Source organism: Propionibacterium ruminifibrarum (assembly GCF_900289195.1).
Classification (GTDB): Bacteria; Actinomycetota; Actinomycetes; order Propionibacteriales; family Propionibacteriaceae; genus Propionibacterium; species Propionibacterium ruminifibrarum.
In genome coordinates, this window is sequence record NZ_OMOH01000004.1 from 1 (window position 1) to 113900 (window position 113900).

The 113900-nt window shown below is 69.7% G+C and carries 105 protein-coding genes (1 of these 105 running past the window's edge); 53 read left to right on the top strand and 52 right to left on the bottom strand.

Annotated elements, in window-relative coordinates:
* Window positions 1–23 precede the first annotated feature (23 nt).
* The 6 genes from PROPJV5_RS05325 to PROPJV5_RS05350 all read right to left on the bottom strand — a co-directional run bounded on the left by PROPJV5_RS05325 (window position 24) and on the right by PROPJV5_RS05350 (window position 5175).
* A complete protein-coding gene (locus tag PROPJV5_RS05325) occupies window positions 24–2597 on the bottom strand; it encodes a GH-E family nuclease (protein ID WP_119715585.1) in 2574 nt (857 codons plus the stop codon).
* Between the two features lie 38 nt (window positions 2598–2635).
* Entirely contained in the window at window positions 2636–3028 is a 393-nt protein-coding gene (locus PROPJV5_RS05330) for a DUF6507 family protein (protein WP_119715321.1), read from the bottom strand.
* 4 nt (window positions 3029–3032) lie between these two features.
* Window positions 3033–3362: a hypothetical protein gene (locus PROPJV5_RS05335; RefSeq protein ID WP_119715322.1), complete on the bottom strand. Its 330-nt coding sequence runs from the start codon at window positions 3360–3362 to the stop codon at window positions 3033–3035.
* A complete protein-coding gene (locus PROPJV5_RS05340; protein WP_147385356.1) occupies window positions 3352–4416 on the bottom strand; it encodes a DUF6177 family protein in 1065 nt (354 codons plus the stop codon). The genes PROPJV5_RS05335 and PROPJV5_RS05340 overlap by 11 nt, the downstream gene beginning before the upstream one ends.
* Before the next feature lie 8 nt (window positions 4417–4424).
* Complete coding sequence (locus PROPJV5_RS05345) at window positions 4425–4727, bottom strand: hypothetical protein (protein ID WP_119715324.1); 303 nt, start codon at window positions 4725–4727, stop codon at window positions 4425–4427.
* A 109-nt stretch (window positions 4728–4836) separates the two neighbouring features.
* The gene (locus PROPJV5_RS05350) at window positions 4837–5175 is read right to left on the bottom strand and encodes a hypothetical protein (protein WP_147385357.1); all 339 of its coding nucleotides are present in this window, start codon (window positions 5173–5175) and stop codon (window positions 4837–4839) included.
* Window positions 5176–5497: 322 nt separating this feature from the next.
* On the opposite strand from PROPJV5_RS05350, the gene PROPJV5_RS05355 reads away from it, so the two are divergent.
* The 9 genes from PROPJV5_RS05355 to PROPJV5_RS05395 all read left to right on the top strand — a co-directional run bounded on the left by PROPJV5_RS05355 (window position 5498) and on the right by PROPJV5_RS05395 (window position 18633).
* Window positions 5498–6385 carry an FHA domain-containing protein gene (locus PROPJV5_RS05355; protein ID WP_119715326.1) on the top strand — a complete coding sequence of 296 codons (888 nt, stop codon included), beginning with the start codon at window positions 5498–5500 and terminating at the stop codon, window positions 6383–6385.
* Window positions 6382–6843, top strand: a complete 462-nt coding sequence (locus PROPJV5_RS05360) for a hypothetical protein (RefSeq protein ID WP_119715327.1) — start codon at window positions 6382–6384, stop codon at window positions 6841–6843. Before PROPJV5_RS05355 ends, PROPJV5_RS05360 begins: the two co-directional genes overlap by 4 nt.
* On the top strand, window positions 6843–8156 hold the full coding sequence (gene eccD / locus PROPJV5_RS05365) for a type VII secretion integral membrane protein EccD (protein WP_182858586.1): 1314 nt from the start codon (window positions 6843–6845) through the stop codon (window positions 8154–8156). The genes PROPJV5_RS05360 and eccD overlap by 1 nt, the downstream gene beginning before the upstream one ends.
* Window positions 8153–9019, top strand: a complete 867-nt coding sequence (locus PROPJV5_RS05370; protein ID WP_119715329.1) for a CpaE/TadZ family protein — start codon at window positions 8153–8155, stop codon at window positions 9017–9019. The genes eccD and PROPJV5_RS05370 overlap by 4 nt, the downstream gene beginning before the upstream one ends.
* The gene (eccCa, locus tag PROPJV5_RS05375; protein ID WP_119715330.1) at window positions 9016–12972 is read left to right on the top strand and encodes a type VII secretion protein EccCa; all 3957 of its coding nucleotides are present in this window, start codon (window positions 9016–9018) and stop codon (window positions 12970–12972) included. The genes PROPJV5_RS05370 and eccCa overlap by 4 nt, the downstream gene beginning before the upstream one ends.
* Entirely contained in the window at window positions 12969–14054 is a 1086-nt protein-coding gene (locus PROPJV5_RS13030) for a hypothetical protein (protein ID WP_119715331.1), read from the top strand. Before eccCa ends, PROPJV5_RS13030 begins: the two co-directional genes overlap by 4 nt.
* Before the next feature lie 88 nt (window positions 14055–14142).
* On the top strand, window positions 14143–15591 hold the full coding sequence (locus PROPJV5_RS05385) for a glycine hydroxymethyltransferase (RefSeq protein ID WP_119715332.1): 1449 nt from the start codon (window positions 14143–14145) through the stop codon (window positions 15589–15591).
* A gap of 383 nt (window positions 15592–15974) precedes the next feature.
* The gene (locus PROPJV5_RS05390; protein ID WP_119715333.1) at window positions 15975–17297 is read left to right on the top strand and encodes an anaerobic C4-dicarboxylate transporter family protein; all 1323 of its coding nucleotides are present in this window, start codon (window positions 15975–15977) and stop codon (window positions 17295–17297) included.
* Window positions 17298–17469: 172 nt separating this feature from the next.
* Entirely contained in the window at window positions 17470–18633 is a 1164-nt protein-coding gene (locus PROPJV5_RS05395; protein WP_182858587.1) for a VanZ family protein, read from the top strand.
* Here the strand turns inward: PROPJV5_RS05395 and PROPJV5_RS05400 are convergent.
* A complete protein-coding gene (locus PROPJV5_RS05400; protein WP_119715335.1) occupies window positions 18596–20365 on the bottom strand; it encodes a DUF2207 family protein in 1770 nt (589 codons plus the stop codon). The two genes, PROPJV5_RS05395 and PROPJV5_RS05400, sit on opposite strands and share 38 nt — an antisense overlap.
* Before the next feature lie 209 nt (window positions 20366–20574).
* Between PROPJV5_RS05400 and PROPJV5_RS05405 the strand changes: the two genes are divergently transcribed.
* Window positions 20575–21714, top strand: coding sequence for a neutral zinc metallopeptidase (locus PROPJV5_RS05405; protein ID WP_119715336.1), 1140 nt, complete (start codon window positions 20575–20577; stop codon window positions 21712–21714).
* 52 nt (window positions 21715–21766) lie between these two features.
* On the opposite strand, the gene ispF is transcribed toward PROPJV5_RS05405, so the two are convergent.
* From ispF to PROPJV5_RS05425, 4 genes are all read right to left on the bottom strand, one after another.
* Window positions 21767–22246 carry a 2-C-methyl-D-erythritol 2,4-cyclodiphosphate synthase gene (ispF, locus tag PROPJV5_RS05410; protein ID WP_119715586.1) on the bottom strand — a complete coding sequence of 160 codons (480 nt, stop codon included), beginning with the start codon at window positions 22244–22246 and terminating at the stop codon, window positions 21767–21769.
* 102 nt (window positions 22247–22348) lie between these two features.
* The gene (locus PROPJV5_RS05415) at window positions 22349–22834 is read right to left on the bottom strand and encodes a CarD family transcriptional regulator (protein ID WP_119715337.1); all 486 of its coding nucleotides are present in this window, start codon (window positions 22832–22834) and stop codon (window positions 22349–22351) included.
* Window positions 22835–22959: 125 nt separating this feature from the next.
* A complete protein-coding gene (locus PROPJV5_RS05420; RefSeq protein WP_119715338.1) occupies window positions 22960–23637 on the bottom strand; it encodes a response regulator transcription factor in 678 nt (225 codons plus the stop codon).
* A complete protein-coding gene (locus PROPJV5_RS05425) occupies window positions 23634–24797 on the bottom strand; it encodes a sensor histidine kinase (protein ID WP_147385358.1) in 1164 nt (387 codons plus the stop codon). Before PROPJV5_RS05425 ends, PROPJV5_RS05420 begins: the two co-directional genes overlap by 4 nt.
* A 153-nt stretch (window positions 24798–24950) precedes the next feature.
* On the opposite strand from PROPJV5_RS05425, the gene phoU reads away from it, so the two are divergent.
* Complete coding sequence (gene phoU, locus PROPJV5_RS05430; RefSeq protein ID WP_119715340.1) at window positions 24951–25616, top strand: phosphate signaling complex protein PhoU; 666 nt, start codon at window positions 24951–24953, stop codon at window positions 25614–25616.
* A 307-nt stretch (window positions 25617–25923) separates the two neighbouring features.
* On the opposite strand, the gene PROPJV5_RS05435 is transcribed toward phoU, so the two are convergent.
* The gene (locus tag PROPJV5_RS05435; protein ID WP_119715341.1) at window positions 25924–27177 is read right to left on the bottom strand and encodes a Fic family protein; all 1254 of its coding nucleotides are present in this window, start codon (window positions 27175–27177) and stop codon (window positions 25924–25926) included.
* Between the two features lie 501 nt (window positions 27178–27678).
* Here PROPJV5_RS05435 and PROPJV5_RS05440 point away from each other — a divergent pair.
* A complete protein-coding gene (locus PROPJV5_RS05440) occupies window positions 27679–28239 on the top strand; it encodes an NAD(P)H-dependent oxidoreductase (RefSeq protein ID WP_119715342.1) in 561 nt (186 codons plus the stop codon).
* A 28-nt stretch (window positions 28240–28267) separates the two neighbouring features.
* Here the strand turns inward: PROPJV5_RS05440 and PROPJV5_RS05445 are convergent, their stop codons facing one another.
* Entirely contained in the window at window positions 28268–29131 is an 864-nt protein-coding gene (locus tag PROPJV5_RS05445) for an IspD/TarI family cytidylyltransferase (RefSeq protein ID WP_239018410.1), read from the bottom strand.
* 188 nt (window positions 29132–29319) lie between these two features.
* Between PROPJV5_RS05445 and PROPJV5_RS05450 the strand changes: the two genes are divergently transcribed.
* The 11 genes from PROPJV5_RS05450 to PROPJV5_RS05500 all read left to right on the top strand — a co-directional run bounded on the left by PROPJV5_RS05450 (window position 29320) and on the right by PROPJV5_RS05500 (window position 38778).
* Window positions 29320–30024, top strand: coding sequence for a triose-phosphate isomerase (locus PROPJV5_RS05450; RefSeq protein ID WP_119715344.1), 705 nt, complete (start codon window positions 29320–29322; stop codon window positions 30022–30024).
* A 69-nt stretch (window positions 30025–30093) separates the two neighbouring features.
* A complete protein-coding gene (locus PROPJV5_RS05455; RefSeq protein WP_119715345.1) occupies window positions 30094–30942 on the top strand; it encodes a class II fructose-bisphosphate aldolase in 849 nt (282 codons plus the stop codon).
* A 25-nt stretch (window positions 30943–30967) separates the two neighbouring features.
* Window positions 30968–31498 carry a YjbQ family protein gene (locus PROPJV5_RS05460; protein WP_119715346.1) on the top strand — a complete coding sequence of 177 codons (531 nt, stop codon included), beginning with the start codon at window positions 30968–30970 and terminating at the stop codon, window positions 31496–31498.
* A 237-nt stretch (window positions 31499–31735) separates the two neighbouring features.
* Window positions 31736–31996 carry an HPr family phosphocarrier protein gene (locus PROPJV5_RS05465; protein ID WP_119715587.1) on the top strand — a complete coding sequence of 87 codons (261 nt, stop codon included), beginning with the start codon at window positions 31736–31738 and terminating at the stop codon, window positions 31994–31996.
* Window positions 31996–33708, top strand: coding sequence for a phosphoenolpyruvate--protein phosphotransferase (ptsP, locus tag PROPJV5_RS05470; protein WP_119715347.1), 1713 nt, complete (start codon window positions 31996–31998; stop codon window positions 33706–33708). The genes PROPJV5_RS05465 and ptsP overlap by 1 nt, the downstream gene beginning before the upstream one ends.
* 73 nt (window positions 33709–33781) lie before the next feature.
* Complete coding sequence (gene srlA, locus PROPJV5_RS05475; RefSeq protein ID WP_220474344.1) at window positions 33782–34387, top strand: PTS glucitol/sorbitol transporter subunit IIC; 606 nt, start codon at window positions 33782–33784, stop codon at window positions 34385–34387.
* Window positions 34384–35397, top strand: a complete 1014-nt coding sequence (srlE, locus tag PROPJV5_RS05480; RefSeq protein ID WP_119715348.1) for a PTS glucitol/sorbitol transporter subunit IIB — start codon at window positions 34384–34386, stop codon at window positions 35395–35397. Before srlA (PROPJV5_RS05475) ends, srlE (PROPJV5_RS05480) begins: the two co-directional genes overlap by 4 nt.
* Window positions 35398–35461: 64 nt before the next feature.
* On the top strand, window positions 35462–35830 hold the full coding sequence (locus tag PROPJV5_RS05485) for a PTS glucitol/sorbitol transporter subunit IIA (RefSeq protein ID WP_119715349.1): 369 nt from the start codon (window positions 35462–35464) through the stop codon (window positions 35828–35830).
* A gap of 5 nt (window positions 35831–35835) precedes the next feature.
* Window positions 35836–36351, top strand: a complete 516-nt coding sequence (locus PROPJV5_RS05490) for a transcriptional regulator GutM (RefSeq protein ID WP_119715350.1) — start codon at window positions 35836–35838, stop codon at window positions 36349–36351.
* Window positions 36352–36371: 20 nt separating this feature from the next.
* Complete coding sequence (locus tag PROPJV5_RS05495) at window positions 36372–37676, top strand: NAD(P)H-dependent oxidoreductase (protein WP_119715351.1); 1305 nt, start codon at window positions 36372–36374, stop codon at window positions 37674–37676.
* Between the two features lie 142 nt (window positions 37677–37818).
* Entirely contained in the window at window positions 37819–38778 is a 960-nt protein-coding gene (locus PROPJV5_RS05500) for a sugar-binding transcriptional regulator (protein ID WP_119715352.1), read from the top strand.
* A 39-nt stretch (window positions 38779–38817) separates the two neighbouring features.
* On the opposite strand, the gene PROPJV5_RS05505 is transcribed toward PROPJV5_RS05500, so the two are convergent.
* Window positions 38818–39567, bottom strand: coding sequence for a phosphoglyceromutase (locus PROPJV5_RS05505; protein WP_119715353.1), 750 nt, complete (start codon window positions 39565–39567; stop codon window positions 38818–38820).
* Between the two features lie 142 nt (window positions 39568–39709).
* Between PROPJV5_RS05505 and PROPJV5_RS05510 the strand changes: the two genes are divergently transcribed.
* The gene (locus PROPJV5_RS05510; RefSeq protein WP_119715354.1) at window positions 39710–40456 is read left to right on the top strand and encodes a TetR/AcrR family transcriptional regulator; all 747 of its coding nucleotides are present in this window, start codon (window positions 39710–39712) and stop codon (window positions 40454–40456) included.
* A 4-nt stretch (window positions 40457–40460) separates the two neighbouring features.
* Window positions 40461–41204 (top strand): SDR family NAD(P)-dependent oxidoreductase, encoded by a 744-nt coding sequence (locus PROPJV5_RS05515; protein ID WP_119715355.1) that lies wholly within the window; start codon window positions 40461–40463, stop codon window positions 41202–41204.
* A gap of 182 nt (window positions 41205–41386) precedes the next feature.
* Here PROPJV5_RS05515 and PROPJV5_RS05520 read toward each other — a convergent pair whose 3' ends face one another.
* Complete coding sequence (locus PROPJV5_RS05520) at window positions 41387–41998, bottom strand: TetR/AcrR family transcriptional regulator (protein WP_119715356.1); 612 nt, start codon at window positions 41996–41998, stop codon at window positions 41387–41389.
* A gap of 69 nt (window positions 41999–42067) precedes the next feature.
* Here PROPJV5_RS05520 and PROPJV5_RS05525 point away from each other — a divergent pair, with 69 nt between their 5' ends.
* A complete protein-coding gene (locus tag PROPJV5_RS05525) occupies window positions 42068–43294 on the top strand; it encodes an alpha-amylase family protein (protein WP_119715357.1) in 1227 nt (408 codons plus the stop codon).
* 152 nt (window positions 43295–43446) lie between these two features.
* On the opposite strand, the gene PROPJV5_RS05530 is transcribed toward PROPJV5_RS05525, so the two are convergent.
* Genes PROPJV5_RS05530 through PROPJV5_RS05545 form a run of 4 tightly spaced genes read right to left on the bottom strand, consistent with a single transcriptional unit; the run spans window position 43447 to window position 47202 of the window.
* Complete coding sequence (locus PROPJV5_RS05530) at window positions 43447–43821, bottom strand: biotin/lipoyl-containing protein (protein ID WP_119715358.1); 375 nt, start codon at window positions 43819–43821, stop codon at window positions 43447–43449.
* Window positions 43822–43837: 16 nt separating this feature from the next.
* On the bottom strand, window positions 43838–44083 hold the full coding sequence (locus PROPJV5_RS05535) for a hypothetical protein (protein ID WP_119715359.1): 246 nt from the start codon (window positions 44081–44083) through the stop codon (window positions 43838–43840).
* 17 nt (window positions 44084–44100) lie between these two features.
* A complete protein-coding gene (locus PROPJV5_RS05540) occupies window positions 44101–45672 on the bottom strand; it encodes an acyl-CoA carboxylase subunit beta (RefSeq protein ID WP_119715360.1) in 1572 nt (523 codons plus the stop codon).
* 15 nt (window positions 45673–45687) lie between these two features.
* Window positions 45688–47202 (bottom strand): methylmalonyl-CoA carboxytransferase subunit 5S, encoded by a 1515-nt coding sequence (locus tag PROPJV5_RS05545; RefSeq protein ID WP_119715361.1) that lies wholly within the window; start codon window positions 47200–47202, stop codon window positions 45688–45690.
* 345 nt (window positions 47203–47547) lie between these two features.
* Here PROPJV5_RS05545 and PROPJV5_RS05550 point away from each other — a divergent pair, with 345 nt between their 5' ends.
* Window positions 47548–48879, top strand: a complete 1332-nt coding sequence (locus PROPJV5_RS05550) for a PEP/pyruvate-binding domain-containing protein (RefSeq protein ID WP_119715362.1) — start codon at window positions 47548–47550, stop codon at window positions 48877–48879.
* Window positions 48880–48949: 70 nt separating this feature from the next.
* Window positions 48950–50320 (top strand): hypothetical protein, encoded by a 1371-nt coding sequence (locus PROPJV5_RS05555; RefSeq protein ID WP_147385359.1) that lies wholly within the window; start codon window positions 48950–48952, stop codon window positions 50318–50320.
* A gap of 331 nt (window positions 50321–50651) precedes the next feature.
* Here PROPJV5_RS05555 and PROPJV5_RS05560 read toward each other — a convergent pair whose 3' ends face one another.
* Window positions 50652–52010: a replication-associated recombination protein A gene (locus PROPJV5_RS05560; RefSeq protein ID WP_119715364.1), complete on the bottom strand. Its 1359-nt coding sequence runs from the start codon at window positions 52008–52010 to the stop codon at window positions 50652–50654.
* A 72-nt stretch (window positions 52011–52082) separates the two neighbouring features.
* Window positions 52083–53255 (bottom strand): ROK family protein, encoded by a 1173-nt coding sequence (locus PROPJV5_RS05565; protein ID WP_119715365.1) that lies wholly within the window; start codon window positions 53253–53255, stop codon window positions 52083–52085.
* Window positions 53256–53302: 47 nt separating this feature from the next.
* On the opposite strand from PROPJV5_RS05565, the gene PROPJV5_RS05570 reads away from it, so the two are divergent.
* Window positions 53303–53938: an HAD family hydrolase gene (locus PROPJV5_RS05570; protein WP_119715366.1), complete on the top strand. Its 636-nt coding sequence runs from the start codon at window positions 53303–53305 to the stop codon at window positions 53936–53938.
* Here PROPJV5_RS05570 and PROPJV5_RS05575 read toward each other — a convergent pair.
* The 11 genes from PROPJV5_RS05575 to PROPJV5_RS05625 all read right to left on the bottom strand — a co-directional run bounded on the left by PROPJV5_RS05575 (window position 53935) and on the right by PROPJV5_RS05625 (window position 66164).
* Entirely contained in the window at window positions 53935–54159 is a 225-nt protein-coding gene (locus PROPJV5_RS05575) for a helix-turn-helix transcriptional regulator (protein ID WP_119715367.1), read from the bottom strand. The two genes, PROPJV5_RS05570 and PROPJV5_RS05575, sit on opposite strands and share 4 nt — an antisense overlap.
* Before the next feature lies 1 nt (window position 54160).
* On the bottom strand, window positions 54161–55000 hold the full coding sequence (locus tag PROPJV5_RS05580; protein WP_119715368.1) for an ABC transporter permease: 840 nt from the start codon (window positions 54998–55000) through the stop codon (window positions 54161–54163).
* Window positions 54997–55869: an ABC transporter ATP-binding protein gene (locus PROPJV5_RS05585; protein WP_119715369.1), complete on the bottom strand. Its 873-nt coding sequence runs from the start codon at window positions 55867–55869 to the stop codon at window positions 54997–54999. The genes PROPJV5_RS05580 and PROPJV5_RS05585 overlap by 4 nt, the downstream gene beginning before the upstream one ends.
* Window positions 55870–56024: 155 nt before the next feature.
* Complete coding sequence (gene hemL, locus PROPJV5_RS05590) at window positions 56025–57332, bottom strand: glutamate-1-semialdehyde 2,1-aminomutase (RefSeq protein WP_119715370.1); 1308 nt, start codon at window positions 57330–57332, stop codon at window positions 56025–56027.
* Between the two features lie 81 nt (window positions 57333–57413).
* Entirely contained in the window at window positions 57414–58400 is a 987-nt protein-coding gene (gene hemB, locus PROPJV5_RS05595) for a porphobilinogen synthase (protein WP_119715371.1), read from the bottom strand.
* A complete protein-coding gene (gene hemH / locus PROPJV5_RS05600) occupies window positions 58397–59431 on the bottom strand; it encodes a ferrochelatase (RefSeq protein WP_182858588.1) in 1035 nt (344 codons plus the stop codon). Before hemH ends, hemB begins: the two co-directional genes overlap by 4 nt.
* Window positions 59428–60930: a protoporphyrinogen oxidase gene (gene hemG, locus PROPJV5_RS05605; RefSeq protein WP_119715373.1), complete on the bottom strand. Its 1503-nt coding sequence runs from the start codon at window positions 60928–60930 to the stop codon at window positions 59428–59430. Before hemG ends, hemH begins: the two co-directional genes overlap by 4 nt.
* Entirely contained in the window at window positions 60927–62090 is a 1164-nt protein-coding gene (locus PROPJV5_RS05610; protein ID WP_119715374.1) for a TIGR04053 family radical SAM/SPASM domain-containing protein, read from the bottom strand. The genes hemG and PROPJV5_RS05610 overlap by 4 nt, the downstream gene beginning before the upstream one ends.
* Window positions 62091–62092: 2 nt before the next feature.
* The gene (gene hemE / locus PROPJV5_RS05615) at window positions 62093–64003 is read right to left on the bottom strand and encodes a uroporphyrinogen decarboxylase (protein WP_119715375.1); all 1911 of its coding nucleotides are present in this window, start codon (window positions 64001–64003) and stop codon (window positions 62093–62095) included.
* Window positions 64000–64917 (bottom strand): hydroxymethylbilane synthase, encoded by a 918-nt coding sequence (hemC, locus tag PROPJV5_RS05620; RefSeq protein WP_119715376.1) that lies wholly within the window; start codon window positions 64915–64917, stop codon window positions 64000–64002. Before hemC ends, hemE begins: the two co-directional genes overlap by 4 nt.
* A complete protein-coding gene (locus PROPJV5_RS05625; protein WP_119715377.1) occupies window positions 64914–66164 on the bottom strand; it encodes a glutamyl-tRNA reductase in 1251 nt (416 codons plus the stop codon). The genes hemC and PROPJV5_RS05625 overlap by 4 nt, the downstream gene beginning before the upstream one ends.
* A gap of 470 nt (window positions 66165–66634) precedes the next feature.
* Between PROPJV5_RS05625 and asnB the strand changes: the two genes are divergently transcribed.
* Window positions 66635–68533 carry an asparagine synthase (glutamine-hydrolyzing) gene (gene asnB / locus PROPJV5_RS05630; protein ID WP_119715589.1) on the top strand — a complete coding sequence of 633 codons (1899 nt, stop codon included), beginning with the start codon at window positions 66635–66637 and terminating at the stop codon, window positions 68531–68533.
* Between the two features lie 113 nt (window positions 68534–68646).
* Here asnB and PROPJV5_RS05635 read toward each other — a convergent pair whose 3' ends face one another.
* Window positions 68647–69057 (bottom strand): hypothetical protein, encoded by a 411-nt coding sequence (locus PROPJV5_RS05635; protein WP_147385360.1) that lies wholly within the window; start codon window positions 69055–69057, stop codon window positions 68647–68649.
* 310 nt (window positions 69058–69367) lie between these two features.
* Entirely contained in the window at window positions 69368–70039 is a 672-nt protein-coding gene (locus PROPJV5_RS05640) for a transaldolase family protein (protein ID WP_119715379.1), read from the bottom strand.
* A gap of 324 nt (window positions 70040–70363) precedes the next feature.
* On the opposite strand from PROPJV5_RS05640, the gene PROPJV5_RS05645 reads away from it, so the two are divergent.
* From PROPJV5_RS05645 to PROPJV5_RS05680, 8 genes are all read left to right on the top strand, one after another.
* Window positions 70364–71167 carry a sorbitol-6-phosphate dehydrogenase subunit gene (locus PROPJV5_RS05645; protein WP_119715380.1) on the top strand — a complete coding sequence of 268 codons (804 nt, stop codon included), beginning with the start codon at window positions 70364–70366 and terminating at the stop codon, window positions 71165–71167.
* A 90-nt stretch (window positions 71168–71257) separates the two neighbouring features.
* A complete protein-coding gene (locus PROPJV5_RS05650) occupies window positions 71258–73168 on the top strand; it encodes a BglG family transcription antiterminator (RefSeq protein ID WP_182858589.1) in 1911 nt (636 codons plus the stop codon).
* A gap of 1 nt (window position 73169) precedes the next feature.
* Entirely contained in the window at window positions 73170–73760 is a 591-nt protein-coding gene (locus tag PROPJV5_RS05655; protein WP_119715382.1) for a transcriptional regulator GutM, read from the top strand.
* Entirely contained in the window at window positions 73757–74305 is a 549-nt protein-coding gene (gene srlA, locus PROPJV5_RS05660) for a PTS glucitol/sorbitol transporter subunit IIC (RefSeq protein ID WP_119715383.1), read from the top strand. The genes PROPJV5_RS05655 and srlA (PROPJV5_RS05660) overlap by 4 nt, the downstream gene beginning before the upstream one ends.
* 18 nt (window positions 74306–74323) lie before the next feature.
* The gene (srlE, locus tag PROPJV5_RS05665; protein WP_119715384.1) at window positions 74324–75394 is read left to right on the top strand and encodes a PTS glucitol/sorbitol transporter subunit IIB; all 1071 of its coding nucleotides are present in this window, start codon (window positions 74324–74326) and stop codon (window positions 75392–75394) included.
* A gap of 100 nt (window positions 75395–75494) precedes the next feature.
* On the top strand, window positions 75495–75854 hold the full coding sequence (locus tag PROPJV5_RS05670; protein WP_119715385.1) for a PTS glucitol/sorbitol transporter subunit IIA: 360 nt from the start codon (window positions 75495–75497) through the stop codon (window positions 75852–75854).
* A gap of 4 nt (window positions 75855–75858) precedes the next feature.
* Entirely contained in the window at window positions 75859–76131 is a 273-nt protein-coding gene (locus PROPJV5_RS05675; protein WP_119715386.1) for an HPr family phosphocarrier protein, read from the top strand.
* A gap of 399 nt (window positions 76132–76530) precedes the next feature.
* Complete coding sequence (locus PROPJV5_RS05680) at window positions 76531–77550, top strand: zinc-dependent alcohol dehydrogenase family protein (RefSeq protein WP_119715590.1); 1020 nt, start codon at window positions 76531–76533, stop codon at window positions 77548–77550.
* A gap of 248 nt (window positions 77551–77798) precedes the next feature.
* On the opposite strand, the gene PROPJV5_RS05685 is transcribed toward PROPJV5_RS05680, so the two are convergent.
* Window positions 77799–78584, bottom strand: a complete 786-nt coding sequence (locus PROPJV5_RS05685; RefSeq protein ID WP_147385361.1) for a GNAT family N-acetyltransferase — start codon at window positions 78582–78584, stop codon at window positions 77799–77801.
* A 645-nt stretch (window positions 78585–79229) separates the two neighbouring features.
* On the opposite strand from PROPJV5_RS05685, the gene PROPJV5_RS05690 reads away from it, so the two are divergent.
* From PROPJV5_RS05690 to PROPJV5_RS05710, 5 genes are read left to right on the top strand one after another with little or no spacing between them, the layout of a single operon-like run.
* Complete coding sequence (locus PROPJV5_RS05690; RefSeq protein WP_220474346.1) at window positions 79230–80483, top strand: polysaccharide pyruvyl transferase family protein; 1254 nt, start codon at window positions 79230–79232, stop codon at window positions 80481–80483.
* On the top strand, window positions 80480–81565 hold the full coding sequence (locus tag PROPJV5_RS05695; protein ID WP_119715388.1) for an EpsG family protein: 1086 nt from the start codon (window positions 80480–80482) through the stop codon (window positions 81563–81565). Before PROPJV5_RS05690 ends, PROPJV5_RS05695 begins: the two co-directional genes overlap by 4 nt.
* Window positions 81562–82809 (top strand): lipopolysaccharide biosynthesis protein, encoded by a 1248-nt coding sequence (locus PROPJV5_RS05700; RefSeq protein ID WP_147385362.1) that lies wholly within the window; start codon window positions 81562–81564, stop codon window positions 82807–82809. Before PROPJV5_RS05695 ends, PROPJV5_RS05700 begins: the two co-directional genes overlap by 4 nt.
* A complete protein-coding gene (locus PROPJV5_RS05705) occupies window positions 82790–83857 on the top strand; it encodes a glycosyltransferase (RefSeq protein ID WP_220474347.1) in 1068 nt (355 codons plus the stop codon). The genes PROPJV5_RS05700 and PROPJV5_RS05705 overlap by 20 nt, the downstream gene beginning before the upstream one ends.
* A complete protein-coding gene (locus tag PROPJV5_RS05710; RefSeq protein ID WP_119715391.1) occupies window positions 83854–84666 on the top strand; it encodes a glycosyltransferase in 813 nt (270 codons plus the stop codon). Before PROPJV5_RS05705 ends, PROPJV5_RS05710 begins: the two co-directional genes overlap by 4 nt.
* 43 nt (window positions 84667–84709) lie before the next feature.
* On the opposite strand, the gene PROPJV5_RS05715 is transcribed toward PROPJV5_RS05710, so the two are convergent.
* The 3 genes from PROPJV5_RS05715 to PROPJV5_RS05725 form a co-directional block, all read right to left on the bottom strand.
* Window positions 84710–86143, bottom strand: coding sequence for a sugar transferase (locus PROPJV5_RS05715; RefSeq protein WP_220474348.1), 1434 nt, complete (start codon window positions 86141–86143; stop codon window positions 84710–84712).
* Window positions 86144–86406: 263 nt separating this feature from the next.
* Entirely contained in the window at window positions 86407–87723 is a 1317-nt protein-coding gene (locus tag PROPJV5_RS05720) for a tyrosine-protein kinase domain-containing protein (RefSeq protein ID WP_182858590.1), read from the bottom strand.
* Window positions 87724–88042: 319 nt separating this feature from the next.
* Window positions 88043–88312, bottom strand: coding sequence for a hypothetical protein (locus PROPJV5_RS05725; RefSeq protein WP_147385363.1), 270 nt, complete (start codon window positions 88310–88312; stop codon window positions 88043–88045).
* Window positions 88313–88444: 132 nt separating this feature from the next.
* Here PROPJV5_RS05725 and ilvD point away from each other — a divergent pair, with 132 nt between their 5' ends.
* Window positions 88445–90289, top strand: a complete 1845-nt coding sequence (ilvD, locus tag PROPJV5_RS05730; protein WP_119715395.1) for a dihydroxy-acid dehydratase — start codon at window positions 88445–88447, stop codon at window positions 90287–90289.
* A 478-nt stretch (window positions 90290–90767) separates the two neighbouring features.
* Here ilvD and PROPJV5_RS05735 read toward each other — a convergent pair whose 3' ends face one another.
* The gene (locus PROPJV5_RS05735) at window positions 90768–91376 is read right to left on the bottom strand and encodes a LysE/ArgO family amino acid transporter (protein WP_119715396.1); all 609 of its coding nucleotides are present in this window, start codon (window positions 91374–91376) and stop codon (window positions 90768–90770) included.
* Window positions 91377–91446: 70 nt separating this feature from the next.
* Here PROPJV5_RS05735 and PROPJV5_RS05740 point away from each other — a divergent pair, with 70 nt between their 5' ends.
* A complete protein-coding gene (locus PROPJV5_RS05740) occupies window positions 91447–92313 on the top strand; it encodes an ArgP/LysG family DNA-binding transcriptional regulator (protein ID WP_119715397.1) in 867 nt (288 codons plus the stop codon).
* 211 nt (window positions 92314–92524) lie between these two features.
* Here the strand turns inward: PROPJV5_RS05740 and PROPJV5_RS05745 are convergent, their stop codons facing one another.
* From PROPJV5_RS05745 to PROPJV5_RS05760, 4 genes are all read right to left on the bottom strand, one after another.
* Entirely contained in the window at window positions 92525–93505 is a 981-nt protein-coding gene (locus tag PROPJV5_RS05745) for an MFS transporter (RefSeq protein WP_338047469.1), read from the bottom strand.
* Between the two features lie 161 nt (window positions 93506–93666).
* Window positions 93667–94689: a class II fructose-bisphosphate aldolase gene (fbaA, locus tag PROPJV5_RS05750; RefSeq protein ID WP_119715399.1), complete on the bottom strand. Its 1023-nt coding sequence runs from the start codon at window positions 94687–94689 to the stop codon at window positions 93667–93669.
* A 179-nt stretch (window positions 94690–94868) separates the two neighbouring features.
* Window positions 94869–95492, bottom strand: a complete 624-nt coding sequence (locus PROPJV5_RS05755) for a hypothetical protein (protein ID WP_147385364.1) — start codon at window positions 95490–95492, stop codon at window positions 94869–94871.
* Between the two features lie 389 nt (window positions 95493–95881).
* Window positions 95882–96550: a TrmH family RNA methyltransferase gene (locus PROPJV5_RS05760; RefSeq protein WP_182858613.1), complete on the bottom strand. Its 669-nt coding sequence runs from the start codon at window positions 96548–96550 to the stop codon at window positions 95882–95884.
* Window positions 96551–96643: 93 nt separating this feature from the next.
* Between PROPJV5_RS05760 and PROPJV5_RS05765 the strand changes: the two genes are divergently transcribed.
* Window positions 96644–97339, top strand: coding sequence for a DedA family protein (locus PROPJV5_RS05765; RefSeq protein ID WP_182858614.1), 696 nt, complete (start codon window positions 96644–96646; stop codon window positions 97337–97339).
* A gap of 17 nt (window positions 97340–97356) precedes the next feature.
* Here the strand turns inward: PROPJV5_RS05765 and PROPJV5_RS05770 are convergent, their stop codons facing one another.
* On the bottom strand, window positions 97357–98100 hold the full coding sequence (locus tag PROPJV5_RS05770) for a LemA family protein (protein ID WP_119715401.1): 744 nt from the start codon (window positions 98098–98100) through the stop codon (window positions 97357–97359).
* Window position 98101: 1 nt separating this feature from the next.
* Window positions 98102–98644, bottom strand: coding sequence for an orotate phosphoribosyltransferase (pyrE, locus tag PROPJV5_RS05775; RefSeq protein ID WP_119715402.1), 543 nt, complete (start codon window positions 98642–98644; stop codon window positions 98102–98104).
* A 168-nt stretch (window positions 98645–98812) separates the two neighbouring features.
* On the opposite strand from pyrE, the gene PROPJV5_RS05780 reads away from it, so the two are divergent.
* The 3 genes from PROPJV5_RS05780 to PROPJV5_RS05790 are packed head-to-tail and all read left to right on the top strand — an operon-like array spanning window position 98813 to window position 102254.
* Window positions 98813–99670, top strand: coding sequence for a MerR family transcriptional regulator (locus PROPJV5_RS05780; protein ID WP_119715403.1), 858 nt, complete (start codon window positions 98813–98815; stop codon window positions 99668–99670).
* Window positions 99671–99681: 11 nt separating this feature from the next.
* Window positions 99682–100584, top strand: coding sequence for an ABC transporter ATP-binding protein (locus PROPJV5_RS05785; protein ID WP_119715594.1), 903 nt, complete (start codon window positions 99682–99684; stop codon window positions 100582–100584).
* Window positions 100581–102254, top strand: a complete 1674-nt coding sequence (locus PROPJV5_RS05790; RefSeq protein WP_239018411.1) for an ABC transporter permease — start codon at window positions 100581–100583, stop codon at window positions 102252–102254. The genes PROPJV5_RS05785 and PROPJV5_RS05790 overlap by 4 nt, the downstream gene beginning before the upstream one ends.
* A 92-nt stretch (window positions 102255–102346) precedes the next feature.
* Here the strand turns inward: PROPJV5_RS05790 and PROPJV5_RS05795 are convergent, their stop codons facing one another.
* Window positions 102347–102847: a beta-class carbonic anhydrase gene (locus PROPJV5_RS05795; protein WP_119715404.1), complete on the bottom strand. Its 501-nt coding sequence runs from the start codon at window positions 102845–102847 to the stop codon at window positions 102347–102349.
* A gap of 470 nt (window positions 102848–103317) precedes the next feature.
* On the opposite strand from PROPJV5_RS05795, the gene PROPJV5_RS05800 reads away from it, so the two are divergent.
* Genes PROPJV5_RS05800 through PROPJV5_RS05815 form a run of 4 tightly spaced genes read left to right on the top strand, consistent with a single transcriptional unit; the run spans window position 103318 to window position 106337 of the window.
* Window positions 103318–104025 carry a TetR/AcrR family transcriptional regulator gene (locus PROPJV5_RS05800; protein WP_119715405.1) on the top strand — a complete coding sequence of 236 codons (708 nt, stop codon included), beginning with the start codon at window positions 103318–103320 and terminating at the stop codon, window positions 104023–104025.
* Window positions 104018–104866 (top strand): ABC transporter ATP-binding protein, encoded by an 849-nt coding sequence (locus PROPJV5_RS05805; RefSeq protein ID WP_119715406.1) that lies wholly within the window; start codon window positions 104018–104020, stop codon window positions 104864–104866. The genes PROPJV5_RS05800 and PROPJV5_RS05805 overlap by 8 nt, the downstream gene beginning before the upstream one ends.
* Window positions 104867–104904: 38 nt before the next feature.
* Window positions 104905–105606, top strand: coding sequence for a fluoroquinolone export ABC transporter permease subunit (locus tag PROPJV5_RS05810; RefSeq protein WP_119715407.1), 702 nt, complete (start codon window positions 104905–104907; stop codon window positions 105604–105606).
* Window positions 105603–106337, top strand: coding sequence for a hypothetical protein (locus PROPJV5_RS05815; RefSeq protein ID WP_182858592.1), 735 nt, complete (start codon window positions 105603–105605; stop codon window positions 106335–106337). The genes PROPJV5_RS05810 and PROPJV5_RS05815 overlap by 4 nt, the downstream gene beginning before the upstream one ends.
* A gap of 220 nt (window positions 106338–106557) precedes the next feature.
* Here PROPJV5_RS05815 and PROPJV5_RS05820 read toward each other — a convergent pair whose 3' ends face one another.
* The 6 genes from PROPJV5_RS05820 to PROPJV5_RS05845 all read right to left on the bottom strand — a co-directional run.
* The gene (locus tag PROPJV5_RS05820) at window positions 106558–107805 is read right to left on the bottom strand and encodes an MFS transporter (RefSeq protein WP_119715408.1); all 1248 of its coding nucleotides are present in this window, start codon (window positions 107803–107805) and stop codon (window positions 106558–106560) included.
* A gap of 181 nt (window positions 107806–107986) precedes the next feature.
* Window positions 107987–108718, bottom strand: coding sequence for a TetR/AcrR family transcriptional regulator (locus tag PROPJV5_RS05825; protein WP_239018419.1), 732 nt, complete (start codon window positions 108716–108718; stop codon window positions 107987–107989).
* A 378-nt stretch (window positions 108719–109096) separates the two neighbouring features.
* Window positions 109097–110176: an inositol-3-phosphate synthase gene (locus PROPJV5_RS05830; RefSeq protein WP_119715409.1), complete on the bottom strand. Its 1080-nt coding sequence runs from the start codon at window positions 110174–110176 to the stop codon at window positions 109097–109099.
* Window positions 110177–110512: 336 nt separating this feature from the next.
* Window positions 110513–110977 carry a hypothetical protein gene (locus PROPJV5_RS05835; protein ID WP_119715410.1) on the bottom strand — a complete coding sequence of 155 codons (465 nt, stop codon included), beginning with the start codon at window positions 110975–110977 and terminating at the stop codon, window positions 110513–110515.
* A 117-nt stretch (window positions 110978–111094) separates the two neighbouring features.
* Window positions 111095–112315, bottom strand: coding sequence for a VWA domain-containing protein (locus PROPJV5_RS05840; RefSeq protein ID WP_119715411.1), 1221 nt, complete (start codon window positions 112313–112315; stop codon window positions 111095–111097).
* Window positions 112312–113900: the 3' portion of a DUF5682 family protein gene (locus tag PROPJV5_RS05845; RefSeq protein ID WP_119715412.1), read on the bottom strand. Its footprint extends 730 nt past the window's final position; 1589 of the gene's 2319 nt are visible here — the last part of the coding sequence; the start codon falls outside the window, past its right edge — the gene reads right to left on this strand; its stop codon occupies window positions 112312–112314. The genes PROPJV5_RS05840 and PROPJV5_RS05845 overlap by 4 nt, the downstream gene beginning before the upstream one ends.

Consider the following 113900-nt stretch of genomic DNA (forward strand, 5'->3'; position numbering starts at 1 on the left):
ACAAACCACCACAAGAACCCTCATCACGGAATCTCATCCATGTGAGATCGATTTCGCAGCGGATCCTGGGGTATGTAATTATCCGGGTTGCGGTAGTCCTCCAAGAACAGCCTTTCATTCTCGATGGGGTCAGGACTGTACTCGTGATTGAGATACTTGTCTCTCATCTTAGCATACTCTTTACCGGGTTTGTGTCCCATGTCCCATCCAGAATCCATGTCATTGTGCGGTTCACCCGGCTCCCACTCGACAACCCTCTCTTGGTTATTTATGTCCCTGACGATTACCTCTCCATCCTCATTCCTAGCAGCCTCGAAGACGCGTTCTTCCTGGCTCGGTATTCCGTTGGCTGGATCTCCCGGGTCGTATGAGGGACGCGAGTTCGCATACGGCATTCGAGTCCCGTTCGAATCATACCCATACGAGTTTGGCTCACCGGTAGGTGGAAGCCCATTCGGGTACCCATTCCCACGGTTCTCAGCAACCCATGTTTCAGAGGAGGGATCCCAGCGCATCTCCCAGCCACGACGACCAGCAGAATCCTCAGAAAGCAATGGCTCTCCGGTGCGATGATCCAACGGGTTCCCATCTTTATCACGCGGAGCATCCTCTAGAGCCTGCCTCACATCGTCAGCAGTATACGGGCGCGGCGCATCCTTCGCCGGAACAGTTTCCGTCGCGTGCTTTCTTTCCGCGCTGCCAGATTCACCATCACCATCTACCCCATTACCAGCCGAGTCGCTTGACTCGCTCCGACGAGCCGTGACATCGCCATCGCCATGCGACCCGCTACTGGAAGAACCAGCAGCATCGCCATGACCACCAGTCGCATCCGGCGCCGGAGCAGACGATCCAGCCTCAGGCGCGCTATTATCAACCGCAGCACGCTTGGCCGCGCCCGTCTCAGGAGCATCATTGGCACCCACCGAATTGCCGGCCTCGGCACGCTGCGGCACCTCGGAGGAACTTCTAGCACTCTCCACGCCAGAACCAGACTGATTTGACGGATCATCCCCACCATGAGCAGTCTTGGCAGAGCTAACAGATTCTGATCCGCCCAGGTCTGGAGCGTTGTGGTGCGATGTATCTGGCAACACTGAATGGTCAGCAGAACTACCAACGCCGTTGAGATCTGGCCCGCCGTCACCAAGAGACGGAGCATCAACACCACCAGCGCCGCCACCTCTAAGATCAGAGGTTACACCCCCCATATCGGGAACAGAATGAGTTTTCCCCAAATCGTGGAGAAGCATGTTATCGACCGCGGTCGATGCTCGAGCAACCACGCCAAGACTCTCACTTGCCCGGGAAGCTACTCCTGCGCCTCTGACACCAATATCTGCAGCAGCTTTCGCGACATATGAGCCACCGGGGAGAATGGTGTCTGCGATAATTCCGGCTGTTCTCGCACCATAACGCGTAAATCTCGCACCCCTGCTGACATCAGCCCCGACCGCACCCGCCTTGCCAAGATCGGCACTCGGAATGAAAAAGGAGCCGACGTTTATCACCGTGGAAGACGCTGCCCTGACGGGATCATCTCGCCACGCCGCAAGAGGTTTGTCCGAGTTGGGGTAGATGTTGAAGAGACCACCAAAAGCATCCTCCAAGGGCGCAACCATTGTCTCATACCAAGCGAAAACTTGATTCTCTTCAGCGAGCTTCCCCAGAGGATCTACACCGATCTCCTTACCGATCACTTTAAGAGGATAGCTGATCGAAACACCAGCGAAGCCGCACGAAAGAAGAAAAGCAAGCCCAAGTTTGCCCACACCAAGGACTGACTGACCTGCGTGTGAAAAATCTCCCAAGTCACCTGTACGCGGGTTGTAACTAAGAAATGAGAGGCCACCATTTACAATGCCAGCGACACCATCCCAGATACCCATCGCTACTGACTGGCCGCAATTACTCGCCTCTCGTTCGGTTCTCTGCCCCCAAGGGAGGGCTTGCCCGTCTAACTCAGCCCCAGTAATATCTGTCGGAAGTTGTTCGATGTCATCCGAAACCAGCCCGTTGATGGTATTTGCGCACTCATTCTCGGCATTGATGATCTTTGCGACTTGATCATTGATCTTGGCGATCCAGTGGTTATTCTCGTCAGAGTACCTTTCAGGCGCACTGAACCAATCGGCATGAATTGTTTGCTTTTTCATTTGCGATAACGAAGAGTTGGGTATGTATTCCACAACAGTCTTTGTCGTGTCTTCGCCCGCCAATGCCTTTTTACGAAATTCTCGCACGCCTTCACGCACGGCATCAAGATCGGGCTTTATCACATCAAGCGCATCGGCAAAATCATCAAGTGCGTCAGCTGCACTACTGAGCGCTGTTTCCACCCCATCGGCAGAACTCGACGCAGGATCAAGCAGGTTGTATACCGTTGATGACTCTGGCGCCTCATAAACACCAGGTGATTTGAGTCTTGCCCACTCTGTCACTATGTCATCGACATTGTCACCAACAGCTGTGCTCATGTTGCGCAACTCAGTCGCGGCATCCGTCACGTAACTTGTATCGATTTTGGGGATCATTTCCGGGTCAACCAAACCGGAAGCGCCGCCCCCGTCCATACTCATGGTCATCGATGCTGCCATTACTAGATCCCCTCGAGATCATCGATTCTTACTGGAAGTTACTCGCCTAGAACGTTGTTCTCTTTGAAGAAAGTGAAATCGCCGGTCTGAGCCGCAGTGATCATCTCAGACTGGAAGGTGGCGGCCATCTCCTCATTGCCTTGGTTGTACGCCACGGTCGCGCTCGCCACCCCCCAGGCGCCTGCTTGTATGTAGTTGCCAATCGAGGTCAGATCATCACCCAGCGAGGCGATAAGATTATCCACCGCCGTGGGCACCGAACCCATCACCGAGTTGACGCCGGCCGACCCCTCGGTCGCCCCGCCTGTCAGGCAGTTCTCCAGATCGGTGAACTCGTCCTCACTCAGACCTTCTTGGAACTGATCCGCGTAGGTCGTTACGTTATCCAGGACGACCTTCACCTGCGCGCCGTCGATCTTCCAGCTACTCATCGTGTCACTTCCGTTCCATCACGCGTCCGCCCAGCCTGCGCGCCAGCTCGGCGCAGATCACCCGCCCAGTGCGGGAATCGGCATAGGGCAATGCCATGTCGGTCCACACCTGCCCGGCCCGGACGTCCTCGAACGTCCCCGTGGCCTCTCGAGCCACGGCCAGGGCCCTGGGTGGCCACCAAGTGAGGATGCCGTCGTTGTTGTGGTCGCGGAGCAGACAGGACCCGTCGACCAGTTCATGCAGCTCTCCGCCAGGGATGATCGCGGTGATAGCCGCCTCCCAGTCCTGCCAGGTGGGTGCGGTGCCGCTCAGCAGGACGAGTTCAACGGCCATTGCCAACCCCGTTTCCGTCCAGCCCGAGGGCATGGCTGAGGCCGGGCAGTCCGACACTGCGGAACACGTCGCAGAGCTGCCTCCACGGCGCTTCATCGCCGAAGAAGGGCACGAGCACGGTCGGAAGCAGCGAGCGGCCCAGACGCATCCCGCCGTGCCGGGTGACGATCTCGTCGACGTCGAGACCAGACTCCTTGATCGCCCACGGGCCCGCCATGATGCCCAGCGGGTACTCGGGTCGCCGCGAGCGCACGTGCTGGTAGCCGTCCGGGTCATCGTCAATGAGCGTTGTCATGGCGAACACCGGGGTGAACGCCTCGTGAACCCTCCGCAGCACGGCCGTGGACAGCTCGACGGCCCGTTCGACGGCCTCGCCGTAGGAGCCAATCGGCACGGTGCCGCACAGGTGCTCGCTCAAGCCAGAGGCGCCGCGCTCGTACTGGAGCGTCGCCACCGCGCCGGGCGCGGGCGCCGAGAGCCGGTAGATCGGCGTGCTCGGCATGTGGCGGCGGGCGTCCATGGTGAGCGCCCGCCGATCCCACGGCCGGCTGAGCGGCTCGGTGAAACCCAGCAGATCGGGGGCCGGGGCCCCAAGGGTCGCGAAGACGAGTTCGGCCAGGGAACCCACCCGCAGCTCCTCGGTCGCCCGGTGGTGCACCATGATGTCGAAGCCGACGGCTCCGGCCGCCTGCGGGTCGACACCGGGCATGTCGAGGCGGGGCAGCCGGCTCATCGCGACGGGATCGTCGAGCTGATCCAGCGTGTCCAGGTCGCGGCCGGTCAGGGCGTCCATCATGTGCCCGTCGGCGCGCATGGTGACCCACGAACCCATTGAGGCCGCCATCTCGAAGCCGAGGAGGCGGCTCAGGGCGGCGTCCTCGTCGGTGACGAGGACGGGGCGCAGCTGCTGCATGCGGGCGAGCAGCAGGAACTGCCCCAGCGCGGGGCTCAGGTCGAGGCGCTTGCGGTAGCTGTGGTAGACCACCGCGTTCGTCGCGACCCCATCGATAACGGGCAGCTGGCCGAACCGAAGCGGCGCCTGCCCGCTTGTCACTGTTGTGCTCACAGGTGGACGGCGCTGCCGGCTCGTTGGAGGGCGGTCTGGGCGACCTGGTCGGACTCCTCCATCGCCCCGATCAGCTGAGCGATGATCTGACGCACCTCATGCCCGGCCTTGTTCCAGTTGTCCTCCAACTGGTGCATCTGGTCGGACACTCCCTCTGCCTCGTAGTTCGCCATGAGCGACTTCACATCGGCGTCGTGCGAGTCCAGCACCGCAAGCAGCTGGGCGGCCGCGGCCCTCATGTTCGCCCCAGCAGTCTGGGAGTCGGCGATGTTGTAGTCATTGCGATCGGCGTCGTTCACATTGTCAAAACCTGAGTAATCCATGACAGGCACACTCCAAAAAACAGAACGGATTGGGAATCAAAGACGAAACGAGGAAGACCACGAAAGGCAGACCCGAGGGAAGCGGTCAGACGTTGCGGGCCACCGCGGCGTCGAAGTTCGCGCCGGCCTGGCTGCTGCTGAACACCTCGGTGGCCTGCTCGGCGTGCTGCTGGAACGCCCTGCCCTGCTCGTTTGTCGAGTTGAGGATGCCCTGCAGCGAGGTGTTGAGCATGTCCGCCACCGCATTCGCGTTCTGCTTGAACGAGTTGAACGACGCCTTCACCGGCCCGTTCATGCTCTTGGCGACCGGCTCTGCCGCCTGCACGAACGCCAGCACCATCGCCCCCAGGTCACTGCTCGACGCGTCGGTCTTCTTCGCATGGTCCGACAACGCCGTGCCCTGCATCGCGAACTTCATACCCATGACCGGTCAAGGCCTCCTTCATGCTGACCCCGGAGCACACGAACCACCGGGGCGGGGTGGTCAGACGTGGACCGAAAAAACGGCCGCAAACGTGCAGTACGGTACCGATCAGGCATCCCCTTGAGCAGCACATTCCGACACCGACACGCCCCCAGAAAACCCCCACAGACACCCCTAAGGGACAGGCGAACCCCTCGTCACACGGCGTTTCACCGTGACTGGCGGTGAACCCCCGGCTTGGGATGCAGACCGGCGGCCGGTTCGTCTCCCATCAGCGGTTAGGCTGAAAGACGTCTCAGCCAGCCCCCCGGAAGAGGTCATCATGCCAGCCACCGTCCCCACCATCGTGTGTGGGCGCTGTGGCACGCCCTTCGTCGGCACGGCGGTCTGCGGCAGCTGCGGTCACCCGACCACCGCCACCTGGCCCTTCGACACCGAGGAGTGGCGCACGCGGCTGCGCCCGGCAGACCAGGAGCGCCTCATCGCGGCGCTCGCCCTCGACGCCCTGTGTCTGCTCGTCCCGGTGGTGGCCCTGGTCGTCGCCGCGGCGCGCGGCGGCTGGCACCCGTGGGCCATCGTCCTGGTCGCCGTGGCGCTCCTCGGGGCGCTCGCCGGCCTCGGCCTGTGGTGTCTGCGCGACTGGGGGCGTTTCGTCGGTGGGGCGGCCCTGCGGCTGCGCACGCTCGACAGCCTCACCGGGCTGGCGCCGTCCCGGTTCGTGGCCCCGCGGCTGCTGCTCGTCGCCGACGCACGGACCGAGGACCCCCTCCTCGTCACGGTCCCCCACCTGGGCGATCTGAGGGCCATCGCGAAACCGCGCTCGCTGCCGACCCCCGCCACCACGCCCCCGGCGCAGCCCGCGGCGCGCCCCCCGGGCTGCTTCGTGGCCACCAGCCAGAAACTGACACCGCTCGTCGGCCCGCTGCTCGTCGGCCGCTACCCGGTGCGCCAGATCGGCGCCGAGCCGCTGCCCACCCTCGAACTGCCCGACTTCACGCGCACGATGAGCCGGGCGCACGTCCTGCTCGAGAACGAGAACGGGCGTCTGTGGGCCACCGACCTGGACTCCGGCAACGGCACCCGCATCCGGCGCCCGGGCGAGCAGCCGGTGGCGATGGTGCCGCGCATGCGGATGCCGATCATCCCCGGCACGCGCATCGACTGCGGCGAGCAGAGCCTGTTCATCACCGACGGCAGGAGGGTCGCATGATCGACCGCGACCGCATCCTCGTCGAGGCCACCCGCACCCGCCGCCAGCGGCTGCTGTCGGCCCTCACCTTCGGCACCCTGCCCGACCGGCGCACCGTCACCAACAACGTCGGCCGGTTCGTCGGCTCGGCGGTGCTGGCCGCGGTGATCGGCGCCGGCTGCCTCGGCGGCTCGTTCGTCGTGAACACCCTGCAGGAGCAGAAGATGTCGACCACCTCGGCGAACTACCGATCGGCGATCCAGGGCACCTCCACCCTCGACGAGGGCACCAGCGTCGACCCCCGCACCGGCTACCCGATCGACCCCGAGACGGGCTGGGCCATGGCCCCCGACGGCCTCGCCTACGACACGAGGAGCGGATGGCAGGTGGACACCCGCACCCGCAGACTCATCGACCCCACCACGAAGTACCAGGTGGACCCCGAGACGCTGCAGGTCTACCCGAAGGAGCGCACCTGATGGACTACACGCGGGTGACGGTGCACGGATCGCAGCACCGCGGCGATCTCGTCGTGCCCAGCTCGGAACCGCTCGTCACGGTCCTGCCCCGGCTGCTCGAGATGCTGTCCGAGACCAGCCCCGGGGGCGCCGGCGTGGCACTGACCACCTCCGAGGGCATCCAGCTCGACACGGAGCGTTCCCTCGCCGAGCAGCAGGTGCGCGACGGGCAGCTGCTGCTCGTCCGCCCCGCCGACCAGACGCCCCCGCCCCCGCAGGTCTCCGACCTGGTCGGGGCCACGGCCGACCGTCGCAGCTCGTCCCGCGGACGCTGGTCGCTCGACACGGCCCGCCTGTGCGTCGTGCTGCTGGAGGCGCCGCTGGCCGGGCTGGCCACCTGGCAGGCCGGTTCGGCGCTGCCCGCCGCCGCGGTCACCGCCGCCGTCGTCCTCGTACTGCTGGCCGTCGCCGCCTGCCGCGCCTGGCGGGCCTGGCCCGCGACGGCGGTCGTCTCGGCCGCAATCGGAGTCGCCGGGACGGTCGGGGCCGGCGCCGTCGCCGGGACCGACCTGTCCGGCGCCCACCCCGTCCTGGTGCCCGCCGCGACCGGTCTGGCCTGCGCCTGGCTCGTCGTCGCGCTGGCCCCCGGTCTCGCCGGCGGGCAGCGGCCGATGCTCGCCACGGGCGTGGTCGGAGCCGTCGGCTGCGCGGCGCTGCCGATCCTGCTGGCCCTGGGCATGGGCGTCACCGGGGTGGGCGCCGTCATCGCCACGGCCGCGGTCTGCGGGCTCGGGCTGGTGCCCGCCGCGGCCCTGTCGCTGTCGGGCCTGACCGAGCTCGAGGACGCGGCGATCGCCGGCAGGCCCCCGGCCCGCGGCACCGCGCAGGAGGCCATCGACGGTTCGTTCCGCGCGATGACCGGGCTGACCCTGGCGCTGGCCGTGCTGGCCGCCGGCGGACTGTGCCTGCTCGTCGGATCACACCCCTCGCAGTGGGGCTGGGGGCTGGCCTGCGCGCTGGGGATCGTCATCGTCTGCCGCACACGGTTCTTCCCGTTCACCGCACAGGTCGTCGCGCTGGCCGGTGCCCTCACCGCCCTGGTGGCGGTCCTGCTCGCCTGCACGCCGCTGGCCGGCCCGCTACGTGGCCTGGTCATCGCCGCCGTCGCCGCGGCACTCGCCCTCGTCCTGGTCAAACCGGTCCCCGAGCACACCGCGGCCCGGGTGCGCACCTGGGCGAACCTCGCCGAGCTGATCGCCGTCGTCGCCACCGTGCCGCTGCTGCTCGGCCACTTCGGCGTCTTCTCCGACCTGCTGGAGGTCTTCTCACGGTGAAGGCCCTCTCACTGCTCAGCTCAACGCCCGGGGCACGGCTCGACTTCCTGCTCGACGCCGACCGGGCCCTGCACGGCGCCGTCCCCCTGGCCCGCCGCGTCGCCGTCGTGAGCGTGGACGGCGGGACCGGCTGCTCGACGATCGCCGCCGCGGTCGCCACCACGATGGCCGGCCGGCACCGGGGCCCGGTGGTCCTCGTGGACGCCGGCCGCAACGGCCCCGGCGCCGGCGTACGGGCCGGGCTCAGCGACGACGCCCGCCGGCTGGCCGACGAGGAACTGGCCGCGGCACGCGCCGGCGTCGAGGGCGACGAGCCGCGCCCGCCCACCACCCTGGCCGAGGCCATGACCGGCCTGCCCCGCACGGCCTCCGGGCTGGCGTGCCTCGACTTGACGCGAGAAACGTTCCCGGGCTGTCTCGACCTGCGCGACTGGGCTGACAGGCTGGCACCCATCTCCCGGTTCCCGGACTTCGTCGTCACGGACTTCGGGGTGCGCGACCGTGACGAACTGAGCACGATCGCCGCGTCCAACCACGCCACCTGCCTCGTCGCCGGGGCCTCACGCGAACGCCTCACCCGGGCCATCGCCCAGGCCACCTGGCTCGAGGACGAGGGGCACGCGCCCCTGGTGTGCATCAACGACACCCGCGGCGGCGTCAGCAGACGACAGCTGCGCCTGCTCAGCCGCGCCCTGCCGCGCCCTGCCGTCCTCATGCCGCACGACCCGACGCGGCTCGGCGCGGACCCGGCGCGCAGCACGGCCCTGAGCCAGCGCAGCCGCAACGCCGTCCTCGAACTGACCGCCTCCCTCATGACCGCCTGCCAGCAGACACCCGATGCCGGAGGGGGCATCGTCCCATGAGCCTGCGCATCATCCACCGCCCAGCCCGCGTCACCGAGCCGCTCACCCGGCCCGAGCCCCGCACGATCTCGTCCCCGCCGAGCGCCGGCGACGGGCCCAGCGGCGGCATGTCCACCCAGCTGCTGCTGCCCATGGTGGGGGCCCTCAGCTCGACACTCATGATGGTCGTCATGCGCAACGGCCAGCCGGTGTACATGCTCATCGCCGCCGTCGTCCTGCTCGTCGCCATCGTCAGCGGGGTGCTCATGACCTTCAGCAGCCGCGGGCAGGCCATCCGCCAGCGCGCCCACCAGCGCGAGCTCTACCTCGACTACCTGGAGGGCATGCACGCCGAACTGGACGAGCAGGTTCAGCAGGTGCGCGAGCAGGCGGTCGCCAGCTGCCCGACACCGGACGGCCTCATGTCGATCATCGTCGACCCGGCGCGGCTGTGGGAGCGGCGCATGGGCGACGCGGACTTCCTGTCCCTGCGGGTGGGCACGGCCGACCTGCCGTGGATCAGGCTGACCATGAACGACGCCGAGTCGCCCATGAACCCGCCCGACCCGGTGCTGGCCGGCGAGGCCAGGCGGCTCATCGACGGCCACCAGGTCATCGCGGGCATGCCCGTCCGCCTGCCCGCCGACGCCGCGGGCGACATCTCGGTCATCGGCGACCGCGCCGAGGTGCTCAACGCGGCACGCACGCTGCTGTCCCAGGCCGCCGCCCTGCACTCGCCCGACGACCTGAAGATCGCGCTGGCCTGCCCGCCGTCGCGTATGGACGACTGGGCGGGCCTCGACCAGCTGCCGCACATGGTCAACGCGCGCCTTCTCGACGGGCCCGTGCCGGCCCGCCGCGTCGCCCCGGACGTCGGCTCCCTGGCCCGCGTGCTGGGCGCCGAGTTGACCGACCGCGTCGAGCAGGCCGGCCTGAGCCGCCGCTCGATGACCGCCTCCCCGGTGCACACGCCCCGCATGCTCGTCGTCATGGACGAGTGGGGCTCCAACGCCAGCCCCCTGCCGCTGCCCGACAGCGCCTTCGGGCCGGCGGACGTGGGCATCACCGTCATCCACCTGCTGCAGGACCGGCTGCACGAGCCGAGCGACGTCTCGGCCCGTCTCGCCGTCGGCGAGGGCGGGGCGCGGCTTGAACTCCTCGGGCGCGAGCCGGCGACGATCGGCCCCATCGCCGTCGACCGCACCAGCCAGGCCCGCATGACATCCCTGGTCCGTACCCTGTGCCCGCTGCGGCTGCGCCCCGAGGACCGCGTCGAGGAGCAGGAGACGCCGGTCATGAACGTCCGCCAGCTGCTCGGCATCGATTCGCCCGACGACATCAGCAAGGATGCCGCGTGGGCGCCGCGCTCGGCCGCGGACTTCCTGCGCGTGCCGATCGGCCTGGACGACCAGGGCTCCCCCGTGCTGCTCGACCTGAAGGAGAGCGCCCAGTTCGGCATGGGCCCGCACGGCATCTGCATCGGCGCCACCGGCTCGGGCAAGTCCGAGATGCTGCGCACCCTCGTCCTGGCCCTGGCCATGACGCACTCCCCCGAGGACCTGTCGATGATCCTCGTCGACTACAAGGGGGGCGCCGCCTTCTCGCCCTTCACCGACCTGCCGCACCTGGCCGGCCTCATCGACAACCTGGCCGACGACCCGCACCTGACCGAGCGCGCCCGCGCCAGCATCCAGGGGGAGGTCGTGCGCCGCCAGCAGATGCTCAAGGACGCCGGGCACCTGCCCTCCATCACGCACTACCGCGAGGCCCGCCGGCAGGGCGCCGACCTGCCGCCGATGCCGCACCTGTTCGTCGTCATCGACGAGTTCGGCGAACTGCTCACCGCTGAACCCGAGTTCAGCGAACTCTTCCTGCAGATCGGCCGCATCGGCAGGTCGATCGGCGTGCACCTGCTGCTGTCGAGCCAGCGCATCGAGTCCGGCAAGCTGCGCGGCCTGGACACCTACCTGTCGTACCGGCTGGGTCTGCGCACCTTCTCCGAGAGCGAGTCGCAGGTGGTCCTCGACACGAAGGACGCCTTCCACCTGCCGGCCGTGCCGGGGTACGGCTATCTGAAGGTCGACACCTCGGTGTACCGGCGCTTCCGGGCCGGCTACGTCTCGGGGCCGGTCGAGGAGGACGAGGTCGACACCGACGTGCAGGCCGAGTTCGCCGAGCCCTTCGCGCTGCCGCTCTACAACACCATCGCCGCCGGCCGGACCAGCGGCGACGTCGAGGCGGCGCCCCAGCTCACCGAGCCCGAGGTCGGCCAGAGCCTGGTGGACGCCTGCGTCGCGCGCCTGCGGGACGACGCCCGCGCGGTGCGCCCGGTCTGGCTTCCGCCGCTGCCCGAACGCCTGACCCTCAACGACGTCCTCTCCCAGGACGAGCCCGACCCCGGACTGTCCGCGGTGATCGGCCTCGTCGACGACCCCGCGCACCAGTCCCAGCAGCCGTGGCGGCTCAGCCTCACCACCAGCGGCGGCCATGTCGCGGTGATCGGCGCCCCCGGCTCGGGCCGCTCCACCTTCCTGCGCACCCTCACCGCCTCGCTGGCGCTGACGCACACCCCGCGGGAGGTCAGCGTCTACGGCATGGACCTGACCGGCGGCGGTCTGGCCCGCCTCGAGGGCTTCCCCCACGTCGGCGGCGTGGCCACCCGCGGCAGCCGCGACCGGCTGCGACGCCTCGTCGAGGAGCTCACGGGCATGCTCACCCGGCGTGAGAGGCTCTTCCAGGAACGCGCCATCGAATCGATGGCGCACCTGCGCCACCTGCACGCCCAGGGCTCCCTGCCCGAGCTGCCGAGCGCCGACATCGTCGTCCTCGTCGACGGCTTCGGCCTGCTGCGCAACGAGTTCGAGGAGCTCTCCGACCAGGTCAACGACCTCATCGTGCGCGGCAGCAGCTACGGCCTCCACTTCGTCATCGCCCTCGGGCGCTGGAACGAGCTGCGCATCAACCAGCAGTCCCGGTTCGGCACCCGCCTGGAGTTCCGCCTCAACGACCCGACCGACTCGGTCATCGACCGCAAACTCTCGCAGACGATCGGCGCCGACCAGCGCGGCCGCATGCTCACCGACGACAAGCTGTTCGCCCAGCTGAGCCTGCCGGTGCTCGACGACGCGGCCGACGAGGACCTCGGCGACGCCCTGTCCGAACTGGCCAAGCGCGTCGCGGGCACCTGGGGAGGGCCGGCGGCGGCGCCCATCCGCCTGCTGCCGGTCGCGCTCGACCCCGCCCAGCTCACGCCCCCCGAGCAGGAACCCGACGCGGTGCCCTTCGGCGTGCGCCAGGACTCCATGGAGGACGCCTTCTGGGAACTGCTCGACACCGACCAGCACCTGCTCGTCCTCGGGGACGCCCGCTGCGGCAAGTCCACCCTGCTGCGCACGTTGGCGCGGGGCCTCGTGACGAGGTTCAGCAGCGACGAGCTGGTCATCGCGGTCATGGACTCGCGCGGCACCGTCCCGGCCGCGATCCCCGAGGAGTACCTGGCCGGCCATGCCAAGAGCACCCGGGACGCCGCGGGGCTGGCCGCCTCGATCGCCAAGGAGCTGGAATCACGGACGGCGATGACCCCGGCCGAGCGCGCCAGGTCGCCGCGAGTGGTACTCATGGTCGACGACTACGACATCCTCAACGCCGGCGGCACCGAACCGCTGCACCCCATCGTCGCCTACCTGCCCTCGGCCAGGGATCTGGGCTTCAACGTCGTCCTCACCCGGACGGTGGCCGGGATCACCAGGGCCCTGTACACCGAGGCGATCCAGGGGCTGCGCGACACCGGCGGCACGACCTTCCTCATGTCCGGCGACCGCTCCGAGGGGCAGATCATGCCGCGCGTCTACGCGCAGACCATGCCGCCCGGCAGGGGCCAGCTGCTGCGCCGCGGGCAGCGCCCGGTCATCGTGCAGGCCGCGTGCGAGCCCGGTTCGGCCTCGGGCGACCGGCGGCACGAGGAGGTCGCATGAGCACCCAGTCACTCCTCGTGGCGGGCACGGCCGGGGGTGCCGGGACGACCACCGTCGCCGCGCTCATCATCGCCCTGCTGCGCTCCCGCGGGATCCCCACGGCGGCCTGCGACCACTCGGGCGGCACGCTCGGCCAGCGCATCGCCCCGGACGAGCCGGCCGCGCAGGGCCCCGCCGGCAGCGAGATGCAGGTCACCGACGCGGGCCGCATGGAGGCCGCCATCGCCGACGCCCTCGAAGTGCCCGAGTTCGCGCTGTGCCTGGTCAGCGGCCCCGGCATCGCCGCGGCACAGGCCACCCGGGCCGCCGTGGACGGCCTGCTCGAACGGTTCGGCCAGCAGATCCGCCGCCGCGTCCTCGTCGTGGTGTGCGCCTCCGCCGCCATGCGCCGGCGCGATGAGCAGCTGGCCCGCGAGATCCTGCGGCCCGACATCGAACTGCCCCGCTCCCCCGTCCTCGGATCCACCGGCCCCATCAGGCTCGACCTGGCCGACAAGGCGCTGGCGTCGGCGCTCGACAGGCTGGGCGGCCTGCTGGCCGGTTTCGTCCGGGTGCCGACCGCCCCGCAGGACGAGGACTGGCCCACCAGGATCACCAGGATGCCGGAGCCGGCCGGGGCCGAACCCGCCACGCCCCAATCCCCCGTGGCGGCTGCTGACAGCCCACCCACTCCGGCCGGGATCAGCGCCCCTGAACCCGCCGAGGCCACCGCCACCGGGCCAGGGGACCGGGTCGTTGCGCCCCGTACCCTGGCCGCCATGGCAGCCGTTCCCGACGGCCCGCCCGAACCCGCTCCACGGAGCGCCGTCTCCCCGGCCCAGGTCCCCATGGCCGTCGTCCCCGACGGCCCGCCCGAACCGACAGCGACCGGCCCGCTCCCCGCTCGTGGCGCCCCGCCTGACCCGACGCCCCTCACCGCCGCACCCACGCGGGGCATCGCCCCAGAACCCGACGAGCCCCTCGAGCCCGAGGACGCCGCGCCGGCCCGGGCGGCCCGGCGGGCGCCCGAGGACCCCGGGGAGCAGGACGAGCCCGTGCCCACCGGCCAAGAACGGGCTCGCCGCGGCGACGTGCTCGGTTAGATTTGGTTTCCGGAAACATCGTTCGGTGCCGCGCCCGACGGAGCCCCGGGTGGCCCCGACGCGCACCGCTCAGACCGGAGGAGTCCCAGTGACCGGAATCGACGTCACGCAGCAGGCGAGCATCGCCTACCAGGCCATGCTCAAGGTCATCGAGACCTCTGAGCCCACCGTCGCCGAGGCCATCCGCCAGGAGCTGACCGACCAGCGCACCTCGCTGAAGCTCATCGCGTCGGAGAACTACGCCTCGCTGCCGACACTGCTCGCCATGGGCACCTGGTTCTCCGACAAGTACGCTGAGGGCACCGTCGGCCACCGCTTCTACGCGGGCTGCCAGAACCTCGACACCGTCGAGGCGGCCGCGGCCCGGCACGCCGAGGAGCTCTTCGGCGCCGACCACGCCTACGTCCAGCCCCACTCGGGCATCGACGCCAACCTCGTGGGCTACTGGACCATCCTGTCGCACCGCGTCGAGACGCCCGGGCTCGCCGAGCTGGGGGCCAAGAGCGTCAACGACCTGTCGGAGCAGGACTGGGAGGAACTGCGCCACCGGCTCGGCGAGCAGCGTCTCATGGGCATGAGCCTCGACGCCGGCGGCCACCTCACCCACGGCTTCCGCCCCAACATCTCGGGCAAACTGTTCCACCAGCGCAGCTATGGCACCGACCCGGCCACCGGCCTGGTCGACTACGACGCGGTCCGCGCCCAGGCCCGCGAGTTCAAACCGCTCGTCCTGGTGGCCGGGTACTCGGCCTACCCGCGCCGCGTGAACTTCGCCACGATGCGGGAGATCGCCGACGAGGTCGGCGCGACCCTCATGGTCGACATGGCACACTTCGCCGGCCTGGTCGCCGGGAAGGTGTTCACCGGCGACGAGGACCCGGTGGCCAACGCCCCGGTCGTCACCACCACGACCCACAAGTCCCTGCGCGGCCCGCGCGGCGGCATGGTGCTCGTCGACGACGAGTTCGCCGCCGACGTCGACCGCGGCTGCCCGATGGTGCTCGGCGGGCCGCTCGGCAACATGATGAGCGCGAAGGCCGTCGCCCTGGCCGAGGCGAAAACGCCCGCCTTCGCCCAGTACGCCCAGGACATCGTCGCCAACGCCAAGGCGCTGGCCGAGGGGCTGCTGCGGCGGGGCGCCACGCTCGTCACCGGCGGCACCGACAACCACATCGTGCTCGTCGACGCCGCCACGAGCTTCGGCCTCACCGGCCGGCAGGCCGAGTCCGCGCTGCTCGAGGCCGGCATCGTCACCAACCGCAATGCGATCCCCCGCGACCCGAACGGCGCCTGGTACACCTCGGGCATCCGGCTGGGCACACCGGCCCTGACCAGCCGCGGGTTCTCGCCCGAGGACATGGACCGGGTCGCCGGGCTCATCTGCGAGGCCCTCGAGGGCACGCGGCCGGCGGCCAACAGCAAGGGGCTGCCCGGCAAGGCCAAGTACGCCATGGCCGACGGCCTGGCCGCCCGCGTCCACGCCGAGGCCGACGAGTTGCTCGGCAACAACCCGCTGTACCCGGGCCTGGAGCTGTGACAGGCCTGCCGCGCCAGTGATCCATGAATGCGGGGCCGCGCTCGACGCGGCCCCCGCATTCTCGTGCGAGCCGTCACAGCGCCTGCTGAGCGACCACTGCAGGCGGCCCGGGCCGGGGAGACGATGCCGGGCCCTCAATGACCGTGCAAGGTCCCTTCCTCGACCCGGGGACCAGGCGGTACGGGCTCCCCCGCACGCCGAATCAGCATCGAACCCACCGGTGCACCAACGGGGACCCCGTGCCGGCATGTGCACATGTATCCCCGATCAAGTGAGAGTGTGCACGGCGCGGACATGCGCCCCGCAGGAAGGACCGGAGGCATAAAGTCATGACTGAGCGGCGCGACGCACCGCCCCTCATGCACTCTCAAATCGGAGCCCCCATGATCTGGTTTCATCTCGTCATCCTGCTCGTCTTCCTGTTCGCCGGTTCACGCCTCGGCGGCGTCGGTGTCGGTCTGGCCGGCGGCGCCGGCACCCTCGTTCTCATCGCCACCGGCCTGTCCACCGATGTCGACGCCGACATCCCCTGGACGGTGATCGGCATCATCATGCCGGTCATCTGCACCATTGCTGCCCTTCAGGTGGCCGGCGCGATGGACCACCTGGTCCATCTCACCGAGGTGATGCTGCGCAGGCACCCGAAGCAGATCACCTACCTGGCCCCGCTGTCGACCTACCTGCTGTCGTTTCTGTGCGGCACGGGCCACACCGCCTACTCGGTGCTGCCGGTCATCGTCGAGGTCTCGAAGGAGAACAAGATCCGCCCGTCCCGGCCGCTGTCGATCGCCGTCGTCGCCTCGCAGATCGCCGTGGCCGCCTCGCCGATCTCGGCGACCACCGCCGCCCTGCTCACCTCGGTCGAGCAGACCCGAGGCATCGGCTACCTGCAGATCCTGGCGATCGTCATCCCGACGACCTTCATCGGCTGTGTCGTCGGCGCCGTCGTCGCCTCCCGGCAGGGTCGCGAACTCGAGGACGACCCGGTCTACCAGGAGCGCGAGGCCAAGGGCCTGGTATCGCACACCTCGGCCTCGACGATGAGCTCCGACTACCAGCCGGCCAAGGGCGCCATCACCAGCCTGTGGATCTTCCTCGGCGCCGTGCTGCTCATCGTCGTCTACGCCACCCTCAGCTCTGACCAGATCGGCATCATGGAGAACCCGCCGATGGACGCCACCGGCGCGATCATGCTCATCATGCTCACCTGCGCCGCCGTGATCTGCCTGGTCTCGCGACACGACGTCGCCAAGATCGCGAGCCAGTCCACCTTCCGCGCCGGCATGAGCGCCGCGATCTGCATCCTCGGCGTCGCCTGGATGGGCAACGTCTTCTTCGGCGCCTACAAGGACACGCTCATCGACGCCACCGGCGGCGCCCTGCACGCGGTGCCGTGGCTGTTCGCCGTGGTGCTCTACTTCGCCTCGCCGATCCTGTTCTCGCACGCCGCGACGACGAGGGTCTTCATCCCGCTGGCCGTCACCATCGGGCTGAGCTCGCCGACGATCATGGCCTGCTACCCGGCAGTGGCCAACTACTACCTGCTGCCGAACTACCCGACCACCGTCGCCGCCATCGAGATGGACGACACCGGTTCGACCAGGGTGGGCAGGTTCGTGCTGAACCACCCCTTCGTCGTGCCGGGCACGGTGTCGATCGCGGTCATCGTGGCGCTCGGCTTCCTGTGGGCGCCGATCGTGCTGTGACGGCGACCGTGGCGGCCGGCTGAACACCGCCGGGCTCCGGAGGGGCCGGGGGACACGGATGCTCGTGTCCCCCGGCCCCTCGTGTCCTCCCGGCCCGTGGCGGCGTCGATCATCCGGCGTCTCATCCCCGGAACGGATGCCCGATGAGCCCTCGGCGCGATGGAATCGGAGCATGCTCGACCAAGCGATCACATCCGTCCTCGTCGGAGGGGCCCTGTCCCTGGTCATGTCCGTACCCCTGGTGATCCACCAGTACCGCCGGTTCGGACGCCTCTCGGCCGGCCGGTTGGCATGGACGGTCCTCACCGTCATCTACCTGACGGCGCTCATCGCCTACACCCTGTTCCCGCTGCCCGCCATGACCGAGGCGTTCTGCGCCGGACGTTCACGCGAGTTCCTGCTGAACCCGGTGACCTACTTCGCCGACATGGCCCGCCATCTGGCGGGCATGTCCCCGATGGAGGCCCTGGCCAGCTGGGACGTGCGTCAGATGGTTCTCAATGTCGCACTGTTCGTGCCACTGGGCCTGATCTGCCGCGAGTTCATGGGCTGGGGTCCGCTGCGCTCGCTCGTGACCGGATTCGGCGTCTCGCTGTTCATCGAACTCACCCAGTTCACCGGGAACTGGGGTCTGGCGCCCTGCCCCTACCGGATCGCCGACATCAACGACCTCATGACCAACACCGCCGGCACCCTGGTGGGCATCGGCATCGCGGCGCTCACCCCGCGTCTGGTCGCCGACGCCGGCCATCTGGCCGCGCGCCGCGGCGAGGCCCGGCCGGTCACGCGGGCGCGCCGCTGGCTGGGCATGGCGCTGGACGGCATCTACTGGTCGTGGGCCTTTCTGCTGGGCATGGCCTGCGGCGTCGTCGCCTGGACCGGCCTGCACGGCCTGCCGATGAACGCCCGGCTCGACTACGGGAACGAGATCCAGCGCTGGGGCCTCGTCGGTGCCGTGGCGGCGGAGTTCGTCATCATCGCCGTCCCGGCGCTCGTCGGCAGCGGCGCCTCGCTCGGCCAGCGCACCGTCTACCTGCGCCCGGCACCGGCCTCCCGGCTGCGCCTGGTGGCCCGCGCCATGGTCGTCGGCGGCGCCATGTGCCTCGTCTCGAACCTCCAGCCCGTCATGACGAGCCTGTGGACGATCGCGGCCGTCGCCAGCGTCTGGTTCGACACCCGAGGGATCAGCGGCCTCATCACCGGCTGCCGCATCATCGACGCCAGGAGCCTGGACGGTGAACCGGCCCGGCCCGCCGAGGAGCAGGCCGATTCCGGTCCGGCCGGCGGGGGCGGCCTCGTCAGCCTCGCGAGTAGAGGCGACCCTGCATCGTCGTGACGAAGTTGCGCAGCGAATCGGGCAGGTCCGACAGATTCCAGTCGTCGGGCGCGTGGTACCAGGACAGGTCCTCGGGGTCGGGAACGCCCGGGTCGTCGTCGGCGGCGGCCAGGGCGTCCAGCCAGCGGCCGAAACCACCCAGGACGACCGAGTACGGCAACACCGAGGAGATCTGCTCGTAGGCGTCCTGCCGGGGGAACGAGTCGGTGGGTTTCGTGGTGAGTTCCATGGCCAGCAGTTCGAGACCGCGGACGACCCGCACGCCGGCCAGCGTGCGGCGCGGCATCTTCTGGGCGGTGTAGATGAGGCCGAGGCTGACGACGATCAGCGACAGTCCCAGCAGGCCGAAGGTTGTGAAGGCCACGAGCAGGACGAAGGCGACGACCGACAGGGCCAGCATGGTCCAGCCGGCGACCCCCCAGCGGGTGCGGGCCGCGTCGGGCCGCCCGGAGAACCAGCCCTTGGCGACGACCTCGTCGTACAGGTCGTTCTGGATGTCCCGGACGACGGCACCCACCACCGGGGCCAGCTCGGAGACCCGGACCGACGTGGTCTGGTCGCCGACGAGGGCGTCAAGCAGTTTCTGCTCGTATGGGTGCAGCTCATCCACGGCGGCCCCGCTCGTCGGGCTGGTGCGTTCGAGCAGCCAGTCGGTGGGCTTGTTGGGACTCTCGCTGGGCAGCTGGGTGATCCGCAGGTAGCCGCGGACGGCCAGGTCGAGGACGCTGGCGGTCAGGTCGACCGGGTCGACGTGCTCGTCGACGATGGTGCCGATCTCACCGGGCCGGACGTCGTCCTCGAGGGAGAAGCGCACCTTGCCGGCGGCGACCGGCTTCCAGCGGGCGACGACCGAGGTTGCCTTGGACGTGTTCGCGTGGTCACGGCCGAGACGACGGTGCAGGCCCCACAACAGGGCGCCGCCGAGCACCAGGGCGCCCAGGCTCACGACGAGCTGCAGCGGGCGGGCGGTGAAGGCGCGGTCGAGGCTCCAGCGCTGGGTGAGCATCTGGTTGGGGGCGACGGCCGAGGACGGGACCTTGACGGTGAGTTCGAGAACCTGTCCGGCGCCGAGGGCGCCGTTGGTGAAGACCGGCCACGGGTCCTCGAAGGTCCCGCCCCGCACCGTGGAGCACCTGGTGAGGGCGGCCGGGGCGCCGGCCTCGCAGTCGACGTCGGCGATCGAGGCCGGGGTCTCGGAGTCGACGGTGAAGCTGCCGCTGACCTCGCCGACACCGACGGACAGGCCCTGCACCATGCGCCACTGGACGGTGGTGAGGGTCTCGGCGTCCTTGACCTCGGCGCCGGCGAGGGCGGCGCCCTGCACGGTGTAGCTGACGGTGAGCGTGTCGCCCTCGGCCTGGGAGGCGTCGACGGTGATGACCTGGTAGTCGCCGTCCGTGGTGCTGGTGACGCCGGCCGGGGAACCGTCCGCCTCGGCGGTGACGTCGGAGATCTCGTACCGGTAGACGGTGGCGTTCAGGCCGTCGCGGGTCGTGGCCAGCCGCTGGGTGAGCTCGCCGGGCATCGAGCCGTCCGCGAAGGTGAACTCCTCCGTCACGGTGAGGGTGCCGTCACCGGAGACGACGCCGGAGACCTCGAGCGAGGTGGCGTTGTCGTCGGCCCGTGCCGTGCCGGGCACGAGGACCCCGAGCAGGGCGACCGCCGCAGCCAGCGCGCCTGCCGCGCCGCGCCGCGCCGCGCGCAGGCCGTGAATGTTGCGGGTGTGAGCCATGAGGCCACCTTTCTGGTCGGCCGATCCACTCGGCTCGGCGTCGATTCGTGCTGCGCACGCGCAGAACGGTCAGGGTGAGAAACAGCGATGAACCCTACGGAGAAACTATCCCACGTCCGGGTCGCAGAATCAGTGCACAGGCCGCGACCGGCCATGTCGGGGTGGGAACGGACCGGCGATCGACAACCGAGTCGGTTAGTCTGTGCCCTGTGAGTCAATGGGGTCAGCCGAATCAGCAGTGGCCGGGTCAGCAGTGGCCGGCCCCGTCCGGGCCGGCCGGCTACGGCCAGTGGCCCGTCCGGGGCCAGTGGCCCCCGCAGGGGCAGGGCACCCTCCCCCCGCCGGCCCAGGGCTCCTGGCAGGCCGCTCAGTACCCGCGGTACGCCGGTGCCCCCACGCCGCCGCGGCGCCGCCGGTCGAGTCCCCTCCGGTTCCTCTTCGCCCTGTTCGGCGTCTTCGGGGTCATGGTGCTGGCCTACGTCGTCCTGAGCTACGCGGGTGACGGCGCTCCCAGCAGCCAGACCGAGACCACGCATGCGGGCAGCTACGAGAACGAGGACTACGAGGTGCCGAGCGCCGACACGAACCCGCCCGCCATCCCCCAGCCCGAGACCTACGCCGAGGCCACGAAGCTGATGGAGGACAACAGCCTCTACAGCGCGGCCGTCGCCGACCCGGTGCGCTGCGAGCTGGATGGCCTGGACCTGTCGACGGCCACCGACGCGCAGCTCGAGGAGCACTTCAACGAGCTCACCGCCTGCCTCATGCGTGTCTGGGCCCCGACCCTCCAGGAGGCCGGCTACGAGGCGGTCCGACCCACCGTCACCGTCTACAGCACCCCGATCTCGACCCCTTGCGGCGACATGCCGATGGAGAACGCCGCGTACTGCATGGTCGACCAGCAGATCTACTACGCCAGTGACCTGACCGACATCATCCCCAAGGACCTGTCGAACGTGCCCCACACGGCCGACGCCGTGATGGCCCACGAGTTCGGCCACGCCATCCAGGCCCGCACGGGCATTCTCTACTCGGAGAAGGCGTGGGAGTCCAGGGTGAGCAGCAGCGAGGCCGACGAGTTCAGCCGCCGCACCGAGGTTCAGGCCGACTGCTTCGCCGGTGAGTTCACCGCCGCCGTCTCCGAGTCGCTGGGGATGACGAACTCCGACGTCGACGGCCTGTCCGACATGTTCTACGCCTTCGGTGACGACGTGCTCACCGGCGACAGCACTTATGAGGGCAACCACGGGCGCGGCACGAGCCGGCAGCAGTGGTTCCTCGACGGCGTGAACGACCAGCAGCTGGCCACCTGCAATGCGTTCACGGCGCCAGCGTCCAGCGTCAGGTGACCGGCCATAGCGCCCGCCGGACCAACGCCACGGCGCCGGCGGTGGGCGCCGGTCAGTCGGCTGAGGCGATGAGCGCGGTCGCGACCGTCGCGACGCCCTCGCCGCGCCCGAGAAAACCGAGGTGGTCAGTGGTCGTCGCCGACACCGACACCGGGGCACCGAGGGCCGCCGAGAGCACCCGCTCGGCCTCGGCGCGTCGAGCCGTCATGCGCGGACGCTGCCCGATGACCTGGACCGCCGCGTTGACCGGCCGCCAACCCGCCCGGGCAAGGCGCCGCACCGTCTCCTCGATGAATGCGACACCGCTCGCACCGGCCCACTCGGGCTCCGTGGTGCCGTAGTTCGAGCCCATGTCACCCAGCCCGGCGGCGCTGAACAGGGCATCGCACAGGGCGTGTGCGGCGACGTCGCCGTCGGAATGGCCGGCCAGGCCGGCCGGTTCGTCCGGGAAGTGCAGTCCCGCGCAATGCATCTCGACGCCGGCGCGCAGCGCATGGACGTCGGTGCCGATGCCGGTACGGATCTGAGGCAGGTCCACGCTCACTCGTCACTCCTGGGCGCTGAGGATCGTCAGGATACGCGCCGGCCCCAGCACCGCGGCTCCGGACCGGCGCTCGGCCGTGAGGCCGGGGCCTCAGGAGGCGAGAACCTCGTCGAGCATGGCCTCCGCGCGGGCCTCCTCGACCTTCTCGGCCAGTGCGAGCTCGCTCACGAGAATCTGGCGGGCCTTGGCGAGCATGCGCTTCTCTCCGGCGGACAGTCCGCGGTCCTGCTCGCGACGCCACAGATCACGGACGACTTCGGCGACCTTGAGGACATTGCCCGAGTGGAGCTTCTCGACGTTGGCCTTGTAGCGACGCGACCAGTTCGCGGGCTCCTCGATCTGCGGGGCGCGCAGCACGGAGAAGACCTTCTCGAGACCGGCCTCGTCGACGACGTCGCGGACGCCGACCAGGTCGAGGTTGTCGGCGGGGACCCGGACGACCAGATCGGTCTGCCCGAGGATGCGCAGGACCAGGTAGAGCTTGTCCTCACCCTTCACCTTGCGCGTCTCAGTGGACTCGATGACAGCCGCCCCATGATTCGGGTAGACGACGGTCTCACCGATTTCATATGTCATGTGAAACCCCTCTCCGAAGAGAGATTCTACCATACGAATTAATTGTCGACTCGGATATACATTCCCTGAGACGCAATGAAATCCGGAATCAGCGCGCAGCATTTTCGGGACTGCGCCCCGCGAATTCATTCCTGGAATTTGTAGCCGAGGCCGCGCACGGTGATCAGCAGCTCGGGATGCGCTGGGTCCTGCTCGATCTTGCCGCGCAGTCGTTTCACGTGCACGTCAAGGGTTTTCGTGTCGCCCACGTAGTCAGAGCCCCATATCTGGTCGATGAGCTGTGCCCGGGCCATGACGCGCCCGGCATTGCGGATGAGCACCTCGAGTAGATCGAACTCCTTGCGCGCGAGTTTCACCGATTCGCCCCGTACGGTGATCTCGTGGCGTTCGACATCCATGCGCACACCGCCGGATTCGAGCACATCGGGAACGGATTCCTCCTCCCGCCCCCGGCGCATGACGGCATGGATTCTCGCCACCAGCTCGCGAGGGCTGAACGGTTTCGTCACGTAGTCATCGGCCCCCAGCTCCAGACCGCGGACCTTGTCGGCCTCGGAGTCCCTGGCGGTGACCATGATGATCGGTACGCCGGCACGCCGACGCAGGGCCCGGCAGACCTCCGCACCGCTCATCCCGGGCATCATGAGGTCGAGGAGCACCAGGTCGGCGCCGTTCGCATCGAACTCGGCCAGCCCGCTGGTCCCGTCGGAGGCCTGGGAGACCTCGTAGCCCTCACGGGCGAGCATGAAGGCCATGGCCTCGCGGTAGGACTGTTCGTCCTCGATGATCAGGATCCTCGTCATGGCCTCTCCTCGGGCTGAGAGCCGTCATCGTGACCGATGAGGGCCGGCAGCCTCATCGTGAAGGTCGAGCCGCGTCCCGGCCGGCTCCACAACCGGACGGTACCGCCGTGGGCGATGACGACGTGCTTGACGATCGACAGCCCCAGCCCGGTGCCGCCGTTCTCGCGCGAGCGCGCATAGTCGACCCGGTAGAAGCGCTCGAAGATGCGCTTCTGGTCCTCAACGCCGATCCCGATGCCGTTGTCGGTGACGGAGACATCCACCCAGTGGTCGCCGTCCTCGTCGACGGCCTTGACGGTGACGGAGACCCTGGCACCATGGTCGGAGTAGCTGATGGCGTTCTCGACCAGGTTCGACAGCGCCACCCGCAGCTGGTGCCGGTCGCCGATGACGCGCTGCCCCTTGTCGCCTGCGATGGAGAAGTGGATGCCGCGGGCCTGGCAGGATGCGCTGGCACGCGTGGCCGCCGCCTCGACCACCTCGTCGATGTCGACGGGGGCTGCGTCGCCGAGCGGGTCGTCGGACTGCAGACGACCCAGCTCGATGATCTGCTGGACGAGTTCACCGAGCCTGGTGCTCTCGGCAATCATCCGGCTGGCGAAGTGACGCACGTAGTCGGGGTCGTCGGCGGCCTCCTGGATGGTCTCGGCGAGCACGCGCAGGGCGCCGACCGGGGTCTTGAGTTCATGGGAGATGTTGGACACCAGATCGCGCTTGGACTCGTCGACACGCAGCAGGGCGCTGCGGTCATCACCGACCAGGAGCACCGCCTCGTGCTCGAGCGGGCGGATGCGCACCTGGAGCCGGCGGGACGGACCGTCGGCGGACTGCCCCATACTGACCTCGCGGTCGGCGCCCTCACCGGTACGGCGCGCGGCTCGGGCCGCGTCGAGCACCTCACCGATACCGATCCGGGTCCCGCGGACCAGACCGACTGCCCGGGAGGGGGCATTCGCGTAGCGGATCTCGTCGTGGGGGCCGATGATGACGACGGGCTGGCGGAAGGCATCGAGGACGACCGGTACCTCGGGGTCGACCACTGGCACCGGTTCGACCAGGCGGGCCCGGGTCCGGCGTCCCCAGGCGAACACCAGGGCGAGCGCGGCCCCGACCACGGCACCCAGCAGGAAGCTGAGCAGCACAGTCACCAAGGGGCTCACGGTTGAGATTCTACGGGCCGCTCGCTCACCCCCCAGAAGATCACGACCCGCCGACCGGCGATGCGGGCGATCGTCTTGGTTGCGCAGTCAGGTGATGCGAGACTGTCAGGGACGCCGCAGAGCAGGTGCCGGCCCGGGCTGGAAGGAGGGACGATGCAGGAGTTCCACCACGGCGCACTGGATGAGATCGTCCACGAGCTCGTGACCATGTCCGATGCCGTGCAGGTCGCCGTGCGTGACGCCACCCGCGCCCTTCTCGAGGCCGACGCCTCCATCGCCGAACGGGTGATCAGTGACGACGCCCGCATCGACACCATGCACGACCAGCTGGAACAGCGCTGCTTCAGCCTGCTGGCCCGCTCCACCCCCGTGGCCGGGGAGCTGCGCACCATCGTCGCGGCGATGCAGGTCATCGCCGACATCGGCCGCACCGGCGACCTGGCCGCCCATGTCGCCGAGATCGCGCGCATGCGCTACCCGGAGCACGCCGTGCCGGCGCCCCTCGTCCCGAACTTCACGCGCATGTCCCAGGTGGCGCAGGAGATGGTCGGCAAGGCCGGGCGCACGCTCCTGGAACGCGACCCCGACGCGGCCGCGATGCTCGCCAGCGAGGACGACGAGATGGATGAGCTGCGCAGCGAACAGTTCCGGCTCATCGCCTCGGACGACTGGACGTTCGGCGTCGAGGCCGCCGTCGACACGGCCCTGCTGGGCCGCTACTACGAACGCATCGCCGATCATGCCGTGGCGATGGGCGGGCGCATCATCTACGTCATCACCGGCGAGGCGCCCGAGGGCGAGGACTGGCCCACCACCTGACGGTCGCACGCATGGGATCCACGCCCGGACGGGCCTTCCGAGACCGGCGACCACCCGGACTCGGGCCATGACGAACCGAAGTTTCAACGAAAAGCCGTTTTCGTTGGAACTTCGCACCGACCGTGTCACGATCGTTGGAAGTTCATGCTGAAAGATCAGTCGAAGAAGACCTCAACCCACAGACAAACCTCGATCCTATCCGCGCCTGGGCAGTCTCGGGGGCGCCCTTCGCCAGGTCTGTCCCAAGACGACGGAGCGACCGGCTTCGGCGCTCAAAAAACAGTGGTTGCACTCTGGCCGATGACTCCTACCCTGACCACGCCGACGAGTCCTGCGATGACTCCTGGGTCGAGAGCGAAGAGGGGTTCTCGCTCAATTCCGCCGAACGATCGGACTGTTCGTAGAGCATGGGGGCCTCGAGAACCTGAAGGATCTCGGGCGCCACCCAGGACTCCTGGCCGCCCCTGCCACGTCTGCCGATGCTGCGCAACCAACCGAGGCCCTCAGCGCGCCGAATCACATTGTGGGCTCCGGCATTCGTGATCCCAAGAGCGTCTTCGACCGAACGCGCCGTCAGATAGGGGTTCTGCACGATCATCTCCACCAGGCGGGCGAGATGGCCACGAGTCCTGATGGCTTCTTGCCGATACTCCTCGCGGATGCCGATGAGGCGGCGCGATCTGCGGACCGCGTCATGGGCCTGCTCTCGAACAGCGTCGAGGAAGAAGACCAGCCAGTCCGTGATGTCCCCGCTCTCACGGGTCCGTTGGAGGTGCCCGTAGTACTCATCGCGGTGAGTCTCGAAGTAATGAGACAGGTAGAGCAGGGGCTGAGTCAGTCGCTTCCGCTCGGTGAGGATCAAGTTGATCACGAGGCGCCCGATCCTTCCGTTGCCGTCCAGGAAGGGGTGGATCGTCTCGAATTGATAGTGCGCCATCGCGGCCTGAATCAGAGCCGGCAGAGCACGACCGTCCGCATTGACGAAGCGCTCCCAGTCGCCCATCAGCGCGGGAAGATGCTCAGGGATCGGTGGCACGAAGACCGCCGAGTAGGGGGTGGCATCGGCTGACCCGACCCACACAGGAGAACTCCTGAATTGCCCAGGCCTGCGGTTCTCGCCCCGTACGCCCCGCAGGAGGGTCTCATGCACCTGGAGCAGCAGGCGCTGGGTGATGGGGAGCGTCTTGACCAGGGTGAAGGCCTGTCGGGTTGCCGCGAGGTAGCGCTGCACCTCGCGAGTGGCATCAGTCTTCGCCGCCTCGGTGACCTCGGCCTGGAAGACGTCTGACAGGGACGTTTGTGTTCCTTCGATCCGTGAGCTGGCAAGTGCTTCCCGGTGCAGATAGGGCCCGATGAGCAGCTGGGGGTCACCGATGAGGATCCCCAGCCCTTCAAGATTGCCGAGGGCGGCATCGGCCTCCGATAAGACGGTGACGACCGGTTCCGTGAGGGGAGCCCGCCTGGGAAGGGGTTTGGGAAGATAGTACGTGAACGCATACTTGTTCCCCGGACCCTGCACAGGCGAACCGAACACGCTGTCCACGAAACGCGTCGCATCCATGACGCCAAAGTTACAACGAAAAACCGTTTTCATTGGAACTTCGCACCGAGCATGTCACGTACGTTGGAAGTTCCCCATGCGTGGCTTGACGAGGCCGACCGAGAAGCAACGGGAGCACCGTACTGCGGGACGGTGCGCTGGGCCCGTCATGACGCCCGTGACAACCGGGCAATCCCTCACAAGGGGCCTGCCCGCCCACCCGCACGCCGCAGGGCTTGTTCCATGGCGATCCTCGTGAATGGGATGTTGAGCGGTGCGGCTCAACTCTCGGTAGTCTCTTCCTCCCTAAGACGCGACTCCCGTTCCCGTCCGGCCGCCTCGCGCTCCATCCCGGCGAGCTGGCTCTCGAGGTACTGACCGCCGGGCACATGACGCAGCACGCGACGTCCGCTGTGGTGATCCAGGGTGGCGCGCGCCTTACGGACCGCGTTACCCTCGGGAGCCTCCGCCCGCCCGCAACCACTTGAACCATTTCGCCCGTTGTTCCGTGAAGGAGTCCTCATGAAGACCACTGTCCTCGTCTTCCACCCCCGCCTGAACGCCGACTCGCGCGTCAACGCCCGCCTGGCGCAGGCCGCCCGAGCCGTCGAGGCCCCCGACGCGTCCGTCGAAGTCCGTGACCTGTACGCCCTCTACCCGGACTTCCGCATCGACGTCGAGGCCGAGAAGGCCGTGCTGACCGCAGCTGACCGCATCGTCTGGCAGTTCCCCATGTACTGGTACTCCACCCCCGCCCTCTTGAAGCAGTGGGAGGATGACGTCCTGGAGCACGGCTGGGCCTACGGCTCCACTGGCACCGCTTTGCACGGCAAGGAGCTCGGCATCGCCGTCTCCCCCGGCGCTCCCGCCGAGCGCTACGACCACAGCGGCGCATTCCACTACACGGTCACCGATCTGCTGCGCCCGCTGCAGGCGACCAGCAACCTGATCGGCACCCGCTTCCTGCAGCCCTTCATCACCACCGGCGCCATGGCGATCTCCGACACCGACCTGGAGGCGCAGGCCGACGCCTACTCGGCGTGGCTGACTGGAGAGGTGCCGACACTCGGCGACTTCGAGTAGGTCCGCCGGCCCTCCTCGGACGCGGGGCTCAGGCCTCGGCAGCGTTTCCGTCGCGGGAACGCTGCCCCTGCTCACGCTCGGCCGCCTCGCGCTCGCGTTCCGCGGCCTCGCGCTCCATCCCGGCGAGCTGGCTCTCGAGGTACTGACCGCCGGGCACATGACGCAGCACGCGGCGTCCGCTGTGGTGACCCAGGGTGGCGCGCGCCTTCCACAGGGCCTCGGCGATCGTCATGTCGGTCGGCTCGGTGACCTTCATCGACATGCGCGAGCCGGGCACCAGGACCACCTCGTAGCCGGCCAGTTCCGCGCAGGAGACGTCGTCGGTGAACTGCTCACCGGCAGCGGCCATGCGCTCGTGGGCGGCCCAGATGACGTCGAGTGGGAAGCCCTGGGGCGTCTGCACCGCCCGGAGGGTCGAGCGGTCGACCGGGCGACTGTCCCCCTGCCCGCCGAGAACGCGGATGGAGTCGACCACGTCGATGACCGGGGCGACCGCCTGCGCCCCGCCCCGCACGGCACCGATGATGTCCCCGACGACATGGGCGGGCACCATCGGGCGCACGGCGTCATGGATGAGCACGGCCTCGGCCCGGCTCAGCTCCCGATCTGCACGAATGGCCCTCAACCCGTTGTGCGCCGATTCCTGACGACTCGCACCGCCCGGCACCTGAATGATGGGGATCGGCAGGGCCGCCTTGGTCAGGCTCAGTTCCCGAGCGACCTTGTCGTTCACGACGACGACGGCATGCGTGCAACCACCGGCTGCCATGGCCTCGATCGACATGTTCATCAGCGCATGGCCGGTGATCTTCAGGGCCGGCTTCGAGACCGGACCCCCGTACCGGACGCCCAGACCCGCGCCGAGGATGACGGCGACCACTGGCTGTGACATGGCCATGAGTCTGCCACAGGACGCCGGCGTCCCACTGGCCGGGCTCTGCACCCCACATCACATATGCATTTATTTGCATATAAATCTGCTATTGCAAAACAATGTGCAGTGTGAGACGATCGCAGTAAACCCGCACATCTTTCCAAAGTTATGCAAATTAATGCATCATGAGATGAAAGCCAGGGACCATGAGCACAGCAACGACGCAGCCCATCACCGGACCATTCCTCATCGTCAATCCGAAGGCCTACCTCGGCAGCAGCGACACCCTCAGGCTCGCCCTGCTCACCGATGAACTCGCGGCCCAGTTCGAGACCGACGTCATCTTCACCGCTCAGCACGTCGACCTGCGCATGGTCGCCGAGCGGACCAGCAATTTGTGCGTGACGGCGCAGCACATGGACCCGATCGTCAAGGGACGCGGAATGGGCCACATCCTGCCCGAGTCACTCGTCGAGGCCGGCGCCCGGGCCGTGGTGCTCAATCACGCCGAGCACCAGCTCTCGTTGGCCACACTCGACGCCACCATGGAACGCGCCCGCGAGGTGGGTCTGGCCACCGTCGTCTGCGCCGACACCGACGCCCAGTGCAGGGCGATCGCCACGATGGGCCCTGACATCATGATCTGCGAACCCACCGCCGCGATCGGCACCGGCACGATGGACGCCGGCGACTACATCGAACGCACCACTCGGATCGTCAAGGACGTCGACCCGGGCATCCTGGTCATCCAGGCCGCCGGCGTGACCGGGGCCGACGACATCGCCCGCGTGCTCGCCCAGGGCGCCGACGGCTCGGGCGGCACGAGCGGCATCGTCAAGCACCCCGACTGGCGTCAGGTGCTGACCGAGATGTTCACCGTCATCGCCGAGCACAAGAAGTCTCATTCCTGAGCCCAGTCCATCCCCCAGGGCCCGCACAGCCGCTCCGGCCCACCTGACCTCAGCCATCAAGGAGTCACCATGATCATCGGCCTTCCCGAGGCGCTCTCCTACGCGGAGCAGCACAACATCGGTCTCGCCGCCATCAACACACCGTTCTTCGAGGGCCTGCTCGGCGTCATCGACGTCGCGGAGCGCTCCGACGTGCCCATCATCCTGCAGTTCGCCCAGGTGCACGAGCCCATCGTCTCGATCGAGGACATGGGGCCGGCAATGGTGGAACTGGCCAAGCGCTCCAGCGCCCCGTTCGTCCTGCACGTCGACCACGGCTTCGACATCGACTACATCCGCAAGGGTCTGGACATCGGCTTCAACTCGGCCATGATCGACGGTTCGAAGCTGGACTACGACGAGAACGTCCGCGTCACCCGTGAGGTCGTCGAGCTGGCAGGCGAGCGCGGCATCGGGGTCGAGGGCGAGATCGGTGTCATGACCGGCAACGAGAACGGCGACCCCGACCAGGGCGTCGCCGACGCAGCGCTGTACACCGACCCCCAGGTGGCCGCCGACTTCGTCAAGGCCACCGGCGTCACCGCGCTGGCCGCCTCGTTCGGCACCGTGCACGGCGTCTACCGCCGCAAGCCGAAGCTGAACTACGAACTCATCGCCCAGCTGCGCGAGGCCACCGGGGTGCCCATCGTCATGCACGGCGGATCGGGCCTGGAGCCGCGGGAGTACCAGGAGTGCATCCGCCACGGGGTACGGAAGATCAACTACTACACCTACTCGGCCAAGGCGGCCTACGACGCGTGCCTGCCCCTCATCGAGGACCCCAATGTCATCCTCTTCTCCAATCTCGCCAGGGCAGCGCGCAATGCGGTCGCAGAGGACGCGCAGAAGTTCGTCGACATCCTCAAGGCCACCGCCTGAACCCCCAGACACTGAGAGGAGCACCATGACCGTCTACCACGCGGCACTGAAGCTGGAGTCCCACGGCGGAACACCGAGCTTCATCGACGTCACGAGCCAGGTACGCGAGGCCATCGCCGCCTCGGGCATCACCAACGGCATCGTCGCGGTGATGAGCCCCCACACGACCTGCTCGGTGTACTACGACGAGTGGGCGCACGACACGGTCGAGGACGGCTCGGACTTCCTCCAGCACGACCTCAACCGCGTCCTGGGTCTCATCTGCCCAGACCAGACGCAGTTCCCGCCCGCCGACGGCTACTCCTATCCCGGCATCAAGCACTTCGAGGAGGTCGAGAGCTGGCCGAGCGCCAAGGAGTACCTGCCCGGCGGCGACCGCAGCGCCCTGCTCAACGCGGACGCCCACCTCAAGGCGTCGATCATCGGTTCGTCGCAGACCTTCCCGGTCATCGACGGCGAACTCGGCTTCGGCGTCACCGGCTACATCTTCTTCGCCGACTGGGACCGCGACCGGGCGCGCACCCGCACCTGCCGGGTCACCGTCATCGGCGAGTGACCTGGCCATTGACCATTTCACACGAATCATGACACTTATTTGACAATTCAATTCAGATAGCGCGGTGTACGTGTCCCCGTGAACCAGGTCGTCGAGGTCAGCGCCGGACCCGGTTCGTCGACCTGATGGGAGAAGAGCCCATCGAGCACCGCGACCCACGTCATCACCGGTCGGCCCCAGGGGCCCAACCGGTGCATGCACCACCCGTCCAGAAAATCCACCGAAGTGAGGCCAATGATGTCCACCCGTGAAGCCACCGTCGCCGCCGCCGAGGGCCTGCACGCCCGCCCCGCCGCAACCTTCGTCAAGGCCGCCAAGGAGTGCGGCGTGCCCGTCCAGATCTCCAAGGGCGACAAGGGCCCCGTCCCCGCCAGCTCGATGCTGTCCGTGCTCAGCCTGGGCGCGCACTGCGGCGACACCGTCGTCCTGAGCGCCGAGGGCGAGGGCGCCGAGGAGGCCCTCGACACCCTGGTCGCCGTTCTCTCGGAGGCCGAGTGATGTCCCAGCCGCAGGAGTACGCCGGCATCGGCGTCGGCTCGACCGCCGCGGTCGGCCCGTGCGTACGGTTCGCGGCGCCACCGGTGGCACCGGCCGACGAGCCGGTCCCGTCCGGGGACGAGGCGGTCGCGGCGGCGGGCGCCGCGCTCGCCGAGGCGCTGCAACAGGTCTCGACCGACCTCCAGGCCGCGGCCGCCGAGCACACCGGTGAGACCCTCGGCGACGTGCTCTCGGCCACCGCCGAGATGGCCGACGACCCCGCCCTGGCCGACCGTGCCGCGCAGATCATCGCCGAGGGCAGCGGCCCGGCCAACGCCATCACGAAGGCCATTGCGGAATTCGCCGCGATGTTCACCGAGATCGGCGGCTACATGGCCGAACGCGTCACCGACCTGAACTCGGTACGCGACCGCACCGTCGCCAGGCTGCTCGGTCTGGAGACGCCCGGCCTGCAGGCGCTCGACGAACCGGCCGTCGTCATCGCACACGAGCTGACCCCGGCGGACACCTCTGGGCTCGACATGTCGAAGGTGATCGCCCTCGTCACCGAGGTGGGCGGCCCCACCTCGCACACCGCCATCATCGCCCGTCAGCTCGGCCTGCCCTGCGTGGTGCGGGCATTCGGGGCCACGCAGATCCCGGAGGGCTCGCTCGTCGCCGTCGACGGCGCCTCCGGCTCGGTCGTCGTGAATCCCGACGAGGCCACCCGCGAGGCCATCGCCCGGCGCATGGAACGCTACCGGGAGCTGTCCCGTGACACGGCGCCCGGCGCCACGTCCGACGGCCACCGGGTCCAGCTGCTGGCCAACATCGGCGGCGTCGAGGACGCCCGGGCCGCGGCCGACAAGGCGGTCGAGGGCGTGGGCCTGTTCCGCACCGAGTTCGTCTTCCTCGACGCCGCCGAGGAACCGACAGTCGCCGAACAGACCGAGATCTACCGCGACGTCCTCAAGGCCTTCGCCGGCCGCAAGGTGGTCGTGCGCACCCTCGACGCCGGCGCCGACAAGCCACTGGCCTACGCCAACCTGGTGCACGAGTCGAATCCGGCCCTGGGGCAGCGCGCCTACCGCCTCGTCCGCTCGGTGCCGCACCTGATGGAGCACCAGCTGCAGGCCCTGGCGGCCGCCATCGACGACTGCCCCGACACCGAGGTGTGGGTCATGGCCCCGATGATCTCCACCGCCGGCGAGGCCGCCGACTTCCGCCGCCGGGCCGACGAGGCGGGGCTCGGGGCGAAGGCCCAGATCGGCGTCATGGTCGAGGTCCCTGCCGTCGCGCTGTGCGCCGACCAGGTGCTGCGGCACGTCGACTTCGTCTCGATCGGCACCAACGACCTCGCCCAGTACACGATGGCCACCGACCGTGAGCTCGGCGCCCTGTCCGACCTGATCGACCGCTGGCAACCCGCCGTCCTCAAACTCGTCGAGGCCACCGCCCGGGCCGGTGTCGCCTCGGGAACCCCGGTGGGCGTCTGCGGCGAGTCCGCCTCCGACCCGCTCATGGCGCTCGTGCTGTGCGGACTTGGGATCACGTCGTTGTCCATGTCCGCCCCGGCCGTGCCCGCCGTCCGGTTCGCCCTGCGGCACACCTCGCTGGCGACCTGCCGGGCAATGGCGCAGGCGGCCATCAACTCCCCCGATGCGGCAGCTGCGGTCTCGGCCGTCCAGGAGCTGCTCGACCCTCAGGTGAGGGAGGCCATGTCCCTCGACTGAGGGCCGCAGGGCGGAACGCACCATGCGCCCCGCCCTGCTGCCACACCAACCACTCACAGAGTAAGGAGTCATCGTGGATGACAATCCCGTGATGAGGGCGATCACCTGGTTCGCCGAACACTTCATCGGGCTGTTCAACGCCTCCGCCGAGCAGTTCCTCGGCCTGGCCTCCGGCATCCTGCCGCTGCTCATGGTCATGCTGACCGCGATGTACGCGATCACCACCTGGATCGGCGAGGAGCGCGTCAATCACGCGATCCGGTGGGCCGGCAAGTACGCCGTGACCCGCTACACGATCATGCCCTTCCTGGCCATGCTGCTGCTGACCAACCCGATGGCCTACACGTTCGGGCGCTTCCTGCCCGAGCGTTACAAGCCGGCCTTCTACGACGCCACCGTGTCGATCTGCCACCCGATCACCTCGCTGTTCCCGCACGCAAATGCCGGCGAGATCTTCGTCTGGACCGGCGTCTCGGCCGGCGTCACGGCGATCGCTCCCGAGAAGTACGCGCTGCTCGCGATCCTGTACTTCCTCGTCGGCCTGGTCGTCATCTTCATCCGCGGCTTCGCGACCCAGTGGATGACCGCCATCCTCATCCGCCGAGGCGGCCACCAGGAGACCTTCCAGAAGTACGACGAGGCGTACGCCGCCGGCCAGATCCAGGGAGGCGTGGCATGAGTTACCGCAGTGTCAAGGTCGTCAAGGGCAACGGCGGCTGGGGCAATGACATGGTCCTGACCCCCACCGACGAGAAGAAGGTCGTCATGTCGGTGACCGGGGGCGGCATCCACCCGGTCGCGGCACGCATCGCCGAGCTGAGCGGCGCCGAGGCCGTCGACGGCTTCACGAACAGCGTCGAGGACGACAAGGTGCTGGCCGCCGTCATCAACTGCGGCGGCACGGCCAGGATCGGCGTCTACCCGAAGAAGCGGATCAATACGATCGACATCTACCCCGGCTCGCCGACCGGTCCGCTGGCCAAGTACATCACCGAGGACATCTTCGTGTCCGCGGTGGGACTGGACCAGATCAGCCTGGCCGATGCCGAGGCCGTCGACCAGGCGGCCGCCGCTGCAGCCGCCTCGGCCCAGGCCGAGGAGGCCCAGGCCGAGGCGGAACGCCCGAAGACCGTCTCCCAGCAGCAGGCCGACCGGGGCGGTTTCATGTCGGTCGTCGTGAAGTTCGGCAACGCGGTGGGCTACGTCATCAACACGCTGCTGTCGTCGGGCCGTCAGGCGCTGGACATCATCCTGAAGACCGTGCTGCCCTTCATGGCCTACGTCGGCCTGCTCATGGGCATCGTGAACTACACGGGCATCTCCGATCTCATCGCCCACGCCGTGACACCGCTGGCCGGCAACCCGGTCGGTCTGGTCCTGCTTGGCATCATCGTCGCCCTGCCGTTCCTGTCGCCGGTGCTCGGCCCCGGCGCCGCCATCGCCCAGGTCATCGGCGTGCTCATGGGCCAGCAGATCGGAGCCGGCGCGCTGCCGGTGCAGTACGCGCTGCCCACCCTGTTCGCCATCGACGGCCAGGTCGGCTGTGACTTCGTCCCGGTGGGCCTGTCGCTCGGCGAGGCCCAGCCCGAGACGATCTCGGTCGGTGTCTCCGCCGTGCTGTTCACCCGCCTGGTGACCTCACCGGTGGCGGTCATCATCGCCTACCTCGCCTCGTTCCTGCTCATCTGACCCGACACCACACGGGTGGGGCGGCCAGGCCGCCCCACCCCTACCCCCAACCGAAGGAGAGACAATGTCAACCCTGTGGAGCGCTGACGTCACCGCTATCGGACCCGACGCCGGTGACATGATCGACGGCGGTGTCGTCATCCTGTTCGGCGAGCCCGTCCCCGAGGCGCTGGCCGAGGTCAGCGTCGTGCACCGCACCACGACGCCGCTGGCCCGCGACATCACCGCCGGCGACCTCTTCCGGATCGCCGGCCAGGACTACACGGTCGACGCCATCGGCGAGCGCGCCTGCGCGAACCTGACCGAGCTCGGCCACGTGGTCATCTACGTCAACCAGCCCGAGCAGGAGCTCCTGCCGGGCGCCGTGCTCGCCAGCGGCCCGGAACTCACCATTCCCGCGGTCGGCAGCACCGTCGAGTTCCTCGAGGCCTGATCGGCATGGGCGCCCTCGACTGGAGGTTCCCCGCGATCCTCGTGGCGGCCATGCTGCTCGGCCTGCTGCTCACCTACGCCCAGATGAGGTCGTACAACAGCGAGCTCAACAAGGCCACGCGGGTGGCCAGGGGCGAGCACCTCATGCTCGTCTCCGGGCGCGGACGCTCCATCACGGGCGGGGCGATCGTCATCGCGATCGTCGACACCACCACCCGGAGCATCATCTGGGCTCGCACCCTGGCCGGCAAGAGCGTCTTCGCCCGGTTCCACGACGCGCCCGGCCTCCTCGGGGACATGGACGGGGCGGTCGGCCGGGCACGGGGCAAGCAGTTGAAGGCGGCCGTCGACATGGCCCTGGCCCAGGTCGGGCCCGCCCCGGGGGCCGACACCTCGCCCGCCGAGCAGCCCGCCACCACGAACACGAACAACGCGCCTGCCCCCACAACCGGGCCACGGCTGGTTCGCAAGCGCGTACCCCACACCACCGGCCCGGGTGCGGTCAGCACCCGGGGCGTGTAGATCCCGAAAGGAAAACTGACATGGGTTACACCAAGGCTCTACTCGAACGCCAGAAGGAACTGGGCCGTCCGGTCCACGTGGGCGTCGTCGGCGCCGGCCAGATGGGGTCCGGCCTCATCGCCTCGATCCAGCGCGCGCCGGGCCTGGCCGTCGTCGCCGTCGCCGACATCGTCGTGGACAAGGCCTCCTCGGCCCTGCGCAACGCAGGCCGCGATGACGTCGTCGTCGCCGACACCGACCTGGACAAGGCCACCCGGGCCATCGACGACGGCAAGGCCGCCGTCATCTCCGACGGCCTGCGGATGCCCGAACTGCCCGTCGACATCGTCGTCGAGGTCTCCGGAGTGCCCGAGATCGCGGCCCAGATCGCCTACACCTGCATCACGCACTCCAAGGACGTCGCCCTCATGACGGTCGAGGCCGACATCACCGTCGGCCCCCTGCTGTCGTCGATGGCCAACGCCGGCGGATCGGTGTACACCGTCATGCGCGGCGACGAACCGGTCGAGTGCCTCAAGCTGGTCGAGTACGCCCAGGACCTGGGCCTCGAGGTCGTCTGCGTCGGCAAGGGCAAGAACAACGTCAACATCCCGCACGGCATGCCCGAGGACAACATCGCCGACGCCGAGCGCAAGAAGATGAACCCGCGCATGCTCACCGAGTTCACCGACGGCACCAAGACCCAGCTCGAGATGACCGCCCTGTCGAACGCGACGGGCATCCCGATCGAGGTCGACGGCATGCACGGGCAGGAGATCCCGCTGGCCGAGCTCGCCACGAAGCTGATCCCCAAGGCCGACGGCGGCATCCTCGAGTTCGACAAGGGCCCGTGCGTCGAGTACGTCACCGGTGACGTCGCCCCGGGCGTCTTCTGCATCGTGAAGTCCACCTCGGACGTCATCACCGAGGAACTCGACTACCTCAAGCTCGGTCACGGCCCCTACTACCTCTTCTACCGTCCGTGGCACATCGCCTCGATCGAGGCGCACCTGTCGATCTTCGAGGCCGTCACGACCGGGCGGCCCGACTTCCAGTCCACGCACGTCACCACGGAGGTCATCGGCCGCGCCAAGACCGACCTCGAGGCCGGGCTGACCTTCGAGGGCATGGGCGGACACCACTTCTACGGCTACGCCATGCCGGCCGACAAGGCCCGCGAGATGAACCTCGTGCCGGTCGGCCTGCTGCAGCACTCGAAGTTGAAGGTCGACAAGAAGGTCGACGAGATGATCACCTACGACGACATCGAGATCGACCACACGCGCCCGCTGGTCGCCATGCGCTTCCTGCAGGACTCCATGGTCGCCCGGGGCGTCCTCGGCTGATCCCTCTTTCACCAGCCCCACCGGGAGCTCACGCTCAATAGAATGATGGGGTCAGGGCCCGGAAAGGGCGCCCTGACCCCATCGTTCGCGTCCGGACGCTTGTACCCCAAGCACCTGGAAACCCCATGGTCAGGGAGTCCCCATGCCTGCCAAGAGAGATCAGCAGTTGCTCATCGACGCCGCGCGGCTGTACTACGTCGACGGTCTCGACCAGGGGCAGGTCGGGGCACGCCTCGGGCTGTCCCGCTCCAGCGTGTCGCGGATCCTGCACGAGGCGCGGTCCAGTGGGCTGGTGCAGATCCGTGTCGTCGGTGACGACCGGACCGTGCGCAACGGCGACCTCGAACGACGACTGGTCAAGGCCTTCGGGCTGCGCGAGGCCCTCGTGGCGGACACCTCGACCAGCACCGACCGACTCAGCTCGGTGGCCCGGCTGGCCGGCGAGTCCTTCGCCCGGCTCGCCTCGGGCTCCTCGCGGATCGGTTTCGGCTGGGGACTCACCATCGCCCGGTTCATCGACCTGCTCCCCGAGACCTCGCTGCGCCCCGACACCCGCATCGTCCCGCTCGTGGGCGGCATGCCCACCCTCGACAGCGCCCCATCGGGCAACACGCACCTGCAGATCCTGGCCGACAAGTGCGGCGCGGTAGCCGGGCGGTTCGACGCTCCGGCCATCGTGGAGTCGGCACTCACCCAGCAGGCCATGATGAACGAGTCCTCCGTGCAGGCCTCGCTCGCGGAGGCCCGCTCCTGCGACCTGGGGTTCGTCGGGATCGGCAACTACGAGGTGCAGACATCCCGCGCCGTCATGAACGCCATGCGACTCAGCGCCACCGAGAAGTCGGCCGTCGAGGCGGCCCGCCCGGTCGGTGACATGCTGGGCCGCTACTACACGATCGAGGGCGTCCCGCTGGGACCGCCCACCTCGGAGCGCGTCATCGGCATCGACCTGGACGACCTGCGCCGCATCAACACGGTCGTCGGGCTCGCCACCGGGAGGGCGAAGGCGCCGGGAACGTTCGGCGCATTGGGCACCGGGGCCCTCGACATCCTCGCCGTGGACGACGTGCTGGCCGAGGCGCTGCTGGCGATGAAGAACTGAGGGGCCCGGCCACACGGCCGGGCCCCTCCAGCCCCGAACTTACTTCTTGCCCTGCGCGGCGACGGCCTTCTGACCGGCCTCGGCCGCCTCCGGGTCGAGGTACCGGCCGCCCTTGACGACGGGCTTGAAGTCGTCGTCGAGCTCGTAGAAGAGCGGGATGCCGGTGGGAATGTTCAGGCCCGAGATGGTCTCGTCGTCGATCCCGTCGAGGTGCTTGACGAGAGCGCGCAGCGAGTTGCCGTGCGCGGCGACGAGGACGGTCTTGCCGGCCCTGAGATCGGGGATGATGTCGGACTCCCAGTAGGGCAGCATGCGGGCGACGACGTCCTTGAGGCACTCGCTGAGCGGGCGCTCGGACTCGGGCACGTCGGCGTAGCGGGGGTCGTTGAACTGGCTCCACTCGCCGTCGGGGTCGATCGGCGGCGGCGGCACGTCATAGCTGCGCCGCCAGGCCATGAACTGATCCTCGCCGTACTTGTCGCGGATCTCGGTCTTGTTGAGGCCCTGCAGGGCGCCGTAGTGGCGCTCGTTGAGGCGCCAGCTGCGCTTGACGGGAATCCAGAGGCGGTCGCACGCGTCGAGCGCGAGGTAGGCGGTGTGGATGGCGCGGCGCAGCAGCGAGGTGTGGACGACATCGGGGAGCAGCCCCTGCTCGGCGAGGAGCTCGCCGCCGTGGGTCGCCTCGCCCACGCCCTTGTCGTTGAGGTCGACGTCAACCCAGCCGGTGAACAGATTCTTCGAGTTCCATTCGCTCTCGCCGTGGCGGAGCAGGATCAGCTTCGAGGTCATGACCCGAAGTCTAGCGGTCACGGCCCTTCATGGACCCCGAGATCCGGGGCGTCCACGGCACGAGACGCCACGCCCGGCCGTACTACCCTAGAGGCAAGCACGGCACGGTGCCGGGCGCACGAGCTGCACGACGGGGAGAGCCATGACGCAAGGTGATATGCCGCCCCTGGCGCGCGTCACCACTCATGACGCCCCCGGCCGACCACGCGACCCGCTCGTCGAACCCCGCGCGCTCACCGCCGCCCTCGAGATCTACGGCCAGCACGGCTGGTCCGGTTTCACGATGGGCCGGGTGACGATGCTCGCCCGGGTTGGCAAGTCATCGATCTACCGCCGCTGGCCGGACCGCGTCGAGCTGCTGACGGCCGCCTTCGAACGCACCGCCCTGCTCTTCGAACTCGATGACAGCAGGGTCGCCGGGCTGCCCTTCCAGGAGCAGCTGCTGACGATGGTCCAGCACCGGCTGTACACGTACACGACCCCCACCGGCACCGCGATCATCCGGCTCCAGGTCGAGCATCACTGCGGCCCCGACGAGGTCGGCGAGATCTGGGAGGGCACGCTCTCGCGTTTCCGCAGTGGGCTGCGCGTCCTGTTGAGCGATGCCCACATCACGAGCCGGCTGCGCCCCGAGGCCTCGCCGGAGCTGCTCGCCGAGGCACTCGAGGGCTGCATGATCATGCAGGCCCTGGCGGCGCCCTTCCCGTCGGTGAGCACGGCCAACGTCAGTGAGCAGTCCTTCGCGCTCGTCAAGCAGGTCGTCGCCCCGTGGCTGACCGACCCGATGACGATCCAGGCCGCCGCACGCCCGCTCCCCCCGATCATCGGCGAGAGCACCCGCACCATGGCGGCCCCGGCCGGTGAGGATTCGGAGGCCATGCCACGATAAGGGCATGAGTTCAACGAAGACAGCAGTCGTCACCGGGGCGTCCAGCGGTATCGGCGCCGCAACGGCCCGTGCCCTGGCGGCAGAGGGTTTCCACGTGATCTGCGCGGCACGCCGCCTCGATCGGCTCACCGCCCTGGCGCAGGAGATCGGCGGCACCGCCGTCGCGTGCGACGTCACGTCCCAGGAGTCCGTCGATGCCCTCGCCGAGGCCGTTGGTGACGATCTCGACGTGCTGGTCAACAATGCCGGCGGTGCCTTCGGCGTCGACCACGTCGAGGACGCCGACATGGCCGACTGGGAGCGCATGTACGCCATCAACGTGACCGGTTCGGCGCGCGTCATCCAGAAACTCCTGCCCGCGCTGGAGAACGGCGGGGGCGGCACGATCATGATCGTCACCTCGACGGCCGCCGAGTACCCCTACATCGGCGGGGCCGGCTACTGCGGCGCCAAGGCCGCCGAACGCAACATCGCCGGGGCGCTGCGTCTGGAGCTGGGCGGCCGCCCGATCCGCGTGCTCGAGATCTGCCCGGGCATGGTCCGCACCGAGGAGTTCTCGCTGGTGCGTCTGGGCGGCGACCAGTCGGCGGCCGACGACGTCTACGCCGGCGTCGCCGAGCCCCTGGTGGCCGAGGACATCGCCGATGCGATCGCCTGGGCCGTCACCCGCCCCCCGCACGTGAACATCGACCGCATGATCATCCGCCCCCGTGCCCAGGTGAGCAACGACAAGGTCTACCGGGACTGACCCCTCATCCCCTCCCACACGGTGCCCCGCCGCGCGCGGGGCACCGTTCTTCTCATCGCCGCAGCCCGCGCCGACGCCCGGAGTGCCGCTGCCGCGCCCAGCCGCCCGCGTGCCCCTGGGAGGCGAGGGCAGTGTCCGCACCCCGGTCACGATGCGGACGGGCCGGGCGCGGACGGGCGCTCTCATGCGTCCCAGTCGCCGAGCGCACCCTCAAGCGCCCCGAGTGCGGCGTCCACGAGCTGGTGCCTGTCATCGGCCGGGCAGCCCTTCTCGACCCACCGCAGGCAGGCCTGGTCGAGGAACCCGAAGTAGCCCCACAGCGCATAGTCGTGCCGGGCCGAGACGGACGGGCCGAGTATCTGGTCCAGCGCCTCCACATAGCCGGCCCTGACGCTGCGGCGCATGCTGACGACCTCGGCGGGTTCCTCCCCGCCCGTCAGGGGAGTCGCCCAGGTGTGCGGGTGGCCGGCGATGTGGTCGAGGTAGACCAGCAGGCTGGTGCGCACCCGGTCGCGGGCCGGCACCCCGTCGGGGAGCATCGCGTCGGCCGCCCGCTGGTCCTCCTCGAGCCTTCGCACGGTGTCGGCGACGACGGCCTCGTAGAGCCCGGCCTTCGACCCGAAGTAGTGGAAGACGAGCGCCGCCGAGGCGTCCGCGACCTCGGCCACCCGGCTCACCGGAACCTGCGCGTAGGGCGTCGTCGCATACAGCCGTGCGGCCGCATCGAGGATCTGGCCCCTGCGCTCTGCCACGCTCAATCGCCGGCGCGGTGCGCGCTCGTCGGATGGACCCATGTGGCGATCCTAGCCCTGTTGAGCTACAGTCAACAATCGTTATTGACGATGACTCAATAGGAGGTCGAGATGTCTCTTCCCGCCGATACCGCGACCTGGTGGCACGTCTACCCGCTGGGCGCCCTCGGGGCGCCCATCCACGACCGCCCGACCGACGGCGATCACGCCCACCGTCTTCGCCGGCTCGACCCCTGGCTCGACTACGTGGCCGAGCTCGGCTGCACCGGGCTGCTGCTGGGTCCGATCTTCGCGTCGACCAGCCACGGCTACGACACGGTGGACCACCACCGGATCGACCCGCGGCTGGGTGACGACGCCGACTTCGACCGTCTGGTGGCCCGGGCCCGCGAGCGCGGCCTGTCCGTGCTCCTCGACGGCGTGTTCAACCATGTCGGCCGCCGGCACGGTCTCGTCGACAAGACGCTTGAGGCCGGCGCGGGACCGGTGCGCCTGGACGAGACGGGCCACGGCCCCGCTCCCCACCCGTGGGAGGGCCACGACGACCTGGCCGAACTCGACCACGACGATCCCGCCGTCGGCGAACTCGTGGAGTCGGTCATGCTGCACTGGCTGCGGCGCGGCATCGCCGGTTGGCGACTCGACGCGGCCTACTGCGTGCCGCCCCGGTTCTGGCGGGAGGTGATCGGCAGGACGCGCACCGAGTTCCCGGAGGCCCTCTTCGTCGCCGAGATGATTCACGGCGACTACGCGGATTTCGCGCAGGCCTCCGGCATCGACGCGGTCACCCAGTACGAGCTGTGGAAGGCGATCTGGAGTTCGGTGCTCGACACGAACCTCTGGGAGCTGGCCTGGGCCCTGGAGCGGCATGAGCGGTTCAATGCCCGGGCCCTCACCCAGACCTTCGTCGGGAACCACGACGTCACGCGCATCGCAAGCCGGGTCGGGGACGCCGGCGCGGTGCTGGCACTCGTCGTGCTCATGAGCGTGCCGGGGATGCCGAGCATCTACTACGGCGATGAACAGGCATTCCGCGGCGTGAAGGGATCGGGCCCGCGCGGCGACGACCCGCTCCGCCCGGAACTGCCCGACTCCCCCGCGCAGCTGGCGCCCCACGGGTGGTGGCTCCACGACCTGCACCGGGAACTCATCGGCCTGCGCCACCGCAACCCGTGGCTGACCGGAGGGCATGTCGCCGTGGTTGCCAAGGACTGCACCTGGATCGACTACGAGACGACAGCGCCCGGCCACCGTCTCCAGGTGCACATCGAGCTCGAACCGGGCCCGGCCGCCCGGATCGTCATCGACGGGGCGCCCGCGTTCGACTGGCACGGCTGAGAACCGCCCGGTTGCTCGACAGGACTGCCCGCCACAGCACCTGGGGCGCCACGAGGCACGGTGTTGCGTGAAGAGCCGGGGCGTGCGCTGGGAAAACGCGAGGGTCCCGCACCACCGGCGTGGTGCGGGACCCTCTGCGGTCTTGGGTCGACTCAGGCGATCTTGATGAGGCCCTGGCCGCCCTGGACGGCCTCGCGTTCCTCGACGAGGATCTTCTCGACGGTGCCGTCGGCGGGGGCCTGGATCTCGGTCTCCATCTTCATGGCCTCGAGAACCAGGACGACCTGCCCGGCCTTCACCGCATCGCCCTCGGCGACGAGGATCTTGAAGACGGTGCCGGCCAGCGGCGCAGGGATCTCGCCCTCACCGGCCGTGGCCCCGCCGCCACCGCCCGTGGCGACCGGCGCGACGGCGGCGCCGCCGGCGCCACCGCCGAACAGGATCGTGCCCATCGGATTGTTCTGGGTCTTGTCGACATCGACATCGACATCGTAGGCGACGCCGTTGACGGTTACTTTCAGCTTCATGTCAGTCTCTTCCGGGTCAACGAATGGAATGGTTCTGGAGAGCCTTGCGACCCTGGCTGTTCCAGGTCGGGCTCGGGGCGAAACGAACGGCCTGGACCGATCCGTCGTTGCCGAGATAGGCGGACACGGCAGCGGAAATGGCCACCAGGACGTCCTCCGGGATGCCCGGGCTGGCCGCCTTCAATGCACTCACCTCGGCCTCAAGAGCGGACAGACGCTTGTTGAGCGTCGCGATCATGAGGTCCTTCTCACTGTCAGACATGTTCGAGCTCCTCCCGATCAGCAGGGCATGTTGCCGTGCTTCTTGGCCGGACGGGTCTGACGCTTGGTGGCGTACATCTCCAGTGCGGCGGTGATCTTGCGACGGGTGTCGGCCGGGTCGATCACGTCGTCGACCTGGCCGCGGGCGGCGGCCACGTACGGCGTGTTGAACGCGTTGCGGTACTCCTCGATCTTCTCGGCGCGAGTGGCCGCCGGGTCCTCGGCGGCGTCGATCTCGCGGCGGAAGATCACGTTGGCGGCACCGTCGGCGCCCATGACGGCGATCTCCGCGGTGGGCCAGGCGTAGACGGCGTCGGCACCCAGGTCACGGTTGCACATGGCCAGGTAGGAGCCGCCGTACGCCTTGCGGAGCACCACGGTGACCTTCGGCACGGTGGCCTCGGAGTACGCGTACAGCATCTTCGCGCCGTGGCGGATGATGCCGCCGTACTCCTGCTGGACGCCGGGCAGGAAGCCGGGGACGTCCACCAGCTGCACCAGCGGGATGTTGAACGAGTCGCAGAAGTTGATGAACTCGGTGGCCTTGTCGGAGGCGTCGATGTCGAGGCAGCCCGACATCACCTTCGGCTGGTTGGCCACGACACCGACCGTGCGACCGTTGAAGCGGGCGAAGGCGGTGACGATGTTGGTGGCCCAGCCGGCCTTGACCTCGAGGTAGTCGCCCCAGTCGACGATCCGGGAGATGACGTCGCGGACGTCGTATCCCTTCGTGCCCTCGACGGGGACGATGTCACGCAGCTCCTCGCACGGGGAGACGTCGTTGTTCGGGTTGACGAACGCCGCCTCCTCGGTGTTGTTCTGCGGCAGGAAGCTCAGCAGCTTCTTGGCGATGAGCACCGCGGCATCGTCGTCCTCGGCCACGAAGTGGATGTTGCCGCTCGTGGTCATGTGGGCGTCAGCACCGCCGAGCTGGTCGGCGGTGACGTCCTCGCCGGTGACCGACTTGATGACGGCGGGGCCCGTGATGAACATGTGGGCCTTCTTCGTCATGATGATGAAGTCGGTCAGGGCCGGCGAGTAGCTGGCGCCACCGGCGCAGGGTCCGGCGATGATGGCGATCTGCGGGACGACGCCGGACAGCTTGACGTTCGCGAAGAACATCTTGCCGTAGCCGGACAGCGAGTCGATGCCCTCCTGAATGCGGGCGCCGCCGGAGTCGTAGAAGAACAGGAACGGCGTGCCGGTGAGCAGCGCCTGCTCCATCGTCTCGACGACCTTGGTCGACTGGGTCTCGCCCGCCGAGCCGCCCATGACGGTGAAGTCCTGGGAGGCGACGTGGACGGGACGCCCGAAGATCGTGCCGCGGCCGGTGACCACGCCATCGGCGGGGATGACGGCCTTGTCCATGCCGAACAGCGTGGTGCGGTGCTTGCGGAAGGCACCGACCTCGTCGAACGAGTGGGCGTCGAGCAGATTGTCGATGCGTTCGCGAGCGGTCTGCTTGCCGCGCTCGCGCTGCTTCTGCAGGCGGGACTCGCCACCGCCGAGCTCGATGATGTGGCGCTGCTCCGCGAGCTGCTCCACACGCTCGGCCATTGAGTCGGCCAGCTTGATGTTGTTGTTAGCCATGGTTGGCGATCACCTTCACGCGGGCTCGACGGTGACCTCGTGGCTGGTGCCACCGACGGTCACGTTGTAGCTGATGGGGCCGGAGACTGCTGCCGAGGCGTTGCCCTCTTCCTCCGCCTTGAGCTGGGCCTCCGACAGGCCGACGTTCTTGGGGCCCTCGGCGCGGTGCGCGAAGAAGTCGGGTGCGACTCCCGGGAACAGCGCGTAGGTGAGGACGTCCTCGTCGGTGCCGTTGAAGCCGGGAAGCTGCGAGGCCTCCTCGACCTGCTTGTCCCACTCGGGTTCGAGAAGGTCGGCGGGACGGCAGGTGATGAGCTCCTTGCCGGTCTGCTCCTGGGCGAGCTTGGCGACCTCGGGGTCGCGTTCGGCGGGCGTGGCACCGTAGTAGCCGAGCATGAGGTCGGCGAACTCGCCGGTCATGCGCTTGTAGGAGCCCATGAGGACGTTGAACACGGCCTGGGTGCCGACGATCTGGCTCGTCGGGGTGACCAGCGGCGGGTAGCCGGCGGCCTTCTTGACGTTCGGCACCTCGGCCATCACCTCGTCGATGCGGCTCTCGGCGCCCTGGGCACGCAGCTGGGACTCCATGTTCGAGAGCATGCCACCGGGGATCTGGGAGCTGAAGATCTTCGTGTCGACAAGGGTCTTCGACTCGAAGTTGCGGTACTTCGGGCGGATGGTGCGGAAGTGGTCGCGGATCTTGTAGAGACGATCGATGTCGAGGCTGGTGGTGTAACCAGTACCCTCGAGCATCTCGACGACGGACTCGGTCGGGTTGTGGCCCGGGCCGAGCGAGACGGAGCTGATCGCCGAGTCGACGACGTCGGCGCCGGCCTCGATGGCCTTCATGAGGGCGACCAGGGTGACACCCGTTGTGGAGTGGCAGTGGACGTTGATCTGGACGTCCTTGCCGTAGGTGTCCTTGATGCCCTTGACGATGTCGTACGCGGGCTGGGGCTTCAGCAGCGCGGCCATGTCCTTGAAGGCGATGGAGTCGGCGCCCATGTCGAGGAGCTGTCCGGCGAGCTTCACGTAGCCCTCGGTGGTGTGGGCGGGGCTGATCGTGTAGCAGATGGTGCCCTGCGCGTGCTTGCCGGCCTTCTTGACGGCGGCCATGGCGTGCTCCATGTTGCGCGGGTCGTTCACTGCGTCGAAGACGCGGAAGACGTCCATGCCGTTCTCGGCGGACTTCTCCACGAAGCGGTCGACAACCTCATCGTTGTAGTGACGGTAGCCAAGCAGGTTCTGGCCACGCAGCAGCATCTGGAGGCGGGTGTTCGGCATCAGCTTGCGGAAGGTGCGCAGACGCTCCCACGGATCCTCGTTGAGGAAGCGGATGCACGAATCGTACGTGGCACCGCCCCAACACTCGACCGACCAGTAGCCGGCGGCATCGATGTCGGCGCAGGCATCGACCATGTCCTCGGTGGCCATGCGGGTGGCGAACAGACTCTGATGGGCGTCGCGCAGCGCAAGCTCGGTGACACCGATCTCGCGCGGCTCGGAAACCTCAATTTCTCGCGGACTCATGGGGCTCATCATTCCACGTCCTGCTCTCATCGGCATCCATTGGGGTACCCATAAGGGTCTTATCACGAATGAAGGCCGATAAGAGCAGGTTTGACGAGCGGCGGGACGTCCCGCGCGACGCCCCCAGGGCAGGCCCCGGGGCGCCTGCCGGAGGGGTCGGGCGTCGGCCGGGAGGGTGAGGCAGAGGACAGTGACGTGTCGCGATCACCGCTGCCCGCCTGGAATCGACCGGCGTGATGCGGCATTCGGGTCCGATCCGTGACGAGAGTGCCGTGGGAGGGCATTCGCATCCACCCGGTGGCAAGGACGTGCCGGCGGCAGGTGTGATGCGGTGTACTTGAACCCATGATCGTCGAACTCACCTACATCCGTTCCAGCGACACCGATTCCGTCGGCAGGACCGCCGCCCGTCTGGGCGAGCGGCTGCGCAACGGGGTCGAGACGGCCCCCGGGTTCGTCGTCACCACGGACGACCTGGCCGAGCTCGTCGAGCGCGAGGACCTGGCGTCGCGGCTCGAGGGCCTGTCGGCCGAGGAGGCCGCCGCCCTCGCGGAAGAGGTCATCACCGCGGCCCAGCTGCCCGCCGATCTCGTGGATGACCTGGCCGAGAGCTATGCCGCGCTGGGGCGTGACGCCTGGGTGAGCGTGCAGGCATCCCCCACCGAACGCGACCTCGGCGTGAGCCGTGACGTGCTGGGACCGGTGCAGGGGGCCGACGCCGCGTGGGCGCTGATCCGTCAGGTGTGGGCCTCGCTGTGGACACCCGAGGCGATCGCCCGCCGCGAGGAGAAGGCCGTGACCGACGCGCAGGACAAACTGGCCGTCCTGGTGCAGCAGGCCGACGCCCCCGCCGAACCGGCACCCGCGGCCGATGCCGGCGAGAGCACCGAGAAGGCGGAGGAGACGGCTCCGGAGCTGCCCCTCGACGAGCCCGTCGAGACCCCGGCCGCTGCCGAGGCCGCCGCGCCGGAGGTCACCACACCGAACGCCACCGCCGAGCCCGCCGGGGACGTGGACGCAGGCGAGGAGGACGAGGAAGCAGTCGTCGCCGAGGCGGAGCTGGCCGAGGAGGAGGGCCGGGCCGTCGAACAGGCCGAGGCCATCGCGGACGAGGCCGACCCGGTCGAAGCCGCCGAGGTGATCCTGGCCGAGGACGAGGCGCTGCGGATGACAGCGGACGAGCAGGACACCCAGGCCGTCGTGACAGGCGCCGAGGCCGATGAGGCCTCGATCGAGGAGACCCGCAGCGGTGAGGCCCAGGTCGACGAGACCCGGGACAGCGACGCCCGGGAGGCCGAGACGGCTCACGAGCCGGCGGAATCCGTCGAACCCCTCGCCGACGCCGAGCCCGAGCAGGCCGAAGCCGAACCCGCGCCAGAGCCGTCCGAAGCCGCCGAGCCGGTTCTCGACGGTGAGAGCGAGTCCGCTGCGGAGCCGGCGCCCGAGATCCTCGAGACGGAGGCGTTCGAGGACGTCACCGCCGGCGAGACCCCGGAGGCCGCGGAGCCCGCCGACCGGGAGGAACCGGCCGGGACGTCGCGACCCCGGGCGCAGGCCTCAGGGGGCGACTCGTCCTTCACGGCGCGCACCGAGCCGTCCGGCCGGTCCCGCTGGATCGTCATCGGGCTGGTCTCGTTCGTCCTGCTGCTGCTCTTCAGGCGCCTGCGCCGTCGCTGAGTGGGGTTCAGCGCAAGCCCTCTGCTCCGATAGCATTCAGCCGGTACCCTGAGCCACACCGGAGTCATTCATGCCAGACCAGTCCTCGCTGTTGTCCCGCCTACGCCGACCCGTCGTGACACCGGGCATAGCCCACGCGATCGAACAGGGGCTCCATGAGGAGGGGCGACGCAGGGCCGACGCCCTTGAGGCGCAACTCGACTACGTGCGTCACGTGGCAGAGTCGGCCCGGGCGACGGCCGCGATGGTCGCCCGCCGCAAGGTGCCGGGCAGGCGTGTCACGGTGCTGTTCCTCGTGCACCATCCCGAGGCCTGGTACTCGCTGGCGCGGGTGCACGAATTGATGCTCGCCGACCCCGACTTCGAGGTGGTCGTGGCGAGCCTGCCGCGGCACTTCCCCGGGGCCGACGGCTACCGGGACGAGGACTACGTCAGCGGGCGTCTCGACCACTTCGGGGTGGAGCACCTGCGGTTCAACAGCCGTGACCCGTTCATGGACCTGGACATCATCCGCACGATCGACCCGGACATCATCGTCCGCCAGTCCCAGTGGGACGCCGACATACCACCGGCCTTCGCAACCAGCGAGCTGCGTTTCGCCAGGCTGTGCCAGGTGCCTTACGAGTTGCTGAACTTCATCGTCAACATCATCGAGGACAGCGGCCTCAACACCGTGCTCGACAGCCCCTTCCACCGCAACGCCTGGGCCGTCTTCTGCGCGAACGACGAGGTGCGGGCCGAGATCGCGGAGCAGACCCCCGCGACCCGAGCCAGGCAGTTCGTCGCCACCGGGCACCCGAAGGCCGACGTTCTGGGCGCACTGGCGGGCGCCGAACCCGATCCGGGGCACCGGTTCACCGTGCTGTGGTCGGCGCACCACAGCGTGGGCGAGGAGTGGGTCCGGTTCGGCACCTTCGCCACGACCGGGCCCCAGATGGTCGAGCAGGCACGGGCCCATCCCGAGTGGGACTTCGTCTTCAGCGCCCACCCGGCCCTGCTCACCAAGATGGACGAGCACGCGGCGCCGTTGTCCGAGGCGCTGGTCGCCGACTTCTGGCGCGACTGGAATGCACTGCCCAACACCTCGGTGTTCGGCGGCGGGGATTACGCCGACCAGTTCCGCAACAGCGACGTGCTCGTCTGTGACGGGGTGAGCTGGCTCGCCGAGTACCAGCTGACCGGCAGGCCCGTCGTCTTCCTGGAGCGCGAGGACCACCAGCCCTTCAGCCCGCTGGGTGAGCGCATCATCGCCGGAGTGAACCGGGTGCCGGGAGTGGCCGAGGCGTTCACGCTGGTGGAGGCCCTGGCAGCCGGGGCGGCGGACCCCCGTCAGGACGAGCGACAGCGGACGGCCCAGCTGCTGCGCGGTGACGGGCACGCGGCCGAGAACATCGTCGCGGCGATCAAGGCCAAGCTGGAGGACGAGGGCTGGCAGCACTGAGCGGTCACCAAGCCCGCCACGGCACGCGACGGCGTGTGGTCTCGGGCAACGCCACGCGGCCCCGGCTGTCGCCTCGTCGTGCGGGAAACCCTGGCCCCTACACCAACGCGCCGGCCCGGCTGAGCCGTCGCCTCGTCGTGGTTCCCGGGCCGGGCCAGGGCCCCGGAGCGGCTCGCCCCCGCCCACGATCCACCTCGGCAGGCCGCGGAGTCATGTGGCGCGTGACGCGACCGGGATCATTCGCCTCGGCCGGCCGCGGGGCCAGGACCAAGCCGCAGCAGTCGGACACGCCGCCCCGGGTTGGGCCAGGGATCACGAGGCGGGCCCAGGCTCAGCCGCCGGTCTCGCCGAGTTTCCGGCGGCGCAGACGCTCCCAGTGGGCCAGGCGCTCGCGGATCTGCTGCTCGTTGCCGTGGTCGGTCGGCTCGTAGAAACGCTCCCGCTCGGCCGGGGGCGGGTAGCCCTCGGGCATGTAGTCGGCGCCGGAGAAACCATCGGCGGTGTCCGGGTCGTACTGGTAACCGGCACCATAGCCGAGGTTCTTCATGAGCCGGGTGGGGGCGTTGAGGATGTGCGCCGGCGGCCTGAGGGAACCCGTCCGGCGGGCCGCCGCCTGGGCCCGGGTGAAGCCGCGGTAGACGCCGATCGACTTGGGCGCGGTGGCCAGGTGGACGACGGCCTGGGCGATGGCCAGCTCGCCCTCGGGTGAGCCGAGCCGCTCGTAGGCCTGCCAGGCGCCCAGCGCCGCCTGGAGAGCACCGGGATCGGCGAGCCCCACGTCCTCGCTGGCGAAGCGCACGAGGCGGCGGGCGACGTAGAGCGGGTCCTCGCCGCCGGACAGCATCCTGGCCAGCCAGTACAGGGCGGCATCCGGGTCGGAGCCGCGCATCGACTTGTGGAGCGCGGAGATGAGGTTGTAGTGCTCCTCCCCCGCCTTGTCATAGGCCGGGGCTCGGGTGGCGACGACGGCTGCGAGGCCCGCCTCGTCGAGCGGGGTGGCGGGGGCCGCCGCGAGGACCTGCTCGACCATGCCCAGCAGATAGCGTCCGTCACCATCTGCCATGGCGATCAGCGCGGCACGGGCACCGTCGGTGAGCGGCAGGGGGCCGCCCGTGAGTCGCTGCGCACGGTCGAGGAGTTCGGTCAGGGCGGGCTCGTCGAGGCGGCGCAGTACGAGCACCTGGCAGCGCGACAGGAGCGCCCCGTTGAGCTCGAAGCTGGGGTTCTCGGTGGTGGCGCCGACGAGGACGACCGTGCCGTCCTCGACGTAGGGCAGCAGGCAGTCCTGCTGGGCACGGTTGAAGCGGTGCACCTCGTCGACGAACAGGAGCGTGCCCCGGCCGCTGCGGCGGCGTGCCGCGGCGGCGGCGAAGATCTTCCGCAGCTCTGCCACCCCGGAGGCGGTCGCCGAGACCTGCTCGACGTCGAGGCCGACGCGCGCGGCGAGCAGCCGGGCGATCGTCGTCTTGCCGCATCCGGGCGGGCCCCACAGGATGACAGAGGACAGGTGGCCGGCCCTCACCATCCGCCCCAGCGGGGCGTCGGGTGCGAGCAGGTGGTCCTGCCCGACCACCTCCTCCAGGGCACCGGGACGCAGCCGGTCGGCCAGCGGGCGCGCCCGGTCGTCGGCGGTACGGCCGCCGCCCGCGGCCGGGGCCTCGAAGAGTGCGGGGGCGTCCTCGGTGCTCATGTGTTCAGACTACGGCGGGGCAGTGACACGGCGACGGGCATGGAGCGGGGCGGTGTCGGGGATGCGCCCGCCTCATCGATCCATCCCGGCCGGGGACGCCCATGCCGCGAGACCGGCGGGGCTGGCAACCTCGTCCAGGGCGGTTTCGGTGGCGCCGATGAGCGCGGCGTCGGATCCGAGTTCGCCCGCGATGATCCGCGGCGGGTCGTCGCGCAGGCAGCGCATGAGACCGCCCGCCAGGGCCCTCTCGAAGGCCAGGGGCGCCGCGGAGCGCAGGAGCGGCCCGATCCCGCCGAGGGTGACGACATCGGGATCCATGGTGTTGACCAGGCCGGCCGCGCCCCGCCCCAGGCTCGTTGCCGCGGCCTCGAGCACGGCGCGGCGGGTGGGGTCATTCCGCGCGATGGCCGCCTCGATGGCCGGCGCCGAGTCGTCCTCGGCGTGCAATCGCCTGGACAGCGGACCGGCACCGAGGACGGTGTCCCAGCAGCCCCGCGCCCCGCAGCCGCAGACCGCGTCCGGGTTCCCGAAGGGCAGGTGTCCGATCTCCATGGCCAGGCCGGACGCCCCGAGCACGGGCTCACCGTCGAGGACGAGACCACCGCCGACGCCCGAGAGCACGGTGAGGTGCAGGGCATTGCGCGCCCCGCGCGAGGCGCCACGGCGGGACTCGGCCAGCGCCTCGCAGGTGGCGTCGTTGGTGACGCGCATCACGGCCCCGGGCATGTGCAGGGACGAGAGGGACACCTGTTCCCAGCCGAGGACGGAGGACTGGACGATCGTACCGTCGCGGACGGTCACGGCCGCGACGACGGACACGGCCCGCACCCTTTCGGCACGGCCGCGCGTCGCAGTGGCCATGGCCCGGCGGATCGTCGTGAGGACGACATCGGGCCTGAGGCCGCGGTGCGGGGCACCGGCGACAACCGTCGGCCGGCCGTCGAGCCCAGCGGTCGCCACTCGCCACCCGCCGGCGGTGATCTCCACGGCGACGACGAGCGGACCTCCGGGATGCGCGGTGAGCACGGAGGTGGGGCGTCCCCGGCCGTGCGTCTCGGGTTCCCCCTCGTCGAGGAGGGCGGCCTGACGCATCCTCGTCACGAGATCGGCCGCCGTGCCGGTGGAGATGCCCAGATCGCGGGCGAGGCGCGCTCGGGTGATGCCCGGGGTGGCGCGCATCAGGGCACAGGCATCGGCCGCCAGGGCCCACCGTAGTTGCCCTGCTGTGCTGTGCCGTTGGGCCATGGGACCTCCCTCTCGCTTTTTAATCGTGTTACGAGTTTAATTGGGGCATGAGTCCATCCCCGCATCGTTCTGCTCCCTGGCGCGCCGTCCTCCTCGACATGGACGGCACGATGGTGAACTCCCATGCCGCCGTCGAGGCGGCATGGACCGCCTGGGCCCGCGACAACGGACTCGACCCGTCAGCGGTTCTCGCGGTCTGCCACGGGCCGGACGCGGCCACCACCGTGCGACGCTTCCTGCCCGACCTCGGCGAGGCCGAGGTGGCCGAGCACGTCATGGCCCACCTGGAGCGCGAGTGCGCCGACACCGACGGCGTGCACCCCTCACCCGGCGCCTTGGAACTGGCCGCCTGGCTGGATGAGCAGGCCCTCCCCTGGGCGGTCGTCACCAACGCCCACCGCCGCCTGGCCCGCGCGAGACTGGGGGCCGCCGGGATCGAGCCACCGGTCATCGTCTCCTTCGACGACGTCGAGCACGGGAAACCTCACCCCGAGGGCTACCTGCTGGGGGCTCGGCGGCTGGGGGTCGAGCCCCGGCAGGCGGTCTGCGTGGAGGACTCGGCCCCTGGCCTGACCGCGGCGCGGGCCGCGGGGATGGTCACCGTGGCGGTGGGCGGGGCCACGAACGGCGACATCATCTGCCGCGATCTTCACGACGTGCTCAGGCTCCTGGCGTGCGCCTAACCGATCGGCGGGAACTCGTCGAGCGAGAACACCGATTCGACGGGCACGTCGAAGTAGCGGGCGATGCGCAGTGCCAGGTGCAGGGAGGGCGCGTACTCCCCGCGCTCCAGGTAGCCCACCGTCTGGTAATGCACGCCGAGCGCCTCGGCGAGTTCGCGGCGACTCACCCTGCGGTCGGCGCGCAGCACCGCGATCCGGTTGTGGACGACGTCCTCGGCCATCTCACAGCCCGGCCTGGGAACGGATGGTGGACTGCATGCGAGCCAGGCTACCGATGCTCTCCTTGCGGAAGGTGCGGCGGATGACGGCGGGCACGGCGGCGTAACCGATGACTATCCAAGCCACCAGCACCCCCACGGCAAGGGCCGGGGCGAAGGCGCCGCCGAACTCCCACGACGGGTCACCGACCAGCACCCAGCGGGTGAGGTGACCGGACCAGTAGGCGGGCAGGACGAGCTGGATGCCCTGGAGCCAGCGGGGGAACACGTCCAGCGGACAGAAGACGCCACTGGTGACCATGACGGCGACCATAGGCAGGAAGCCCAGCATTATGCTGAAGATGCCGCGGGCGAGACTGCCGGCGAGGAATCCCAATGGCGCTGCGGACACGGCGGCGAGCAGGGCGATGGGCAGGCACAGCAGGATCTGCGGTGCGCTCCAGGACCAGGAACCGTGGAACAGCGTTCCCCCGACGAGCACGGCCACCTGGGTGAGAATCGTCTGGCCGACGGACGAGAAGGTCTTGCCGACCGCCCAGATCAGGGGCCCGTTCGGCAGGATCCGCACGCGGAGCAGGGCCCCGCCGAGACGATCGTTGTAGGTCTCGCCGACGATCACCATGGCGACCAAGAAGCCATAGCCCCCGATGCTGCCGGCGAGGAACATGGGGCCGAACAGCATCTCATCGCTGTCGGGTCCGTCGAAGATGCGCGCCACGACGATGATGACGACGACCCACACGAGCTGACCGACCAGCCCCCTACCCCAGAGCACGGGGCGAAGATCACCTGCGGCCTGACGTGCTCCGGCGCGCACGACGGCGGGGATGGCACGAGGGTTCATGACTGCTTCTCCTTGTCGACCAGGGCGAGGTAGGCGTCCTCCAGGGTGGGGCGGGTCACGGTGAGCCCGCTGATCGCCGTGAGGTCGAGCCGCTGGAGGAAGCGTTCGGGTTCGGCGGTGGCGTGGACATGGCGCTCGCCGTCCTGCACCCAGGTGACCTCGGCGTCGGTGCTCAGCCTCTCGCGCAGCCCGGGGACCGTGTCGTCGGCGATGATCCGGCCCCCGCTCATGATGAGCACCCGGGAGGCTAGGCGCTCGGCCTCGGCGAGGTCGTGGGTGGTCATGAGGACAGTGGCGCTCTCGTCGACGCGATCCAGGATGAGGTCGTGCAGGCGGGCCTTCGAGACCGGGTCGAGCCCGGTCGTCGGCTCGTCGAGGACGAGCAGTTCGGGACGCCCCAGCAGGGCCGCCGCGAAGTCGATCATGCGGCGCTGCCCTCCCGACAACCGCGAGAGGCGGCTGTCCGCCTTGTCCGCGAGCCCGACGGCGTCGAGCACCTGGGCGACCGTGTCCGCCGGCGCCGCCGACAGCTGGATGGCCCGGATCCATTCCAGCTGGTCCTTGACCCGCCACTTGGGGTGGTCGGTCCAGTTCTGCTGGACGAGCCCGATGCGCGCCCAGAAGCCCGAGCCCGCCCGGCGGGGGTCCTGGCCGAACACGCGGACCCGTCCACTGCCCGGGGCCAGTGACCCGATGAGCGTCTCGACGAAGGTGGTCTTGCCCACCCCGTTGGGCCCGAGAAGGCACACGACCTCGCCGCCGTGCACGTCGACGTCGACGCCGCGCAGGACCGAGGTCTGCCCGTAGGCGAGGTGCAGTGCGTCGGCGCGGATGACCGGCGGCGCCGTCGGCGACACTGTCGCAGTCATCAGGCCTCCTTTCGCGGTAGAGGTAGTTCGATTGATAGTACTTCTACTACATTTCGTCGTGAAACACCACCTCGCATGGCGCGAGACGCGGGTTGGCCCTGCGGTTGTCGTGAAATGACGCACGACAACCGCAGGGCCAACCCGGTGGACGCCCGTTACGCGGTGTCTGCCCCGGCTGCGGCGCGCGCCGCGACCGCCATGGCCCGTTCCAGGTGCGCCAGGTCGTCGTCGGTGACCGCGGTCGAGCAGAACCAGGCCTCGAAGCCGCTCGGGGGCAGCCAGATGCCCTCGTCGAGTGCGGCGTGGAAGAAGCGGGCGAAGGCCTCGTGGTCCTGCCGGGCGGCCGAGTCGAAATCGACCACCGGCTGGCCGGTGAGGAAGAAGCTGAACAGGCTCGTCACCTTGTTGAGTCGGTGGGCGACGCCCTCGCGGTCGAGGGCCGCCGACACGATGCCGGACACCTGGTCGGCGATGCGGTAGAGCCGCTGGTAGGCGGCCTCGTCCATGAGTTCCAGGGTGGCCAGGCCGGCCGCGCACGCCGCCGGGTTCCCCGACAGGGTCCCGGCCTGGTAGATCGGGCCGACCGGCGCCAGCTGGTCCATCAGCTCGGCGCGCCCGCCGACCGCGGCGAGCGGCATGCCGCCGCCGATCACCTTGCCGAAGGTGAACAGGTCGGGCGTCCAGCCCTCGCGCCGGCCCTGCAGGCCCCAGCCGCCGGTGGGGCTCACCCGGAAGCCGGCCAGCACCTCGTCCTGGATCAGCAGCGCCCCGTGACGGTGCGCGATCTCGTACAGCCCCTTGTTGAACCCCTCGGGCGGCACGATGACACCCATGTTCGCCGGCACCGACTCGGTGACGACGGCGGCGATCTCGTCGCCGCGCTCGGCGAAGACCTGCTCGACCAGGTCGAGCCTGCCGTACGGCACCGTCAGCGTGTCGGCGGCGATCTCGGCGGGCACGCCGGGCGAGTCGGGCAGGCCCAGGCTCGCCACGCCGGAGCCGGCCGCCACGAGGAACGAGTCGGCGTGGCCGTGGTAGCAGCCGACGAACTTCACCAGCAGCGGCCTGCCCGTCGCGCCGCGGGCAATGCGGGCGGCCGTCATGACGGCCTCGGTGCCCGAGCAGGTGAAACGGATCTTCTCAACGGCCCCGGCCATCCGCTCGACGACCTTCTGCGCCAGACGCAGCTCGATCTCGCTGCTCGCCCCGAAACTCGTCGCGCGGGCCACCTCGGCCTGCACTGCCTCGACGACCGCCGGGTGCGAGTAGCCGACGATGAGCGGGCCCCAGCTGTTCACGAGGTCGAGGTAATCCCTGCCGTCGACGTCGGTGATCCGGCTGCCCCGCCCCGACGCCGCGAACACGGGCGTGCCGCCCACGCGGCCGAAGGCCCGCACCGGGCTCGAGACGCCGCCGGGCATCACCTCGCGGGCTTGCGCGAACAGTTTCTCACTACGGGTCATCGGGGCTCCTCACGGTCGACCGCCGTGCGCACGGGCCGGGCGCACGGCGGCAGTGTATTCGCTGCGGCCAGCACGCCGGGCTCAGCCGGCCAGCCAGCGGGCCACCTCGGTGGCCCAGTAGTTGATGATCATCGACGCCCCGGCGCGTTTGACGCCGGTGAGGGCCTCCATGATGCAGCGCTGCCGGTCGAGGGCGCCGGCCCTGGCGGCGAACTCGATCATCGCGTACTCGCCGGAGACCACGTAGGCGGCCACCGGCACGTTCGAGACCCGGGTGGCCCGGTTCAGCACGTCGAGGTAGGGCAGGGCGGGCTTGACCATGACGATGTCGGCGCCCTCGGCCAGGTCGAGCTCGATCTCGCGCAGCCCCTCGACGGCGTTGGCCGGGTCCTGCTGGTAGGCGCGCCGGTCGCCGGTGAGCTGGGAGTCGACGGCCTCGCGGAAGGGCCCGAAGAAGCCGGACGCGTACTTGGCCGAGTAGGCCATGAGGATCGTGTCGGTGTGTCCGGCCGCGTCGAGGGCCTCACGGATCACGCCGATCTGGCCGTCCATCATGCCCGAGGGGCCGAGCATCGTGGCGCCCGCCTCGGCGAGCACCACCGACATCTTCGCGTACAACGGCAGCGTCGCGTCGTTGTCGACCCGCCCGTCGGGGGTCAGGACGCCGCAGTGCCCGTGGTCGGTGAACTCGTCGAGGCAGACGTCGGCGATGACCGGCATGCCCGGCTCGGCCTCGACGGCCCAGCGCACCGCGTTGGCCAGCACCCCGTCGGGGTTCCAGGCCTGCGAGCCCTGCGGGTCGCGCACGGCCGGGGTGCCGAACAGCATGACCGCGCCGACCCCGGCGTCGGCCGCCTCGTGCACGGCCCGCTGCAGCGAGGCCTTCGTGTGCTGGCGCACCCCGGGCATCGAGGCGATCTCGCGCGGGGCGTCCAGCCCCTCGACGACGAACATCGGCTCGATGAGGTCGGCCGGGTGCAGGCGCGTCTCGGCCACCAAGTCGCGCACGGCCGGGGTGCGGCGCAGGCGGCGCGGGCGCTGGACGATGCGGTAACGGCTCTCGTTCACGGAGTGACTCCCCTGACGGCGGGCACTGCGCCACCCGGGTTGGGGCAGCAGTCCTCACCGCCGCAGTCATCGTCGCCCCTGCGGTCCTCGCCGGCAAGTCCGCGGGCGACGAGCTCGGCGAGGCCGTCGAGGAAGACCGGCTCGTTGGCGACGGTCGGCACCCGGTAGAAGCCCATGCCGTGGCCCCTGGCGGTCTGGGCGGCCTCGTTGTCGAGGTCCCAGATGACCTCCATGTGGTCGGACAGGAAACCGATCGACACCGCGATGACCTCCTTGACGCCCTGGGTGGCCAGCTCGTCGATGACGTCGTTGACGTCGGGGGTCAGCCAGGTGTCGCCGGGTGCGCCGCCCTGGGAGGTGTAGCACAGCTGCCAGTCGGGCCTCAGGCCCTTGTTGGCGAGCCCGGCGAGGATCTGGTCGATGACCCGGTGGTGCTGCTTGAGGTAGCCGTCGCCGCCGACGCCGGAGGTCTCGGACAGTCCGGTCGGCAGCGAGTGGGTGGTGAACAGCAGCTTCGCGTCCGGGTGGGCGCGCACGACGGGCTCGAGCAGGCCGATCTGGGCGTCGACGAAGGCGGGCATGTCGTAGAACGGGTTGATCTTGGCGATCTCGAGCCTGGGGCGCCCCTCGTCGTCGACGGGGGTCGCCGCGGCGAGCGCCTCGCGGTAGGAGCGGCAGCCCACGTACGAGGGGTAGGCGGCGGGCACGAGCACCAGGGCGCGTTCGTGGCCGTCGGCGACGATCTGCGCGAGCGTCTGCTCGGGGAACGGGGCCACGTGGGCGTGGGTGAGGTAGACCGGCACGTCGATGCCCTTGTCGCGTAGGCGGGCGGCCACGTCGTTGGCGAGTTTCTGGTTCTGCCCGTTGAGGGGGCTCACGCCGCCGAAGTGGGCGTAGTGCTCGCTCACCTTGGCCATCCGCTCGGCAGTGATGCGTCCGCCGGTGATGTGCTTGAGGAAGGGCTCGACCTGGTCCATCGACGTCGGGCCGCCGAAGCCCATGACGATCAGGGCGTCGTAGTGGGTGCTCATCTCATGACTCCTTCGTTGGCGGGGATGACCCCGGGGTTGCGTGGATGCGCTTCTCCTGCGGCGGGCGCCTCGGAGGATCGCCGGGAGGCCGCGGCGTCGAGTACGGCGTCGGCGCGGCGGCGGCCGTCGGCGACGCATTCGGGCAGGCCCACGCCGTGCAGCGCGGAGCCGGCGACCGCCCAGGTGGGGTGGTGCCGGGCGAGTTCGCCGTCGACGGTGGCGGCACGGTCGAGGTGGCCGACCGTGTACTTGGGCATCACCGCGTGCCAGCGGTCGATGCGCGTGAGGGTGGGGTCGCCGTGCACGCCGAGCAGCGGGCGCACGTGGTCGAGGACCGCGGCGAGCAGCCGGTCGTCGGGGGCATCGGTGAGCGGTCCGCGCTTGCTGGGGACGAAGACGCGGACGAGCACCTGCCCGTCGGGGGCGCGCCCGGCGTACTTCACCGAGCTGGTCGTCACACCGCTGATGGGGCCCGGGTCGGCGACGAGCCAGCCCTGCGAGTCGGGCGGCCGGTCGAAGTCGCCGGCCTTCAGGCCGAGCGAGACGACGGTGGTGGAGGCCAGCGGGATCTCGTCGAGGGCCGCGGCGGCGGCCGGGGCGGCCTCGGCGAGCAGCTGGGCGGAGCAGGCGGCGCCGCCGGCCAGGACGACGGCGTCGGCCGCCACGAACTCGCCGTCGGCCAGTTCGACGCCCGCCCCGGTGAGGCGGGCGACGGTCGCCCCCGTCCGCAGCTCGGCGCCGCGCGCGGTGAGCCGGTCGGCGAGCACCTCGATGACGCGGCCGAGGCCGCCGGAGAGGGAGCGGAACGGCGAGCAGGTGGCTCCGGGGGCCGCGTGGCCGGCCGCGGCGCGCGCCCTGCGGCCCTGGGCGAGTGAGGCGAGCATGAGGGAGCGGTGGTCCTGCTCGTTCTGCCGCAGTGACGGGAGCACCGCGTCGAGGCTCAGTTCGTCGATGGCGGCGCCGTAGATGCCGCCGACCATGACCTCGGCGTAGCGGTCGACGATGCCGTCGCCCAGGCGGGAGCGCAGGAAGGCGCCGATGGAGACGTCGGTGCCGTCGCGGAGTCGGCGGGGCATGAACAGGTCGAGGCCGGCGCGGATCTTGTCGGGCCAGCTGAGCACGCCAGTGGTGACGAACGGCCACAGCCTGGTGGGCAGCACCATGCCCATGCCGGCCGGCATCGGGCGCAGCGCGCCGCGCGACAGCAGCGCCACGCGGCGGGCGTCGCCGGGGGCGATGACCTCGTCGGCGATGCCGAGCTCATCCAGCAGCCGGGTCAGGGCCGGCTTGTAGGCGACGTAGCTGTCGGGGCCGGTCTCGATGACGAAGCCGTCGCGGCGGATCGTGCGGACCTTGCCGCCGAGGCGGTCGGAGGCCTCCAGCACGGTGACCCGGGCGCCGCGGCAGACGCCCTGCCAGGCCGCGGACAGGCCCGTGAGGCCGCCGCCGACGACGACCAGGCGCGGGCCCGGACAGTCCCCGGGCGTCCCCTGGCTCATGCCGTGGCCCCGCTCACCGCGGGCGACTGGCTCGTCCCCGGGTGCTGGGTGTGGACGCCCGCCTTGGCCGCGGCCGGCTTGTAGGGGCACAGCGGGTCGGACTCGAGGGGGTCGCCGGTCCACGCGTAGGCGCGGGCCCGGGAGCCACCGCACCACCTGTTGAACTCGCAGATGCCGCAGTCGCCCTTGAAACCGTCGGGGCGGCGCAGGGCCCGCATGAGTTCGGTGTCGCGGTACAGCTCGACGATCGAGCGGTCGCGCACGTTGCCGACGCTGGTCGGCAGGAAGCCCGAGGGCATCACCTCGCCGAGGTGGGAGATGAACATGATGCCGTTGCCGTCGCGGATGCCGAAGCCGCGCGAGGCCGGGGAGTTGATGATCTGCTCCTCGGTCTGGCCGGCCCGCAGCAGCCGCTGCGCGATGATGCGCCGGTACTGCATGGCCTCGGTGGTCTTGATGCGGAAGGGCGCATCGGGGCGGCGCTTGTTCCACTCGATGAGGGTGCGTTCGGCGTCGCCGGGGGTCATCTCGCGCAGCTGGGCGCCGCGGCCCACCGAGATGAGGAAGAACAGGCTCCACTGGAAGAGCTTGTAGCCCTTGAGCAGCTCGTAGATGTCCTCCAGGTCGGCGACCGTGGTGTCGGTGACGAGCGTGTTGATCTGCATGGGCATGCCGACCTCGTTGGCGTCGGCCAGGGCCTGCAGGGTCGCCTCGAAGGTGCCGGGCACCTGCCGCACGCCGTCGTGGTGCTCGGGCGTGGAGCCGTCGAGGGACAGGGACATGGCCTGCACGCCGAGGGCCGCCATGTCGGCGATCCGCTGCTTGGTGAGCAGCGGGGTGACGGCCGGGGACAGCGAGACGCCGATGCCCCGGTTGCGCGCCTCGGCGATGAGTTCGTCCAGGTCGAAGCGGCGCATCGGGTCGCCGCCGGTCATGATGACGTGCGGCATGGGGCTGCCGAAGTCGGCCACCTGGTCGAGGATGTGCAGCGCCTCGTCGTGGGTGAGTTCGCCGGGGGGCGGCTCGAGCTGGGCGCTCGCCCGGCAGTGCCGGCAGGCCAGCCCGCACGCCGTGGTCAGTTCCCAGTAGATGATCATGGGGGCGCGGTCGTAGGCCCAGTCGACTGGCTTGACCGAACCGATCCCAGCGGGTCGCGACATGATCATTCCCCTTTCTCCGCGCCGGCGTCGTGCACGACGTCGACGATGTGTGCGAGCACCTGCGGGTCCGCGTCCTTGGGGACCCCGTGCGCCAGGTTGACGATGTGGGCGGGGGCCAGGCGCCCCTCGGTGAGGATCTGCTCCAGGGCGGCATCGATGGCCTCGACGGGGCCGGACAGCAGGGCCGGGTCGAGGTTGCCCTGCAGCACGGTGCGGCCGCCGAGCAGGTCGTTGGCCCGGGCGAGCGTGAGGTCGGCGGCCACGCCCATGACGTCGGCGCCGGCGTCGCGCATGGCACGCAGCAGGGCGGCGGTGCCGGTGCCGAAGTGGATGCGCGGGACGCCGAACCGGCCGATCGCCCGCAGCACCCGGCCGGACGCCGGCTGGGCGTGGACGAGGTAGTCGGCCTCGGACAGCCGGCCGGCCCACGAGTCGAACAGCTGGACGGCGCTGGCGCCGGACAGCACCTGGGCGCGCAGAAAGGCGGTGTCGGCGCGGGCCACCCAGTCGAGCAGGCGGTCGAAGACCTCGGGACTGGTGCGCATGAGGGCCCTGGTGTGCTCGTGGGTGGCCGAGGGACCGCCCTCGACGAGGTAGGACGCCACCGTGTAGGGGGCTCCGGCGAAGCCGATGAGCGGGACGTCGCCGAGTTCGGCGACGGCCAGGCGCACCGCCTCGCGGATGGGGTCGAGGGCCTCGTCGGGGAGTTCGGGCAGGGCGTCGACGTCGGCGGCGGTGCGCACCGGGTGGTCGAGGACGGGCCCGACGCCGGGGACGATGTCGACGCCGAGGCCGGCCAGTTTCAGCGGCACCATGATGTCGGAGTAGAAGATCGCGGCGTCCACGCCGTAGCGGCGCACGGGCTGCAGGGTCAGCTCGGCGGCCAGCGGTGGGTTCAGGCAGCTCTCGAGCATCCCGATGCCCTCGCGGGCCGCACGGTACTCGGGCAGGGAGCGGCCGGCCTGGCGCATGAACCACACGGGCGTGCGCTCGGGGCGTTCGCCCCGGGCGGCCCTCAGCAGCGGGCTGTTCGCGACGCCGGGGCTCCGGCTCGGGTGGTCGGGGCCCAGTTCGTCAGGGGCCTCTCCCCCGTCCCGCCATCCGGTGTCGGGGGCGCCGAGGACGCGGGCGACCTCGGCTGCCAGGGCGGTGGGCTCGGTGCAGGTGCACTCGATCACGTCCAGGCCCAGGTCGCGGGCGGTGGCGCTGGTCGTGGGGCCGGCGCCGAGGACGCGGGTGCCGGCGCCGATGCCCTCCGGCCCGGCGAACCGGGCCAGGGCGCGGGCCGCGCTCGAGGAGCGCAGCAGCACCGCCGAGTGGGCGCCGCAGGCCAGGGCACCGACGCTGGTGGGGGTGTCGGGTCTGCTGTCGGTGGTGTAGACGGGCAGCTGCAGGACCCGCCAGCCGCCGGCGCGCAGGCCCTCGGGCAGTTCGGCGCGGGCGATCAGGCTGCCGGGCAGGATGGCCAGGGCCTCGACGACGGGCATGGGCAGGGCGCGGATCTGCGGCAGGACGGTGTCGTTGAGCAGCGCGACGAGGGCTTTCGCATTGGGCGCGGTCTCTGCGCGGGCGGCCAGGGCCTCGGGCAGGGTGTCGAGGGTGCCGCGGCCGGTGGCGAACACGCGCAGGCCCTGGTTGAGTGCGGTGGCCGCGGCGCGCTCCAGGGGGGCTGCGCCGGCCGCGGACTCGAGATGACCCCAGGTGCGGGGCGAGGTGATGACGAGGACCGCCTGGGCGCCGGCGGCCGAGAGCAGCCCCACCAGGCGGCGGGCCGGCATCGGGTCGTCGCAGGCGCGGGTCTGCAGGTAGGGATCGATGCTGCTGGCGATGCCGTGGGTGTCGAGCGCGGCGGCGTCCCGCTCGTTGCCGTCGGGGCGGACGAGCAGCACCGGCCTGCGGTCGGGGGCGTTCACCGGGCACCTGCCAGCAGTTCTGACGCGGCCCGCCGGCCGAGCGCGACGGCGTCGGCGAGGGGGTCGTCGCCGAGTTCGGCGCTGACCTCGACGCGGGCGTAGTCGACACCGAGGTGGCCGGACAGGTCGGCGACGAGCCGCAGCGTGCGGCCGTCGAGTTCGCTGAGGGCGCCGACGGCCGTGGTGCAGGTGGCCTGGACGCCGGTGAGCACCTGGCGTTCGGCGGTGACGCGCAGGCGGGTGTCGGCGTCGTCGATGGCCCCCACCGCATCGGCCATCGGGTGGTCGGCCCGCATCTCGACGGCCAGGGCCCCCTGGGCCGGTGCGGGGACGATGACGGCGGGGTCGATGGGCGCGGTGATCTCCTCGCCGCGGTCGATGCGTTGCAGCCCAGCGGCGGCCAGGACGGCGGCGTCCACCTCGCCGGTGCGGACCTTGCGCACCCGGGTGTCGACGTTGCCGCGGATCGGGACGATCTCGAGGTCGGGGCGGGCGCGCAGCAGCGCGGCGGCGCGGCGGGGGCTCGACGTGCCGACCCGGGCGCCGGCGGGCAGCTCGGCAAGACCCAGCCGGTCGCGGCTGACGAGGGCGTCGAGGGCGCTGGCGCGCCGGGGCACGGCCACGACGCGCAGGCCGGGTTCGGGCGCGAACGGCAGGTCCTTGAAGGAGTGAACGGCGACGTCGACGTCACCGGCCGACAGCACGTCGCGCAGCCGGGCGGCGAAGGCGCCGGGCCGGGGCGGGGCCGACAGCGGGATGGACAGGTCGTCGCCCTCGGTGCGCACGCGGACGAGTTCGGCCACGCCGCCGGTGGCGTCCTCGATCATCTCGGCGACCGTCAGGGTCTGCGCGACGGCCAGCCTGGAGCCGCGCGTGCCGATGCGCAGCGGCTCGGTCCGGGGCCCGTGGCTCATTCGTCGACCTCGATCCCGAGCAGCACGTCGAGGGCCGTGAAGAACTCGTCGAGGCGCCCCTCCTCGGCGAGCTGGCTGCCGCGGACCGTGGGGGTGTGGAGCATGACGCCGGTCAGGTGGCGCAGCGAGCGTTCGACGACCGCGCAGACCTCCGCCGACTCGCGGGCCCGCACCCGGGCTATCTCGCGGTCGACGAGGACGCCCACCTCGGAGCGCATCGCGGCGATGGCCGGGTCGGCGCCGCGCGAGCGTTCCTTGTCGAGGTGCCTGGCGACACCCTGGTCGACGACCTGCTGGGCCTGCTCGATGACATCACGCTGGGCCTCGTCCGCCTTGTCGCGCACCTGTTCCAGGGTGATGAGGCGAACGCCGGGCAGGGCCCTGGCGTCCTCGGCGAGGTCGCCGCCGAGGGAGAGGTCGACGATGGGGAAGGACCCGGGCCCGGCCAGTTCGGGGCGCCCGGCCAGCAGGGCCTCGGCGCTCAGCGCGGTACCGGCCCCGCTGCAGGTGACGATGAGGTCGGCGGCCGCGACGCCGTCGGCGAATTCCGAGTCTCCCAGGGGGACGACGTCGTGGTGGGCCGCGAACTGCTCGGCGCGGCCCGAGGCCGACCAGCAGAAGACCCGGCCGGAGCGGCGCGTGCCGAGTTCGGCGAACACGACGCGGGCGAAGGCGCCGGTGCCCACCAAGAGCACCCTCTTGCCGCGCAGGCCGCCGGGCAGTTCGGCCATGTCGAGGCCGACTCCGGCGACGGAGCGGCCGGCGGCGCCCAGCGAGGTGCGGCTGGCGACGGCGCGGGAGCTGGTCAGGGCGTCGTGGAAGAGGCGGTGGAGGCGGCCGGTGCACTGGCCGCGTTCGGAGGCGAGCTCATAGGCGCGACGCAGCTGCCCGGCGACCTGCTTGTCGCCGATGACGGCGGCGCGCATGCCCGAGGCCACCTCGAAGACGTGCTGCACGGCGTCCTCGCCGGTGGCCGTGCGCAGGCCGGCGAGGGCCCGCTCGTCGACGTCGGGGACGAGCTCGCGGGCCAGGTCGGCGAGCTGGGTGCGCAACTGCTCGGCGCCGAGCCGGTTGTCGGTGTCGCAGATCAGTTCGAACCGGTTGCACGTGGACAGCAGAACCGCCCCGGCCACCTCGGCCTGCCGGGACATGAGGACACGGGAGAGCTCCCCGCCACCGTCGGACAGTGTGGCCAGAGCCGCCAGAGGGGCGGTCTGGTGATCCACCCCGATGACTTGGATGCGCACGAAGGCATATTAGGCCTTGACATGACGAGAACGTGAGTCCCAAAAATGGGGACATTACGTCGCACATGCAGTTTACGGGCAGAAATGGTCCTGAATTATGCCCTCGGCTGTATCGAATGATTGCCGTTTCGCGGGTCCCGTCCCGGGGGCCGCCCCACTGCGGCAGGCAGGAGGCCCGGGGCGCCGGCCGGGGCGCGCCCAGCCCGGCCGGTCCCTGGCGCCGCCCGCGGGTGCGCGGCAGCCGTGACGGACTCGGTCCCCGACCTGCCAGTCGGTAACACCGCCGCGCGGGGGCGCGGCCGCCGACCGAGGAGCGCCCCGGCCCCTCGACGCCCGCCCCCCGGCGGCGGGGGCCTCCCCGCGGGCGCCGCGCCCGCACCGGGCATCCGCATCGGCCATACTTGGGGAAGCGGCCTACTCCCCGGCGCCGCCGATCCCGGCAAGGAAGGCATCATCTCGTGTGCGGTTTCATGACGTTCATCTCCACCGGCACCCTGCGCGCCGAGCGCGTCGACCAGGTGCGGGCGGGAATGGTCCAGCAGCGCCACCGCGGCCCCGATGACACCGAGATCTGGCACGACGACCGGGTCGTGATGGGCTTCAACCGGCTGTCGATCATCGACATCGAGAACTCCGGGCAGCCGCTGCGCTGGGGCACCCCCGAGGAGCCGGACCGCTACTGGATGGTCTTCAACGGCGAGATCTACAACTACCTCGAGCTGCGCGACGAACTGGCCGCCGACGACGGAGCCGTCTTCCGCACCGAGGGCGACGGCGAGGCCATCGTCGCCGGTTACCACTACCACGGCGCCGCCTGGGTCTCCCGGCTGCGGGGCATGTTCGCCTTCGTCATCTGGGACGCCAAGGAGAAGAAGGCCTTCGGCGCCCGCGACTGGTTCGGCATCAAGCCGCTGTACACCGCCACCACCGAGGACGGCTTCGCCTTCAGCTCCGAGGCCAAGAGCCTGCGCGAGCTCACCGGCACTGCCGAGGTGAACACCCGCGCCCTGCAGCACTACCTCGTCCTGCAGTACGCGCCCGAACCGGAGTCCCTGGACGCCAGGCTCACCAAGATCGAGTCCGGCTGCTCCTTCACGATCGAGGACGGCCGCTTCGAGCAGACCCGCTACTTCCATCCGGTCTTCGACTCGAAACCGGTCACCGGCGTCCAGGCCCAGGAGGACCTCTACGACCGGATCGCCGCCGTGCTCGACGACTCGGTCGCCAAGCACATGCGCGCCGACGTGACCGTCGGCTCGTTCCTGTCCGGCGGCATCGACTCGACGGCGATCGCCGCCCTGGCCAAGCGCTACAACCCCGACCTGCTCACCTTCACCGCCGCGTTCAAGGCCGAGGGCTACTCCGAGAACGACGTCGCCGACGAGTCCGCGAAGGCCATCGGCGTCGAGCACGTCACCCGCTGGGTCACCGAGGAGGAACTCACCAGGACCCTGCCGCTCATCATCTGGTACCTCGACGACCCGGTCGCCGATCCGGCCCTGGTGCCGCTGTACTTCGTCGCCAACGAGGCTCGCAAGCACGTCAAGGTGGTGCTGTCGGGCGAGGGGGCCGACGAGTTCTTCGGCGGCTACACGATCTACCACGAGCCCGTCTCGCTGGCCCCGTTCGAGAAGCTGCCGGCCGGCCTGCGCCGCGGTCTCGGCGCGGTCAGCCGGGTGCTGCCGAACGGCATGCGCGGCAAGGACATGCTGCGGCGTGGCGCACTGCGGCTGGAGGACCGCTACTACGGCAACGCCCGCATCTTCCGCGAGGACCAGCTGCCGGGCCTGCTGCGCAGCTACGACCCGTCGATCAGTTTCCACGACGTCACCGACCCCGCCTACGCGCTCTCGCAGGGCTGGGACCCGGTGCAGCGCATGCAGCACGTCGACCTGTTCAGCTGGCTGCGCGGCGACATCCTCGTCAAGGCCGACCGGATGACGATGGCGAACTCGCTGGAGCTGCGGGTGCCGTTCCTCGACAAGGAGGTCTTCGAGGTGGCCCGGCACATCCCGATGAGCGAGAAGCTGGCCGAGAACACCACCAAGTACGCCATGCGCAAGGCGCTGGAGCGGATCGTGCCGGCCCACGTGCTGCACCGCCGCAAGCTCGGCTTCCCGGTGCCGACCCGCGTCTACCTCAAGGGCGACTCCTACGCCTGGGCGCGCGACATCATCACGAACTCCCCCACCGACGAGTTCATCGACCCGCAGGCCGCCATGAAACTGCTCGACGAGCACCGCGCCGGGGTCGCCGACCACTCTCGCCGGGTGTGGACGATCGTCTGCTTCATGCTCTGGTACGACATCTTCGTCGCCGGCACCATCACCCCCGAGGTGCCGCGCCCCGAGTACCCGGTACGGCTGTGAACCCGCACCGCGGACGACCCAACGGCCGCCGCCCGCCAGGGCGGTGCGCCCGCACCGAACCGCCCCGCTATCCCCCGGGCAGAGACCACCCGCGGCCGGCCGGGCCTGGGCGTTCAGTCGATGAGTTCGTCCCGGTCCGCGCTCACGAGCAGGGCGAACCGGACGGCGTCGGGGTGCGCCTCCTGCGCGAACGGGAGAAAATCCTCGGCCCACCGCGTGAGGATGATGAACTCGACCGCGGGCCAGGCGTACGGCTCGCCCGGGACCGGATCACCGCCCGATCCCATCACCATGACGACGTACGGTTCGAGGGCATCGCTCCAGCGGCGGATCATTGAGTCCATCTGTCGCACCGTGACCGGGCTGACCGGCCCCTTCGCGCGGCACCACTCCACGGCCCGCTCGTCAATCCCGTCGGGGTCCTGGCCCTGGGCCGGAACCAACTCCTCGACGAGCACCCCGTCCCCCGTCCACCTGCCGCTGATGTCATAGCGCGCACCGGGGTCGACCTCACCTGTCCCCATGACAGCGATGCCCTCGTGATTGTCATCAGGAAAGGCCTTCAACCGAAGTGCTCCACCCTCGGCCACGACCCAGCCGCGGGCCCAGCAGGGGTCACCCGGTCGAAGTACCGACGCCATGTCGCATCCTTCCGAGCCTCGGACCAGCACTGGAGGTCATGCTGACATTGTCGCTGATGGGTGATCCGGATAGCGCCCGAGGGCAAGGACGCTCCGGGCCATAGGAACGTTGCCCCCATCAAGCAACCGGCGCATCGCCAGGCGGTGTTGTCTCGGCTGAGGCGGAGCGCGGAAACGGCGCCGCGCATGCCCGTCACAGCACGTCGGCCATGTGGGCCTCGAAGGCCTCGACGGCGCCGGCCGCGAGGTCGTCGGTGAACAGCTCGGCGATGACCTCGGGCGAGATGGTGAAGCGGCGCACCCCCAGGCCGGCGAGGGCGACGACGTGCTGGGCCGACTTGATGGAGGCGGCCACGACGAGCGGGCCCGAGCCGTCCTGGGCGATGGCGCTGGTCATGTGGGAGATCTCGGCTGCGGCGTCGCGGCCGGCCAGGAACATCCGGTTGAAGTAGGGGGCGACGTACTCGGCACCCAGGGCGGCAGCGACGAGCGCCTGCCCGGCCGAGTAGACCGCCGTCATGAGCACCGGGACCCCGGCCGCCCGCAGCCGGGACGCCGCCTGCGCGCCGGGCGCGGTGGTGGGCACCTTGATGATCGCCTCGGGTGCCATGTCGCGGATCCGCTGGGCGTGGGCGTACAGCTCCTCGGCGCCGGCGCCCCAGGTCTGGACGAAGAACTCGGAGGCGCCGAACTCACGCGACCTGGCGTACAGCGTCGGCACGTCGGCCAGGCGCACGGCGGCGTCCCTCAGCAGGGTCGGGTTCGTCGTGACGCCGCGGAAGATCCCGGTGGGCAGCCACTTCTCGTGGACCGCCGCATCGGCGGAGTCGATGTAGAACCCGAGCGGCACCGGAATGGTGGTCATGGCGAAAGCCCTTCATTGCGACGCAGATGCCCTGGGGCAGGGCCCGATTCGATCAACCGTGAACACCCCCAGTCCTATCACGCGCCGGGAGTCCGCGGCGGATCGCCCGATGGTGCGCATCCTGGCCCCATGAGGCCCTCGGCAGTGCCCCGACCAGGGCATCCGGAAGGAGGCACGGGATCGTGCCGGGGCGGGCCGGCCATTCGTTCGGTCTTTTTCCGAGAACCGGAAAAGCGACGGCAGAACAAGCCGTTCACAACGCCTGACACAGACCATACCGTCGAATCCGTCACCACCCGAGCAGCAGTTGGAACGGAGCTATCAATGACGAACACGTGGCTGGAACTCGATGACCGAGTCGTCATCGTCACCGGGGGCAACTCCGGCATCGGCAAGCACATCGTCGACGGTCTGCGCGCCGCCGGCGCCCGGGTCGCCTGCCTCGACCTGACCGTCACCGACGGCGTGGACGAGGACAGTGGCGTGTTCAACGTGAGCGTCGACGTCACCGACTCCGCGGCGGTCGAGGCAGCGGTCGCCGCGGTCGAGGAGCACTTCGGCCGGATCGACGTGCTGGTCAACAACGCCGGCGTGAACCAGCCGCGGCTGCTCGTCGACGCCCGCGGCGAGGCCCCCCAGTACGAGCTGGACGAGAAGGCCTTCGACTTCATGGTCGGCGTGAACGTCAAGGGCGCGTTCCTCATGAGCCAGGCCGTGGCCCGCCGCCTCATCAAGGCCGGCAAGGGCATCATCATCAACATCACGTCCGAGGCCGGCTCCGAGGGCTCGAAGGGCCAGTCGGTGTACTCGGCCACCAAGGGCGCCCTCAACGGCTTCACCCTGTCGTGGGCCAAGGAGCTCGGCCCGCTGGGCATCCGCGTCGTCGGCGCGGCCCCCGGCATCCTCGAACCCACCGGCCTGCGCAGCCCCGCCTACAATGAGGCACTCGCATACACGCGCAACACGACCGTCGACCAGCTGTCGCCCGACTACAGCAAGACCATCCCGCTGGGTCGTCCCGGCACGCTCGACGAGATCGCCAATGTCGTGTGCTTCCTCGCATCCGACCGGTCCGCGTACATCACGGGCACGACCGTCACCGTCACCGGCGGCAAGTCGCACGGCTGACGGGCGAACCACCGGCTCGTGCCGGCCACCGCCGGCCGGCACGAGCCGCACCACTGCAACGACGCACGAACTTCACCAAGCAGGGCCACAGTGAACAGACGAGCAGAGATCCTCCTCCAGCTGGAGCGACATCTCTCAGCCGACCCGGAGGCGCTCCAGGACCGTCTCGGTGTCGGTGCGAAGACGATCACGAACGACGTCCACGAGCTGAACTCCGTCCTCGGCAAGGTCGCCCAGGTGCGACTCGACCAGGGACGCTACCGCCTGTGGGTGATCGACCGCGACCGCTACGCGCAGCTGCGCGCCGAACTCGTCGACGACTCCGCGTCCTTCAACGACCCCGGCACTCGCTGCGGCCACATCATCGCCCGCCTCGCCCGCGCCACCGGCCCCGTCCTCGTCGACGACCTCGCCCGCGAGATGTCGGTGGGCCGCTCCACCGTGCTCAACGACCTGGGGACGCTGCGCGAGCGCGGCGCCGCCTACGGTCTGGCCATCGTCGGGCGCCCGAACCAGGGCCTGGAGTGGCACGGCGACGAGCTGAGCAAGCGCCTGTACATCCTCGACCACCACTACTCGGCCGTCTACTCCGGCTACCCGATCGACGAGCCCCTGCTCGGCCTGGTCGACCGCATCGCCGCCGAGTACCAGATCTCGATCCTGGCGGCGCAGGAGATCACCCGCTGGTACACGGTGATGCTCGACCGCATGCTCACCGGCCACCCGCTCAGCACGCTGCCCGACGACTACGAGGCGGTCCGGCGCGACAGCGCCTACGCCTTCGGGGCCCAGCTGGCCGCCCAGGTGAGCGAGGCGCTGCAGCTGCCGGTGGGCGACAACGAGGCCGTCTTCATGACGCTGCCCGTCATCGGCATGCACACCCCGCACGACCAGCGCCGCCTGAAGCGCTTCCCCACCTCGGCGGAGATCCGCCCGCTGCTGGAGGAGATCCTGGCCGAGATCGCCGCGCAGATGGGTATCGAGATCCCGGCCTCGACGATGCTGACGAACTTCGCCCATCACCTGACCTTCATGATCAACAGGCTGCGGTTCGGCATCCACATCGGCGACGGCCCCACCACCGATCTGCGCAGCGCCTACCCGGTGGCCTACCAGATGGCCACCATCACCGCGCAGGTCATCGACCGCGAACTCCGCCTGGAAGTCGCCGACGACGAGAAGCAGCTGCTCACCGGCTACTTCCAGGTGTTCATCGAGGAGCACCGCACCCTCACCACACCGGCCTACCGCGTCGCCGTGGTGACCCACGGGGGCGGGGTCTCGGCCCGGCTCGTGCAGCTGGAACTGGCGAAGGTGATGGCCGACACCACCCAGTACACGCTGCTCAGCCTCGACGAGGCCGCCGAGGACGTGCTGGACCACTTCGACCTGGTCATCACCACGACCACCCAGCCGCTGCGCACCTCGGCGCCGATGCTCCGCCTGGCCGAGGTCTTCGACCGCGACGAACTGCTGCGCCACATCAACCGGCTGCGCTTCGACCGGGGCGTCCAGGTGATGCTCGGCGCCGGCACCCGCTCGCTGCTGGCCGGGCTGCTCACCGGCGAGCGCTTCATGGTGCTCGACCCGGCCCTCGACTACGAGGACCAGCTCGAGGTGATGCTCGACCGGCTCGTCGCGTCGGGGCAGCTGCCCGCCGAGTTCGGCGCCCGCATCCGCGAACGCCAGGAGCGGGCCACCATGCTCATCACCCCCGAGGTGGCCTTTCCCCACGCGACCCTGCCCGACGGCGCGGACCGGATCGTCCTGGCCATCGGCGTCGTGCCCCGCGCCAACGGCGAGGAGGGGCTGCGTCTGGTCGTCCTGCTCGGCGTGCCGGACAAGAACGACTACGACGACACGCTGCTCGTCGACATCTACGACGAGGTGATCCGGCTGGCGGCCAACCGGGCCGGCCTGGACCGGATCAGCCGCTTCACCTCCTACGAGCAGTTCTTCTTCTACATGACCAACAACCCGGCCCACCTCAAGGAGAGCTGACATGAATTTCTGGTTCCTCCTCATCGCACTCGGCGTGGCCTACCTGGGCCAGATGTACTTCGCCACGGTGCAGATGAAGGACTTCTCGACGTCCTACGGGGCGCTGCGCAGGCGCGGCAAGGTGGCGATCGGCAAGCGCAAGAACGCGCTGAGCGCCGGCGCCATCGCCATGCTGCTGCTCGACGAGGACGGCATGATCATCGACGCCAAGGCGATGTCCGGCCTGACCGTGCTGGCCCGGTTCAAGCCGCTGTCCCAGGTCACCGGCCAGCACATCGCCGACCTCGACCCGGCCTCACTGCGCCGCTGCCCGAAGGGCCTGCGCCTGGCCGTCGAGAACGCACAGAGCAACTGGGTCACCGTCCAGAACGGCGGCGTCCCCGAGGAGCCGCTCACCCCGCTCGGGCGTCTCCTCAAGAAGCTGCCAGGCCCCAGGGCGAGCGCGCCCCGGCAGCAGGCACCCGGCAACCGACCCAGGAAGAAGCAGGTCATCGCCATCCAGGCCCGTCCTGCCGCACCCACCGTCGTCGCGACCGCCAAGACGGCCGTGAGGACAAACCGACTCACTCAACTGGAAGGAGTGACTTCATGAACATCGTCGTCAGGGCGGCCGAGTGGTTCATCGGCCTGTTCCAGCAGGGCGCCGAAACCTTCATCAGCTGGATGGGCACGACCGTTCCCCTCGTCCTCGTACTGCTCATCTTCATGAACTCCCTCATCGGCATGATCGGCCAGGACCGCATCAACACCCTGGCCCGCCACGCCTCGGGAAACCCGGTCAGCCGTTACATGCTCCTGCCGTTCCTCGGCGCCTTCATGCTGGCCAACCCGATGGCCCTGTCGCTCGGCCGCTTCCTGCCCGAGTTCTACAAGCCGTCGTACGCGGCCGCCGGCATGCAGTTCTGCCACACGAGCAACGGCGTGTTCCCGCACATCAACCCCGGCGAGCTGTTCATCTGGCTCGGTATCGCCAACGGCATCACCGAGCTGGGCCTGCCCACCATGCCGCTGGCCATCCGCTACCTGCTCGTCGGCCTCGTCATGAACTTCGTCGGCGGCTGGAGCACCGATTTCATCACCCGCTGGGTCGAAAGGCAGCAGGGCGTCCGACTCAGCCGCGAGCTGAAGACCGCCTGAGCGAGGAAGAGGACTTCAATGACGTACAACGCAATCACCGTCACCCGCGGCAGCTCCGGCTACGGCGGCCCCCTCACCATCAAGGCCGAGGGCGCCAAGAACAAGATCGTCTACATCGTCGGCGGCGGCGCCAAGCCCGAGGTCGTCGAGAAGATGGAGGAGCTGTCGGGGATGGAGTCGGTCAACGGCTTCAACACCACGGTCCCGGACGAGGAGATGGCGGTCGCCGTCATCGACTGCGGCGGCACGCTGCGCTGCGGCCTCTACCCGAAGAAGGGCATCCCCACCGTCAACGTGATGCCGACCGGCAAGGCCGGCCCGCTGGCCCAGTTCATCAACGAGTCCATCTACGTCTCGGCCGTCGGCCCCGACCAGGTGAGTCTCGCCGACCCCGACGCGGTGCCGGCCGGTGTCGCCGCCGCGGCGGCCACCGCGGACGCGGGCGCCCAGCCCGCCGAGAGCGCGGACGCCGCGGCGCAGGCCGAGGGCGGTGACGAGGTCCGCTACTCGTCCGACATGAAGGTCTCCGAGTCGCTGGCCAAGAAGAAGAACAAGAACCTGCTGGAGAAGATCGGCCTGGGCGCCGGCAAGGTCATCGCCATCTTCTACCAGGCCGGCCGCGACGCGATCCAGACGATGATCACGACGATCCTGCCGTTCATGGGTTTCGTCGCCATGCTCATCGGCATCATCCAGGGTTCGGGCCTGGGCAACTGGATCTCCCAGACCCTGTCGCCGCTGGTCGGCTCGGGTCCCGGCCTACTCGTCCTCGGCTTCATCTGCTCGCTGCCGTTCCTGTCGCCGCTGCTCGGCCCCGGCGGGGTCATCGGCCAGGTCATCGGTACGCTCATCGGCGTGGAGATCGGCAAGGGCGCCGTCAGCCCGAGCCTGGCGCTGCCGGCCCTGTTCGCCATCAACACGCAGAACGGCTGCGACTTCATCCCGGTCGCCCTGGGCCTGGCCGAGGCCGAGGCCGAGACGGTCGAGATCGGCGTCCCGGCGGTGCTCTACTCCCGCTTCGTCAACGGTGTCCCGCGCGTCGCCGTGGCCTGGCTGGCCTCCATCGGCCTGTACACGAGCACCGGCTGAACCCCTGCGGCTCCCCGGCCCCACGGCGCCGGGGAGCTCATGGCCGGGCCCTGCACCTCACCCCGCAAGAGAGAACAACCCAACCCACCAGGAGACAGACATGGCTCAGATCTACACCACCACCGTCAAGGGCATCGGCCCCGAGGCCGCCTCGTTCGCAGACCAGGGCATGTACGTGCTGTTCGGCGACGGCGCGCCCGCCTCGCTCGCCGACTTCTGCTTCACCATCGACATGAACCAGTCGACCGACGACATCAAGCCCGGCGACCGGCTCGTCATCGACGGCGTCGCCTTCCCGGTCACCGCGGTCGGCAACCTCGTCCGCAAGAACCTGGACGGCCTCGGCCACATCACGGTGAACTTCGACGGCGCCGAGCAGGCCCAGCTCGAAGGCACCCTGCACGTACAGGGCCAGCCCCCCGCCCTGACCATCGGCTCGACGATCTCGATCGAGAACTGAACCCGTGATCAGCCGGACCGTCACCATCAGCGACCCCCTGGGCATCCATGCTCGGACGGCGGCCCTCCTGGCCGGCGCCGCAGAGCAGTTCGAGTCGTCGCTGTGGCTGAGCTGCCGCGGCGAGCGGGCCTCGCTCACCAACCAGCTCAAGGTCCTGGCCCTCGGCGCGCGCCAGGGCGACGAGGTACTGGTGCTCGCCGACGGGCTCGACGAGACCGAGGCCCTCGACGCCATCGCGGACCGGCTCACGCACCCCGTCGAGCCGTTCGGGGGCTGAACAAGAACCTTCCTCTCGCACACACAGGCGGGGGCCGGACCCATCGGTCCGGCCCCCGCTCCCACACCATGCCGCCATTCGCCGACCAGGGACCATTCCGCCGCTCGGACGCGGCGACCCGTCGAGGGTGATCATCGACTCGACGCACTCGCCCGGCCCCCACGAAGGCCCGAACCCCGCCCGCCATCATCGGCGCGCTCGCCGGCGGCCGGCGAGGGCCCACCGCCGAAGCGACCAGGGGCCTCAGTCCGGGGCGTTCCCGCCGAGCGGCCCCCTTTCGTCGGCCGGCAGCGGCCGGGCACGGTTGCCCTGGCGCCTTAATCTGGGTATGTCGCACCTTGTCCGAGGGCGACATACCCCTTACCCATGATCAGAGGAGATCACCACATGGACGAGACCATGCGCGGCGTCATCCTGCACGCGCCGGGCGATGTGACGGTCGAGGACCGCCCTGTCCCGCACGTCATCGACCCGACCGACGCCGTCCTCAAGGTCGAGATCGCCTGCATCTGCGGGTCCGACCTGTGGCCCTACCGCGGACTCCAGCCCGTCGAGGAGTCCCCCATGGGCCACGAGTACATCGGAACCGTCGTCGAGATCGGTTCCGATGTGAAGAACGTGAAGGTCGGCGACTTCGTCGTCGGCTCCTTCTGTCTGTCCGACAACACCTGCGAGATCTGCCAGTCCGGCTACCCGTCCCGCTGCGTCAACGGCGGCTTCATGGGTGACACGCAGGCCCAGTACACCCGCGTGCCCCAGGCCGACGGCACGCTCGTCGTCGTCCCCGGCGGCAAGCCCGACGACCCCGAGGTCCTCGCCTCCCTGCTGGCGGCCTCCGACGTGCTCGGCACCGGCTGGTTCGGCGCCGTCGCCGCCGAGGCCGGGCCCGGCAAGACGGTCGCCGTCGTCGGTGACGGCGCGGTGGGTCTGTCCGCGGTGCTCGCCGCGAAGGCGCTCGGCAGCGAGCAGGTCATCGCCTTCTCCCGCCACGAGGACCGCGCCGCCCTGGCGCGCGAGTTCGGCGCCGACGTCGTCATCGCCGAGCGCGGCGAGGAGGGCGCGGCCAAGGTCAAGGAACTCACCGGCGGACTGGGCGCGCACAGCGTCGTCGAGGCGGTCGGCAACCAGGTCTCCATGGACCAGGCCATCGCGTCCTGCCGTCCCGGCGGGCACGTCGGCTTCGTCGGCGTCAGCCACGACCAGCAGATCGACGGGGGCAGCCTGTTCTTCTCCGAGGTGCACCTGCACGGCGGCCCCGCACCGGTGCGCCGCTTCCTGCCCGACCTGATCGACCGGATCCTGAAGAAGGAGATCAACCCCGGCAAGGTCTTCACCCTGCGCCTGCCGCTCGAGCAGGCGGCCGAGGGCTACAAGGCGATGGACGAGCGCCGCGCCATCAAGGTGCTGCTGGAGGTCTGAGCCCGGACAACGACGGCCCGGAGGAGAGCCATGACCCGGTTCTCCTCCGGGCATCTGCACGGCCGGCGTCGCGACGCCGGCCTGTGACAGCCCGACGGCCTTCGCCTGTTCCGGCATCTGAACGACTCCTTGGACCGGCCCACCGCGCAACAGCTCAGGGCAGAGTGCGCGGGGAGAAATGACCGAGGAATCAGGTCGCTCCGCCTTCGCCGCGGACAGCACGGGCCGGATCGTTTGCGACCGCGCCATCACCTCTCCCGACGCGTCCCGTGCTGCTGCGCCGGGGACTGCTTGGACATCATGACCATGGGCACGGCGTCCATGAGCACGGTGCCCACCACGCGATAGCCCAGAGCCTTGTACAGCCGGACCAGTTCGGGAAACTCCTCACCGGTGAAGAGTTCATACGACGCGCAGCCCTCGACACGATTCTCGAGTTCGCGCATGAGACGCGTCCCGATGCCGCGGTGTTGCCACCGCGGGTCAACGATCAGCCGACCGACATGGGCCACTGAGTCCCTGACCTGAGCTCGCACCGATCCGACGATGCGGCCGCCCTGCTCGTACACGAGCACGATCCCGCTCTCGAACTCACGGATGATGTCGGGCATCGTCTGAACCATGGGTGCGATCTCCATGTCGCCGACCCGCTCGGCCACCGCGGCGAATGCCCTCCGCTGGAGCTCAAGGACGTCCCCCAACTCCTCGGCACGCGCGCTCCTGATCACTCCCGATTCCACTCCGGCCTGCACCGGAACCGCCCCACGTGCTCGGATGAGATCGGCCAGCGCACCCATGTCCGCCATGGCATCGGGGGAAAGGTCTTCGGCACTCAAGGACACCCCGAACACCTTGTTCAGTTCGGCCCGGAGCTCATCTCTCTTCGCATCATTCAGCTCATGATCTCGACCCAGGCACGATTCCTCAACGATCCCACTTCGATCACCGGTGGACCCGAGTCGATCAGCAATAATTCGCGTCAGTCGTTGCATGATTTCATCGCGTTGCACAGGAACAACCTCCTGCCCATTCACCGAGTGGACACCACATCGTGTCACATCCCTTTCCCCGAGAGCCGGCGGCGCCCCGCAAAGCCGCCCATCCCCGTCGCCGGCCTCTCAGCGTGGCAATCATCCATGCGTGTCGGCCCCAAGACCCGGGGCTGCCCATGGGAGGAACTCGCCTCGTGGTTCGCGGCCCTGACGATCCTTCGACACTGCGGCTGCTCGGCAGCTGCCGCTGCGTCACTCGGTGGGCTTCGGCGACGGCCGGACGGTCCTCCACACATGGGCCCCGACGGCGAGTTGAACCGGATGATGCGAGCTGCCGTGCCCTGCGGTTCCCGTTCTGGCCACGACGGGGAACGAGTCCTCGCGGAGGCCGACACCGGCCGAGGCGCCTTCAGCCGCAGGGAGGTCCATGACAGATTCTTCCCGTCAGCCGGGAGGATCAGATACCCCAAGCGAAAGAAAAGAAATCCCGCCCTTCACTTAAATACAGGACAGCCACGACACAGCACCGGCACAGTTTCACCGGAATACCGCCCCCCATGGGCACCCCTAGTCACCAGCAATTCCGCAGCGTATAGTCGCAGTAACGAAAACCCCTCCACCCCTCCGTGCCGTGTCATTTTCCGATGCCGCCCTTGGTGTGATGACGCGCCCGGCGAGAAGAAGACCATGCCCGATCACAACCAGCCCCGGGAGCGGCAGATGGCTCCCCACGTCTCTTCGCCCCGCAACAGCCGGTCCGTCGACGCAGAACGACCGGCCGTCGCTCTGCTGACCCTGCACAATGTCCGGAACTACGGGTCCGTTCTGCAGACGGTGGCGACTCAGACGCTTCTCGAGGAGGCCGGAGCGCAGTGCACGGTGCTGGATTTCCGCCGCGAGGGCATCGGGGACGACGCCGCCCACTACATTGCCGGGAGCAGCTACGCCAAGGTGCCCTTCGCGAAACAGGCGTACAGCCTCGTCCGCGGGCGAGCCGCCCACAGACGGGCATCGGTCTTCCAGGATTTCCTCGCGCGGCGGGTCAACCTGACCTCATCGCATTACGAGTCCTACGAGAGCCTCCACGACACCGTCGCTGATCACTATGACTCCTACTGCGTCGGCTCGGACCAGGTCTGGAACATCGCCTACAACCGTGACAACCGCCCCTTCTACCTCTCGTTCCTACCGCCCGACACCCACCGCTTCTCCTTCGCGTCCTCCATCGGAATGTCCGCCCTGCCGAGGCTGGAGGAGGAGCTCGCCACCCGGGCGCTGTCCCGCTTCGACCGGCTCTCCGTCCGGGAGGCCCCCGCCAGGGACTACCTGGCCGGTCTCGGCCTCGACGCCGAGCAGCACGTCGACCCCACTCTGGCGGTACCGTCCGCCTACTGGCACGGCCTCGCCTCGGACGTCGTGCTGGACCACGAGTACCTTCTGGTCTACCAGCTCAACCGCAATCCGCTGCTGACCAGGACGGCCTCCCGGCTGTCTGCCCGAACGGGTCTGCCCATCGTCCGGGCCGACTACTGGCCCACCACGCGCATGCCCCTCGCCCGCCGGATCGTCCTGCCCCCCGTCGAGGACTTCCTCACCCTCGTCAGAGACGCCTCCCTCGTCGTCACCGACTCCTTCCACGGCGTGGCCTTCTCGCACATCTTCGCCACGCAGTTCGTCGCCGCACCGCCGCCGAGGTACGGCGGGCGCCTCACCTCCGTCCTCGACCTGCTCGGAACGCGCAGTCGGCTCATCCGCTCGGACGACCAGGCGGGGACCCTCGCCCTGGGCTCCGGGCCCCTCCTCTTCGATCAGGACCGGCTCGACCACGAGCGCCGGCGTGCACAGCAGTACCTCCGCTCCTGCCTGTCGCCCCTGAAGCCGGGCCGACCGGCATCGGGTCCCTCCCACGGGCGACCGGCGACCGCTCCGAGGAACACGTGACCGCCTATCTGCTGACCGTCGTCGCCGTCGTCGTCCTGCAACTGCTCCGGGCGGCCGAGGCGCCCGCCGAGAGCGGCGGCGAGGACGGCTGGCCACACCGGGCGACGGCGGCGCAGCGCGGCATCGATGTCGCGTGCGTCGCGGTCCTCGCGGCCGCACCCGCGCTGCGCGCCTGGTCGATCGGAACCGACACCCGGATGTACGTGTCCATGTACAACGGGGCGGTCGACCCGGCGTCGTGGCGCAACTCCTCGGGCCAGTCGGTCGTCGAACTCGGGTACACTCTGTGGGAGTTCGCCCTGAAGTCCCTCGGCCTCAGCGCCCGCTGGTTCCTGGCCGCCACCGCCGTCGTCACCAACGGCCTGCAGTACGGGGCGATCCGGATGATCGCCCCCAAGATGCTTCCCGCGATCAGCGCATACGCGCTCTCCGGCCTCTACCTGTTCCAGTTCAACGGGATGAGGCAGGCGCTCGCCATCGCAGTGTTCATGTTCGGCATGGCGCTCATCCTGCGTGGACGCCGCAGCGGGTGGGCGGTCCTCGTCGTGGCCGTCCTCATCCACCGTTCCGCCATCATCGCCGTCCTGGCCTTCGCCCTGTCGCGCCGCCCGCGCAGCCGGACGACGTTCAGCACCCGCCTGGTGCTGCTGTGCGGCGGAACGGTCCTCGCGCTCCTGCTGGCCAGCGCCGCGACCTCGTCGTTCCTGACGCATCTGCTCGGCGACAAGTACGGCGCCTACCTGGGCAAGGACCTGGGGTCCGGGCGAGGCCGCCTCGCCCACCTCGTCCTCATGCTCGCAGTGATCTGGTTCCTGCACTCCACCCCAATCCCCGGACCCCTCCAGTGCGTCTCGCGCTTCTACTCCCTCGGCCTCGGATTCCAGGTGGTCGGGCTCCAGCTGTCGGTTCTCGACCGGGGCACGCTCTACTTCACCGCCGCCCTGCCCCTGCTCGTGCCGGCCCTCGTCTCGCACGGGTCCAGGGCCCGGCACCTGGTGCTGTGGGTCGGCATCGTCACGTACTACTTCGTGAACCTGACCCAGTACGGCGACCTGCTCCCCTACGCGTGGTCGGTTCCATGAGATCGCACCCGGCGCTACTCGACCGCCAGAGGGTCGGCAGGGCACTCGTCATGGCGGGGACCTTCATCGGCCCGCTGTCCCAATGGCTGGTGTTCTGGCTGCTGGCCAGGGTCTCCGGGCCGACGGCGCCCGGTGAGTTCGCCACGCTCCTGGCCTATGCGACACCCCTGTTCACGGCGGCGGGGTGGGGGCTGCGCAACACCTGCATCACCCTGCGGAAGGAGTACCCGTTCGCCGCCTATCTGCGGTTGCGGGTCCTCGCGCTCGCCGCGGGATCCCTCTGCATCGTGGCCGTCGGCGCCGCCCTGGGCCTGCACGCCGTACTCGTCATCGCGGTCACGATCATGAAGATCGCCGACGGCGTCATCGACATCCTCTACGCCCCCCTGCAGAAGAGCGGGGCTCTGCTGCCCTTCGGTCTTCTCATGATCCTCAACGGAGCGCTCACGGTACTGGGCGCCCTCGTCCTGGCCGCCGTCGGCGGGTCGGCACAGATCATCGTCCTGGGTTCGTCCTTCGGCTCGGTCGTCACGGCCGTCGTCGCCATACCGGTGGTCCGGCGCCGCGCCTCGCTCGGCGGACTGCGCCCCACGGCGGAGGAGAAGGCCGGGCTCCTGTGGCGCATCATCGTGGAATCGACGCCGGTGGCCGTCTGGCAGGTGCTCGCGGTCCTGGTCGTCAACCTTCCGACGTGGGTCGTCTCGATCGCCGGCTCGGCGGCGGACGTCGGACGTTTCTCGGCGGCCGCCTACATTCTGACGGCCGGCTCCCTGCTGGGCGCTTCGCTGAACTCGATGTACATCGGCGACTACCGGATGCTCGTCAGGCGGAGCGGGCGCGACGCGCTGATCTCCATGGCCGGCCGCACGACGAGGTGGGTGCTGATCGGTGGGATCGTGGCGGCCGTCGTCCTCCACGTCCTCGGCCCGCCCGTCTTCTCGACGCTGTACGGGCGGGGTTTCGATTTCGAGTCGCTTCTGCTGTCGTCGCTGACCATCGCGGCGACGTTGAACGCGGTGACCCAGGTGCTCAATGCGGCACTGCTGGCCCTCAACCGCTACCGGAACCAGGTACGGGTCGCGGTCTGGTCCTTGCTGATCGGCGTCGTCGCCGTCATCCCCTGCGGAGCGCTCGGGGTCTCCGCGGTGTGGTGCGGTGTCCTCTCCGCCCTGGTCAGCAGCATCGTCAAGACCGGCATGTCCGTGCACTACGTGAGGAGTGATGATGCCGCTGTCGAGTCATGAGTCGACCGGGACGGCCGCCGGCAGTGGGGTTCGGCCGCTGAGGATCCTGCACGTCACCGAGTGCTTCGGGGCCGGCGTGGGTCGGGCCGTCAAACTGAGGGCCCAGGGATTCCCTGACGCCGAGCACCACCTGCTGTGGGCCGGGGAGGAGACGCCGGTGGCATCGGAATGGGCCTCCTCGGTCCCGCTGCCCCGGACCATCCTGCCGCGCATCGCGGCGATCCGCCGAAGGGTGCGCGAGCTGGGTCCTGACATCGTCCACGCGCACTCGAGCTGGGCCGGGGTGTACACCAGGACCGGACGCATCGGCGCTCCGGTGGTCTACGAGCCGCACTGCTTCAAGTTCGAGGATCCCTCCCTCCCCCCGCCGTCGAGGATCGCCTTCCAGTGCGCCGAACGAGCCCTCATGGCCCGGACTGCGGCCGTCGGGGTGCTCTCCCCCCACGAGCGAGCCATCGTCCGCGGCATGAGACGGGATCTGCCCGTGGTCGAGGTCCCGAACGTGCCGACCATCCGGCCCGAGCAGGTTGGCTTCCGCCACGCGGACCTGCGCAGGATGGTCATGGTGGGCAGGATCGTGCCGCAGAAGGACCCGCGCTTCTACATCGACGTGGTGCGCAGGCTCCGCCTGGCCGGCGTCGCCCTCGAGGCGGTCTGGATCGGCGACGGCGACGCCGCGCTGTGCCGGCTGTTGAGCGGAGCCGGAATCCGGGTGACGGGGTGGTTGGGCGCGTCCGAGATCGAGGATCTTCTCCGCGGGGCCGTGTACGTGCACTCGGCGTGCTACGAGGGCTTCCCCCTGAGCATCCTCGACGCCGCGGCATGCGAGGCCCCCGTCGTCGCGCGGAGAATCCCCGCCATCGAACACACCGGCCTGCTCATGGCGAGCGCCCCCGCCGACGTGGCGTCCCTGGTGGAACGCCTCGTCCATGACGAGGGCGAGTTCGCCGAGGCGAGGGCCCGGGGCCGCCGCCTGCTGCATTCCCACTCGTTGCCTCACCTGGCCGACGCCCTGACCGTGCTCTACTCGGAGGCGCTGAACCCATGACACGATCCTCAAACCGCATCTGTTTGGTGATTCCCTACTACGAAGCGGGCGGGGACCTCACCGAGTCCCTGTCGACCGTTGAGCTGGGGGCCGACGACCTGATCATCGTCGTCGACGACGGGTCACGGCACCGCCCGGCCCGGCAGTTCCTCCCGCCGAGTGCCGGCCCCACCGCGGTACAGCTCATCGAATTGGAGCGCAACAGCGGCATCACCGTCGCGCTGAGGACGGGAATCTCCCGGGCGCCCAAGGATTACGGGCTCATCGCCCGCCTCGACTGCGGCGACAGCTGCCTACCGGACCGCTTCGACAAGCAGCGGCGTCTTCTCCGGGACCACCCGGAGATCGTCCTCGCCGGATCCTGGGTGGACTTCGTCTCGCCGGACGGCTCCTTCCTCTACCGGCTGGAGCAGCCCACCGGGGCCGCCGGGATCCGCAGGCGGATGCGGGTGAACTGCGCGATCATTCACCCGTCGGCGGTGTTCCGGCGGGAGGCGTACGACGCCGTCGGCGGCTATCCGACCGATTTCCCCGCCGCCGAGGACTACGCGCTGTTCATGCTGCTCCTCGGCCAGGGCGAGGCGGCGAACATCCCGGAGGCCCTGGTGCGCTGCCGGACCGGGGACGGCGGCATCTCCGAGACCAAGCGCAGGGTGCAGCTGGCCTCGCGGCGCCGGGTCCTTCTGGCCCATTTCGACTGGCACCCGGCATCGGTCTACGGGATCCTCCGGGCGACCGCGCAAATGGTGACGCCGCGAAGCTGGAGCACCGCGGCACACCGCGTCCGTCGGAGGATCACCGGGCACTGAACTGTTCCGACCCCGGGTGAACCGCCGGCCGCGCGGGGCCCGCTCAGGCGGACCCCTCCTGGGTGAGAACCACCTTGATGGTCTTGAGGAGAATCATCAGGTCCATGGACAGCGTCCAGTTCTCCACGTAGAAGAGGTCGAAGCGGAGCGCCTCCTCCCAGGTCAGGGACGAGCGCCCGTTGACCTGCCACAGGCCCGTCATCCCGGGTTTGACCAGGAGCCGGCGCGCGGCGGTCTCGTCGTACAGTTCGACCTCCTTGGGCACCTGGGGCCGCGGCCCGACCAGGCTCATGGAACCGTCGAGGACATTGAACAGCTGTGGGAACTCGTCCAAGGAGGTCCGCCGGAGCACAGCACCGATTCTCGTGATGCGCGGGTCGTGATCCACCTTGAACAAGGGCTTGTCGGCAGCACCCTGCTTGCTGAGAAGGGCTTGGAGTTCGTCATCCGCGTTCACGCGCATCGTACGGAACTTCCAGATCCGGAAGCCATGCCCGTTCCTGCCGATCCTCGTCTGGCGGAAGAAGACCGGGCCGTGGTCCTCGTGCCGGATGAGCAGCGGGACCACGATCCACATCGGGATCAGCACGATGATCACGATGGCGGACACGACGATGTCCCCCAGTCGTTTGACGACCAGTCTCAGCCGACTGATGGAGCTGATCTGAATCTCAAGCAGCGATATCCCGCCGAGTGGGCGCAGGTGGAGCCGCGGGCCGGAGACGTCGATCACGGAGGGGACCATGATGAGTCGGCTCGTCGTGCCAAGCGCCCAACTGATCCGTCGGATGTCCGCTGGGGCCAGTCCGCTCTCCTGCGCAACCATGAGAGTGATGCCCTCCACGTTCTGGATCGCATCCTCCAGCTGCTTCACTCCCCCGACAATGGGCACGGGGAAGGGGGCCGCCTGATCCCCGGGAGCGCCATCGGCGGGGGCCGGGGCGTCGGAGAGGAAGGCCCCGCAGGGTTGCAGACCCAACTCGGGGCGCTCACTGATCACGGCTATGGCTGCCGACGCCGACTCCCAGGAGCCGATGATGAAGGTCGGGCGCATGAACGATCCAGCCCGCCTCGCCCTGACGAAGTACCGGCGGGCGAGCCAGCGCCAGACGAGCAGCATCACGCCGCCGAAGGGCAGGGCGGCGAGGAAGTAGGACCGCGGCAACTGGACGCCGCTCAGGTAGGACAGCAGGGCCAACGCCCCGAATTCGATCACGGTCGCCTGAATCACCCGATAATATTCATCCGACGTACTACCGAGAATGCGTTCGCTGTAGGAGTGCACGGCCCCCAGAAGCACCCACCACGTGATGATGACACCGACGCCGAATACCGCACTGATCCACGAGGGGGCGGTGAGGCCCAGCGCCAAGGAATTCTCCTCGTGCTCGAGGCGGACAAGACGGGCGCCGGACACGGTCGCGGTGATGACCACGAGGTCGCCGACGATGAGGGAGCGTTGGAAAAGAGCTGCCACACGTGCGGTGGTAGCGGCTGGTACCAGATGGGAGATGGATTGGGGATCGGACATGGTTCATCCAAGAGGTGGGTGAGCGCACAATGGCTCAGCGGAAATGAACGATGATCGCTGCCGGCAACCCGACTCTGAAATCGGGCAGACGAGCAGAAGAGGGTGCGAATAATTCCAATCCCGGACGCTCGGCCGCTCAGCGGGCGAGCGCCGCGGGCCAACCCGCTCGCGCGTCTTCTGTTCCGGAAGGGCCCGGTCGGGCCCGGCCGTCATGACGCGGTCTGTGGAGCGTGGTTGAGGATGACGCCGAGCATGCACCCGCCTCCCTGGCGGATGGACTCAGCGACGTGACTCAGCTGATCCTTCGTCGTGCGTCCGGAGCGCGCCACGACGAGGACACCATCGGTGTGCGGGGCGAGGGCCACCGCGTCGGTCACCGGGAGCACCGGCGGGGTGTCGATGATCACCACCCGGTCCGAGGAGAGACGGGTCACCACGTCGGACATCCGCTCGGACCCGAGGAGTTCGGAGGGATTGGGTGGGATCTCTCCTGCGGGGATGAGCTGCAAACCCGGCACCGAAGTGGGCAGAAGCACCGCTTCCAAGGTGACCGTTCCGGCGAGCAGTTCGGACAGGCCGGGGTGGCGCTCCGCGCGTTCCGGCCCGGTGCCGGGCGTGCTCTGACGCAGGTCGCCGTTGATGAGAACGACCTCCTGGCCGCTCAGGGCCATGACCCGGGCGAGATTCGAGGAGACGACTGAGGTCCCGTCCCCGTGTTGGGGAGCGGAGATGACGAAGGAGTGCAGCCCCGCATCGACGTTGGCGTACCGCAGGTTGGTGCGCAGTTTCCGAAGGGCCTCCCCGAACTGGTCGGCGTCCTGCAGGGCATCGCGACCCTCCGCAACGGCTTCCGAGTACGGGAGGGCGCCGAGGACTGGGCGCCCGGCAGCAGCAGCGGCGACAGCAGCGGAGCGGACGCGTCTGTCCGACGCCTGGCGGGCCAGGGCCAGTGCGTACCCGAGCACCACCCCGCCCAGGGCGCCGATGCCGAGGCAGCTGAGAATCGACGGCGAACGGGACGTGGTCGATAGGCCCGAGGGAGACATGGGGACGACAGCGACCGGCGAGTCCTCACCTTCAAGCCGCCGGACCTGTTCGGCCGACTGACGGATGACCTCATCGACGATGATGCGGGCGTCCTCGGCAGTCGGAGCGGTAACGGTGACGGTGATCGTCAGGGTGTCATCCTCGTTGGTCGCCGAAACCGAACGCGACAGGGCGGCCGGAGTCGTGTCCAATCCCAAGGTATCGATGACCCCTTGAGCAACGGCTTCGGAAGTGAACACCGGGACGAATGCCTTGACCTTCTGGTTGGCCAGCTGAGATGCCGAGTAGTATTCGTCCGCCTGGTTCGGCGCGGTGTCATTCGCGGGAACCACGGCACGAACATAGGCGTCCGCGGACGCCTTGTAGGAAACCGGGTACAGCCAGACGAATCCAATGCCGATGACGAGGCCAACGACAAGTCCCGCGGCGATCGTGATGATTCTCCGGTGAGTGAGTTCGAGAAGTCCTTCGAACGTCATGGCGGCATCACCGGCCGGAATTCTTGGGTGGACATAACAGGTATCTCCTTGAAGGGGGTTTTGTCTGTTTATCACAGAGCCATCATGCTCTGCCATGGGCCCCTGAAGGTTCATATGTGATTCATACGATGACGTTGCCAGAATGTGATTTCCTCATGTGTTCCTTCTCGATGGGGCCGGGGATTGCCGAGGGCGGCCGCCCCGCGGTGGTTCCGGCGCCGGTCCGGCACTGGCGCGGCACCTGGATCCGGTACCGTCTCACCCCCGTGCCACCGGCCGCGGGCTCACCCGAAACCCCGACACCCGCGTCGTCCTCGTCTCACCCCCGTGCCACCGGCCGCGGGTAGCCATCGTTCAGCACTGAGAACTGGGAAGTGGTCTCACCCCCGTACCACCGGCCGAGGGAACCGGCACGGCCCTTGGCGCCACGAACCCGGATCGGGAGCAACTGGGCGCCGCCCCGCTCCCGCTTGGCGGCGCCCAGTTGCTCCCACGACTCAGTGACCTTCTCCTCCTGCTCGCCCGCCTCCACCGGGCGGCGCCGCAAGAACCAGCCCTCACCACCCACCTTCTCCGGTCGTGGGCTCACGCCCGGCACCCGGCGATGGACAACGCAGCTCATGCCACGGAGCTCGCTGGCGGCGAAGCCGCGTTGTGGTCGGCTGATGGTCCGTAATCCCACCGGGGGTTCTACTCTTGGGTGCGAGGAAAGGACCTGGCAATGCCGAAACTGCGTTCACGCGTCACCTACGAGGGGCGTCCGATGGCCGGCGCCCGCGCCCTGTGGCGTGCCACCGGCATGGGCGACGACGACTTCGGGAAGCCCATCGTCGCGATCGCCAACTCCTTCACGGAGTTCGTCCCCGGGCACGTCGGGCTGCGCAATGTCGGCTCGATCGTCGCCGACGCGGTGAAGGCCGCGGGCGGTGTTGCCAAGGAGTTCAACACGATCGCCGTCGACGACGGCATCGCCATGGGCCACGGGGGCATGCTCTACTCGCTGCCCAGCCGCGAGATCATCGCCGACTCGGTCGAGTACATGTGCAACGCGCACCAGGCCGATGCGCTCGTGTGCATCTCCAACTGCGACAAGATCACCCCGGGCATGATGCTGGCGGCCTTCCGCCTCAACATCCCCACCGTGTTCGTCTCGGGCGGCGGCATGGAGTCGGGCCGTCCGATCACCAACGACGACGGCACGACGAGCAGCCGCCTCGACCTCATCCACCCGATGACGGCGTCGGCCGACCCTGGCGTTTCGGACGCCGAGCTGGCGCGCATGGAGGCGAACGCCTGCCCCACCTGCGGCTCGTGCTCGGGCATGTTCACCGCCAACTCGATGAACTGCCTCACCGAGGCCCTCGGGCTGGCGCTGCCCGGCAACGGCACCACCCTGGCCACCTTCAGCGCCCGCAAGTCCCTCTTCGCCGAGGCCGGGCGGCTCGTCGTCGCCAATGCCCGGCGCTACTACGACGAGGACGACGACTCGGTGCTGCCGCGCTCGATCGCCACCCGCGGGGCCTTCGCCAACGCCATGACGATGGACATCGCCATGGGCGGCTCGACGAACACGATCCTGCACCTGCTGGCCGCCGCCCAGGAGGCCGGCGTCGACTTCGACCAGGACGACATCGACGAGCTCTCGCTCCACGTGCCCTGCCTGTGCAAGGTGGCCCCGAACAGCAACGTCTTCTTCCTCGAGGACGTCCACCGCGCCGGCGGCATCCCCGCGATCCTCGGCGAGCTGCGCCGCGGCGGTCTGCTCGACATGGAGGTGCACTCGGTGCACCACGACTCCATGGCGTCCTTCCTGGACGACTGGGACGTGCGCGGCGGCTCGGCCCTGCCCGAGGCCGTGGAGCTCTACCACGCCGCCCCCGGCGGCGTACGCACCACCGAGATGTTCAGCTCGACGAACCGCTACGCCGAGCTCGACACCGACCCGGTCGAGGGCTGCATCCGTGACATCGCCCACGCCTACACCGCCGACGGCGGCCTGGCGGTGCTGCACGGCAACATCGCCGTCGACGGCTGCGTCGTGAAGTCGGCAGGTGTGCCCGAGGACCAGTTCGTGTTCAGCGGTCCCGCCCATGTCACCGAGTCCCAGGAGGAGGCCGTCGAGCACATCCTCGGCGGCAGGGTGAGGGCCGGCGACGTGGTCGTCGTGCGCTACGAGGGCCCCAAGGGCGGCCCCGGCATGCAGGAGATGCTCTACCCCACCAGCTACCTCAAGGGCGTCGGGCTGGGTCCGAAGTGCGCCCTCATCACCGACGGCCGGTTCTCGGGCGGCAGCTCGGGCCTGTCGCTGGGGCACATCAGCCCCGAGGCCGCCGCCGGTGGCGCGATCGGCCTGGTGCGCGACGGCGACATCATCGACATCGACATTCCCGCCCGCGCGATCAATGTGCGGGTCAGTGACGAGGAGTTGGCCGCGCGCCGCGCCGAGCAGGACGAGGCCGGCTGGAAACCGCGCCACCGCGACCGGGTGGTCTCGAACGCGCTGAAGGTCTTCGCCCTGCTGGCCCAGAGCGCCGACAAGGGCGCGGCCCGCCGCCGACTCGACTGAACCCCCGCACTCGTCCTGCGGTTCTTGTGCGTCATTCCACGACGACCGCAGGACTAGTGCGGGCAACGGACCGATCGGAGTCCAAGCGCATCCCCATGCTCACCCGCCCACCGGACCATCGCCCTGCGCATCTTGTGCGTCATTCCACGACGACCGCAGGACGAGCGAACATGGGCTGCTCAGACGAGCCCCGCGGACACCTGTCCCCAAGCCACCTTCAACCTCCACCCTGCGGTTCTCGTGCGTCATTTCACGACGACCGCAGGACGAACCACAGAAGACCGACGGCAGCTCACCCTGCGCTTTACGCCGACAAGGGCGCGGCCCGCCGTCGACTCGACTGAACCCCCGTACTCGTCCTGCGGTTCTTGTGTGTCATTCCACGAAGACCGCAGGACGAGGGGGCTCCCCGTCGCAAGACAAACCGGTTCGGAAGCCAAACCGCAGGACGAAGCCGCGTTTCCCCATGGCGAGCCGGTCAGATCGCGCCGAGGGCCAGTCGCACGGCCAGGGCGAGCATGACGACACCGATGACCAGGTCAAGACCGCGCCACACCCTCGGACTGGACATCGGCCCGGAGAGGGCCCGGGCGCCGAAGCCGAGGGCGCTGAACCAGCAGACCGATCCGGTCATGGACCCGGCCGTGAACACCCAGCGCAGGCCGCCGTACTGGTTGGCGAGGGAGCCGAGGAAGACCATCGTGTCGAGGTAGACGTGCGGGTTGAGCCAGGTGACGGCCAGCGTCGCACCGACCACCGCGCCGAGTCCGGGCCCCGCCGCTCCCTGGGCCCTCAGTCCCTCGGCGTCGGGACGCAGCGCGGAACGGAAACTGGTGAACGCGAACCAGCACAGGTAGGCCACGCCGGCCCAGGTCAGGACGGTGAGCACCCAGGCCGCCCGGTCGACGATGGCGCCGATGCCGAGTGTTCCGGCGGCCATGAGGACCAGATCGGAGGCGATGCAGATGCCGACGACCCAGCCCATGTGGGCCCGGCGCAGCCCCTGCCGCAGCACCCACGCGTTCTGGGCGCCGATGGCGACGATGAGCCCGAGCCCCGCGGCGAAACCGGTGACGAAGACATCCACCTCACCGACGCTAGACGAGACCCATGATGAAGACCAGCGAATGATTCTTCAGCATCATTAGAATCACTTCATGGATGCAGAGCAGCTTCGGGCGCTGAGGGCCGTCGCCGACGCGGGCACCTTCGACGCGGCGGCCACTGCGCTGCACGTCACGCCATCGGCCGTCAGCCAGCGCATCAAGGCCCTCGAACGCCAGACCGGTCAGGTGCTCGTGCAGCGCACCAGACCCTGCAAGGTGACCGACGCCGGGCAGGTGCTGTTGTCGGCGGCACGGCGTTTCGCAGAGATCGAGTCAGACGTGGCTCTCGCGCTCGATCGGATCAGCGCCGCGCCGCTGCGGGTCGCGGTCAACGCGGACTCGCTCGCCACGTGGTTCACCGCCGTGCTCGCCGAGGCCGCGCGATGGCGTGACACCGACCTGCGCCTGCTGGTCGAGGACGAGCAGCTGACCCACCGCCTGCTGACCAGCGGCGAGGTGATCGCCGCCGTCACCACGGCCACCAGGGCGGCGGCGGGCTGCCGCAGCACCAGGCTCGGCGCGATGCGCTACCTGCCGGTGGCCTCCCCCGCCCTGTGGGACGGCGGCCCCCTGCCGGGCGAGCAGCTGGCCGCGATGCCTGCGGTCTGCTTCGACGAGAAGGACCACATCACCGAGGACTTCCTGGCCGGGCTCGGCAGCCCCGCTCCGGAAAGGCGCCACCTGGTGCCCTCGCCGCACGCCTACCTGACCGCCGTCGAGGCGGGCCTGGGTTGGGGCATGGTGCCGGCGCGCATGGCCGCCGAGCCGCTGCGCGCCGGAAGTCTCATGCGCGTACACCCGGGGCACGTCGACGTCACCTTGTACTGGCAGTGCTGGGCGCTGCACACGCCCCGCCTGGAACGACTCACCGAACTGGTGCTGCGGTCCGCCCGAGAGCTCGACGCCCCGACGCCCTGACCCACGACACGCAGCCGAGCCGCAACGGCCCCCGAACACCGGGCCCTGCACACACCCGCTTGGAACTACTGACGGAAGGCGCCCCAGCCCGCGCGAGAGTTCGACGCACCGGCACCCTGACCAGGGCGTCGACGACGTACGGCCGGGCCGCGACGGTGTCCCGGAGGGAACTCGCCGCGGCCCGGCCGCTGCTCTCATCGAGGGCCGGCTCTCAGGCCTTGCTCGCCTCCTCCTGGGCCTGGATGACCTCCTTGTCACGGTCCATGCCGAACAGGCGGGTGGCCGCAAGCAGGACAGTGCCCACGCCGGCGAAGACGGCCAGGACGTAGAGCCCGGCATTGCCCGAGCCGAAGGTGCCCTCGGCCCACACCCTGATGTTCGGCCCCACGAAGCCGCCGAGGTTGCCGAGAGCGCCGATGAGGGCGATGCCCGACGCGGCGGCGCCGGAGGTCAGATAGGTCGAGACGTTCGTCCAGAAGAGCGGCTGCACGACGATGTGCCCGGTGTACGCAAGGCACAGCGCGGCAATGGTCAGCAACGGGTTCCCGCTCAGGACGCCCGAGAGCGCGATGCCGATCGCACCCATCGCGTAGATGGCCACGGCGACCTGCCGACGCCTGCCGATGCGCTCGGCGTACCGCGGGACGACCGCGAGCCCGATGACGGCGAACACCGCGGGGATCGCCGTGACGAGTCCGACGGCCAGCCCGACGCTCCGGCCGAGCAGCGCCGCGACCTGGGAGGGGATGTAGAAGTTGTACCCGTATCCGAGTACCTGGATCGTGAAGCACACGAAGCAGAAGTACAGGACGCGCCAGTCCACGAGGGCCCGGAACATGCCGCGCTGGGCGTGCTCCTGCTTCTCGGAGTCCTCTGCGTCGATCGCGACGGTGAGCGCCTGTTTCTCCTCCTCGCTCAGCCACGTGGCGTCCCGGGGGCCGTCGGGAAGGTAGAACCAGGCGATGACGCCGACCAGGCAGGCCACGAGTCCCTCGATGAGGAACATGTTCTGCCAGCCCCGCGAGCCGGACCAGAACCAGCCCTCCGAGACGCTCAGCAGCCAGCCCGAGACGGGCCCGCCGATCACGAACGCCAGGGGCGCCCCGAACTGGAAGAGCGCGTTCATGCGCGCCCTCATCCTGGTGGGGAACCAGAAGGTCATGTACAGGATCGCGCAACCGAATCCACCAATGTTTCATTCAGAGAACCAATTTGGTTTGTTGTATGAAACAGCATCAGAGTAGTGCTGAATCCGCCTGGCCGTCAAGCGGGAGGGCCCGACCCGCGGGCACACGAGAAACGGGGCCGGCCCCGAAGGGTCGGCCCCGTTGTGCTGCGTGCGTGCGAGAGCGATCAGGCCTGGTGAGTGCCCACCGAGCCGAGCTGCTGGCAGGCCTCGACGATACGGGCCGCCATGCCGGCCTCGGCCGACTTGCCCCAGCTGCGCGGGTCATAGGTCTTCTTGTTGCCGACCTCGCCGTCGATCTTGAGGACACCGTCGTAGTTCTTCATCATGTGGTCGACGACCGGGCGGGTGAAGGCGTACTGGGTGTCGGTGTCGATGTTCATCTTGATGACGCCGTACTTCACGGCATCGGCGATCTCCTGCGGCGTGGAGCCCGAGCCGCCGTGGAACACCAGGTCGAACGGCCTGTCCTTGCCGTACTTCTTGCCGCACTCGTCCTGGATCTCCTTGAGGATCTCCGGGCGCAGCTTCACGAAGCCGGGCTTGTAGGAGCCGTGCACGTTGCCGAAGGTGAGCGCCGTGATGTAGCGGCCCTTCTCACCCAGGCCGAGCACCTCGAGGGTGCGCATGCCGTCGGCGACGGTGGTGTACAGCTTCTCGTTGATCTCGCCGGTCACACCGTCCTCCTCGCCGCCCACGGCGCCGACCTCGATCTCGAGGATGATGTGGGCCTTCGAGGTGCGTGAGAGGAGCTCGTCGGCGATCTGCAGGTTCTCCTCGACCTCGATGGCCGAGCCGTCCCACATGTGGGAGTTGAACAGCGGGTCCTCGCCGCGGTCGACACGCTCCTGGCTGATCGCGATGAGCGGGTTGACGTAGCTGTCGAGCTTCTCCTTCTGGCAGTGGTCGGTGTGGAGAGCGACATTGATCGGGTAGTTCTTGGCGACCACGCGGGCGTACTCGGCCAGGGCGACGGCACCGGTGACCTTGTCCTTGATGGTGGGGCCCGAGGCGTACTCAGCACCACCGGTGGAGATCTGCACGATGCCGTCGGAGCCGGCATCCGCGAAACCACGCAGAGCGGCGTTGAGCGTCTGCGACGAGGTGATGTTGATCGCCGGGTAGGCGAAGCCGCCCTTCTTGGCGCGATCAATCATGTCGGCGTAGACCTCAGGAGTTGCAATGGGCATGAAAACTTCCTTCTCTCGCTGTCACCCGAACGCACGCGGTGTTCGGGCCCGCTGGCCGAACGGTTCAACCTGGCGGGCATGGCCTAGTGGCCGTGCTGGTTCTGATTCTCTCAAATGCGGGCGCGCATGTGAACCCGGTTCGGCCGCGATGGGACTCTTCACAGCCATCCGGGCCTGGTTCAACGACCCTTGCCCGACCAGATGTCGTCGCAGACGATCATGTCGAGGTTGAGACGTCCGCCCGAGTAGGCGTACAGGCCACCGTCGATGCCGCCGGGCAGTACGTCGAGAATGGCGAAGGGCACCGCCCAGTGGGTGCCGTCGGTGCGCTCCACGCGCAGCTCGGGGCCGGGGGTGTCCCAGCGGCGCACCCCGCGCACGGCGGCCACCTGCGCCCAGGGCAGGTACTCCACGTGGTCGCTGTGCCGCAGCACCAGGCCGAGACGTTCGATGCGCATCACCTGGCCGGGCACGAGCACCCTGAGGGCCCGGCGCAGGCCCCGGTGCCTGAGGAGGCGGACGATGAGCCGCCCGAGCGAGTAGAGGGTGGGCGCGCACATGAGCACGATGACGAACAGCTTCATGGGTGTGAGCGGGAGCAGCCCTGAGGACTCCAGGTAACGGCGCAGGAGCGTCACGCTGATGGCGATGCTGATGACCAGTGAGAAGATCAGGCCGATCAGGCCCTTCTTGGCGAAGGCCGCGCGTTCGGCGAACAGCGCGGGCGTGACCGACACCGTGAAGGCGGTGTGCACCGGCTGGGCGGCAGCACCCGGGTCGGTTGTCACGTTCGTCTGGCTCACGCGGGCAAGTCTAACCGGCCAGCTGGCCACGGGCCGTCGGACCGAAGGGTCCGCCTAGGCCCCGGGGATGCCCGCGGCCTCGAACGAAACCCGGGGTTCCGGCCTGCCCCGGGAGATGCTCCTGCGCGGAGCCCGGGGCCACGGCGTGGCGGCCCCATCCACGCCCGCGCGGCAATGCCTGGCCGTCGAGCCAACCCATGACCACGCCCGCGCCCCATCCGCGCACGCGCGGGCGTTGCCACGCCGCCCGCCCCGACACCGTCCCGGCCCCGGCCCCATCCGCGCACGCGCGGGCGTTGCGCTGGTCTCCTGCGTGTACCAAGTGGCGTCAGTGCCTCATCCGCCCACGTCCGGGCAATGCTCAAGGTCTCCCGGAGTCGTCGCAGCCCTCACCCGGTGGGGTCGGACACGCCCGGCCCTGCCGTGCCTGCGTGCTGGAGCGCCCAGTGGTACATCGCGATGGCCGAGGCGGCGCCGGCGTTGAGGGAGCGGGTGGAGCCGTACTGGGTGATCGAGACGATCATCGCGCAGGCGGCCACGAGCTCGTCGGTCAGCCCGTCGCCCTCCGAACCGAAGACCAGGCAGCAGCGTTCGGGCAGCCGCGCGGTCTCGAGCGGCACCGAGCCGGGCAGGTTGTCCACACCCACCATCGTCAGGTCGTGTCCGCGGCACCAGGTGACGAGCGAGGCGACGTCTGGGTGGTGGTGCACGTGCAGATAGCGGTCGGTGACCATGGCCCCGCGGCGGTTCCACTTGCGGCGGCCGAGGATGTGCACGCCGGCGACGTTGAACGCGTTGCCGGTGCGCACGATCGATCCGATGTTGAAGTCGTGGGCCCAGTTCTGGATGGCGATGTGCAGCGGGTGCCGCCGGCTGTCCAGCTCGGCGACGATCGCCTCGGTGGTCCAGTAGCGGTAGCGGTCGAGCACGTTGCGGTGGTCGCCCTGGGCGAGAAGCTCCGGATCGTAGCGCTCGTCACTGGGCCACGGCCTCGGGGCGGGTCCGACACCGACCCTCGGAGCCGTCGGGTCGGCGGGCTCGGCGGCCCTGCGCGCCACCGCCTCGTAGGGGTGCGTCACCTCGCGAGGGGGCTCGGCGCCGCGTCCAGGGGTCTCCACGAGCCTTCAGGCTACCCTTGTGGCGTGAATCTCATGACCCTGCTCACGCTCGTGCCCATGATGCCGTCCTGGCTGGACCCGGCGGCCATCATCCACGCCCTCGGGAACGGGGCGCTGTGGGGCGTCTGTCTCATCCTGTTCATCGAATGCGCCATCTTCCCGGTCCTGCCCGGCGATTCCCTGCTCTTCACGGTCGGCATGTTCATCGCCATGAACCCACCGTCCATCACCTTCGGGTCGATGCCCAAGCCGCTCGTCTACATCGTGGCGTGCGCGATCATGACTGTCTTCGCGATCGGCGGCAACATCGCCGGCTACTACATCGGCAAGACCATCGCCCCGTGGCTGTTCAAGCCACGCGAGGGCTTCATCGGCAAGATCTTCAGCCCCAAGCACCTGGCGGACACCCACGCCTTCTTCGAGCGGTACGGCTCGAAGGCCCTCGTGCTCGGCCGGTTCGTGCCCTTCGTCCGCACGTTCGTGACCATGGTGGCCGGCGCCGCCGGAATGACCTTCCGCCACTTCATCTCGTGGACGGCCATCGGCGGCATCGTCTGGGCGTGGGGCATCACCCTGGCCGGCTACCTGCTGGGCAATGTGAAGTTCATCGGCGACCACATCGACCTGATCCTCGTCCTCATCGTCCTCGTCTCGGTCGTCCCCATGGTCGTCGAGTGGTGGAACGGCAAGCGCAAGGCCGCCAAGGAGGCGGACGCCGCGGCGGTCTGACGGGCCGCACGGCGCCGTCACTGCTGGGTTGGCGGCTGCTGCCCGGGCCGGCGGAACTGCTGATCGGCCTGCGGCTGGGGGGCAGGGGCCTGATAGCCGGGCGCCTGGAAGCCCGGGGCCTGGGGCTGCTGGCCCTGGGTGATCTGTCCCGGGGTCTGGGACTGGACGCCGGAGCCATAGCCGAGCTGGCTGAAGTCGACCCCGGGGTTGGCGCGCATGGTCGGGTCGTCCAGCTGGAAGTAGGCGGCCTGGGTGAAGTGGAACATGTTCGCCACGATGTTCGACGGGAACGACTCGACCTTGGTGTTGTAGTCGCCGACGACCGCGTTGTAGTAGCGGCGTGAGTTGGCGATGCGGTCCTCGGTCTGGGAGAGCTCGCTCACGAGCTGACGGAACCCCGCGTCGGCCTTGAGTTCGGGGTAGGCCTCGGCGGTGGCGATGAGGCCGCCCACGGCACCGCTCAGCCGGGACTCGACGGCGACCCGTTCGGCGCTCGGCGCGGCGGTGGTGTCGAGACTGCGGGCCTGGTTGCGCAGCGCGATGATGTCCGACAGCGTGTTGTGCTCGTGCGTGGCGTATCCCTTGACGGTCTCCACCAGGGACGGGATGAGGTCGTAGCGCCGGTTCAGCTCGACGTCGACCTGGCGCCACGCCTCCTGCAGCTTGTTGCGCAGCGCGACGAGCCGGTTGTACGGCCCGACGAACAGGCCGCCGGCCAGGGCCAGCAGCACGACCAGGACGATGATGATTCCGATGAGCATGTCAGAGCCCCAAATCCTTTGCTGAATAGGCGAAACGGTATTCCAGGCCGGCCTTGGCCATGGCCTCGGAGACGACCTTGCCGGAGCGGTCGACGATGTCCGCGACGCCGACGACGGTGGCGCCGGCCTCGCGCAGGGCGCGGACCGCGGTGAGCGCGGAGTTACCGGTGGTCGAGGTGTCCTCGACGACGAGCACGCGGCGGCCCTCGACGCCCGGGCCCTCGATGCGCTTGTGCAGGCCGTGGGTCTTGGACTCCTTGCGGACGACGCAGGCGTCCACTGGCCTGCCCGCCGCCGCAGCGGCGTGCAGGATCGCGGCGGCGACCGGGTCGGCACCCATCGTCAGACCGCCGACGACGTCGAAGTCCCAGTCCCTCACGAGGTCGAGCATGACCCGGCCGACGAGCGGAGCCGCCACGCCCGACAGGGTGACCCGACGCATGTCGATGTAGTAGTCGGCCTCCTTGCCGCTGGACAGCACGACATGTCCGCGCACGACGGCCTCGTCGACGATGTGGTGCAGGAGCTCTTCACGGTCAGTCATGACACAGAGCCTATCCGGGCCCGACGGCAGGGCACGTTTCCCGGGCCGGGCCGACCGTGCGCCGGGACTCCGGGAATTCCCCGAGACGTTCCCGGGCCAGCGAGCCGACGAGGGACATGCGGCACCGGGGGTTGACAGTGACGTTGCGTCACCTGCTGGGGTGGATGCATGCGCATCAAGGAGATGGCCGACCTGGCGGGCACGACCCCACGAGCCGTGCGCCACTACCACCAGCTGGGTCTGCTCGACGTGCCGCCCACCGTGCGGGGCCGGCGCGAGTACGGCGTCGAGCACCTGGCCAGGCTGCTGCGCATCCGTTGGCTGGCCGGCGGCGGGCTTCCGCTGCCGCGGGTGGCCGACATGCTCGCCGCCGACGAGTCGGGGGCCGACCGCGACTCGGTGCTGCGCGATCTGCGCGCGGCCCGCCGGAGCATCGACGCGCAGCAGCGGGCGCTGCGCGAGCAGGCCGACCGCATCGACGGGCTCATCGCCCAGGTCGCCGACGGCGGGACGCTCTCGCCGCTGCCCAGCGTGCTCGCCCGCTTCTACGACGACATCGAGGACCGAATCCGCGCGGTCGGGCAGGGGGTCTCCGACAAGGCCCTGCGGACCGTGCGCGCCGAACGACAGATCATGATGATCCTCGCCTCGCGCGGCGCGATCCCCGCCAGCGCCGGCCTCCTCGTGGAGGGACTCGACGGGGCGGAACGCGACGAGTGCGCCCGCCAGATCATCGCGTTCGCCCGCCTCGACGAGACGGGCGAGGCGAGCGCGCTACGGCTGGCCCAGGACACCTGGGAGCTCGCGCTGCGGCACAAGGAGCAGACCCTGGCCGTCCTGGACGACCTGCCCGGCGGCCCCCTCGGGCGCGCCCTGTGGGATCTCGCCGAGGTGCTGGCGGGTATCAGCTACTCGCAGAAGGCGCAGCAGGTCTTCACCACCAGGCTGCTCGCCCTGATGCTGTCCGACCCGGAATTCGCCGCAACGATCCGCCGCTCGGCGGGAAGGGAGCACCCACGACTGTGACGACACCGACGATGAACGACGACGCCCCCGTGCGCGTGCGCTCCCTGGTCAAGCGTTTCGGGCGTTTCACGGCCCTGGACGGCCTCGACCTCGAGGTCGCGGCCGGGCAGGTGCACGGCTTCCTCGGCCCGAACGGGGCCGGGAAGTCGACGACGATCCGTGTGCTGCTGGGCCTGTACCGCCCCGACGGCGGGACCGTGCGCGTGCTCGGGCGCGACCCGGCGCACGAGGCCTCGGCCATCAACCGGGAGATCTCCTACGTGCCCGGCGACGTGGCGCTGTGGCCGAACCTGACCGGCGGGCAGGCGCTCGACACCCTGGCGGGGCTGCGCGGGCGCCGCGACCGCGCCCGCGAGGAGGAGCTGGTCGAACGCTTCGAACTCGACCCGACCAAGAAGGTGCGCACCTACTCCAAGGGCAACCGGCAGAAGGTCGCGCTCGTCGCGGCGCTCGCCGCACCGACCCGGCTGCTCGTCCTCGACGAGCCGACCAGCGGCCTGGACCCGCTCATGGAACGGGTCTTCACCGAGGAGATCGCCCGTGCCTCGGCGCAGGGGCGCACCGTGCTGCTGTCGAGCCACATCCTCGCCGAGGTGCAGCACCTGTGCTCGGCGGTGACGATCATCAAGCAGGGGCGCGTCGTCGAGCACGGCGACCTGGAGACGCTGCGCAGGCTGGCCCGCACCCAGATCGAGATCCGCGCCGACGACCAGACCCTGAACCGCGCGGCCGCCGAGCTGGAGGACCGGGGCATCCCGGCCGATCGGGCGGACGACCAGCTGTCGGTCCAGGTGGAGTCCGCGCTGGTGCCCCGGGCGATGGAGGTCGTCGCCGCCTGCCGGGTCACGGACGTGAGGTGCGGGCCGGCCAGTCTTGAGGACCTCTTCCTGCGTCACTACGAGGACGCCCGATGAGCACCACGGTGAATCCGACCCCGACCGTCCACGACGCCGCACCGCGCCGGCCGGTGACGCGGCCGGGCCGGACCGGCCCGCTACGGGGGCTGGGACCGTCGGTGCGCCTGCTGCTGCGACGCCTGCGGGTGCAGGTACTCGCCTGGACCCTGCCCCTGTGGCTGCTGGTCGCCGCGACACCCCCGGCCTACGAGGACGTCTACCCCTCGCTGCAGGAGCGGGAACTGCTCGTGCAGAGCATGCGCGACACGGCGGGCACCCGGCTGCTCTACGGCGTCCTGCCGCTGCCCGGACGGATCGGGCAGCTCGTCCAGTGGGAGACGGGCACCTATCTGCTGATCTGCGCGGCCCTCATGGCGATCCTGCTCACCTGCCGGTCGATGCGCGCCGATGAGGACGACGGCCTGGTCGAGGTGCAGCGCGGCAGCGGCGTCGGCCATTTGGTGCCCTTCATTGCACCCGTCCTCGTGGTCTGGGGCGCGGTCGCCCTGTTCGCGGGCGGGGCGGGTCTCGTCCTCACCGTTCTGACCGGCTCCGTGACGGAGCTGACCGTCCCCGGGGCCTGGGCGCTGGCCGGCGCCATCGCGGTGACGGGCTGGGCCTTCGCCGCACTGGCGGCCCTGGCCTGCCAGCTGTGCCGGCAGACGGGTCCGGCCCGGGGGCTCGCCCTGGCCGCGCTGGGCTGCTCCTTCGCGCTGCGGGTACTGGCCGACGAGTCCGAGACCGGCCGGCTGCGCTGGTTCACGCCCCTGGCGTGGCGCGACCTCGTCCGCCCCTACAGCGACGACCGTGTCTGGCCGCTGGCCGTGTGCGCCGGTGCCTGCGTCCTGCTGACCGTCGTGGCGGCGCGGCTGTTCGCGCGCCGGGAGTACCTGGGCGGCTATCTGCCCGACCGCAGCTCGTCGCGTCGACGCTGGCGGCTGAGCGGATACCCCGATCTGCAGGCGCGCCTGGCGCTGCGCGCCATGGCGGCGTGGTCGGTGACCGTGGCGGCGGCGTCTGCCCTGTTCGGCGCGATGGCGTCCAGCATCACCGAGCTGTTCGCACCGGACTCGGCGACCAGCTCCTACGTCGAGAAGATGGCGAGCGGCAGCCCGGTCGAGCAGTTCATGGAGCTGCTCACCATCATGACCGTACTGCTCGTCGCGGTGGCGGGCGCGCAGCGGGTGAACGCCCTGGCCGCCGACGAGCGGGCCGGTCTCGTGGAGTTCGAGGCCTCCGTCGGGGGTTCACGTGCCCGGATGTTCGTGGCGCAGGCGGGCGTGGCCGTCGTGGAGTCGGTCGTCCTGCTGGCGCTCTCGGGCGCGGTGTTGGCGGCCATGACGGGCACCCAGTTCACCGACGACCACGCCGTGGGGCGCGCCTTCGTGTTCACGGTGAGCCAGCTGCCCGGCGTCCTGGCGACGATCGGCATCGCGCTGGCGCTGGTCGGCCTGGCACCGCGCCTGTCCGCGCTCGTCTGGGCGGTCGTGGGATGGAGCGTCTTCGCGCAGTTCTTCGGCGGGCTCGTCGAGCTGCCCGACTGGGCGCAGGACCTCAGCGTGCTCGGCCACCACCTCGACGTCGTCGGTGACCCGGACTGGGGCCCGCTGGCCGTGCAGGCGACGATCGGGATCGCCGGCGCACTCATCGGCCTGCTCGCCTACCGGCGCCGCGACCTGGCCCGGTGAAGCCGCGCCCCGCGCGACAAACCCTGCGGTTCTCGTGTGTCTTTTCACGAGAACCGCAGGGCGACCGCAGGAGAGGACGTGACGCGCGTTCCTCAGCGGGTGACCTCGGTGAGGGTGCCGTCCTCGACGTCGTAGAGGAAGCCCCTGGCCTCGGCACCGGCCGGGATGTGCGGGTCGGCGGCCAGGGCCGCCATTTCCTCGCGCAGGTCCTGAGCCGGATCGGTGAAGCCGCCGGGGCGCCAGGTGGGGCGCTGCCCGGTCTCGGCCGCGAGCCGGTCGGCGAAGGCCTGGTCGTCCAGGTGCGACATGCCGCAGTCGGTGTGGTGAATGAGCATGATCTCGCTCACCCCGAGGGCGTGCTGGGCGATGGCCAGGGAGCGGCGCACGTCGTCGGTGAGGATGCCGCCGGCATTGCGGATGACGAAGGCGTCGCCGTTGGCCAGGCCGAGCAGGCGGGTCACGTCGAGACGGTTGTCCATGCAGGCGACGACGGCGAGCCGGGCGCCCAGCTCGACGGGCGCGAAGTCGGCCGTATAGCCCTCGGCGTTGGCCAGGACGTCCCCGACACTGGGCCCAGTGGATATCGGATTCATTGAAAGATCTCCTTCACAACGGATGATGGTGAGAATCACCGCCGTCCATGATGTATTCCCCGGTCAATTCCCCCGCCGGAGGAGCTCGTCCGATCAGCAGCATTCGGCTCGCCTGCGGTTCTCGTGTGTCATTCCACGAGAACCGCAGGCGGAGGCAGCCCACCGGGACACCAGATCGGGACGGATCGACCGAATGTGGTCATCGCCCTGCGGTTTCCGTGTGTCATTTCACGAGAACCGCAGGGCGAGGCAGCTCATCACGGACACCGGATCGAGACGGATCCACCCGAATGGTCATCGCCCTGCGGTTTCCGTGCGCCATTCCACAAGGACCGCAGGGACAGGTGCTGCAAAGGTCCTCACTGGCTCACTCATCACTGGCTCTCTCATCGGCCTCGTTGACGTTGCGGCGACCGTTTCCTAGAGTGTGACTCATCAGTCATATGACTGGGGAGTCATAGGAGTCGCACATGCCTCACCCCACCTTCTTCAACCTCCCCGAGGAGAAGCGATCCCGCATCGAGGAGGCCCTCAAGGATGAGTTCGCCGCGAGGACCTACACCCAGGCCTCGGTCGATCGCATCACGGCCGCCGCCGGCGTCTCGAAGGGGAGCTTCTACCAGTACTTCGTCGACAAGCTGGACGCGTACACCCATCTGGTGCGCGGGCTCATGAGCGCGCGGATCGACCTGGCGGGCACACCCCCGCCGGAGGCAACCTTCGAGGAGGTTCTCACCGCGATCGTCCTGGGCAGCCACGACTTCCACCGGCGCGACCCCCGGGGGTGGGCCGTCCTGGCGCGCTCCCTCTCCGACGACGCCCCCGCAATCCTCGACTCGGACGAGGCGCTCTCCGAGGACATCCGCCAGTGGACCACCACCGCCATCGCCGCGGGGCAGGCCACCGGTGAGCTGCGCGACGACGTCGATCCCGGTACGGCCGCCTGGATGATCGAGAGGGTCCTCCTCGGCGTGCCCCACTACGTCATGGCCCGCTTCGGCATCGCACCTGACCACGCCGCCACCACCGGAAGTGCCTTCGACCAACCGGAGATCGCGGCGGTCGCCCGGGATCTCGTCGCCATGCTCGTGGCTGCGCTCGCCGGGAACGGGACGCCCGGACGGCGAGACGCCGGGACCGCCCAGGGCACACCGTTGGGGGCCCAGAACAGTGACTGAGGCGATCCGCGCCCATGGCTTGGGCTTCACCTACCGCGGCGCCCCGCAGCCCGCGCTCGAAGACGTCGATCTGGCTGTGGCCGCGGGCGAGATCATCGGCCTTCTCGGGCCGAGCGGCGCCGGGAAGTCGACGCTGCAGCGCGTGCTGACCGGCCTGCTCACCGGGTACCGGGGCTCGGCCCGCATCCTCGGACGGGAGATCTCGGGATGGGGACGCGGGGTCTACGAACGGATCGGCGTGGCCTTCGAGACACCCGTGGCATTCGGGCGACTCACCCTGCGCGAGAACCTGGCCTACACCGCCCACCTGTACTCCGGGCCGACCCGCGATCCGCAGGAACTGCTCGACGCGGTCGGTCTCGCCGAGGACGCCGGCACCCGGGCGGCGCACCTGAGCAAGGGCATGGGGGTGCGTCTCAACGTGGCCCGTGCGCTCCTGCACGACCCCGAACTCGTCTTCCTCGACGAACCCACCTCGGGTCTGGATCCGGTGCGGGCCCACCGCATGGCACGGCTCATCGCCGCCGAGCGCGCACGGGGCTGCACCGTCGTCGTCACCACCCATGACATGGACCTGGCCAGGCGCGCCTGCGACCGGGTCGGCTTCATCGTCGAGGGCAGGCTCGTCGAGATCGGCGAGCCGGACGCACTGTGCCGCCGTCACGGTTCACGACAGGTCCGTGTCACCTGGGACGACGGCGAGGCCCTGTTCCCGCTGGACGGTCTTGCCGCGGACGAGGGCTTCCGCGAGACGCTGCGCACCCGGCGCATCCACACGATTCACTCCCGCGAAGCCGACCTGGCCGAGGTCTTCGCGGCCGTCACGGGACGAGAGCTGTGACAGTCATGGGCGCAGACCGGCACGGGCCAGCAGCCGCCATGAGGCGCAGCGCGGCCACTCTCGTCCTCGATCTTCGCAGGCATGCCCAGGAGGGCTTCTGGCTCGTCGCCCTGCTCACCGGGTTGACCGTGGCCGCCCTCCTGTCTCCTCTCGCCGCGGACCTGGTCCGGTGGTGGCCGGTGATCGTCCTGGGGGAGCTGACCATCACGTCCTTCTACTTCGCCGCGGTCCAGGTCCTGCAGGAGCGCAACGAGGGGACCCTCGCCGCCCGGGCGGTCAGCCCGCTGAGAGCCTGGGAGTACCTGACGGCTCTGGTGGTCTCCCTGGCTCTGCTCTCCCTGGCCGAGGTGACCGTGCTGGTGCTCGTCCTCCACGGTCCACTGGCGCTCTGGCCCGCCCTGGCCGTCGGGGTCGGCCTCGTCTCCTGCGTCTACACCCTCTACGGTGTCGTCGCGGTTGCCGGCTACGAGTCGATCGGCGCCTTCCTGCTGCCCTCCGGGGCGTGGACGCTCGTGCTCAGCCTGCCTCTGTTGCCGCTCATCGGCGGGCCGGGCGGGTGGTGGCTGTGGCTGCACCCGCTCCAGCCGGCCGTCGTCCTGATCGACGTGGCATTCGGGGCCGCCCCGTCCTCGGCCGCCGCGCCCTGCCTGCCCCTCGGCGCCGCGTGGTGCGCAGGACTGGGCGGACTCGCCAGGCACCGGCTCCGCCGGGCCGTCACGCCGGCGGGGGCACGCGGATGAGGCCCCGTACCGTACTGGGCCTGCTGCCGGCCGATCTGGCCCGCCTTGCCCGGGACGAGCTGCTCGCATGGATGCCCGCGGTTCCCGTCATCATGGCCCTGGCGGTCCGACTCGGCGCCTCACCGGTCCTCGCGGCGCTCGGTCTTCGCGCGGAACTCGCGCAGGAGTGGTCCGCCCGCATCGACGTGACCGCCTTCGGGATCGTCGTCCCGGTGCTCATCGGGACGGTCGTCGGTTTCATGCTGCTGGGCGAGAAGGAGGATCGGGTGTGGGACGCGCTGGCGGTGACGCCGGTGTCGCTGCGCGGCTACCTGGCGTGGCGGGCGGCGGGTGCGTCGCTCGTTGCGGTTGGGGCGTGCGCGATGTGCCTGAGGATCGGGGGTCTCAACGACCTGGGCATCGCCCGGGTCTGCGGTGTCGCCCTGGCCGCCGCTCCCCTGGCCGGGGCGACCGCGCTGGGGCTCGCCTGCTGGACGACGGACACCGTCCAGGGGTTCGCCGCCGTCAAGCTGTCCCTCGTCGTCCTCATCCTGCCCGCCGTATTGCCCGGCGCGGGCATCGGCGGGTGGCTGCTCGCCGTGGTCCCGAGCTGGTGGCCCGCGCGGGCGTACCGGGAGTTCGCCGCCGGGAACGCCTCAGCGCCCGCTTGGGCCGCGGGATCGATACTGGTATGTGGCGCAGTGGCCGGGACGGCCCTGCGGCGAATCACCCGGCACGGCGCCCCGCGGTGAGCAACGCCGACTCGCCCTGCGGTTCTCGTGTGTCATTTCACGAGAACCGCAGGCAGAGGCAGCCCATCGCGGACACCAGACCGGGACGGATCCACCCGAATGGTCATAGCCCTGCGGTTTCCGTGCGTCATTCCACAAGAACCGCAGGACCAGGCCACGGCCGCCTCAGCACGCAACTCCCCTCCGGTGCCCCACGCATTCGCCCTGCGGTTTCCGTGTGTCATTCCACGAAGACCGCAGGGCCAGCCGCGGAGGCGCGGCGGAAGCTGCGGTGCACGAGGACGAAGACGAACACGAGGGCGAGGATCACGCCCCCGACGACGATCGGCAGCGTCGGCGAGAGCCCGTACATGGCGGTGCCCGCCGTCGGCGAGACGACGTAGGTCAGCCCGTTGGTCGCGCCGATCAGGCCGGCGAGGCCGCCCTGCTCCTCCCGGCTCATGTGCAGGGTGGGGCCCGCCGTGTAGCCCGGCATGCCGATGCCGATGCCCGCTCCGATCAGCGTCACGGCGACGATGAGGAGCACCGCCCCGCCGTCGACCACGAGCAGGGCGAAACCCACCGCGCCCGTGCAGGTGCCCACCCGCAGCAGGACGGGAGGCGACCACTTCGAGTGCGGCACGATGACGCTCTGGGCGAGCACCATGCCGACACCCGCGGCCAGGAGCGCGCCGCCCGAGACGAGCCCCGTCGTATTCGCATCGAGGTGGAGGCGGTCCTGCACGAGGAAGCCGGTGACGACCTGGATGAGGCCCATCGCGGTGAACATGCCGAAGCCGGCGACGAGGTAGGGCCAGACCCGCGGGTCGAAGGGGCGGATCCGCGCCGGCTCGGCGACCAGCTCGGCGCTGGTCTCGCGGCGCATGCCGACCACGACGACGAGCAGCCCCACGAGAAGGAACACGGGCACCATGTCGACCGAGACCATGAGCGAGATGCCCGACAGGAGTCCCCCGACGAGGGCCCCGGCGATCGAGGCCATCCCCTGGGAGGCGCCGACGCCCGCCATGCCGCGCACCCGCTCCTCCTCGTTCGTGGTGATATCGGCGACGTAGGCCTGCGCGGTCGGCAGGATCGCGGCGAGCGCCGTGCCGAAGATCAGGCCGCGCGCCAGGACGAACAGGCAGAACAGGGGCGTACCGCTCAGGGCGCCGCGCACCCCGAGGGCGGCGATGACGGCGAAGAGCACCATGGCCGCGGTGCAGGTGCCCAGCGCGGCGGCGAGAACCGGCTTGCGTCCCCACGACTGGGAGCGGCGCCCCCAGAGCTGGCTCGTGAGCACGACCATGACCGCCGCGACGCTGATCGTGAAGCCGACCTGCCACTCGGCCAGGCCGACCTCGCGGGACAGCGGCGCGATGACGGGGTTGAGCGTCGTCTGGCCCAGATAGGCCAGGAAGACCGCCGACAGGACGATCCTGATCTGCGGAGAACTCGTTCCCTGCTGTGTCTCGTGCGAGGCGGTCATGACCCCGATCCCCTCTCCGACTCATCGGTCAGGCAAAGGCCGCACCAGGCGGCCGGTGTTGTGGCGCGCTTCGACCCACGAACCGCGAAACAACACCTAGTGCACCCTAAGTGAACACTGTTCTCATTGCAATGCCTCGGACCACACGGGTCTCTTCGGTCCTGGCGGATCGGACGACCGTTCAGCCGGTTTCGCCGCTTCTCAGCCTGAGTTCGAGACCATCCATGAGTCGTTCGAGGACGAAACGGTAGTAGTGGTCCTGGGCGGCGGCGATCTCCTCGGGGGTGCCGGTGAACTGGACCAGCAGGTCGCGCGTCACCTGTGAGATGCCCTCGCTGTGCGCCGAGACGCCCTCGATGCCGCGGATGAGGCTCGCCTGATCGCGGGGAGCGTCCCCCTCGTACAGGATGCGGTCGTCGGCCCCGGCGATCATCATCATCGCCGTGTTGACCAGCGCGGCGTAGGCGATCGCAGCCTCCTGACCGAAACCGTCCCGCCGCAACGAGGCGATCCCCGAGTCGATGACCGGGGCGAGGTCGGCCAGGACCGGCCCGTGCAGCAGCACCCACCGGGCCGTTCCCGGGTAGGTCCTCAGGACGGGGCGGATCGGGAAGAGCGCCTCACGAAACCACTGCCTCCAGGGCATGACCTGCGTCGGCAGCCCCACCAGGGCCATGACCCGCCCTGCGACAAGGTGGTTGAGCGCCTCGCGGCCGCCAACGTGGTGGTAGATGACCGACGGGGCGACCCCCAGCTTCTGAGCGAGATCGCGCAACGACCAGACCGTCAGCCCCGTCTCCCGTGAGAGCTCGACGGCGGCGTCGACCACCGCTTCCGTGGTGAGCCCGGCGTGGTAGGTGTCCCGCCCGCCGCGCGCTCCGCCGGCACGTGCCCTGCCACCCGACATCTGCATCACCGCCAGTCATAGCCCCGTAGGGACAGGCTACTCGGCTCGACGCCGGGCCCTGCTCCACTCGGGGCCTTGCACGGGACGCGCAGCCACAACGGCCGCGGGGCGCATGCGATGGCGATCGCCCCAGAAGGACGGCGATTGCCGGCGTGCGGCGTCGTGGCCGCCCAGGAAACGAACGCCGATCTGCGCGCAGCGCTCTCCCCCGCCGGACGGGCAGGCCCGAGCACGCTTCTGGCGGAACTCGACCTGTCAGGGCGATGACCGGAGCCGGCCGGCTGGTCCGGCCGAACGAACCGCGGGCACGACGAGGACCGGCCCGCGGCAGCACTCATGGCCGCCGCGGGCCGACCTGCATGTGTGGGCAGCGGGTCCGGCCGCTCAGCGCTCGACGCGGCCCGCGATGAAGTCCTCTGTGGAGTCCATCGCCTCCTCGTCGGGGCGCTGCTGCGGCGGGGACTTCATGAAGAAGGACGACGGGGACAGCAGCGGGCCGCCGATGCCGCGGTCCAGGCCGATCTTCGCGGCGCGGACGGCGTCGATGACGACGCCCGCCGAGTTCGGGGAGTCCCAGACCTCCAGCTTGTACTCCAGGCTGACCGGGGCGCCGCCGAAGTTGCGTCCCTCCAGGCGGACGAAGGCGAACTTGCGGTCGTCGAGCCAGCCGACGTAGTCGGAGGGGCCGATGTGGATGTCCTTCTCGTCGAACGTCGTGGCGACGTTCGAGGTGACGGCCTGCGTCTTGGAGATCTTCTTCGACACCAGCCGCTCGCGCTCCAGCATGTTCTTGAAGTCCATGTTGCCGCCGACGTTCAGCTGGTAGGTGCGGTCGAGCGTGATGCCGCGCTCCTCGAACAGCCTTGCCAGCACCCGGTGGGTGATGGTGGCGCCGATCTGCGACTTGATGTCGTCGCCGATGATGGGCAGCCCCGCGTCGGTGAACCTCTGCGCCCAGGCCGGGTCGGAGGCGATGAACACGGGCAGGCAGTTGACGAAGGCGCAGCCGGCGTCGATCGCGCACTGGGCGTAGAACTTGTCGGCCTCCTCCGAGCCCACCGGCAGGTACGAGACGACGACGTCCGCCCTGGCGTCCTTGAGCGCCTGGACCACGTCGACCGGCGGCTCGGCGGACTCGGTGACGGTCTCGCGGTAGTACTTCCCGAAGCCGTCCAGGGTGACGCCGCGCTGCACCGTGACGCCGGTCTGGGCGACGTCGGCGATCGTAATGGTGTTGTTCTCCGACGCGCCGATGGCGTCGGCCAGGTCGAGCCCCACCTTGGCGGCGTCGACGTCGAAGGCGGCCACGAACTCGATGTCCGAGACGTGGTAGTCGCCGAACTGGACGTGCATGAGCCCGCCCACGGTGTCGGTCGGTTCGGCGTCGGCGTAGTGGGTGACACCCTGCACCAGTGACGCCGCACAGTTGCCCACGCCAACGATGGCGACACGAACTCTGCTCATCTCTGTTTCCCCTCAATGGTCGGCAATGACTACTCGGGGGTGCCTCGCATGACTCTAGCCATCAGCCGGGAGCGAACACATCCCACCATGGTCTGAACGTGGGTCAGACCCGGCGACGAGCCGATCGCGCGTGGCGGCGAGATGGGCGGTCTGCCCCGGCATCGCTCAGCTGAGCCGGGAGCACAGGCGTCCGCTCTCGGACCGGGCCGAACCGCCACGGCGGGCAGACGATCCATGAGTCCCAGCCGCGTGGTGGTCGCCCCGCGATTGGGGCGGCGCCCGGCCGGGCCGTACTCGTCACAGCTGCGGCGCCCTGCCGGGCGCCGCCGAGCCTCTTCACCCCCTGGACCACCTGCGGGGCAGCCCGGGAATGGGAATGAACCACAGCCGCAGGGACGAGGGGCCCAGCAGCGACAGGTCGGCGGGCGCGTCGGGGCTCAAGCGTCTGGGACGGTAGTAGCCCCGCGTCTCGCACTGGGCGCGCCGGGGATGGCTCGCCCACCACCAGTCCGGCACCGTTCCCGTCCTGACCCGTCGTGGGGCGGGCATGCCCCTGCGCGGGGAGTAGATCTGACGGGCGGCGGGCTCGTCGAGGCCGCGGGCCGCCGAACGGGCCACGCCCAGGCCCCATGCGTGGAGCCCGCGCTTCTCGGTCGCGGCGACCTCGCCGGTGCCGGACGCGGCGGCTCGGGCGGGCTGGGCTCTGGCCGCCCACGACTCGGGTTCCTCCGGCCCGCCCTCACCCGCGTGACCGGCCTCGTCCGGCGTCGGTTGCCTCCCACGGCCGCTCTCAGCACACATGCGCCACTCCTGTCCTGAACCCGCCGGACAAGACTACGACCATGGGCCCCTGTCCGGTGACGCGGCACGCGAGTCATTGCCCTCGCCGAGCGGGGGCGAGGGCCGAGCGTGAGCGGCTCACCGACCGGACTCCTCGTCCGACCGCTGCTCGGCCCAGTGCCCCAGATCCGCACCCTCGATGGCTGCCGCGATGAGCTCGGGGAAGGCGTCGGGTGTGCAGCCGAAGGCGGGCACCCCGAGCGCCGCCAGTTCGGCGGCGGCCGACCTGTTGTATGAGGGGACGCCGTCGTCGCTCAGTGCCAGCAGCGCGATCATCGTGGCGCCGTCGGCCCGGATCTGCCGCGCCTGGTCGATCATGCGCTCGGGGCGGGCGTCGTACAGGTCGCTGATGAGGATGACGACGGCGTCGGAAGGCCTGGTGATGGAGCGCCGGCAGTACTCGAGGGCCGGGGCGGTGTCGGTGCCGCCGCCGAGCTGGGCGCCGAAGATCACGTCGACGGGATCGCTGAGCATCGAGGTGAGGTCGGCGATGTCGGTGCTGTAGGCCACCAGGTGCGTGCGCAGCGCGCTGATCGAGGCCATGACGCCCGCCATGATCGAGGCGTAGACCACCGAGGAGGCCATCGACCCGGACTGGTCGAGGCAGATGACGAACTCGCGTTGGACGCCGCGGTGCCTGCGCCCATAGCCGACGAGCCGTTCGGGCACGATGGTGCGCTGCTCGGGCAGGTAGTTCTTGAGGTTGGCGGCGATGGTACGGCCCCAGTCGATGTCGCTCGGGCGCGGCCGCGCGGTGCGGTTGGCCCGGTCGAGCGCGCCGTGCACCGACTGGCGCATGCGGTTGGCGATGCGTTCGGCCACCTGCTCGGCCACCGTGTTCACCACCTGGCGGGCCGTCTGCTTCGACTCCTCGGGGATCACTGACGACAACCGGGCGAGGGTGGCCACCAGGTGCACGTCGGGTTCGAGGGTTTCGAGGATCTCGGGCTGGGCCAGCATCGCCGCCAGACCGAATCGCTCGATGGCGTCGTTCTGCATGACCTGCACCACCCGGTTGGGGAAGTAGCGCCGGATGTCACCCAGCCAGGCCGCCACGGACGGCATGGCGGACTCGAGCCCGCCGCGCCCGGCCCTTCTCCGGCCGGCCTGCCCATCCTCGTCACCGACGTCGTAGAGCCGTGCCAGCGCGCGGTCCATGGCGCGCTGTTCCACGGTCAGCACCTCGTTGCTCCTGGCCCCGCCGGTGCTGTCCGTGCCGAGCATGAGCCGCCAGCGCTGTTCGGCGCTGATCGGCCCGGAGCCGGTCTGCTGGTCTCCCGCCGCCGGTGCCGTGCTCATCGTCCGCCTCCCAGGATCGCGCCGACCGTTTCCAGGACCGGGCCCGCGTGCAGCAGGTCCTCCGCCGCCTCGGCGGCGTGCGTCTGCGGATCGCCCAGGTGCGCCACCCGGCCGGCCAGCATCCGGCGTTCGGCGGTGGACCATGTGCCGAAGGCCCGCCGCAGCGCCGGCAGGACGCGGCGGAAGGCCTCATCGGGGATGTCGGTGGCCCATTCGTCGATGACGGTGAGGAGCTGGCGGTCCTCGAGCAGGAGCAGGGCGCTGCCGGCGAGGAAGCCCTCGATCCAGTGGGCCTGGCGCTCCGGTTCGGCACCGGGCGACAGTGCCCTGCCCAGGCGACGGGCCGCCTCGTCGGCGGTGAGACGGCCGGCGTCGAGCAGGAGACGCACGATGCGCCCGGACAGCAGGCCGGGCAGGGTCCTCGAGGCGAGCAGGGAGCGCAGCGTGTCGTGCCACAGCCGGCCGGACCGCTCGTCGAGCAGGGCGACGACGCCCTGGACGTCGTCGATGGCCCGGCGCAGCGTCTCGGCGGCGTCCTCGCTCGTGCCGGAGGCCGCGGCCGGCAGGCCGGCGCAGGCGCGTGTCAGCACGGTCTGCGCCACGGCGCCCAGCGCCCGGGTGTCGGTGCCGCGCACGTCGCCGTAGCGCATGCTCCTGGCCAGGGCTGGGATCGACTGCAGCAGGTGCAGGACGTCCGGTTCTCCGGCGGCCCGCTCGTCGAGGGTGGCCAGCAGCTCGGGCAGCACCTCGCCGAGGTCGGCGAGCAGGGCCTGCTCGACGGCGGCGGTCACCTCGGGCAGCGTCGAGGTCCGGGTGAGCAGCGCGTTGCCCGCGGCCGATGCCACGGTGTTGCCGAAGGCCGCGGCCTCGATGACGGCCACGGAGAACTCGGGGTCCCACAGCAGCTCCCAGGCCTCCTTGAAGGTGCCGGTGCCGCGGGCGCTGCCCTGCTTGCCCCAGTCGATGCCGAGGATGGCGAGGCGGCGCAGCAGCCGGGACTTCGCCAGGTCGTTCGGCTTGCGCAGGTCGAGGGTGATGGTCCGCTTCGTGGCACTCATGGTCAGGCGCAGGCTGCGGGCGGTGGCCCGCAGGTCCGCGTCGAGGGGCACCATGGGCACGCCCGGCGGCACCTCGCCGAGCGCCTGGCCGACGACCACCTCGCGGGTCACCAGATCCGCCTGGACGCTGCTGCCCGCGCACAGCACCGACCAGGTGGCCTCACTCACCTCGGCGAGCCCCGGCTGGGGGCGCCCGCGCAGCGCGGCGAGGGCGTCGGCGAGGCGGGAGGCCTCGATGACGTGGGCGGAGGAGACGGGCAGGTCGTGTTCGCGCATCGACCTGGCCACGAGGGTGAACCACCGCGCGACGGGTTCGTCGGGCGCGGTGAACAGGTGGTGGTACCAGCCCGGGGAGTCGATGCCGGCCCCGTAGCCGCTGACGGTGGCGAGCCGGCCGTGGGTCCAGGGCACCCAGGTGAGGGCGGTCTTCACCTTGGGGAGGCCCTTGAGCAGGGCGTTGTCGGCCTTGAGCGTGGGCGCCGGGCCGGCCAGGGCCGGTGCGTGCCAGGCCCCGCAGACCACGGCGA

Bases quoted from the DNA above. Each gene is read 5' to 3' on its own strand.
- PROPJV5_RS05460 (WP_119715346.1), top strand. From the start codon at position 30,968: ATGACCGTCTACCACGCGGCACTGAAGCTGGAGTCCCACGGCGGAACA.
- PROPJV5_RS05740 (WP_119715397.1), top strand. From the start codon at position 91,447: ATGGATGCAGAGCAGCTTCGGGCGCTGAGGGCCGTCGCCGACGCGGGC.
- PROPJV5_RS05655 (WP_119715382.1), top strand. From the start codon at position 73,170: ATGAATTTCTGGTTCCTCCTCATCGCACTCGGCGTGGCCTACCTGGGC.
- PROPJV5_RS05680 (WP_119715590.1), top strand. From the start codon at position 76,531: ATGCGCGGCGTCATCCTGCACGCGCCGGGCGATGTGACGGTCGAGGAC.
- PROPJV5_RS05555 (WP_147385359.1), top strand. From the start codon at position 48,950: ATGCCAGACCAGTCCTCGCTGTTGTCCCGCCTACGCCGACCCGTCGTG.
- PROPJV5_RS05520 (WP_119715356.1), bottom strand. From the start codon at position 41,998: ATGGGTCCATCCGACGAGCGCGCACCGCGCCGGCGATTGAGCGTGGCA.
- PROPJV5_RS05415 (WP_119715337.1), bottom strand. From the start codon at position 22,834: ATGACATATGAAATCGGTGAGACCGTCGTCTACCCGAATCATGGGGCG.
- PROPJV5_RS05335 (WP_119715322.1), bottom strand. From the start codon at position 3,362: ATGGCCGTTGAACTCGTCCTGCTGAGCGGCACCGCACCCACCTGGCAG.
- PROPJV5_RS05700 (WP_147385362.1), top strand. From the start codon at position 81,562: ATGAGATCGCACCCGGCGCTACTCGACCGCCAGAGGGTCGGCAGGGCA.
- PROPJV5_RS05670 (WP_119715385.1), top strand. From the start codon at position 75,495: ATGGCTCAGATCTACACCACCACCGTCAAGGGCATCGGCCCCGAGGCC.
- pyrE (WP_119715402.1), bottom strand. From the start codon at position 98,644: ATGACTGACCGTGAAGAGCTCCTGCACCACATCGTCGACGAGGCCGTC.
- hemC (WP_119715376.1), bottom strand. From the start codon at position 64,917: ATGAGCCACGGGCCCCGGACCGAGCCGCTGCGCATCGGCACGCGCGGC.
- PROPJV5_RS05390 (WP_119715333.1), top strand. From the start codon at position 15,975: ATGATCTGGTTTCATCTCGTCATCCTGCTCGTCTTCCTGTTCGCCGGT.
- PROPJV5_RS05690 (WP_220474346.1), top strand. From the start codon at position 79,230: ATGCCCGATCACAACCAGCCCCGGGAGCGGCAGATGGCTCCCCACGTC.
- PROPJV5_RS05395 (WP_182858587.1), top strand. From the start codon at position 17,470: ATGCTCGACCAAGCGATCACATCCGTCCTCGTCGGAGGGGCCCTGTCC.
- PROPJV5_RS05495 (WP_119715351.1), top strand. From the start codon at position 36,372: ATGGGTTACACCAAGGCTCTACTCGAACGCCAGAAGGAACTGGGCCGT.
- PROPJV5_RS05610 (WP_119715374.1), bottom strand. From the start codon at position 62,090: ATGTCGCGACCCGCTGGGATCGGTTCGGTCAAGCCAGTCGACTGGGCC.
- PROPJV5_RS05710 (WP_119715391.1), top strand. From the start codon at position 83,854: ATGACACGATCCTCAAACCGCATCTGTTTGGTGATTCCCTACTACGAA.
- PROPJV5_RS05785 (WP_119715594.1), top strand. From the start codon at position 99,682: ATGAACGACGACGCCCCCGTGCGCGTGCGCTCCCTGGTCAAGCGTTTC.
- PROPJV5_RS05485 (WP_119715349.1), top strand. From the start codon at position 35,462: ATGTCAACCCTGTGGAGCGCTGACGTCACCGCTATCGGACCCGACGCC.
- hemL (WP_119715370.1), bottom strand. From the start codon at position 57,332: ATGACCCGTAGTGAGAAACTGTTCGCGCAAGCCCGCGAGGTGATGCCC.
- fbaA (WP_119715399.1), bottom strand. From the start codon at position 94,689: ATGCCCATTGCAACTCCTGAGGTCTACGCCGACATGATTGATCGCGCC.
- ptsP (WP_119715347.1), top strand. From the start codon at position 31,996: ATGTCCCAGCCGCAGGAGTACGCCGGCATCGGCGTCGGCTCGACCGCC.
- PROPJV5_RS05580 (WP_119715368.1), bottom strand. From the start codon at position 55,000: ATGAACCCTCGTGCCATCCCCGCCGTCGTGCGCGCCGGAGCACGTCAG.
- PROPJV5_RS05490 (WP_119715350.1), top strand. From the start codon at position 35,836: ATGGGCGCCCTCGACTGGAGGTTCCCCGCGATCCTCGTGGCGGCCATG.
- PROPJV5_RS05585 (WP_119715369.1), bottom strand. From the start codon at position 55,869: ATGACTGCGACAGTGTCGCCGACGGCGCCGCCGGTCATCCGCGCCGAC.
- PROPJV5_RS05705 (WP_220474347.1), top strand. From the start codon at position 82,790: ATGCCGCTGTCGAGTCATGAGTCGACCGGGACGGCCGCCGGCAGTGGG.
- PROPJV5_RS05645 (WP_119715380.1), top strand. From the start codon at position 70,364: ATGACGAACACGTGGCTGGAACTCGATGACCGAGTCGTCATCGTCACC.
- PROPJV5_RS05420 (WP_119715338.1), bottom strand. From the start codon at position 23,637: ATGACGAGGATCCTGATCATCGAGGACGAACAGTCCTACCGCGAGGCC.
- PROPJV5_RS05575 (WP_119715367.1), bottom strand. From the start codon at position 54,159: ATGGCCGAGGACGTCGTCCACAACCGGATCGCGGTGCTGCGCGCCGAC.
- PROPJV5_RS05635 (WP_147385360.1), bottom strand. From the start codon at position 69,057: ATGGGGACAGGTGAGGTCGACCCCGGTGCGCGCTATGACATCAGCGGC.
- PROPJV5_RS05840 (WP_119715411.1), bottom strand. From the start codon at position 112,315: ATGAGCACGGCACCGGCGGCGGGAGACCAGCAGACCGGCTCCGGGCCG.
- PROPJV5_RS05505 (WP_119715353.1), bottom strand. From the start codon at position 39,567: ATGACCTCGAAGCTGATCCTGCTCCGCCACGGCGAGAGCGAATGGAAC.
- PROPJV5_RS05445 (WP_239018410.1), bottom strand. From the start codon at position 29,131: ATGTCACAGCCAGTGGTCGCCGTCATCCTCGGCGCGGGTCTGGGCGTC.
- asnB (WP_119715589.1), top strand. From the start codon at position 66,635: ATGACGTTCATCTCCACCGGCACCCTGCGCGCCGAGCGCGTCGACCAG.
- PROPJV5_RS05795 (WP_119715404.1), bottom strand. From the start codon at position 102,847: ATGAATCCGATATCCACTGGGCCCAGTGTCGGGGACGTCCTGGCCAAC.
- eccD (WP_182858586.1), top strand. From the start codon at position 6,843: ATGGACTACACGCGGGTGACGGTGCACGGATCGCAGCACCGCGGCGAT.
- PROPJV5_RS05465 (WP_119715587.1), top strand. From the start codon at position 31,736: ATGTCCACCCGTGAAGCCACCGTCGCCGCCGCCGAGGGCCTGCACGCC.
- PROPJV5_RS05535 (WP_119715359.1), bottom strand. From the start codon at position 44,083: ATGTCTGACAGTGAGAAGGACCTCATGATCGCGACGCTCAACAAGCGT.
- PROPJV5_RS05820 (WP_119715408.1), bottom strand. From the start codon at position 107,805: ATGACCGCCTCGCACGAGACACAGCAGGGAACGAGTTCTCCGCAGATC.
- PROPJV5_RS05550 (WP_119715362.1), top strand. From the start codon at position 47,548: ATGATCGTCGAACTCACCTACATCCGTTCCAGCGACACCGATTCCGTC.
- PROPJV5_RS05500 (WP_119715352.1), top strand. From the start codon at position 37,819: ATGCCTGCCAAGAGAGATCAGCAGTTGCTCATCGACGCCGCGCGGCTG.
- hemH (WP_182858588.1), bottom strand. From the start codon at position 59,431: ATGAGCACCCACTACGACGCCCTGATCGTCATGGGCTTCGGCGGCCCG.
- PROPJV5_RS05790 (WP_239018411.1), top strand. From the start codon at position 100,581: ATGAGCACCACGGTGAATCCGACCCCGACCGTCCACGACGCCGCACCG.
- PROPJV5_RS05440 (WP_119715342.1), top strand. From the start codon at position 27,679: ATGAAGACCACTGTCCTCGTCTTCCACCCCCGCCTGAACGCCGACTCG.
- PROPJV5_RS05510 (WP_119715354.1), top strand. From the start codon at position 39,710: ATGACGCAAGGTGATATGCCGCCCCTGGCGCGCGTCACCACTCATGAC.
- hemG (WP_119715373.1), bottom strand. From the start codon at position 60,930: ATGAGCCAGGGGACGCCCGGGGACTGTCCGGGCCCGCGCCTGGTCGTC.
- PROPJV5_RS05545 (WP_119715361.1), bottom strand. From the start codon at position 47,202: ATGAGTCCGCGAGAAATTGAGGTTTCCGAGCCGCGCGAGATCGGTGTC.
- PROPJV5_RS05810 (WP_119715407.1), top strand. From the start codon at position 104,905: ATGAGGCGCAGCGCGGCCACTCTCGTCCTCGATCTTCGCAGGCATGCC.
- PROPJV5_RS05530 (WP_119715358.1), bottom strand. From the start codon at position 43,821: ATGAAGCTGAAAGTAACCGTCAACGGCGTCGCCTACGATGTCGATGTC.
- PROPJV5_RS05835 (WP_119715410.1), bottom strand. From the start codon at position 110,977: ATGTGTGCTGAGAGCGGCCGTGGGAGGCAACCGACGCCGGACGAGGCC.
- PROPJV5_RS05450 (WP_119715344.1), top strand. From the start codon at position 29,320: ATGAGCACAGCAACGACGCAGCCCATCACCGGACCATTCCTCATCGTC.
- PROPJV5_RS05780 (WP_119715403.1), top strand. From the start codon at position 98,813: ATGCGCATCAAGGAGATGGCCGACCTGGCGGGCACGACCCCACGAGCC.
- PROPJV5_RS05435 (WP_119715341.1), bottom strand. From the start codon at position 27,177: ATGGATGCGACGCGTTTCGTGGACAGCGTGTTCGGTTCGCCTGTGCAG.
- srlE (WP_119715348.1), top strand. From the start codon at position 34,384: ATGAGTTACCGCAGTGTCAAGGTCGTCAAGGGCAACGGCGGCTGGGGC.
- PROPJV5_RS05770 (WP_119715401.1), bottom strand. From the start codon at position 98,100: ATGCTCATCGGAATCATCATCGTCCTGGTCGTGCTGCTGGCCCTGGCC.
- PROPJV5_RS05815 (WP_182858592.1), top strand. From the start codon at position 105,603: ATGAGGCCCCGTACCGTACTGGGCCTGCTGCCGGCCGATCTGGCCCGC.
- PROPJV5_RS05325 (WP_119715585.1), bottom strand. From the start codon at position 2,597: ATGGCAGCATCGATGACCATGAGTATGGACGGGGGCGGCGCTTCCGGT.
- PROPJV5_RS05825 (WP_239018419.1), bottom strand. From the start codon at position 108,718: ATGCAGATGTCGGGTGGCAGGGCACGTGCCGGCGGAGCGCGCGGCGGG.
- PROPJV5_RS05355 (WP_119715326.1), top strand. From the start codon at position 5,498: ATGCCAGCCACCGTCCCCACCATCGTGTGTGGGCGCTGTGGCACGCCC.
- PROPJV5_RS05565 (WP_119715365.1), bottom strand. From the start codon at position 53,255: ATGGCCCAACGGCACAGCACAGCAGGGCAACTACGGTGGGCCCTGGCG.
- eccCa (WP_119715330.1), top strand. From the start codon at position 9,016: ATGAGCCTGCGCATCATCCACCGCCCAGCCCGCGTCACCGAGCCGCTC.
- PROPJV5_RS05765 (WP_182858614.1), top strand. From the start codon at position 96,644: ATGACCCTGCTCACGCTCGTGCCCATGATGCCGTCCTGGCTGGACCCG.
- PROPJV5_RS05830 (WP_119715409.1), bottom strand. From the start codon at position 110,176: ATGAGCAGAGTTCGTGTCGCCATCGTTGGCGTGGGCAACTGTGCGGCG.
- phoU (WP_119715340.1), top strand. From the start codon at position 24,951: ATGCAGGAGTTCCACCACGGCGCACTGGATGAGATCGTCCACGAGCTC.
- srlE (WP_119715384.1), top strand. From the start codon at position 74,324: ATGACGTACAACGCAATCACCGTCACCCGCGGCAGCTCCGGCTACGGC.
- PROPJV5_RS05350 (WP_147385357.1), bottom strand. From the start codon at position 5,175: ATGGGTATGAAGTTCGCGATGCAGGGCACGGCGTTGTCGGACCATGCG.
- PROPJV5_RS05640 (WP_119715379.1), bottom strand. From the start codon at position 70,039: ATGACCACCATTCCGGTGCCGCTCGGGTTCTACATCGACTCCGCCGAT.
- PROPJV5_RS05720 (WP_182858590.1), bottom strand. From the start codon at position 87,723: ATGACGTTCGAAGGACTTCTCGAACTCACTCACCGGAGAATCATCACG.
- PROPJV5_RS05455 (WP_119715345.1), top strand. From the start codon at position 30,094: ATGATCATCGGCCTTCCCGAGGCGCTCTCCTACGCGGAGCAGCACAAC.
- PROPJV5_RS05515 (WP_119715355.1), top strand. From the start codon at position 40,461: ATGAGTTCAACGAAGACAGCAGTCGTCACCGGGGCGTCCAGCGGTATC.
- ilvD (WP_119715395.1), top strand. From the start codon at position 88,445: ATGCCGAAACTGCGTTCACGCGTCACCTACGAGGGGCGTCCGATGGCC.
- PROPJV5_RS05560 (WP_119715364.1), bottom strand. From the start codon at position 52,010: ATGAGCACCGAGGACGCCCCCGCACTCTTCGAGGCCCCGGCCGCGGGC.
- srlA (WP_119715383.1), top strand. From the start codon at position 73,757: ATGAACATCGTCGTCAGGGCGGCCGAGTGGTTCATCGGCCTGTTCCAG.
- PROPJV5_RS05360 (WP_119715327.1), top strand. From the start codon at position 6,382: ATGATCGACCGCGACCGCATCCTCGTCGAGGCCACCCGCACCCGCCGC.
- PROPJV5_RS05330 (WP_119715321.1), bottom strand. From the start codon at position 3,028: ATGAGTAGCTGGAAGATCGACGGCGCGCAGGTGAAGGTCGTCCTGGAT.
- PROPJV5_RS05525 (WP_119715357.1), top strand. From the start codon at position 42,068: ATGTCTCTTCCCGCCGATACCGCGACCTGGTGGCACGTCTACCCGCTG.
- PROPJV5_RS05570 (WP_119715366.1), top strand. From the start codon at position 53,303: ATGAGTCCATCCCCGCATCGTTCTGCTCCCTGGCGCGCCGTCCTCCTC.
- PROPJV5_RS05540 (WP_119715360.1), bottom strand. From the start codon at position 45,672: ATGGCTAACAACAACATCAAGCTGGCCGACTCAATGGCCGAGCGTGTG.
- PROPJV5_RS05400 (WP_119715335.1), bottom strand. From the start codon at position 20,365: ATGGCTCACACCCGCAACATTCACGGCCTGCGCGCGGCGCGGCGCGGC.
- PROPJV5_RS05800 (WP_119715405.1), top strand. From the start codon at position 103,318: ATGCCTCACCCCACCTTCTTCAACCTCCCCGAGGAGAAGCGATCCCGC.
- PROPJV5_RS13030 (WP_119715331.1), top strand. From the start codon at position 12,969: ATGAGCACCCAGTCACTCCTCGTGGCGGGCACGGCCGGGGGTGCCGGG.